Here is a 115,343-nt window from a genome sequence, read left to right on the forward strand (position 1 = left end):
CCATAGTTTTTACAGGCAAGCTCAACTGCTTCTTTTATAATTCCTGTTCCCTTCCAGCCTGAATGAACTACCCCAAAAAGACCAGTTTCCGGCTCATATAAAAAAATCGGCATACAGTCGGCAACGGTAACCACAGGAAGTAAATCACTTCTACAGGTAATCATTCCGTCTCCCTGCTGACCGGAAGTTTCATCGCCATTTTTCAAATCATATACGATTTTTGAATGAATAAGTTCCAGGGAAACAGGCTTTACATTTCCCTTTTGACTCAGTTTTTTCAAAAAATCTTCTCTGCCGGGATTTCTTTCATTCCAGCGGAAACGCATGCTGCCAGCCTTTTTAATGCTCATACCGCATAAAGGGGCATTTTTTAGAGGAAGCCCATTCTTATAAAAAGGAAAAGTAAGATAATCTTTATCTGAAAAAAGAAGGGGAAATCTTGTAATACTCATAGACTAGAAAGTGTGTTCAATCGGTTCAAGCTCAGAAAGATAGAAAATACACTTTGAAAGATTTATGTAAACCTTTTCAAGATTATCCCGCCATTCCCGGTTTCCACGACCTTTCATTGAAGAAAAATTCTGCATTACTTCGAGGGCATTTTTAGGATCAGGAGAAAAAAGCTTTGAAAGGAATTTTACAAGCAAAGCGCTGCCTGCATTAAAATCTTTCATTACATCATAAATACTATTTTCAATCTTACCGATTGCAGTTTTAATCTGATTCTGCATCTGGATAGTACCAACAGGGAATTTAGCCCATTCAGTAAACTTTACCCCGTAATCGCCGTTTGGAGAAAGGGCAGCCAGAAGATCTGCCATTTTCTGATTTGCCTGCTGGAAAAGATTAAAGCCTGATGTATATTCCTGTCTGCTCTGAGGACCGTTAAAAACTCCTTCAAGAACAATATCATTAAGATAAGCAAGCATTTCATGATACATTTCAAGATTGAACCAGGACATAAAGCCGCCGGTAAGCTCACAGTTAAACTGAACCTTTGACCACAAAGAAGTCCATGGATGATACTTCATCTCCGGAAACTTTATGAGGCCAAAATCATCATGAAGAGTAGCAGCAATTAAATTCTTTTTTCTTTCTTTTATCCAGTCCTTCCAGCGTATTTCAAGAATTTCACGCCAGTGAGCACGGAATTTCGGGAACCAGGCTTCAGAACCATCAATATTTCCCGGCAGCCAGTCAAAATCCTGATTAATGATTTTCCCAAGCTTGATTACAGGCACACTGCTGACAAACATCTGGATAGCAGACAATTTTGAATTTGCCCCTGCCATAAACTCTTTAACAGAACGTTCAAGATCCTGGCTGTGAGGATTTGCGGCAAATTCATTTTTATGTATATAGAAGAAAAGCGCTTCTAAAAGTTCACTTGAAATAGGCTTAATGTTTGTAAAAACTGCAGAAAAAATATCATAATCAACGGCAGCATTTCTGTAAGGACAGGTATAGGAAGTGCCCACAAGATTTGTAAACTGAGCAGTAAAATGAAGGAAAGGCAATACAGAAAACTGCTTGAGCCAGGAAATTGACTGAACTGCAGAATAAAGATTTGCCTTAGAATTAGGATCAAGATTTGAAAAAATATTATCAAGATTTTTCATAAGGCGGTCTTTTTCCATAGTAGTTGGTTCTACATCAAAAGAAAGGGAAAAAGGATCTGCCTCTGAATTAATTTTGTCAGAAATTTCAGGTGTTACAAAGGAACTTAAAAAAACATAAAACTCGCCGGGCTCATTATCAATAGGAGCAAAATAAGGCTTAAAAAAATCGGCAGCACTTTTAAGATCTTTAAGGCGTTCATAAAAAATACTGTCCAGGTAATACATGCGGGTATTAAGAAGTCCCGGATGTTCACGATTTACGTGTTTTGCCATTGTCATAAGGACACTGTCATTGTAAACACGTTCTGAAGTTTTACCTGTAAAAATTGCCTTAATTTTTATAAGAACTTTGTGAATAAGCGGAAGTGTCTGGAATTTTAAATGAAGTGAAATGTTTTTTTCTGCTGTTTCGTCTTCGGTTTCAACAAGCTGAACGCTTGCCATATCTTCGCTGTTAATCCGGCGGAGCATATCAGCTCTGTCTTGAGCACTAAGGCCAGAAACAAGTCTGTCAAAAGCTGTACGATTATTCTCCAAAGACATAGGCTTAAGGTTAGCCACTACGGGAGTCGAACCCGTCTCTCCGCCTTGAGAGGGCGGCGAACTAAACCGATATTCGAAGCGGCCAAAAAATGATTTGAAAAAAAAAGGCTGACTTTCACAAGCCAGCCTTAGTTCCCCAAGGAGGATTCGAACCCCCACAGTCAGAACCAGAATCTGAAGTGCTACCATTACACAATCGGGGAATAAGTGTTTATAATATATAGAAGTTACAAAAAAAGGTCAATAGGAGAAGTTATGAATTTTGAAAAAAAAGTGAGGAAATTTTGACAAAAAAAAGCCCGGCCAGATTTTGACCGGGTTTATATCATCTATTTTGCAGCCTTCTTAGTTGTCTTTTTTGGTGTTACAGCTTTTGATGTAGGCTTTTTAGCAGTTTTTGGAGCTTTTGGAACTGTAGTATCAACTACAGAGTTATCATCGTTTGCCATTTCTGAGCGAACGTATTTATCTGCTTTCCAGTCATTGATCCAGGTTGTGCCGTCAAGACAATAGCGGAACTGATACTCTTTATTTGTATCGAGCTGAAGTTTTACAGAGAAAGATCCGTCAGGACTTTTCTTCATTGGTTTTGCAGTTGGATTCCAGCTGTTGAATTCTCCAACGAGATATACTTTTTCTGAACCTGCTGCTGCTGTAGGATTTACAGTAAAAACAACTGTACAAGTTTTTCCGTCGCTGGAAAAAGTTTTCTTTAAAGACATTTAAAATCCCCCTAAGATTTTTTTATTAGTTTTATTCTATATATATTGTTTATAAAATGCAATAACAGACTCCCTGTCGTGTAGTATGGTTCAAAACCGCGCGTTATCGCGCTACACGACCGGTAGCCTGTTATTACCTAAACATTATTTACTACCTACCAGGCACATCAGCCGCGCAAGCGCGTCTAGTTTTGCAAAGGTCGCAAAGTTCCTTTCAACTTCCGAATGCACGTAACCTTTGCTTAACTTGCGCAAGGCGCAAGTTTTTGGAGTTTGCTATTGCGCAGATCCGACTAGGCACATCCATTCGGCTTCGGCGCAGAGGTTTTCGCCTACGTAGAGTTTGCCGGCCTGTTTAATCATTTTCGGGCTGTTACGGAGGAAAGTGATTTCCATTCTGGCTTTGTCACCAGGACGAACCTGATTGCGGAACTTTACCTTGTCCAGTGTAGCAAAGAAGAAAAGACCATCTGCTGGAACAATATTCAGATAGCGGAGAGCAGCTCCACCAGCCTGAGCCATAGTTTCGCAAAGGATAACGCCTGGTACTACAGGATATTCAGGGAAGTGTCCCTTAAAAAAGAATTCGTTTTCTGTAAATGTATGTTCGCAAACACAGCCTTTTTCATCAGCGCTGACAATTTCATCAACAAAAAGGAAAGGCTCGCGGTGTGGAAGCAAAGATTTGATATCAGTTGTTAAAGACATTTTAAACTCCTAATTTAAATTATAAATATATTTTATATGATAACAGGCTTAAAAACAACCTTGCATCATTTATATACCTTACCATTAATGGACAAGCTCTCTTATACTTTTCCAGTCTAAACACCTTTTGTAATTTTCATTTGGAAAAGCACAATCCTGATTCCAGGGGCGGTCAAAGACCATAACCTTGAGCTCAGGCAGATGATCAAAAAACTTAAAGGCAGCCGGTGAATCTTCTACAGCATAGTCAAAATGCATTTTGTAGTAATCTTCAAGTTCAAGGCTGAAAGTACTTCCTTTGATAAAGTTATCCCGTCCGTACTTATTAAGACAGAATAATTCAAGGTCTTTAAGGCCGTGCCGGTTAAGCCATTCGCGGGAAGCCTCATAAGCGCTGAAAGGCCGTCCTGTAATTATTTTTACGTTGTGACCACTTTCAAGCCAACCCTTAAGAGTTTCAACAGCACCCGGAGTTTCATCATAAGACAAAAGCACCTGGGGAGTATGTCCCTTAATCATCATCTGGTCATATTGTTCGTCAGACAGTGAAAAGGATTTTTGCAGATTGAAATATTTTACCTGTTCGTAAGGTACATTAACCCCAAAAAGCTGGGCTGCAAGTTTACAAAAATAACGTGCAGTTTCGCAAAGGCAGTCATCAAAATCAACGTAAATATTCATATTTGTATAATATTAAACATTTATATTATAAAAAAGACCGCCCACTTGGGATGAACGGTCTTTCATGGGGTCTTAGGGGAAAGCGTAGCGTCCCCTAGGCGAGAGGGTAGCCCGCAACGAAGTGCGGGCGCAGGGAGAGACTTCTCCCTCCTCCTTATTTATTTGACGCCGCTCGCTAGTCTCGCGGCGAGCCGTTTTAACGATAATCCTAAAACGACCCGCTGTCGCAGCTCGTTTTTTAACGGATTTTCGATTATCGGCATTTCTTAATAATAATAGCACCATTATGTCCGCCGAAGCCGAATGTTGCAGACATTGCAGCATCGATGTTCATTTCGATACCTTTGTTTGGAACGTAGTCGAGGTCGCAGCCGCCTTCGATATCAGGGTTATCAAGGTTCTTTGTACATGGAACAAAGCTGTCGTTGATTGCTTTTACACAAATCATTGCTTCTACAGCACCAGTTGCACCAAGACAGTGACCGTGCATAGATTTTGTAGAAGAAATCTTAAGTTTGCGGGCATTTTCTTCGCCGAAAGCAATCTTAATCATGTTTGTTTCGCTTGAATCGTTCTTCATTGTAGAAGTTCCGTGAGCGTTGTAGTACTGGATTTCACTTGGATCCATTCCAGCATCCTTCAAAGCGCGAGTCATACATTTTGAACCACAGATTCCGTCAGGATTTGGAGCTGTAAGGTGATATCCGTCGCAGCTTGCACCGTAACCGGCGATTTCTGCATAAATCTTAGCACCGCGGGCCTTAGCGTGTTCATACTCTTCCAGAACGAGGATAGCAGAACCTTCACCCATAATAAATCCGTTGCGGTCTTTATCAAAAGGACGGCTTGCTTTTGTAGGATCATCATCAAAACCAGTAGAAAGAGCGTGCAAAACTTCAAAGCCTACAACACCGAACTGACAGATTGTAGATTCAGCACCACCGCTCAAACAGCAGTCAAGGCGGCCAGAGCGAACCATATCAAAAGCAGCACCAAGAGCGTCAGTACCAGAAGAACAAGCAGTTGCAATTGATTCAACAGGACCGTGAACACCAAACTGAATAGCGATGTTTCCGCCAACTTCGTTAGGAATAAGCTTAGGGATAGCCATAGGGTTAGTTTTTACACCGCCCATTCTTGACATACCAAGAACGTCAGCCTCTGTTTCTTCCAAACCGCCGATTCCAACACCAAGAATAATTCCTGTTTCGTCAAGAACAGCTTCGTTTCCCATAAGGCCAGAATCTTCAAGTGCCATCTTAGCAGCTGCAACACCAAGCTGAGTAAAGCGTGCCATTTTGCGGGCATCCTTTGAATCCATATACAAAGCCGGGTCAAAGTTTTTTACTTCGGCAGCATAGTGAACCTTGTTTACCGATGCATCAAAAAGTGTGATTGGGCCGATTCCGCTTTTTGCAGCCTTAATTCCTGCCCAAGTTTCTTCTACTGAGTTTCCAAGAGGAGTGATTGCTCCCATACCTGTAATTACAACACGTCTTTTTTCCATTTTAGTTTCCTTATATATTAGTTTGTACGAGTCTCTCTAGTTACCGGCTATTCCGGGCTCCCCTGACGGTCGGTACTTCGCACGCGCTTCGCGCCCCTTCATATCCGGCGTATGCCCGATACTACAGTTATTTACTTAACCTACGAGCCGCGCCGCTCGCTAGTCTCGCGGCGAGCCATTTTTCAGAGTAAATCCTAAAACGACCCGCTGTCGCAGCTCGTTTTTTAACGGATTCACTATTTTAAGCACCCATTCGTCGTTCGTGTCAAAGACACGAACTTACCGAGTTTACTTTCGTAAACTCGCACGGCATGTGCTGCTTTAGCAGCCCATGCCTCCATCAACTCCGATTACCTGTCCAGTAATGTAAGTTGACATATCGCTTGCTAAGAAAACAGCCGCATTTGCGATGTCTTCTGTCTGGCCGGCTCTCTTAAGAGGAACTGAATCAATCATAGCCTTTTTCAAATCTTCCTTAAGAACAGCAGTCATATCAGTTTCAATAAAACCTGGGGCAATGCAGTTTACGCGGATTCCGCGGCTGCCAACTTCCTTACACAAAGCCTTGCTGTAAGCAATAAGTCCGCCCTTAGAAGCTGCGTAGTTTACCTGACCGCCCTGACCGTGAATACCAACAATCGAGCTCATATTGATGATTGAACCTCCGCGCTTTGCCTTGAGCATTGCGTTAGAAACAATCTGAGTGATTACAAATGAACCTGTAAGGTTTACGTTCAAAACATCCTGCCAGTCTTCCATCTTCATGCGGAAAGAAAGTCCGTCGCGGGTAATTCCGGCGTTATTTACAAGAACATCAAAGCTGCCGGCTTCTGCTACAGCGGCTGTTACCACTTCAGAAAGCTGAGCGTGGTCGCCAACGTTAGCGCAGATTTCGTGGAAGCTTGTTCCGTTTGCCTTTGCAATTTCTTCAAGTTCAGCTTTTGCGGCGCTTGGCTTAGAGCAGAGTCCCCAAACCTCGGCACCGTTTTTAAGGAATTCTTCAACAATTTTACGTCCGATTCCGCGGCTCGAACCTGTAACAAGTGCTTTTTTTCCGTTTAATAAAGCCATGTATTCCCCCAATTTTATGCGTTCAAAGCATCAAGAGTTTCAACAGAGTTTACCGGTGCGCAGGTGTATTTTTCTGCGTAGTCTGTTTTTGCCCAGAGACCTGCAAGAACTTTACCAACACCAGGTTCAATCAAAGTCCATTCGTTATCTTTGTCAGCTTCAATCATGTCAAAGAGAACTTTTTCTTCGTCTGTCCAGCGAACAGGATTTGTAAGGTGAAGAACGGCATTCTTTTTGATTTCAGCTCCGTCAGTTGCTTCTTTACCTGTAACGTTGCTGAAAAGTTTTTTAGATGGTGAGTTGAAAGTAACGTCTGCAATTGCCTTTTCAAAATTATCAGCAGCTTCCTGCATCAATGGGCTGTGGAAAGGTCCAGCAACCTGAAGGCGGAGAGCACGGCGGGCACCAGCTTCTTTAGCAGCAGCTTCAACAGCTGTAAGAGCATCAAAAGTTCCGCTTACTACAGTCTGAACAGAAGAGTTAAGGTTTGCGGCATAAGCATCAGGGATTTTCTTTGCAATTTCTGCAACCTGTTCCTGAGAAAGTCCGATAACAGCTGTCATTCCAGGTGCGTGACCTTCGTTTGCCTTTGCAATATTTTCACAAGTTTCCTGCATAATAAGTCCACGCTGGCGAACAACTTTAATTACATCTTCAAAGCTCAAAACGCCTGCAGCATACAAAGCAGGGAATTCGCCAAGGCTGAAGCCCATAGCGGCAGAAGCTTCAATTCCTTTTGATTTAAGAACTTCCATAACGGCAAGGGAAGCTGTTGTGATTGCAAGCTGACTGTTGTCGCTGCGGCTGAGTTCAGCCTGATCAGATTCCCAAAGGAGTTTAGGCATATCAACGCCAGTAATTTTTGTAACTTCGTCTACAACTTTGCGTGCTTCAGGATAAGCATCACACAAATCTTTAATCATGCCAGGAACCTGAGCGCCCTGACCTGGAAACAAAAATGCATATTTCTTCATATATATCCCCCATAATGTACAATTCAAAAATGACATTTTTTATCTTTTTGTCATTATGGAAAGAATAGACAAAAAACTAAAAAGTGTCAATGATAGTTTTCTTTGTTTAGTAAAAATACGAAAATGCTCTCGCGCAGAACCGTAATTTGCTCCGCCGAGAGCGCGGAAAAGTATTTTATTATACGCCGCAGGTTTGCTTGCAGCAAACCTGCTTTTCCCACGCTCTAAACTCCGCAAATCACGAACCTGCGCTACGCATTTTCTATCCTTACAAAAAAAAACGGGACTGCCATTTTTAAGGACAGTCCCGGTTCCGCGCGAAAGCATTGTTTTTATTCAATATCTAAAATATTTGCAATTTCAGGACGCTTCCATCTTACAGCCAGATCATAAGGAGTATCCCCCGAAATATTTGCAATCTTCTTATCAAGCCCGTAAGAAATCAAAAGCTTAACAATTTCTTCATCACTTGTTTTTGCAGCATAATGAAGAATTGTATTACCCTGAATATCACACAAAGTTCCAGCATATTTTGCAATCGTATTCAGAATCTTTGTATCTTTGCTTTCAAGGGCAATTGTTACGCCGTTTCTTCCCTTCTTATCAATCATAAGGAAAGGATCTGCACCGTTTTGCAAAAGAACTGTCGCAGTATTGTAATATTTATGCTCAATAGCGTAATTCAAGGCTGTGTAACCGTCAGAATCTTTTGTATCAATCGGATAGCCGTAATCAATCAGAGTCTGCAGAAGGGCTACAGATTTTCTTGATTTTACTACTATATTAATAGGAGAATTTCCATCACTATCAGTAATTGTGTAGCTGTTTCCAAGCACATCACGGATTAAAGCAGGATTTGTATTCATCACGATAGAGAAAGGAGTATTATCCTTTTTATCACGGGCAAGAGGATTTCCACCTACATTGCGGATAAGAGTAATAATTTCCTTATCACCAAGAATTGCTGCTTCATGGAAAGCATTCTGTCCATTAACCTGCTGAAGGTTAGGATTTGCATTATGAACAAGAAGAAGCTTTACCATATCTTTGTTATTAATTCTGATGGCATCAATCAGCGGAGTAACACCGTTTGTATCACCAACATTTGGATTTGCACCAGATTCAAGAAGTTTGCGTACAATCAAATATTTACCAGAAACAACAGCCTCAGCAAGAGGAGTTTTTCCAGAAGAGTTCTGGGCATTAACGTTTGCGCCAAGAAGAACAAGTTTATCAATTGAGTCAGGAGCATCCCAGCGTACTGCAACGTGAACAGGAGTAGACCCAAGATTATCGCGGTCATAAATATCAGCACCACAGTCAACTACAACCTGAACTACAGCAGGATTATTTGTTCTTGCTGCACTAAAAAGACAGTTTTCGCCACTGCTGTTTGTTGCAGAAATATCAGCTCCCTTTGAAGTCAAAGATTTAACTGAATCTGTAAACTGCCATTCTGCAGCATAGTGCAGGACTGTGTTTCCACTGCCATCAGTTGCACGGATAGTTTTAGAAGTAATAAGCCATTCCTGAATTTTTGGATAGCGCAATGCCAGACGAAGAGGAGAATTATTATTTGTATTTGTAGAGAAAATATCTGCATTCTTTGCAAGAAGCAGTTCCCCTACCTTCTGACGGTTTTTAATTACAGCAAGGAAGAGAGCCGAATTACCATCACGGTTACGAAGATTTACATTGTCTGTAAGGCTTACTATATACTGAACCTTAGAAAGAGGCGCATCCTTTAACAAGGCAACATGAAGAGGTGTATTTCCGTCTGAATCCTGAGTCATGGCATTTTTCTGAGTTACAACGGCTTCAAGCATAGCCTGTGAACCTTCAAGGGCAAGAGCCAGCGGAGATTTTCCCTTAGCATCCATTGTATGGATATTTGCACCGTTTTCTGTAAGAAGATGAGCAGTTCCAACCTGATCCTTCTGAACTGCAATATGAAGAGGAGTTACACCTTCCTTATTACGTACATTTACATCAGCACCGTTATTTGTAAGGATTGAAACTACTTCAACATCAGAATTCACCATAATTGCATTATGAAGAACTGTATCACCAAACATATCTTTTTCATTAAGATCTGCACGGTAACTGATTAAAAGTGTATAAATCTCCTGTGTTCTATCCTTTGGAGTAATTACCATAATAGGAGTTTTTCCAAGATTATCCTTTGAATTAACGTTTGCTCCCGAATCCAGAAGTGCCTTGATAATATCAAGATTTCCATAGCGCACAGCCTCATGAAGGGGAGAAGCGCCAGAAGAATCCTGAGCAGAATTATCAGCATCGTTTACAAGAAGGTATTTTTCAATTGCAACATGATTCTGAATAGCCGCAATATGAAGAGGAGTCTGTCCGTCATCAAAACGTTCGTCCAGATTTCGGTCAGAAACGGCAGTTTCAAAATAAGCATATTCTTCGTTGTTTGTTTCAGCGCCACCCAGAATAAGGTCAGCGGCACAGGTTACAGAATCATCATCTGTAAGATTTAAGTAAGCAAGTTCAAGAGGAGTTTTTCCGGCAGCATTTTTCTGATCAATAGGAAGTTTAAGGGCAGTTGCAACTTCAATTCCCCTTACATTCTTTGACATTACAAAATGATGAACAATTGTATTATCATCACTGTCTTTTGCAGCCCCTGTTTTTTCATTAATCATAATGCCGTAGTAGGCAGGACTTGTATTAAGTGCCAGATCCAGTGCCATCTGGCCGTTTCCGTCACGGGCAAAAATACAATCCTGATTCTGATTTACAATTGTTTCTGCACTTTCTACAGCGCCGCTTTTAATTGCAAGACTGAGAGGTGTATCACCATTGTAATTTTTGAGTTCAGGATCTGCACCCTTTATCAAAAGGTATAAAGTCAAATCTGCTTCATTGGCAGCTGCCGCAAGATGAAGAACTGTATTTCCTTCTTCATCAACACCGTTAATATCATCAGCATACTGAAAGCGGGATCTTACTTCATCGTATTTATTTTGTTTGAGAAGTTTAAAAATTGAATCCTTATCTGCCTTTGGCGCTACCTGACTTGTAGTACAAGCCACAAAACCAAAGCACAAAATTGATACTGCAAATAAAATCTTTTTAGTCATAGATTTTCCCCTTCTATATCTTCTTTATCGGATTTTCAGAAGAGGAGTTTAGTTTTTAATTGTCAAAAGCCACTTTCTTCTATATTATTAAACTATGGACATGATTATTCTTTTCTTAACCGGTATCTGTATTGGTATGGCAAACGTAATCCCTGGCGTTTCTGGAGGAACTCTTGCCGTTGTATTTGGTATCTACGACCGTTTTATTAATGCAATTACTTACAATGTAAAAAAACTCTGGGCAAATAAACGTTTTGTCGGCCCTCTTTTGAGCGGAATGGCTCTGGGAGTTTTACTTTTCAGTAAACTGATTACAGTTTTGTACGAAAATTTCCCGGTTCAGACAAACTTCTTCTTTACAGGTTTGATTTTAGGAAGCCTTCCAATGATTTTTGCAAGTACCTTCCGCCACAGCGAGGAGAACAAACTTACAGCCGGAAAAACAATCGGAATCATAATCTGTGCCGCAGCAGGACTTGCAGCCCTCTTGTACTTTTCTTATCTTGAAGGAAGAGTAGACGGTGCAACTCCAGATATGAGTGCAGCCCTTCCAGAAATCACCTTTAAGCTTGCAATGCGAATCTTTATTGCAGGATATATCGGAGCTATTGCAATGGTAATTCCTGGCATTTCAGGTTCTCTCTTAATGTTGATTCTTGGTGTTTACACAATTGTAATGAAGAGTATTCCTGCTCTTTTTAATCCAAATGAATTCTTTCACGCCCTATTCCTGCTTTTGCCAAACGGAATTGGAGTTTTACTGGGACTTATCTGCGGTGCTAAACTTGTAGCATGGCTTTTGAAAAAAGCGCCTAACCATACTTACGGTGTAATTTTTGGTCTTCTTCTTGGATCGGCTGTAAATCTATTCCCGGGCTTTAGTGGAATTCATAATGCGGGTCAGGCAATCGCCTGCGCCCTGTGCCTAATTCTTGGAGCCTGCATGGCTTACTTCAGTGGTAAGCTTGCGCCTGAGGCTAAATAATCTTATCTACTTATCTTTATGTGCCTGCTGGAAATCCAGAATTTTTCGGAAGGCACTGCCCTCTTTTGCCAGTTCTTTTGAACCGCGGGTAATCTTACAAAGGGACATTCCGAATTTCTTTGCAATCTCGCGCTGGGTAGTTCCCTTATCAAGTTCTTTTACTAAAAGCCAGCGGTTTGCAAAATCCTTGAGCTCCGGCGGGGTAAAAAGGCATTTAAAAAATTCATAAATAAACTGTTCGTCTTCTGCCTGCTTAAGAATATGGCAGAGTTCTTTTACAGTCTGATCAATTACTTCATCAGTATTTTCTTTTTCAACTTCGTTACTATTCACAAGTACATTATACTATGGAAGATGTAAGGGTTCAATAAAAACTTAAAACAGATTTGTAAGTAAAATTGACGCGAGGGAGTGGAGCGTGGGGCAAAAAAAACTTAGTTTAAAAAAACAGCTACCAGTCGAGTTATGGCTTTCAAAACCGAGTTTATCTGAAAAAGGTCTTCTTTTTCAGATAATACCTACACTGCTGATTGTTGCAAAGTAACTATATTCTTGACCGCTCTCGCGGTCACAACAATCAGAGTGTTTTTGAAATCCACAACTCTCCTTAGCGCTTTTTTTTCAGATTAAGTCAGTTATAACCCTTAGTCTTCCATAGCCTTGTATTTAGCAAAGTCGGCAAGCATTTCAGGATCTTTTTTAGTATCGAAAAGACTTACGACTACTGTTGCAACAAGACAAACTACAAAGGCAGGAACAATTTCGTACAAGTCAAAGATTCCGCCATGCATATAATGCCAGAATACATCAGTCACACCACCAAGGATAAGACCGCAGATTGCACCACGGGCTGTAGTTCCCTTCCAGTAGAGAGCCAGAAGAACCAGCGGTCCGAAGGTTCCACCAAATCCTGACCAGGCAAATGATACAAGACCAAAAATTGAAGAATTAGGATTCATTGAAAGGAAAAGAGCTATCAGAGCAATAATGAATACTGTAAAGCGGCTGATATTCAAAACATCCTTTTCATCTGCATCCTTTTTAACAAGTCCCTTATAAATATCCTGACTTACGGCACTTGAAGCTGCAAGAAGCTGAGAGTCAGCAGTAGACATTGAAGCAGCAAGAATTGCACAAAGGAAGATTCCGGCAATAAAGGCTGGATACATATTCTGCATTGTCATACTGAATACAGTTTCTGCATCACCAAAAGTTGAAACACCTTCAATTGTTGCCCAAGATTCAGCACCAAGAATTGTTCCGTGGTTCAAAAGATATGCTGTTCCCAAAGTACCGATTAAGAAAGTTCCTACATAAGAAATAATCATCCATAGAGTTCCGATGCGGCGAGCCTTTTTTACTTCTGCATTTGAGCGGATTCCCATAAAGCGAACGATAATATGAGGCATACCAAAGTATCCCAAGCCCCATGCAAGAGCAGAAATAATAGACTTAAGGGAGAAAGAAGCGTTTGCTGTAAAGGCAGAGCGCAATTTATCACCAAAGTTTCCAGCTACTGCCTGAGCATCAAAGTTCTGAACAGCCTGATAAGCTGATGCAGGGCCGCCCAAAGCAATTACTGCGATGATTGAAGAAACAACAAAGGCAACAAAAATCAAAGTTCCCTGAATAAAGTCTGTTGTACAAACGGCTGTATAACCACCTGTAATTGTGTAACAGAGAATTACTACAAGACCAATTGCAAGACCTGCATGATAAGGAATACCGAATACAGAATTAAAGAGTTTTGCACATGCAACAAAGCCGGAAGCAGTATAAATAGTAAAGAAAAGCACGATGAAGAAAACTGATACAATAGAAAGAATGTGAGTTCTGTCCTTAAAACGGTTAGAAAGGAATTCTGGAATTGTAATTGAATCACCAAAAGAAATAGAACATTTGCGCAGAGGTTTTGCAACAAAAAGCCAGTTCAGATAAGTACCGACAATAAGACCAAGCGCAGTCCAGAAGGTTTCTTTAACACCGCCAAGATAGCAGAGTCCCGGTAAACCCATCAAAAGCCATGCAGAAGAATCAGATGCCTCTGCACTCAAAGCTGTTACCCAAGGGCCAACTTTTCTTCCGCCCAAAAAGAAGTCAGAAGAGCTTGAGTTTTTGTTTGCATAACGCAAACCGATGTAAATCATCAAACCCAGATAAATGATAAATGCAAGATTTTTTGCAAGAAATTGAGGAGTCATAATCACACCTTTTTATTAATATAATTTGTATGATTATACAAAATTAACGTATAAAAATGCAATTGCATTTTTTTCTTCCATTTATCAGCTTTTATTATTATATTAATAGAAGATTTTTATATTCGAGGTTTTTAGAATGAGCGAATGCAGCCATGACTGCGGATCTTGCAGTGAAAAATGCGAAAAACGTGACTTCCATGTAAATCTTCATAAGGGAAGCAGCGTAAAAAAAGTAATTGGTATTGTAAGCGGCAAAGGCGGAGTTGGAAAATCTCTGGTAACAAGCCTTCTTGCCAGCCGTGTAAATAAAGACGGATTTAAGACTGCAATTCTTGATGCAGATATTACAGGTCCTTCAATTCCAGAAAGCTTCGGACTTGGTGACAAACGTGCCGAAGCTGTTGAGGGCGAAGATGCTCTCAATCCTGTTGTTACAGATTCTGGAATTCAGCTTATGAGTATGAACTTCCTTCTTGCAAACGAAACTGATCCTGTAATCTGGCGTGGTCCTGTAATTGCAGGGGCTGTAAAACAGTTCTGGACAGACGTTATCTGGAAGGATGTAGACTTTATGTTCGTAGATATGCCACCAGGAACCGGAGACGTTCCTCTTACAGTTTTCCAGTCTCTTCCTGTAGACGGCATTATCGTAGTTTCTTCTCCACAGCAGCTTGTTCGCGTAATCGTAGAAAAAGCTGTAAACATGGCAAACATGATGAACATTCCTATTCTGGGTCTTGTAGAAAACATGAGCTATGTAAAATGCCCTGACTGCGGAAAAGAAATTACTGTATTTGGAAAATCAAATATTGATAAAATTGCTCAGGAATTCAATCTTCCTGTTCTTGCACGTCTTCCAATGGAAGAAAAAGTTTCTCAGGCAGTAGATGCAGGTGATATTGAAAGTCTGGTTAGTCCGGAACTTTCGGACGCCGCTGCTAAAGTGGAAAGTTTGTTGAAATAGGCAGATTTAAATAAAAAAACAGGCTGTGGGACGCAGGCGGAAATTAGGGGGGAACCCGTGAGGGGGTGGTACCCTGATTTACGCCGTCGCTGGGACCCGCAGCCTGTTTTTTTTGGAAATTGGCATATTACGAAAAAAACTCCCGGCACTTTGCAGCACCGGGAGCTTTCTCTTACTCAAGCATCAATTACAATGAAGCGTGACAAGTACGAGCGATAACGTCGTCCTGCTGCTCTTTAGTAAGGTTGATGAAGCGTACAGCGTATCCAGATACACGAACTGTGAAGTTAGCATACTCAGGTTTTTCTGGGTGAGCCTGGCAGTCCTTAAGTTTTTCAACACCGAATACGTTTACGTTCAAGTGGTGAGCACCTGTGTGACCAGAATCTGGTCCCATATCAAAGTAACCGTCAAGAACGTTTACAAGGTTTTCAACCTGTTCAGCCTTATCGTGTCCCAAAGCAGATGGGTTGATAGTCTGTGTATTTGAAATACCGTCCAAAGCGTAGTGGTATGGAAGCTTTGCAACAGAGTTCAAAGACTTGATAAGACCTTTTGTTTCTGCACCGTAAGATGGGTTAGCACCTGGTGAGAATGGAGCGCCAGCTGGGCGTCCGTTAGGAAGAGCACCTGTAGCCTTACCGTATACAACGTTAGAAGTAATTGTAAGGATAGAAGTTGTAGGCTCAGAGTTGCGGTATGTTGGGTGACGTTTAATCATTCCAACGAATGTCTTCAAAAGCCATACTGCAATTTCGTCTGCGCGGTCATCATCCTGTCCGTAGCGTGGGAAGTCACCTTCAACTGTAAAGTCTTTTACCAAAGTTACAGTGTCGATTACATTTCCAGCCTTGTCTTTTACTTCTACCTTTTCGCGGTTAACCTTAACTTTTGCATATTTCATTGCAGAAAGTGAGTCAACTACGTGAGAGAAGCCTGCGATACCAGTAGCGAATGTACGTTTGATATCTGTATCTTCCAAAGCAAGTTCAGCTGCTTCGTAGTAGTATTTATCGTGCATGTAGTGGATTGCGTTCAAAACGTTTACATAAACGTCAGCAAGCCATTCGAGCATTGCAAGGTATTTCTTTTCAACTTCTTTGTAGTTAGAAGCATCAATAACGTCTGCTGTGATTGGAGCGTATTCTGGACCAATCTGCATACCCTTCTTAAGACCTTCATCTTTACCACCGTTGAAAGCGTAAAGCAAAGCTTTTGCAAGGTTAGCGCGAGCTCCGAAGAACTGCATTTCCTTACCAGTCTGTGTAGCAGATACACAGCAGCAGATTGAGTAGTCATCACCCCAGATTGGGCGCATAACATCATCGTTTTCGTACTGAACTGAAGATGTATCAATAGAAATCTTAGCACAGTATTTGCGGAATGCTTCTGGCAATCTCTTAGAGTAAAGGATTGTCAAGTTAGGCTCTGGAGAAGGGCCCATGTTTTCCAATGTATGGAGGAAGCGGAAGTCGTTCTTTGTTACGTGTGAGCGGCCATCCTGTCCAAGTCCACCTACTTCCAGAGTAGCCCAGATTGGGTCACCAGAGAAAAGCTGGTTGTAAGATTCGATACGAGCAAAGCGTACCATGCGGAGCTTCATTACCAGGTGGTCAATGAGTTCCTGAGCTTCTTCTTCTGTAAGTTTTCCAGCAGCCATATCGCGGCTGATGTAGATGTCGAGGAATGTTGATACACGACCAACAGACATAGCAGCACCGTTCTGAGTTTTGATAGCTGCAAGGTAACCAAAGTAAAGCCACTGTACAGCTTCGCGTGCGTTAGCAGCTGGTTTAGAAATATCAAAACCATACAAAGCAGCCATTTCTTTCATGCCTTTAAGAGCATTAATCTGGTCTGTTACTTCTTCACGGCGGCGGCAAACGTCTTCGCTCATTGTACCATCACCGATGTTAGCAAAGTCTTCCTGCTTGTATTTGATAAGCTGGTCGATACCATAAAGAGCAACACGGCGGTAGTCACCTACGATACGTCCGCGGCCATAAGTATCAGGCAAACCTGTCAAGATGTGAGCAGAGCGAACTGCGCGGTGCTCTGGAGTGTAGATATCAAATACACCCTGGTTATGTGTTTTGTGATATTCTGTAAAGATTTTTTTGAGTTCTGGATCAACTTCGTAACCGTACATTTCGCAAGACTGTACAGCCATGTTGATTCCACCATAAGGCATAAAAGCACGTTTCAAAGGTTTATCAGTCTGAAGACCAACTACCTTTTCAAGGTCTTTTCCTTCTGGGCAGATATATGCAGCGCCGTAAGCTGTAAGGCTTGTTACAACTTTTGTTTCAAGGTCAAGAACACCAGTTCTCTGTTTTCCATCTTTACCGATAGAAACCTTGTTGTGTTCTTCTTTCTGAAGCTTCTGAAGTTCAGCAAAAAGTTTTTCTGTAGCCTTTGTAGGGCCTGCAAGGAATTTTTCATCACCATCATAAGGTGTGTAGTTATTCTGAATAAAGTCACGAACGTTTACTTCTTCTGTCCAAAGACGTCCCTTGAATCCTTCCCATTCTGGTCTTAAAGTCATATAAACCTCTTTTCACCGGTACCTTTACCGGCAGATATATTTACAAACTGGCGCCCAACTTTACGCTTCCCCATGGAAGAGCAAAATACGCGGAAAAACTTTCCCTAGCGTCATTCTGTTACATATTAATACTTTTAACACTAGATGTAAACACCTACAATGTGTATTTCTCCCCAGCCTTTACAATCTCCACTTCCGGAAAGCCGTTTTCGTGAAGGTGATTTTTGAAAAATTCCTGAGCTTCTTTTTCGCCGTGCACCAGGAATATTTTCTTAAGGCGGCTGGTATCAATTCCCTTCAGCCATTCAGTCATTTCTCCGTAATCAGCATGGGCAGAGAAGGCATTCATAAGCTCAACCTTAGCTTCAACCTTGTACTTGTCACCAAGAATCATTACCTCTTCTTCCCCGTCACGGATTTTTCGGCCAAGAGTATTTTCTGCCATGTAACCTACAATCATTACCGTGTTGCGCGGGTTTGAAATGTCATTTGCAAGGTGGTAGAGAACACGGCCTGCTTCACACATACCGTCAGCAGTAATGATAATCATAGGGCCTTCTTTCTTATTCAGCGCCTTAGATTCTTCAATGCTGGTTGTGTAGGTCAAATCACCAAATCCGAATGGATTTTTATGATGCTTCAAGAAGGCTTCGTTTACGCTCTCATCATAACATTCCGGATGAACGCGGAAAACACTAGTAGCATTTACAGCCATAGGCGAATCCACATAAATAGGCACATGAGGAATCTTTTTCTGTTCAATAAGACGGTGCAGGTAATAAACAAGTTCCTGGGCACGTTCAATTGCAAAAGACGGAATGATGATTTTCCCCTTACGCTGGCAGGATTCACGAACCACCCGGATAAGTTCCTTCATAGCAATATCGTGGTCCTGATGAAGTTTATTTCCGTAGGTTGTTTCCATAAAAATGTAATCAGGAGCCGGCATATCCAAAGCCGGATTTCTGATAATAGGCTTACATTTTCGTCCTATATCACCTGTATAAAGAATTCTGGTTTCTTTTTCCGGGTCTTTTTTATTAGGATTTACCGTAATACTGGCAAAGGCCGAGCCCAGAATGTGTCCCGCATCAAAAAATTCCAGCTGCACACCGGGAGCAACCGGCATTCTTCGGTTATAGGAAACCCCAACAATCTGATTGGCAACTGCAATACAGTCTTCCTCACTGTAAAGCGGCTTCCATTTAAATTTTTCGCCTTTTTTGGCTGCCTGCTTTGCAAGGAATTCCGCATCGCGGGCTTGAATACGGGCACTATCCATTAAAACTAAATTTGCAATATCTCGGGTGGCAGGGGTTGCATAAATATTTCCCTCATAACCTCTTTTTGCAAGAACCGGAAGCAGTCCGCAATGGTCAAAATGCCCGTGAGTCAGAATAACGGCATCAAGGTCATCTACATCAAAATCAAAATTGCGGTTCTTTTCATCAGATTCCTTACGTTTACCCTGAAAGGCTCCGCAGTCAATCATAATGTAACGGTCATCCAGTTGAAGTATATGTTTAGATCCTGTAACTTCTTCTGCAGCTCCAAGTGAAAATGATTTAATATCCATGTAAGACCTCCAAAGGTGCAGTTTCTTCTATTATATAGCGCAAATTCGCTGCGGGCAAATTTTATTCAAAGAGAGAATCTATCTCGGCCTTGTAGATTTCTGCAATACGGAAACGCATCATTTCAAGCTTGGCACTCAATTCTACGCCTGCTTCAAAGGATTTTGGAAGAAGCTTAAATTTGAAGATTTTCTCGCAAAGACGGAAACCGTTAGCAGCAGTAATCTTTTCGTTGATAATTCCCTGAATCAGTTCTGTAACTTCAGGCAGAGTAAGAAGATTTTCGTAGCTGGTATAAGCAAGATTATTTTCAGAAGCAAAGGCTATAAGGGCATCTTTTACAGGCACAATCAAAGCGCCCAGATATTTTTTATCCTGGCCGGTAACCATAATGCTTTCTATATAATTACTTTCCAAAAGGGCCGACTCGATTATTACAGGCTCAACATTTTCTCCGTCAAGAAGAACGATCGTATCTTTTGCCCGTCCTGTAATCTTGATTTCGTTATCAAGAGTCATCATGCCAAGGTCACCGGTATTAAGCCAGCCGGCTCGATCAAGCACCTTTTCTGTAAGATCTGGACGCTTGTAATAGCCCTTCATAACCTGAGGGGAACGAAGTACAATAAGCCCCTGTCTTCCAGGTCCAAGATGCTCCATACTTACAATACTGCCATGCTCTTCTGCAACAATGCGCACTTCCATTGTAGGAAAAATAACTCCAACAACTCCAGGGCGGGGATGGCGGTAATCGCGGAAGGAAACTACAGGAGCAGTCTCACTCATTCCGTAGCCTTCAAGAAGATTCAGGCCGATTGCCCGGTAAAAATCATCTATATCTTTCTGAAGGGCACCACCACCGGAAATTGCAATATTAATTCTGCCGCCCATTTTTGCCCGGATTTTTCTGAAAACCAGAATATCGCCTAGTTTATGAAGCGGCCATAAAAGAATCCAGGGAATAAAACCGATTATAGAGTCCAGAAGACGACAGCGTTTTTTAAACTGAGGAATATTACCAAAAACATAATCCCTCATTTTTGCATAAAGAGAACCAGCCCCTATAAAGAAGTTAAAGAGTTTAAGGGTAAGTCCGCCTGTCTTTTTCATAGTGCGGATAACACCGCTTGCAAGGGCTTCCCAAAGTCGTGGAACGCCGCAAATCCATTGAGGACGGATAACTGCCATATCCGGAAGAAGGACAGGAGCGGCGGGTTTTGAATAGGCAAGACCGCACTTCATATGAACGGCAACATACTGAATCAAACGTTCAAAAACATGCCATACAGGAAGAATTGTCATCCACCAGTCGCCCTGCTTACAGGTAATAAAATCATGAATTACAGAAAGCTGGCTGATGTAATTATTATGAGTGAGCATAACGCCCTTTGGAGTGCCGGTTGTTCCCGAAGTAAATATCATTGTTGCAACATCATCCGGGGAAGTGGCTTCCATTTCGGCTTCAATCTCAGCCTTTTTTGCATCAGGACTTTCCCCAACAATCTCCAGTCCCTTTTTCATCAGGTCTTCAAAGTAAAAGACAGTAAGGCCTGCTTCAGAGGCACGAGACTCCCCTTCCTGACTCATGTGGTCAAACAAAATTACAGTTTTAAGGAGGGGAACTTCTTCTATTTTTTCAAGGATTTTTCCAAGCTGCTTTTCATTTTCAAAAACGCCGGTTACGCAGTCGGCAAAGGAAGTGATAAAACGCATTTCTGTTCCCATAGAATCGCAGCCGCGGGGAACATCAGCAGCGCCAAGACACAAAATTGCATAGTCCATGATAAACCACTCGCGGCGGTTATCGGACATAAGGGCAATGTTATCGCCCCGCTTTACCCCGATTGAGCGCAGGGCATGAGCAAAGGCGATTACAGAATCATAAAACTGAGCATAAGTGTAATACTGGTATACTCCGTTTTTATCTTTAGCGGCCTGAAGATAAACCTCAGGACATTCTGCCACCCTCGCTTTTAAAAGCAAGGGAAGATTCTTAGGAAGAGTGCGTTTTGTAAACTTCATAAGAAAATTATAAGGCAGACTCTGTGATTTAACAAATTAAAACTGAATCTTCTTCCCAAGATACAGAATAGTCCAAAAGTTTGCAGTCGCCGCCGGAAAGGTCAGGGGCTTCTTCCAGGTAAACTTTCTTTAAATCCTGCATAGGATAAATTTCCAGTTCAAGCTTTGTAAAATCAATATTGTGCTTCAGATAACGCTTTAGGCCTATATCCCAGCTGAGTTTAGTATCCATAAAGAAGTGATCATCAAGCAGCATCTTTTTACCGTCTACAAGACCGTAAAGGCGGGCCTTATCCCCTAGATAATTAAGCTTTACAAAACAGTCTCTGGAAGCCTTTTTCTTAAGTTGATTAACAGGCTCAGAAAGATCCAGGCTGTAAATAGTCTTATCAGGGCTGCTTTCTTTTTCCTTTACAACAAGATTTGCACTGAAATTTTCAGCAACGCGCTCATAACAGGCAAATTCAACAGCAGGCATATCTTCCGCAAGATTTTTGTTCAGACTGCCACTTTTCTTAAAGCCGTCAGGAAGATTTTTAAGTTCAGGGTAAGCGTAAACTTTTGCATTCCCCTGGCTGATAAGATGAACTTTTCCATTTTCATCAGTAAATACGCCGCCTTCAGAAATCAGAAGACTTCCGTCAGCAAGCTTCCAGGAGTTCAAGGCATCTTCCCGGCTCAGAACAAGGTTTTTTGCCTTAGTAGAATCTGATTCATTTTCGAACTGGAAGAAATCCCTGCCGGCTTTCTGATTTTTACGGGCATAGAATACAGTTACACCGTCTGAAAGCTTGCAAAGTGGAGTTACCATTGCAGTCTTAACTTTTACTCCGCTAAATTCCATATTAAATGGAAGGAAGAAGTAATCTTTATTTTCTACATCCATTTCTGGGAATACAGTTCCGTCTGGAGCAGTAATCTTACAGTTTTTGTGCTCAGCCATATCATAAAGGCGGACGTAGTTATTTACAAAAAGATAGCCTTTTTTTCCGTCAGTGCGGAAAGAATAGCGCAGGTCTTTTGTGTTATCCGGCTGGCTAGGATTTTCTGATGGAATATCAGCAGCAAGGCCACAGAACTCCTCGCCAAAATCGTGAACAAAACTTGAATAGAGTTTAATTTCGCGCAGAGTGTCGCTCATCTGACCGTATTCACGGATTGGAGCACGGAAGTCATAATTCTTTTCCGGTAAATCATTCAGATAGCCGGTAGCCTTAGATTCCTGCAAAGTTGTAAGTTTTCCGTCCGGGTTTGTGCCGCCGTGGTACATATAATAGCCTAAGAGATTACAGCCGCTTCCCATCTTAGAAAGAGTCATAGCACCAACGTCTTCTGAACGGGCAATTGTACGTCTGTGGGCAGTTACCTGAAGTCCGCCGCCAAGTTCTGCCGTAAGATAAGGGAACTTAGAAGCATCAAAAGTAATTCCATAACCAAGACCGTGATCACTTCCAATATTGTGGTCGTTACGTTCGTAAGTAAATACAAAGTTTCCGCTCGGCTCAATTTTTGTTACACGCTGATCCCAGGGAGCATCGCAGTAGCCGCCCATTACAGGAAGCATTCCGCCGGTTCTTGCCCCACCCCAGCCGGTTGCAGTGTACAAAGGCACATTAAAGCCTTCTTCTTTTGCAATCTGCTGAAGACGTTTCATATGCTGGTCACCGCTTTCGTCAGAAAGACCTCCGCAGTGGCCGTATTCATTTTCAATCTGCACGCCAATAATTACGTTGTCGTCTTTATCAGGGGCACAAATGAAATCCTTAGACTCCTGATAGAGTCTTGCATACCATTTGCGGACAGTTTCAAAATAGCGTTCGTCATTTTCGCGCAATGGAAAATCTTTTTTCAAAAGCCAGTCAGGGAAGCCGCCGTTTCTAGCCTCTGCATGACTCCAGGGTCCAATTCTGAGCAGAAGCTTTACATCACAATCGCGGCAGGCCTGTAAAAATCCGTGCAGATCACGGTCGCCGGTAAAATCATACTGGCCTTCAATTTCTTCGTGATGAATCCAGATTGTGTAAGCCGAAACAATATCAACTCCGCCGGCTTTCATCTTGTTCAGAGACTCACGCCAGTACTCGTGAGGATAGCGCGAATAGTGAATTTCTCCCATAACCGGGAACCAGCGTTTTCCATTACGGAAAAGCGACCTTTCATCAAAAGTGTATGCAGACATAAAAACCCCTGACGGATTTTTTTCAGCAAAGATCCGTCTATTTATTAAGAAAATTATTCTTATTTATGATAAGTTTTGCGACTGCCGGACAAGCCGGCAGTCTATAAGAAAACTTACTCTTTTACAGCTGCGCCGCCAAAGCTTGTAATCATTGTTTTCTGAGTGAAAAGGAAGAAGATTACAAACGGAATTACGACAATCAGCGAACCGGAAGCAAAGGTTGTGAACTCATTCTTCTTATCTGTTACAAAGCTGAAGAGTCCAAGAGCAAGAGTCTGTTTTTCCGGCGAACGAAGAACCATCTTAGGGAAGATAAAGTCCATCCATGGGCCGATAAAACTTGTAAGTGCAAGGAAGGTAATAATCGGGCGTGTAATAGGAAGGATAATCTGAACAAAAGTACGAAGGTTTGAAGCACCATCAATTCGGGCAGCTTCATCAAGGTTCTTTGAAACAGTATCCATATAGTTCTTTACAAGCCAGGTGTTGTAAGGAATATTTCCAGCAGTATAAACCAGAACAAGACCCCACAAAGTATCCATTCCACCAATTCGCAAAAGAATTACGTAAATCGCAATCATACCAACGAAAGAAGGGAAAATCTGCAGAATAAGCAGAGCCATCATCATTGATTTTTTGAAAGCAAACTTAAAACGGCTGAAAACATAAGCACTTAAAGAAGCAGTAATTACAGTCAAAACTGAAGTCCAGAAAGCAATAAAGAGAGTGTTAAAGAACCAGTGAATATAATCTGTCTTAAAGAGCAGATGCTTAAAATGCTTAAGAGTAAAACCATCAGCAAAAGGAACAATACTCATAGAAGCCATACTGTTTCCAGGAGCAAAAGAACCGCTGACAACATAAACAAGAGGATAAATAACAAGGAATGAAATAATCGCAAAAATAAAATAAATTACGCCTTTGTTAATTTTATCTGTTAACTGATTACCAACTTCTTTCATTAGACTTCTCCTTCCTTATAGGCTTTTGTATTTCTGAAGTTGAAAATTGCAAATGGAGCAAGAACAATAAAGATCATTACTGCAATTACCGAAGCATAATTGTACTTCATCAATGTGATAGTCAACTTATAAATCCATGAAACAAGGATATCTGTACCGCCGGCAAGAGTTGTTGTTGAATCAGGAACTGTAGGTGCACCACCAGTAAGGAAGAAGATAGCACCAAAGTTGTTTATGTTATGAGCAAAACTCATGATGATAAGCGGCATTGTCTGGTACAAAACCAGAGGCAAAGTAATCTTTCTGAAAATCTGAGTTTTATTTGCACCGTCAATTCGGGCAGCCTCATACATATCTTCAGAAATGGCAGTCATTGTTCCCATAGAAAGCAGCATAAAGTAACCAAAACCAGCCCAGAGGTTTACAAGCACACAGGTAAACTGAGCCATAGTTGCGGTTCCAAGCCATGGAATTGTCTTATCAGGAGCAAGAAGGCCGATAGCCTGCAAGGTTCTGTTGATAGTACCAAAAGTTCCGTTCAAAAGATTCTTCCAAACAAGAAGACTTACTACACCAGGAACGGCATAAGGAAGAATAAAAATAAAACGGAAATAAGGAGCAATTTTTACATCAATTTCTCTAAGCTGAACTGCAACAATCAAACCGCCGAAGTAGCAGGTAAAGGTTGAAAGCACAGCCCAGATAAAAGTCCAGGCAGCAACACGGGCAAAACCTTTTGACCAGGTTGCATTACCACCCATAAGATCGTGGAAGTTCTGGAAACCAACCCAGTCCACAGTATTTGAAGGCGGAATATTATTAGGAGCTGAATAGTTAGTAAATGCAACGCAGACAGAGAAAATGAGCGGAACAATTACAAAAACTACAACTATAATGAAACTTGGAGCCAGACCAAAAATCGGGAATGACTTACCAAATGTTGTATTCAAATGTTCTTTTTGATTACCAAAGTAACCTTTTCGGCAATATTCTTTGTACTCTTTTGATGCACTTTTTACAGAAAGCACGTAAACAATAACAAACATTGCAACAACTGCAAGCATCAAAATACCGTCAATCAGCATGAAGACAGAATTGTCACGCAATTTAATAGGTAAATCATGCTGAGGAGTACCTAAAGTTACAAGATTTACAAGTTTTTTGATTGTATTAGGCAGATATGCAATAAAAGCTAACTCACATAAAGCAAAAAAGATGCCTTTTACAAAATCATGAAGGAAAATAAGATGGGAAAGTCCCATAAACAAGGATGCAGTCACTTTAATTTTAAGACCGGAACTGCCATCTTTCGGTAATTCTTTTGACATCAGCGTCCCCCAAAAAGAATTCTGAAAAAATCCGGGACCAGAAAACCTAGTCCCGGATATCATAAAGTTTCAGGCAAACTTATTTGCCAAGAATTGTTTTGTTACAAGCATCAAGTTCAGCTTTAATGTTAGCACCTTCCCAGATGTTTACAGAAGCTGCATTCATAGCTTCCCAGTACAAGCCCATTTCTGGAATAGATGGCATTGGGAATGCATAGTTGAGCTGTTCCATAAATCCGCCAAGGTAAGGGCTTGAAACTTCAACATTTACAGAAGGAACTGTTCCTGTAAGTTCAAAGCGGAGTTTCTGCATTTCTGGAGTAAGAAGGAATTCAGCAAATGCTTCAGCTTCTTCCGGATGTTCTGTATAAGCAGAAACGAACATAGCACGTGTTCCAGAGAATGATGAACAAGGTTTTGATTCACCAGGAAGTGAAGGAAGAGCCTTAACACCAAAGTTTACACCAGCATCTTCAAATGGTCTGATGTTCCAGAGACCTGTGATATGCATAGCAGCATTTCCAGCAGCAAAGTTAGAGTCACAAGTAGAAGTATTCAAGTCAGCAGCAGGAATGTTGATAGATTTTCTGAGAGACTGGAAGAAAGTCATACCTTTTACAGAAGCATCAGAGTTGATGTTTGTAGAAGTTGTATCTGTACCTGTAGGTCCAAAGAGGCGGTTTCCTTCAGCTGTTGTAAATACGATTGAGTAGTAAGCGTTTCCTACATCCATTACAAAGCCCTGTTTTCCAGGATTCTTAGCATTGAAGTCTTTTGCAAAGGCTGCAATTCCTTCCCAAGTTGTAGGAACATCTTTTTCAGCAACGAGATCTTTATTATAGAAGAGAGCATATGTTTCTGCAGAAACAGGGTAACCGTACATTTTTCCGCCGTATGTAAGGGCTGTAGAACAAGCACCCAAAACCTGCTTTTTAACTGCATCTGGATTTTTTGTTGGAAGTACGTGACCACCAGTTACCAAAGTACCAAGTCTGTCGTGTGGAGCTGCAAACAAATCAGGTCCTACTCCAGCAGGTCCGTCAAGTGCAATCTGAGTAACTGCATCACCAAGTTCAACGTTTACAAACTTAACTGTAACATTAGGGTTCTTCTTTGTGAAAGCTTCTCCAGCCTGTTTAATGAACTCATCAGGACCATTTGTTGATTCCCAAACTGTAAGTTCTACTTTTTTACCAGAAGCTTTCTTGCCACCACAAGAAGTCAAAGCCAATCCAGCAACTGCAAGGCAGGCAGCTGCTCCCCAAATCTTTTTGTTCATAAAAATCCTCCTATTTAAGAACAAGTCGGGCTTTTGCCCAAAATCAGCATTTTTTTTTAGTTCTAAAAATATCATACAATGTTAATCAACACGTGTCAATTTTTATTTTACTCAAAAACAATGCTTTTTTAACTTCTTGTATTCTATCACGGTTTAGTTTTGCGGTAAACTAAAATTTTTCAAAAATAGAGAATTTTTTCTATGTGCTATTAAATAATCAGAATATGCTGTAAAATGCCCCTTACATGAAAACATATTTTTTTGAAACATACGGCTGTGAAATGAATATTGCAGAATCTGCAGCCGTAGAACAGCTTTTAATCGCCCGCGGCTGGACTGTAGCAAAATCAGCACAGGTTGCAGACATGGCAATCATCAATACCTGTTCAGTACGCGAAACTGCCGAAAACCGCATTATGGGTCGTCTTGGCTGGTTCAACGGACTTAAAGCTGTCCGCGCTAAAAAACTTGGCGCAAAAACAAAAATGCTGGACGAAGCCGTAGAATACGTAAAAGACGGGGCAAAACCACTTACAATCGTAGTTATGGGCTGTATGGCAGAACGCCTTTTGAAAAGCTTCCAGAAAGATTTCCCTTTTATTGATTACGTCGTTGGAACTTACGCAAAACATCATTTTTCAGAAATTATCAGCGCTGTGGAAGAAGGCAGAAAACCTTTTGAAGTTGACGACAGCGAGCTTTACAAATTTGCAAGCGTTTCCGCCGAGCCTGGTGCCTTCTCTACCTTTGTGCCTATTATGCACGGCTGCAACAACTTCTGTACTTACTGCATTGTTCCTTACGTCCGCGGTCGGGAAATCAGCCGCCCTGTTAGTGAGATTTTGCGCGAGCTTGATATTTTGAACGGCTACGGGGTAAAGGAAATTACACTGATTGGACAAAACGTTAACTCATATAAAGATGGTGATACAAATTTTGCAGGGCTCCTTCAGATAATTGCAGATCACCTGCGCGAAACAAAATCCGGCATTCAGTGGGTTCGCTTTATGTCCTCACATCCAAAAGATTTTACAGATGACGTAATCGACGTAATTGCAAAGGAAGAGGTAATCTGCCGCCATATTCACCTGCCGGTTCAGCACGGCTCCACTGCAGTTCTTAAAGCAATGAACCGACGCTACACCCGCGAGCAGTATTTAGATTTGGTTAGCCGCATTAAGGCAAGAATCCCTGACGTTTCTTTAACAACCGACATTATGATGGGCTTTCCTGGAGAAACTGAGCAGGACGTAGAAGATACCCTGGATTTAATGCGCCAGGTAAAATACGAAAGCGCCATGATGTACTACTACAACCCTCGCGAAGGAACACCTGCTGCAAAAATGGAACAGCTGCCGGAACAGGTTCGTAAAGACAGACTACAGCGTGTAATTGATTTGCAGCTTGAACACACTCACGAGCAGATGATTAAGCGCGTTGGCAGTGTAATGAAGGTGCTTGTAGAAAGCATAAGCCGCGACGACAAGACTGAACTGCTTGGTCAGACAGAGCAGCACGAAAAGGTTGCCTTTAAGGCAGAGCGTTCGCTTATCGGGCATTTTGTAAATGTGAAAATTACAGAGCTTAGCGGAAATACGTTTAGAGGTACTTTAATTTAGTAGAACTGTAAAATAAACGTTCCCGCGCTCCACATTTATTTTACATCCTCCCATATTTCAGGGGCCACACCTAAAGTTGTAATAATACCTGGAATATTAGATTCCCGCTTATCGCTCTTCTTCACCGCACGGATCAAAATGTTCTTCGGCGTATGCTCAATATCAATGAACTCCATAAGCTGCACGCTGTAGCCCTGCGCTTCCAGCCACTGGCCGCGAAGGGCATCGGTAAGCAGGGCAGAAAAACGTTCACGCACTAAACCGTATTTTAAGAGAGGCGCAAAATCACTTTCCTTAAGGTCAGCTTTTTTATCTGCCGAAAGATTTTGCAGCTGGGTGTTTATCTGGTGCTGGCAGCAGGGTACGCTTAAAATTGCCTTAGCCCCGCGCTGGCAGGCATATTCAAGGGCAAAGTCGGTTGCGGTATCACAGGCGTGGAGAGTAATTACAATATCCGGGGCATTTTTTCCAGAATAATCAGAAATGTTTCCTGTATGGAAAATCAGGTTTTCAAGTCCCAGCTTTTTGGTAATCTGATTACAGTAATCAATTACGTCTTTTTTTAGATCCAGACCTTCAATATCACAAGGAATATGGCGAACCTGAGTCAAAAAATAATGAACAGCAAAAGTAAGGTAGGATTTTCCGCAGCCAAAGTCTGCAATACGAACAGGAGAAGAATCCTTTTTCTGAGCCATCACTTCATCTAAAACATCATCAACGAATTCCAGAAAGCGGTTTATCTGGCGGAACTTGTCATATTTTGCAGCAATCACCTTTCCCTGCGCGTTCATAATTCCCAAAAGTTCAAGAAATGGTACAGGCACGCCTTCCGGCAAAAGGTAATTTTTCTTTTTTGCGCTGCCGGAATTTTCTGCCGACTTAGCAGGCGCCATTTTTATTGCGGTATTTTTTGTAAGAGTGGTGATTTTTCCTTTCTTATTTGCAAGAATCGTAATTTCCTGAGCTTCTGTTCTCTTAACGCAGGATTTAAAAGTTTTTCCCGCATGCTGGTCTATAAATTCTTCAGCTTCTGCCTCGCTCAAATGCTTATGAAAAACCTGTTTTTCTGTAAAAAATTCGCAGAAATATGTAGTCCCTTCTGCCCCGGACTGAGCGGTAATTTTAATCTTGTTGTACGGCTTTCCTAAAGTTTCTTCTATATTTTTTGCCGGTTTTGATAAAGTGGCTGATATTAGCATTTCACAAGTTTATTAAAAATGATATAATAATTCTATGGCTAAGACTATTGTTTTTGTAAATCAGAAAGGTGGAGTTGGAAAAACAACTTCTGCCATAAACATCGGGGCTTATATTGCTCTTGCCGGAAAAAAAGTACTTCTTGTTGATTTTGACTCTCAGGGTAACATGTCCAGCGGTGTAGGAGTTTCTAAAGATAAACCTACCGTTTATGAACTGCTTGCCGGCCAGGTTGAACCGTCTGAAGCTGTAAAGCACACTCCTGTTGAAAATCTTGATGCAATCAGCGCTTCTATTGACTTGTCTGGTGCTGCAATTGAGCTTGTAGATCAGGAAAACCGCGAATACTTTTTGAAAAATGCGCTTTCTAAACTCAGCCCAAACTATGATTATATTCTGATTGACTGCCCTCCTTCTCTGGGTATTTTAACTTTGAATGGTCTTGCCGCTGCTGATTCAGTTCTGGTTCCAATGCAGTGTGAATATTTTGCTTTGGAAGGAATTACCCTTTTGCTGCAGACTGTAGAAAAGGTTCAGAAGGAAATTAACCCTTCGCTTACAATCGGCGGAATTTTCTTTACCATGTATGATTCACGCACTCGTCTTGCGCAGGATGTTGTAATGCAGGTTAAGTCTTATTTTAAAGACGTTGTATTCAACACTATCATTCCTCGCAATGTTCGTCTTTCAGAAGCTCCATCTCACGGACTTCCTATCTGTAAATACGACCCTTCTTGTGTAGGTGCCCGCAGTTACGAAAAACTTGCAGAAGAGGTGATTAAACGTGGCTAAATCTGGTGGATTAGGAAAAGGGCTTGGTGCGCTTTTAAAGGAAACTTCTTCTGCACCAGCATCTGTTAGTGCAATCGGAGGACTTGCTGCAAAGCCTTCTGCAAATAAAAACATTCCTGACTGTATTGAAGTTGATGACAACGGCGGTCTCTGGATTGACCCTGCCCTTTTAGTTCCGAATCCTCAGCAGCCTCGTGTTGAATTTAATCAGAAACAGCTTGAAGAACTTGCTGAATCTATCCGCGTAAACGGAATTTTACAGCCAATCATTATTGAGCAGGCTGGCGAAAAAGAATTTTACATTATTGCCGGTGAACGCCGAACCCGCGCTTCCCGTCTTGCAGGCCTTACAAAGGTTCCTGTTCAGCTTAGAAAATTTGACGAGCAGCAGAAGCTGGAAATGGCTCTTATTGAGAACATTCAGCGAACTGACTTAAACCCAATAGAAGAAGCAATGGCTTACCGCAATCTTGTTCAAATGAGTGATTTAACTCAGGAAGAAGTTGCAAAACGCGTAGGTAAAGCCCGCACAACAGTTGCAAACTCTATCCGTCTTTTGAACCTGCCGGAAGACATTCAGAAAGCCTTAATCAGCGGTCAGATTACAAGCGGTCATGCCCGTGCCCTTTTAATGGTAAAATCTGATTCAGACATGCGCGTTATGTTCGGAAAGATTCTTGGATCAGGGCTTTCTGTCCGCGAAGCAGAAGCAATGGCAGATAACCTGAACAACGGTGGCCGTGCAAGTGCAACTAAAAAGGTAAAAAAGGCTTCTAAAAAAGACCCTGATGTAGCCCTGTTTGAACAGCAGCTTAAAAATCTTTTTGGTGTCCGCGGAATTACCCTGAACGGTACAATCGACAAGGGCAGCATCGTAATTGAATACAGCTCTAAAAATGATTTTGACCGCATCTGCGATATATTAAAACTTGAAAGCAATTAAAAAAGGGGCTGCGAGCCCCTTTTTTTTTACTTCGCACAACCTTCATCGGCTTTTGAATTTCGGCTTTCTTTGCCTTCAATTTCGTAAAGGCCGGTAATTTTTCCTAACCAGGAATCGATTCTTGAGGTTTTTCCTGTAAAATCCAGACAAATTGTATCTTTCCCAAGATTAATAAAACCTATGTTTGTATCATCCTTACAATGACCTTCAATATATGCAAAGCCTGAAATGTTTCCATTTTTATCAAAAGTTCTGGCAACAACAGTAAGGGTATGTCCTTTAGCTCCGAACTCAGGATTCTCTCTGCAGTCCATACCGATTACCATACCCGGAGTCAGAAAATTCGGGTTACTTAAGTAACTTACCATATCAGCTTTGTTATGCATTACTTCATTACGGGTAACATAATCTATATAGTTTTTATTATTGTTGTAATAATTTATTTCTGCCCTTAGATAATCACTGTCAAAGCCATCACAGATTTTTGTGATATTGGCTTCATCATTTAAGAAAAAGTTTCCAGACCATACAGAGTCTGCAGCAGCCTTATATCCGTTATTTTCTATAGCATTCTTAAAAGCCTTAGCCAAAGGTGAATAATCACTAATCCCGGCATAATTTGCGGCATAGTAATCCATAAGCATACTGACATCAGCACAATCAAAAGAGGTCGGAATATAATAGGAATCACCATAGGCAGCATAAGCCTCTAAGCTGTACAAACTTGCATAAAACATTATGGCGTGAGCATATCTTGCATTTTCTTCATCTGTAGCACTTTTCTTTTCAAGCCCCGAAAAGTCAGAAAAGTTTACAGGATCGCAGGGACAGAAAGAAAACCAGCTGCTTCCACTCTTTGCGGGATCCTGACTTGTAAAGCACTTTAACTCAGGTAAATAAGTGCGGGCAGAAATATTATAGAACAAAAGACCGGCATCCAGAAAAGAATCCGATCCGCTGAAAGACATATTTCCAACAGAATTTAAAGTATTTCCCCAGGTATCATAAACGATAAGGTTTTTACACTCTGAAGCTTCTGAAAAACTTGCACTAAGGTTTCCCTTAAAATCTTTAGCATAACTTTCCAGACTGCCGTTTTCATAAAAAACTGCAAGAGGCTGCCCACAAAGATTTAAAAATGTAGAGGAATATGCCGGCTGAAGAGGGGAACGTATTTTTTCATTTTTGCTGCCACGACTTTCAGAAGGCATTCCACGAGTGGAATTTGCACTGTTATACAAACCGGAAGTATCCGTTCTGATATGGGAAGAAAGCTCTGCATAGGAATCAGAATCCTGCTGAATAAAATTGTTTTCAACACACACCTTTGCAAGACATTCATTTGAAAGTCCGTCATAAAAGTATGTAAAGATCTGCGACCTTTCATTCTGCTCGTAGATTTTTCTTCCAAAATAATCATATTTATACTTGCTTTCGGAAGTCTTTCCATTCTGCAGTTTTTCTGTTCTAACATAGACAGGTTTTAAGGAGTCTTCATATTCAAGAAAGATTCTTACATCCCTTCCTTCAATTTTTGTAAGACAGTTATCATCATTCCAGGAAAAAGACATTCCTTCTGCTGCAGAGTTCGCACCATGCTTTGAAATAAGACGGTTCATCTTGTCATATTCGTAAATAATTTTTCCAAAGGGATTTTGAACAGACCTGATACAACCCTGTGGATTGTAATCATAGGCTTCTTTCCAGGAATACTGCTTCCCGTAAAGCTGGTCAGAATTTCCCGCTGCCTGTAATATTTCATTCAGTTTTTTTACAGCTTCAGCCTCTAAAATTAAATTTACACCGTCAGGACTGTCTGTTTTTAAATACAGGCCGCAGTCTAAAGCTTCCTTCTGGGCAAAAGCTTTTATTTCCTCTGTATAAGGGTAAAGCGTTTCCGTAAGTCTGCCGTTTTTATCATAAAGGTACTGCCTTACTTCAAGATTTTTATTACAGACATATTCTATTCTTCCTTTTTCATCATAAAGAATATAATCCGCAGCAATAAGATTACCCATAGCATCTTTTGTTTCTACAAATTTCTTCTGTCCATGCTCATTGTAAGCTCTACTTTGTACTGTACCATTTGAAAATTTTCGTTTAACTTCCCTTCCAAGAGAATCATAATAAAAACTTACAGCAAAGGAGGGATTATTTGTGCTTATCTTAGAAATATAGCCCTGGGGATTATATTCACAATTGTACTCAAAAGAATTTCCCTTCTTCTGAATGCAGCGGCCATATTCATCATAATAATAATTCACAAGAAAATGATTTTTGGGGTCATAAAATTTTACCATCCGACCACCAGAATCATATTCAAATTCCATATGGCAAGCAGAGGAAGTCACAGACTGGATTTTACCGAGAGCATTTCTTTCTATAATATAATCTGGATTTTTGTGAGTAATTCTGCGATTTAAATAATCATAGAAAAACTCTTCCTCTTTTCCGGAAGACCTTTTTACCTTTGTAAGTTTTCCATTTGCATCGTATCCATAAAAAAGACCTTTTCCAAAAGGATTTGTCTCCCCTACCAGCTGAAAGGCATTATTATATTCAAAGCAGTTTTTTACTCCTTCATTTTCAGCAGTAATTTTTATTCCCCCGGACAAAGGCTCTTCACAAAGAAAAGTAGTTTTTCCTCCGTCATAAGTTTTAATACTTTTGATTCTTCCAGAGTCAGAATATTCTAATTCTGAGAGCGACTGAAAGTGATTTCTATGATTTTTTATCCGGCCATTTGCATCATAGTCCGCTGAAAAAACTGGAAGACCGTTCTTGCTTTCTTTAATAAGGCGGCCACAAACATTGAAGAAAGCTTCTTTTGAATAAACTACTTCTTCAAACAAAGCCCCTCCCTCAGACTTCACCCTGATAAGCTGGTCTGTAAGGTTTCCGCCGGCATCATATTCATAAAGATATTCTTTTACATCATTTTCCAGCACCCGAATACAATTTCCGGCTGCGTCGTATTCATAAAGCTTAGTGCCATTTCCATTAGTAATTTTTACAGGCCGCTTCCAGACATCATAATAAGTTTTTTTATGAAGGGCATTTCCTCTTTTTTCTGAAACAGAAGCAGTTGAATCATCATAAATATAGGAAGTTACAAGGCATTTTGTCCCGGCTGACTGGCTAAGTTCATAATTTATAAGTCTGTTTTTCAAGTCATAAGAATATTTTTCACTTTTTCCAGGCCCGCTTTTCAGAATCAGATTAAAATCAGAATCATAAGTGTAATTTGTTTCAAGACCAAGATAATCTTTATACTGCTTTATACGACCGTCAGAATAATAAAGAAAACTTTCTATATTATTAAGGGCATTCTGATGTTTTACTGAATAAGTTCCATCGCGGTTATAGCTGTATTTTCGTAAATCAAATCGGCCTTTTTTTACAGAATCAATTCTCGAAGCCTTTGTATAAGTATATTCTGTAAAGCTTCCATCCTGAACAGTCTCTTTTATAAGCCGTCCCTTTGAATCATAAAGAAAGGCTTCTTCAGAAAGACCATTCTTTTTAGTAACAAGGGTATTTTTCCCCTGCTTTTTGTAAGAGGCATTATATAAAGTTATTACTTCATCAGAGAGGGCATTCCTGGCAGAAGAGACTCCATCTACCGCATAGCGTTTTTCAGACAGATTTCTTCCGGCACTATCATGAGTAAAGGCTGTTTTTATTCCCTGTCTTGCAGTCCTCTTTTTTCTGATATCCTTAATCCCTGCATGATTCCAGATGATATAGGATTCTAAAAGATCTCCCTTTGTATATTTATATTCAGCAAAGACTACATCATTAAAGTAAACCTTTATTACATTTCCCCTTCCGTCATAAAGACTTTTCTTTTTATATTCAATTCCTGTAGTCAAATCCTTTTGGTCAGCCTCTACTTCGCGGCCTCGTGAATCAAAACGTCGGAAAATCTGTTTTCTGCCATCAACAGTTTCTAGCTGGCTGAATGAATCAGGATAAGAGATTTTTCTTTCCCTGCCATTTTTATCTGAATGAAAAATTACCCTGCATTTATCATCATACTTCCAGATTTCGCTGCAAGTTTTTCCCTCAGCCTTTGAAACCTTTTTTGTAAGAAAGCCATACTGGTTATAAAAATAGTCCGTATACTTCCCATTTTCATCAAGAGTCTTTAATAAGCCCGAGGGATAATAAGTGGAGGAGTTAATTTTTGTCTCATTAAACCAGGTGGCTATTACATTTCCAGAGGAATCATAATCCCAGCGGTTGTAAAAGCCGTCCCGGTCATAGGATTTTTCAACAAAGCCCAGTTCAGTATAGCTAAAGCTTTCTTTCCCACCGTCATCATAAGTAACCTTTGATACCCGGCCTTCTTCATCATAGTGATAAGTACGGTTTTCTTTTGAACCAGTCTCCCGCACAACTTTTCCTTCATCATCTATGGAAAGAAAAATTTCATCTCCATTATCACATTTCTTATAGACAGGAAAGCCCCTTTCATCATATCTGAAAATTTCTGTACCACCATAAAAGGTTTTGTGAAGCATTTCACGCTGGTCAGGCTTGTAGATAAAAAGCTCCTGATTATTTTCTTCATCAGTTACAGATACGCAAACATTTTTAGAAAGAAGAGAATTGTATTCATAGGAAAGACTGATAAACTTTCCGTCTGCCTTTTTTATTCGGGTCAAAAGCCCCTGAGAATCATATTCATACCCGACTAAGATTTCCTTATTATCGCTTACCTGAGCCAGACTGTTTTCCCAATAAATATATTTTGCAGTGCCAGAAACAGGCCCTGAAATCTCTTCTATAACCCCCTTTGCATTACGTTTTACCGTAAGAATTTCTTTTGTAGGCAGTTGAATGGTACCGTCAGATTTTGGCAGCAGATTAAATTCCGTGATATTTCCATTTTTATCTGTTTTACGTTTTAAGATTCCATACTTTGAATAAAAACTCTGATTTCCTTTTTCAAAAAGGACTTTATATCCGCCCTCACAAGATTCGTCATCAGAAATAGAAGAATCGGCCTTTAATCCGAATATCTTGATTTTTTTCGCTGTCAGCTTATCGCAGGCCTTCCACTCTCCTCCTCCGGCATAATAAAACAAAAAGGAATGTCCCTTTTCATCCACAAAATAAAGCTGACTTTTCCCGCCAAAAAACTTTTCCTTTGATGAAAAAGCCCCGTAAGCCGCATAACGGTTTAATTCATCAATTCTTTTATTGTCTTCCTGCAGTTCAAGGATCAAGGCTTTAAATTTTTCATAGTTTTCTTTATCTGACTTTGCTTTTGAAGAGGCTGTATCTATTTCAGAACTTCTTTTTCTTGCACCATATTTACTATTATAAGCGCCTGCCTTTTCGATTATCTCTTTTTCAAGCTTTATGATTTCATCAAGGCGGGCAATGCAGTCAGGAATATCGGCTGGACGGGCCCGGATAATTCTTGTATCAAGGGGACAAAGCCAGTTCTGACCAAAACTTTCGCTTTTTGCCCCCTGAGAAAAAGTTCGGCTTACAAAAAAGCAGGTAATATTATCCCTTGCAGAAAAATCCTCATATTCTGCACAGTAATCTCCGCTTACAATATTTACAGGATCTCCAGCAACTTCCATTTCCCCGTAATTAGAAATCAGCGCTTCATGCCTGGCAACAGCATTATCCAGAGTCGTTCTAAGACTAGTATTTTCTTCAGTTCTATCACTGATTTCCGCCCGGTATTTATCACATTTTGCTTCTGAGGCCTTGTCTCCCTTTGCCAGTTCCGCCGCAAGCGCCTCTTCTGCCTTTTTTATTGCATGCTCATTTCGGCTTATGGCTGCAAGGGTAACCGCAATCTCCGATTCAATCATCTGCTCCTCAGAAATACCAGAAGACGAACTTCCCATTTTATCACCCGGTTGTGTAAAAACAGAGGGGTTTGCATTTACATTGCTGTTAACAGAGCCTGGATTTGTACCAGAAGACGATTCCGAGGAAGTACTGTTTCCCCCTCCTGAACCAGTGCCTCCCCCGCTGGAATTACCACCACCACCTTTGCCTCCCTTCGCATAGAGAGAGGCTGCAAGCATAATCAGACATAAACCAGTAATAATTTTCTTACCTATTTTCAATTTTTCCTCCTTTTTTTAGTTAAAGTAGAAAAGTTTATCCAGTAAACTTTTTCCACCGCTCTGAGTAGGCACATAACCCTGACTGTCGCGTACAAAAAGAATCTGCTGGCTGGTTTCGCCCTTTATATAGGCTAAAGGATGCCTGAAACAAAGATTATTGCTGTCATTAAGGGTAGAAAAATACACTCCCGCCCCAGCCTGATCCGAATCAGAAGCCCAGCTTTCAAAAAAGAGGGCACTTTCGGCTGCCAGATATTTTTCATAAAGGGCCTTACAGTTATAAAGTCCGAAAATTGCTTCCATCATCGAAGCAATATCCAGATAAATATCACTGCCACTTCCTCCATAGGAATATCGTTTGACCTTACAATTCGAGCCGGAATACAAAGCCTTCATAAGAGAGTCGCGACGGTCTGCATTTACGATTTTTGAAGCGGCATTTTCCCACATAGCTTCGCAGGTATCAAAATATTCAGAAAACTTTCCCATATCAGCACAAAAAATCCCTGCCTTTGACTTATAGGCATACTGATTTTTAAACTGAGAAATTACACAGCCGCACAAATCCTCTGCAGTTTTTTCACGACAATTCTGGAATTCCGAAAAAAGTCCTTCATAATTCCAGCCGCTGGCATCTATTAAACCGGCAGACCCCGCAAAATACTTTGCATAATCCTTAAGCTCATACAAAACTTCAATTTCGCCGCCATAGCAGGTGTCAAAACCAAGAAAATCAAGTTTTACTCCGTTCAAACCGGCTCTAATTCCTTCCCCAATCTGACAAAGAGTCATATAAGTTCCCGAAGTAGAATCAAAAGAAAAACCTTTAACAGGGGCGGCCACCCTGGAAACTGCATTTCCAGCCGCCCCGGCATTCTCACTTCCACTCCTCCAGCCGGTTCCATGCCCCCAGATTACAAGCCCGTAGTGATTTGCCGGGTATCGTTTCCGGACATAAGTCAAAGCCGAAGAAAGCACATAACTTGAAGACATATCAAGTTCCGTTTCCTTTCCAAGGCTAAGCCCCAAATCCCTGCACTCAAGCTCCGTCGAAATTAAAGTTCTGCAATCAGCCTCCCGCCCTGTCTGAATCTTATAAAGCCTGCTTCCATACCAGTTATCGCAGGAAGTGTCATAGGCAGGACTTCTGTCAACAAGAGCAAGCACCGTAACCTGGTCAGTATTTAAGGAAGAAAACTCCATTTCGCACAAATCTTCCATCGCCGCAGCCTCAAGATCATTATCCGCGCTCATATAAAGAAGAATTGTCCAGTGCCGTTCTGTAAGAGAAAGGGGCGATGGCGGATTAATTGCCGAAAGTTCAGGCTCCTTTTCGTCCTCCTCAGCTCCCGTATCCTTTCCCGGCTCAGTCTTATCAGAAGGCTCCTCCACAGGCGGTGTCTCTTTTTTAATTTCCACACTCGCGTGATTTTCCAGGTCAAAAACATTGGAACAGGAAGCAAGGCCCAAAAGAACCGCAGAAAGCAGGCTGCAGGCCAGCGCAATTACCTTGACTTTTCTAATTAATGCTGAAAAATCCATACGGGTCCCTCCATTCAGAACCGTCCTCATAACAGATTCTGCTCACATACAAATAATCCAGCTGATAGGGCTCGTCCGGAATTTCATATAGCAGCTGGTCAATGCAAACGCAGTCTTCCACAAACTCGCCCGGCTCAACCTCCACAAAAATTTCCAGTTCCGCGTTATTAGGTCCAATTGCAGGCGGATTTCCCTCCTCGTCATACATAAAAAACACAAGCGTAATCGACTTTACCTTCTGCGAATCCTTGTTCAAAAAAGTAAAATCCAGCCCCGCAGCTTCATAAATTGCCGACGGTTCAGTTACCATCTTAGCCTGCAAGGCATACGGCGCATTTTTTGCAAAGGCATAGTTCATTGAACAGGAGGAAAAAAGGACCAAGCCGAGTGCCGCCAGCCTGACGCGGAGCTTCATCATCAGCGCCAATCCCCTTTCCCCCTTACCAGTCCCGCCACCAGGTCTTATCCCCCTGCTTCTCTCAAACTCACTCACCATCAAGCAGTTCCTCCAGTTCTTCTGCAAATTTACAAATGCCAGCCTCCCTAAATCGCTTCATTCTCTTTATATCCACTAAAGCAGATTTTCTGTCTTTCTCCATAGCAGAAATCCAGCCCTTGTAAACCACAATCATTTTTTCCACATAAGAGTTTCCCTCGTATCTAAGATTTTTCAGCTCCCGTCTGGCCTGCTTAAAATCTCCTGCCATAACTAAACTTTCTACGCGTTCAAAGAGTCCATCCGCGGTCATGGCCTTACAGCACAAGATTGACTTTCTGTCCCTAAAGTTCACTTCAAGATTTTTAATGTCCGTACAGTTGACTTTTTTTCCATCAAGAATGTATTTTCCGCACTTCAAGTTCTGAATTACAAAAAGTCCGCTTTCGCTGCTAATTGCATTACCGCTGGGCATTCCGTTTTTCTGGCAGGAAATAAAATAACCGCTTACAGGCAGGTTCTTTTCATCAACAATAATCCCGCATAAGTCCCCTTCACCCTTAAACTTTGCAGTAGTCGCACAGGACACAAAGCAAAAGATCAGGCCCAGCAAAATCTCTGTCGCAAATAACTTCCTTTTCATTACATTCCCTCCTTTTTTTCAATTTTTCCTTCCTGATTTCTGTAAAAGACCGTTTTTCTTCCGTTCTGATGAACAATTTCTCCAAGTTTTTTACCATTTCCCAAAGGCAAATCCTCGCCCCTGGTAATTACAGGAATTGAAACAATCTGAGGCTTTTTCTTAATGGCAAAAAGATTGAGATTGTTTTTCAAAACACCGATATCAAGACCTTCAAAATAGCCGGCATCCTTACCCTTAATTCCCACTTCCAGCGCCTCCTCCGAAACTTTTTTAATCGACATAGACGAAATGCCAACCTTATTTTCAAAAGTAAAATCAGCAATCTTCTGAACAAGACTTTCGCAGTCCAGAAGGTCCATATCCTTTATGCAAAACCTGATTCCCCAGGGAGAAGTCATTTCTTCCAGAAGAACAGCCTTAGACTCTCTTATGATTTTTCTGATTTCAGGCCTGTAATTCTGAATCCTTGCAATCTGCTCAGACTCCTGCGAATTCCCGTTTGACCACAAAATTTCCTCATTCATTTTTTTACCTTTAACTTCTGCATTAAGCTTGAAAAAAGACCTGTTTTCCCTGTAAGTTACCGGCGAAAAAGAAAGGCTGTAATTCTTCTGCCTGAGTAATTCAAAATCTTCAGGATAAAGTCCGTCCGCAAAAGCAGCTATTGTCTGAACTCCTCCCTGACTTTTTAGAGAAAGTTCATAAAGCCTTCCCTTTTTCTCCTGCATTACCACAAAAAACTCCCTCACAAGTTCATAAAAGTTCTGTCTTCCTTCCTCTTCCGTTCCCCTTCCCACAGCCACATTCCCAGCCCCCTGAGAAATAGCCACCGTCTTCTTTTCCCCAAAAGTCATCATTCCCGCAAAACATGCCAGCAAAATCAGACCTGAGAGAATTATTTTCCATCTCATCTTTCTGCCAGAAAAAACAGACTTTTTTAAATTTTCTTCTATATATAAGCGTTTTCCCGGATAGCGGGCCTTATATTCAGCAAGCCTTAGTCCCGACATTACGACAAGGTCGCTTTTAAAGCCCTTTCTTCCTAGCTTCAGTTTTGAGTCAAAAGAGCACTCACTGGAAAAGCAGGGATGAAGTTTTTCAAGTTCGCTGAATAAAAAGCGCCTCCTTCTTCTTCCGATTATTGTTTTCCAGGGAAGGTTTACTGTGTAACGCTCATAATCTTTTTTCAAAATTACGTTTTTCTTCATTCTTATAGGAAACCTCACACTTTCTTAAATTTTTACTCCAGACAGCCCTGACTTCTTCTTCCCCTGTATCAAAATCAATAAAATCTAGTTTCCAAAGGCTTTTACAAACCTCCTTCCATTCTTCAAGATTTGTAAAACCATAGCCCTTGCAGGTATTTATAAAACTTCCTGCAACAAATCTCCTGCACAAAACATAAGTTCTGATTTCATTCCGCTTTTCGCAAAGCCTCTTAATCTGAAAAATGCTCTGGCATATTGAAGACGAAAGAAAGAAATTGATTATCAGAGCCATCAGAAAAGAAGTAAACCTCATTTACTGCCATCCGCTATCAGTCTGATAGTAACTTTCGCTTACAATTTCACTTCTGCAGACCGCTTCTTCCCTCTGCCATCTTTTAATCTCACTTACAAGCTTTGCCTTTACAGACGAAAGTAAAAGCAGCAATGTCAGAGCGACTACAAGAAGAGTCCCGAAATTAAAAAAATTATTGCCATGAAACAATGTCTTCTCCTTCGCCTTTTCCGCCGCGCGCCTTATCTGCTCCCCAGCACAAAAGTACATAGGGCAGATTCTCAGGAACCTCTGCCGGCAGGGCTGAACTTTCAGCGCTGATATACTCAAAATCGGTGTTCCAGGGATCCTTTGCGGGCTTACGCTCAAGATATGGTCCCTTCCAGTTTTCTGGAACCGGATACAAATCGGGCTTTGTCCAGAGAGCCGAAAGTCCCTGCTCGCTGGTCGGGAAGCGTCCGCAGTCAAGAAAGTAGCTTTGAAGTGCCGCCGAATACTGTTCAATCTGATTTCTTGCAGCAGTTTTCTTTGCCATAGAAATGAGTTTTGTTGCCGAAACAGTGCTGCCCGCCGCAATAATTGCCCCGATCGAGAGTACTGCCAGTGTTTCAACAAAGGTAAAGGCCTCTGCCATAAAAGGTCCTGATTTAAAACGTTTTTTTTCATAAGTTTTTTTTCCTTTTTTCATTTTTTTTCCTTACTAAAAGAGATTTAAGCCGTTTAAAAGCGGCATTAAAAAATTCACAAGCAAAAGCCCGACAAAGATTCCTGTTCCCGCAATAAAAAGGGGTTCAATCATGGAAAGCCAGACCCTGCACTTTTTTTCGTAATTACTCCATAAAGCTAAGGCGATTTTTTCAAAGACATCATTTTTTCCTCCTGATTTCTGCGCATAATAAAAAGCCTGCTGAATATCCTTTCCAAGCATTTTTATATCTCTCTTATGGGCAAAAAATGCCCTTTCAAGTTCCATTCCGTATTCCATCCTAAGCCTTGCATTTATAAATACCTGACCAAGCCTGCTTTCAAGTCCAAGAATTCCCGCCCCCAGTCCAACTGCAGTTGCTGCATTGACCCCAGACTTAATCAGAAATCCTGTGGAAAGAAAGGCCTCGTAGAGTCTGTTATCACCAAGCTGATTTTTCAAAAGTAGAAACATAAAAAAGCAAAAGACTATTAAAAAGAAAAAGGCCTGAATAAAAGACCCGCGGAGTTCTAAATTAAAAACCTCATTTCCCAGTGTGGATTTTGAAAGCCAGCATAAAAAGCCGGAAATAAAAATACTTAAAATGAGCACAAAAACCGGATAGACCGCTGCTTCATAAATAGTCTGCAAAATTTTATCCTGCCTCTGGCTGCGTTTTTTCAAAAAAGTCAGGGTTTCCGTAAGCTTTCCGCTTCTTTCAGCCAACTCAACAAAGGAAATAAAAGTTCTGTCAAAATTAAGCTCAGAGCAGGTTCTAAGGACGTTGGAAAATCTGTTACCCTGCAAAAGCTGATTTTTCAGATAAGCTGCTGCATTTTTAATCCGCCTTGAATGTCTTCCTCCCTCTATAATTTCAAGACTTTCTACAAGGCTATGCTGCTGCAGAGAAAAAAGTTCGCTGAGCCGGCTGATAAATTCCAAAATATTCTTTCTATTAGACATATTCCGCTTCCCCCTCCCTTCTTTTACTTTTGAGAACAGGAAGTATTCTTGTTTTCATTTCCCTGATATTTTTTTCAAGCAGGTCTTTTGTGTTTTCAAAATGATTAAAAAGCTCTTCAAGTTCTATTTCCCCAAGACCAAGACAGGCTTTTACGCAAAAATCATAAGATGGAATTGCCACATCTCCAAAAAGCTGAATCTGACTTCTGCCCTTTATATTCTGATATTCAAGCTCCTGACTAATCACGCCCTTCAAAACCGAAGCAAGCACCTTTTCATCACTTCCAAGATTTTTCATACGCAAGAAACTTCCGCCGGCTCCCATTGCATGAATAGTTCCTATAACCAGGTGGCCGGTTAAAGCAGCCCTTATTGCCGTGTCAGCAGTTTTTTTATCCCGGATTTCACCAATCATAATTACATCCGGGTCCTGTCTGAAAACGTGCCTGAGGGCATTGTCAAAAGAATCTTCCTCCCGGTTATCAAGCTGCACCTGACTAATACCCGGAATTATGTATTCAGGAGGGTCTTCCAGAGATATGATTTTTACCCCGCTTTTTCTTTTTAAGATTTCCAGCAGCATTGAAGCAGCCGTTGTAGATTTTCCCGCTCCGGTTGCACCAGCAATCAGAAGCAGTCCGTTTTTCAGACCGCATAAAGAATCCAGTTTATCCAGCTGAAGGGAATTAAAGCCCAGATTTTCAAGCTGCAGGGGAATACGCTTTGTATCCAGAAGCCTCATCACCAGCGATTCACAAGTTTCAAAGTCATTTCCAATTACAGCCATTGTTGAAACGCGGATAAAAACAGGATTATTTTTTCCATAAACAAAATGACCGTCCTGACTCTTTCTCTTTTCTATTACATTGATTCCGGAAAGCAGTTTAATTCTCTGTATAAGCTCTGCGGCGCGTTCCGGAATAAGCTGCATCTGATTTTCCAGTCTTCCGCAGATTCTGAAACGGACTGTATTTTTTTCTATATGAATGTCCGTTGCATTTTTTGCCCGCCCCTCTTCAAGAATTTTATCAAGAAGGATGATTGCTGCAGCTTCCTTTTCCTCATTTTCAGCTTCCGCAAGCCCCCCGTTCTCTTCCGTCTGGCCACTTTGCGCCTGGTACAAACCGGAGACAATTTTTCTTAAATATTTTCTGTCTCCTTTTTCAAAGTCAATCTGAGGCAGTCTTCGAAAAATTTCAGGACAGTCTTTTTGACCAGTGCAGTAGTCCAGGAACTGAAGAAAAGCATTTTTCAACCTCTCTCGTAAAACCTGATTATCAATATCTTCTATTAAAAATCTTATTTTTGTTCCCTGCTGCTCAATAACTGCAACCCCGTTGTAAAGACAGTAAGCGGGAGTGAGTTTAAAAGTATATTTTTCCATCATAAAATCAGCCCTCCAGCAAAGCAGCTTTTTCAACATACGCAGAAAGTCCTTTTATTCTTTCAAGCGCCCATTCCCTGTCGTATTGCTTTTCGTTAGCCGCATATTTTTTTTCGTTTTCAAGACAGGGAACCAGGTAAATTACCATCTGGCTGCTTTCCTTTATTTTTGACTGCTTTTTGAAAAGCCAGCCCAGCAGAGGAAATTTTGAAATCAGAGGAACTCTTTTTACTTCCTTTGTATCCGAGTTTTGAATAAGCCCGCTCAAAACTACAGGTTCACCGCTTTTTCCCCTTACCTCAGTCGTGACAATTTTTTCTGTAGTTGGAGGCGGGTTCCCGGTAGAGGATGAAGTATCGACTCCCTGCCGTGAAACGCTTGCAGTTACAGTACTTGTAATCATTCCGTCTCCACTGACCCAGCCAAGCACTTCAAGCTTAATTCCAGAAGTAATTTCCCTCGTTACGCCTGAATAAACAGGCTTTCCGGTTTCTGGATCAAGGTTGTTGTCCCGGTAACGGTAAGTATTGGTATTTTGAAAGGTGATTTTTTTACCGCTAACACCATGCAGGGTTGTATCCGCAAAAACTTTTGTGCGGTTTTCTTCAATTGAATTCTGGAGGCTGGCTGCAAAAGTCATTCCAAAGGTGCCGACCACATTCATATTCAAATTCATTACACTCCCCAAAAGGGCTGATGCAGCTGTTCTGTCACCAATTCTCATCTTGTCTGCATTAAAAACAGGGCTCCAGTCATTTTGCTTTCCTTCGTCATACTGCAAAATCAGAAGGTCATAGCTGAGTCTCTGAACAGGCCGGTCACATAGCTCAAGCTGGCTGCAAAGATTTTTGTAGGCTTCTTCTGTACCGGTAAAATAAAGGCAGGAATTATCATCTGCAAGCACAAGACTTTCCTTGCTGACTTCCGGCGGAAGGTGCTTGAGTACTTCATCAGGGTGAAGATATTTAAGACTTACAAGATAAGTTGTCTGCTTTTCGTCAGTATCGAGAATAAGTTTTTGCAAGGTCGTCTTTTCTTTTTCGCTTACAAGGGCATAAAAGGCATTTTGATTTGGCAGAACAAAGTTTTCGATTTTGCCAAGCTGCCACTGCATGATGGAAATAAAAGCTTCCGGTTTTACAAATTTAAGATTAAAGCGTTCCCAGTTACGCTGACCGGAAATCAGTTCATTTTTAGTATTTGAAGAAGCAATAAAATAATAGACCTCATCAGAAAGAACATAAGAAAAACCGCCCTGTTTTGAAAGCTTTAAAAGCGTATCATCAAAACTCTTGCCGCAAAAAACTGAACGCTGGATTTTTGCATCAGCGTTTCCCAAAATACAGTAGTTTTTTCCTTCTTCCCCTTCAAAAAGACTTTCCAGAATATCAGAAAATTTCCCATCTCTGATATTAACCTCGTAAGTTTCATCCTGATTTCTGGAAATCCCTACAAAGCCTTCAAAATCAAACTGACGGCGACCGGCAGCCTCCTTTTTTCTTGCAAAATGAAAACTATTAGTTCCGCAAAGTACTTCATACTGACCAAGACTTTTTGCAAGTTTTTCCATCAGTTCTTTTTCAGAAAGCCGCTTAAAATGCAGACTGATTTTTTCTGTAGGCAGGCTGTCAAAAGTAATGGAAGACTCAATTTTCTGGCTGAGTTTTTCAATTAAAACAGAAGGCAGAATATCACAGGCATCAAGATTATAAAGACCTTCAAGGGCCTCAAATTTAAAACGACTCACCGTCCATAAATCCTCCTGTTTTTCAACATAAAGACGGTTAGACTCTAAAAATGCCCCGAAAGCCTTTTCAAAATCATTACCAATAAAACGCAAGTCACACTTACCGCTGACAGTATCATCAGCAAGAATGGGAATTCCCGCATCCATACTGACGGCAAAAAGAACATCCTTAATTGTGCAGTCGGTAAAATCCCAGCTGAAAAACTTCCCCTTTGCCTCTGCCGAAAAAAGAGCCCCGCAGAAAATGCAGCTCAAAAACAGAAGGCGCAAAAATCCAATAAACTTTTTCATAAAACTTTCAAAACCTCACACTCTATACACTCCCCCAGACTTTGCAGTTTTGACAAAATTTTTGAAAAATTTTTTAAATTTTTTGCGGATTTTCAGATTTTTACTATACATGTAGACAGATTTTTATTTTTGTTTGCCCTGTCAGGCTTTTTTCGTTATAATTTTTATTTATGATTACTTACTGGCAGCAGGAAAACGGACGCTTCTTAAAAGTAAAAAAGGACGAAATTCAAAAGTCTAAACCGCTCTGGATTGACGCCCGCAACGTTAACAGCGACGAAGCCGATGTACTCCAGCAGGAATACGAAATTGAACAGGATCACATTCTGGATATTCTTGACCCGGATGAACTTTCTCGTATAGAAGAAGGTGAATCTGGCTATATCCTTACCATTGTTCGTGTTCCGGTTTATGACCCTTCTGCAGAAACTCCATATTTTACAGTGCCGGTCGGAATCATTATTAAAGGAAAAACCATCATCACCCTTTGCTGGACAGACAGCGAAGTTTTAAAAGACTTTGGTGCCAACCGGGTTCGTAACGTCCGCCTTACAGACTTTCCGTCTTTTATTGCCCAGATTTTAAACCGCGCAAATTTGAACTTCCTTCGTTACCTTAAGGAAATAAACCGCCGATCGACTGGTATTCAGAACGAAATGAAGCTTGAAATTGAAAACCGCGAAATTATGCAGATGATGAGCCTTGAAAAATCTCTGGTTTACTTTACTACTTCGCTCAAAAGTAATTCGCTTCTTTTGCAGAAAATGCGCAACACCCGCCTTATTAAGTTTGATGAAGAAGATCTGGACTTTGTAGAAGGCGTTATGATTGATAACAAGCAGGCTATTGAAATGGCAGACACCTATTCAAGCATTATGTTTAATGTAATGAATACCTACGACTCTATCATCTCTAACAACCTGAATAACGTTATGAAAAAGCTTGCCATCATCAACATTGTTATGATGTCTCCTACCTTTGTAACAAGCTACTTTGGTATGAACGTAAAGCTTCCTTTTGATCACCTGGCAGGCTATATTCCAATTGTTTACATTACAATCTGCTGTGTAATTTCTGTTGTTCTTACAATTCTTGCCCTTAATGTAAATAAAGAATCGCTTAGAAGTCTGCGTGCCCGCCGCAAGCAACAGAGAAAGCAGCGCAAGAGTAATTCAAAAGCAAGAAAAGGCCGCTAGTTCTGTAACTTTTTTACATCTATTCATTTTAAATAAAAGGTTATAGAATGGTTAAAAAGTATGAAAAAAACTATCTGTTTTATAACGCTGATTTTTTGCGCTTCTATGTTCTTTGCCTTTACTCCTATCAGTCTTGTAACATTTAAATCCGGGCTCTCATACGTTCAGGGGCAGAACACCCAGTCTACGGTTGCAGTCCGCGAGCTCAAACCTTTTTCCATTAATAAATTTGAAACCACTTACGCCCTCTGGTACGAAATACGCACTAAGGCAGAAATTTTAGGCTATAATTTTGAAAATCCTGGTCAGCCGGGTTCTCTTGGCCGCCGGGCTGCCATTCCAAACGAAGAAAATTCCAGCCAGCCGGTTACTATGATAAGCTGGTACGATGCCATTGTCTGGTGTAATGCCCTTAGCGAAATTCAGGGCCGTACTCCCTGCTACCAGTACAAGGGAAGCGTAATCCGCGATTCAAGCGACACTGCTTCCTGCGACCTTGCAGAATGTCTTTGGGAAAAAGACGGTTTCCGACTTCCTAGCGAAGCAGAATGGGAATACGCTGCCCGCAGAACCCATTCAGGCTTTCAGGACGGAGACACCATAAGCGGAACTGTTTTACCAAAAGAAGATTATGCAGATGAAGGCCTTTTATATGCCTGGATTTCTGAAAATGCCGATTCTACCCACACTGTTGGAACAGCAGGCCTTCCTTTTGACCCGGAAAATATAAGCGAACCCGCTACAGGAAATGCCAACAATGCAGGTCTTTTTGATATGTGCGGAAACGTGCTTGAATTCTGCTGGGACTGGTTTGCCCCATATAATCAGGATGATATTTACGGAGCCAAAAGCGGCTACGAGCGTGTAAGCCGCGGCGGCAGCTTTTCCGAATACACAATGTTCAATTATTGCGGCGACCGCTACAGCTTTGACCCAAACGAATGTTACGACTACTTCGGATTCAGGATAGCTTGTACGGTAAAGGAAAATCCAAAATTATAGAAAACTACATTAGCAAAAAATGCGTAGCGGGGGTTCATGATTTGCGACGCTTTTTTCGCGATGAGGGGCACACAACGCGGAAGATTGCCTACAGAGCAAGCGTAGCTTGCGGCGAGCGAAAAGCTGGCGGAGCAAATTATGGTTCTCCGCGACAGCATTTTTAGGAAGGGAAACTTTCAAATTTTCCCTTCCTTTCAGTCTAGTTAATCTTTAAGAATGCCTTATAGCCTTCATAAATCTGGCTAAGGTCTTCTTTGTGGGTAATTTCCCATGGGGCGTGCATGCTTAGTACGGCAACGCCGGCATCAAGAACATTCATTCCGTATTTTGCAGCGTGGTAGGCAATGGTTCCGCCGCCACCCTGATCTACTTTGCCAAGTTCAGCCATCTGGTAACTTACGTTTACTCCGTCCATTGCAGCACGAACTTTTGCAATAAACTCTGGGTTAGCATCGCTGGCACCAGATTTTCCGCGGCTACCTGTAAATTTCTGGAAGGCAATTCCGCCACCCAAAAGGCTGGCATTTTCCTTATCATAAAGACCGGCATTCATTGGGTCGTAAGCAGCATTTACATCGCTGGAAAGCATATTTGAGTTTGCAAGACAGCGGCGCAAAGTAAGTTCGCTGTAAGACTTTTCTGTACGGGCAATAATTTCTGAAACCATATTTTCAAAAAGATTGCTTGCCATACCAGTTGCGCCAACACTTCCAATTTCTTCCTTATCTACGCAAAGGCAGCAGTTTGTGCGCTCGCCAGCCTGAGAATCCAGAAGGGCTTCCAAAGAAGTAAAGGCACAGGAACGGTCATCCTGTCCGTAGCCCAGAATCATAGAGCGGTCAAGTCCAAGATCTCGGGCTTTTCCTGCAGGAACAATTTCCAGCTCGGCAGAATTAAAATCATTTTCTTCAATTCCGTATTTTTCTTTCAAAAGCTCAAGAACAAGTTTTTTGCTCTTTTCTTTTGCGTCCTTCTTTTCATCTTTTGGAGCATCTTTTTTTACAGGAACCGAGGCACCCATAATCAAATCAAGGTCTTCGCCGGTAATAAACTCAGAAGCCTTTTTCTGAACCTGCTCCTGAGCAAGATGAGGAAGAATATCAGAAATGCAGAAAACTGGATCAGACTCATCTTCACCAATTACAACATTTACAAGAGTACCGTCTTTTTTGCAGACAACCCCGTGAATTGCAAGCGGAAGAGTTGTCCACTGGTACTTTTTAATTCCGCCGTAGTAGTGGGTGTTCAAATATGTGATGTTGTCTTTTTCGTAAAGTGGGTTCTGTTTTGCATCAAGGCGAGGCGAATCAATGTGAGCGCCAAGAATATTCATTCCCTTTTCAATGCTGCCGCTTCCAATTTCAAAAAGCGCCACAGCCTTGTTCATTTTTGTAATGTAAACCTTATCGCCCTTTTTAAGCGAGTCAAATTCCGAAATATCTTTGTAGCCCTTAGCCTGAGCCAGTTTAATTATTTCTTGAACGCACTCGCGCTCTGTTTTTCCCTTATCAAGAAAGTTTTTGTAATCTTCAATCAGTTTTTCGTTCATTTTGTCCTCTATATATAAGTAATTATTTGCCAGTATGTATTATTAATATAGAAAAAAATATGTAATAGGGCAACAGAAAGAAGAAAAACATCGTAAAGCAAAAAATTTGACAGCCAAAAATTTTGAATGCTATAATTTTTATAAGGAGTAACAGAATGGAAATTACGACTTTTAATCCAATGATTCTCTCACGGAATGCAGATGAAATCATTAAATTATTTGAAGAAATGGGCTTCGAACGCCGTCACCAGAAAAACAACATAGACGGAAAAGATATTTCCAGCGTTCGAATGACAGATCCAAACGGTTTTCATGTGGATGTTGCGCGCGTAGAATCCATGAAGCAGGATATGACAACAATGAGAATGAATGTTCGAGATTTTGATGAAGCTTATCAGTTTCTGACATCACGCGGTTTCAAAAATCCTAGCGGAGACCACACCGTTGAAAGTTCTACTTCAAAATCCTGCCTTTTAATTTCGCCTTCCGGCTTTTCAATTCAGCTTACACAGCACATCAGAAACGAAGATAAATAATCTGCCTGACAATAGCCGGTTGTTCATTTTGAGCGCCGGCTTTTTTTTTTGCTAAAATTGATTCCTGATCTAATTTTAACATTTTGTTATGTTTTCAAAACCTCAGTTCATAAATTGACGGACTACTTTTTTTTGTAGAGTGGTATTTGATAAGAAATTACTTATTTTGTTCTTATCACAGGAGTTTATTCAATGAAAAAGTTTTTAAAACTTGCTTTGGCCGTAGCCGCTTTGGCTACTATGTTTGGTTTTGCTTCTTGCTCGAATGACAGCAGTAATGATTCAACAGCTACAACACCGGCTGCTACAACAACTACAACACTAACTGCAGCTGATTACAAAGGAAAAACATTTGCTTCCGAAGATGGAACAGCAGTTTTCTCTTTTATTTCTGAATCTCAATTGTTTTACGGAAAATTTGTTGAAGGAAATTCATCAGATTATAAATATAAAATTATTAATTATTCTGTATCAGACGGAAAAGTAACTGCTGATGGTAATAAGACAGCATCTCTTTCAGGAACAACTTTGACTGTAGATGATGCAACTCTTAAATTGATTTCAGGTTCAAATAATAGCTTTGCCGGAAAAGCATTTATTTCAGAAAATAAAAAAATCTTCATCGCATTTATTTCTGATTCAAAGGTATTTGCAGGACTTGATAATGGCGATGGAACGTATGCAAATGCGCTGGAAGATTATGCAGTCTCAGGTTCTACTGCAAGTTGGAATGTTGGTATTAATATTACTGCAACAATTTCCGGCGACGTATTGACAGAAGTTGCCGAAGGCTATGGCACATACACTCTGAATCTTGTGAAATAATAATTTAATACCAGTTTTCACTGCCACACGGAGTCCGTCAGGACGACCAAATCCGTGTGGCATTTTTTATTCCATCAAATCATCAAGCGTAACAACAGAATATTCACCGCGACCTTTTCTTCTGTTTAAATAACATATTGTTATATTTCTAAATTCCCAGTTACAAAATTGACCGACCACTTTTTTTTTGTAGAGTAGTTTTTAGATAAGAAATTGATAAAATTATTCTTATCACAGGAGTTTATTCAATGAAAAAGTTTTTAAAACTTTGTCTGGCCGTAGCCGCTTTGGCTACTATATTTGGTTTTGCTTCTTGCTCGAATGGCAGCAGTGATGATAGTAACGATGTTCCTGCGACAACAACAACTACTGCTACTACTACTGTTACAACAAAGACTTTTACTATAGAAGGTATACCTTATGGATATAAAACAGAAAATGGGAAAGTTATTGAATCAGAGATAGTAACAGATACAGCAACTTATACAATAACTGTTTCAAAAGACGGTTCTGTAATAATGAAATACGGCAACAAATCTGTAAAAATTAGCAAAGACGGAACTACAATTACATATAATGATGGCACAAATGAATATACTGGTGTACTTAGATATGGTGTCATTACTTTGTATGATGGAGCAGGAAATACAGTTACAGCAGAATCAACATCTGAAACAAAAACAATTGCAGCAAAAACTACTGTAAAAATACTTAAATATAATGATACTGAATTAGACAATAAAATTTTTATGTACAAAAGCGATGGTGAATGGAACTATTATACTTTTAAAGACAACATGTGTTATGAGAATGATAGTCTTGAAAAAGCAAAAAATAATTTCGATATCTACGGTTATGACCGTATCGTCAGATGCAATAGTAAGCTTTATACAGCTAAAATATTTGAAAGAATGAATGGTAAAGAACTTTATGCAACTTTTACATATACTTACACAGGTGGATCTAGTGATATAGTATTAAACGAGGATGGAACAGGAACAATAACATTTAAGGAAGATGGAGAAGAAGATTCCTCTTTTGCTTGTACATTCACAAATAATAATGGCTTTGTTACTATTAAAGCAAATGTTCCTGAAATGGGACATATGTCTAAGATATATGCATATAGCGGAAAAGACCTTTATGAAATTAATGAACTTATTTTTGTAGAAAATCTAAATCTTTAATAAATCAATTACTGTACTTTCATTATAGGAAACAGGTGGCTGAATTCCTTCAGCCACCTGTTTTTTTTATTTCATCATATCATCAAGGGTAACTACAGAATATTCGTTTCGGTCTTTTATTCTGTTTTCTACACCGCTGGTAACGCCGTTTTTGGAAAAAATAATAAAATATTTTTTAGAGCGTTTAATGCAAAGTGCAGAGGCTTCTAAATCTGAAAGCTGCTTTTCATCAAATTTTTCAGAAGTATATTTACATTCGCAGATAGCGGCGTTTTCATCATCAAGGGCAAGAAGATCAATTTCCTCCTGCTTTTTTAGAACAGGGTTATTGCCCCACCAGCGGCCAAGCTCTTCGGCAAAAAAGGGCATTTTTCCATCATAAAACTGTGAACGAAGCCAGTCTTCGCAAATACCTTCAAAGCGGTGGCCAATAAAAGTATTAAGCCGTTCTTTTGAAAGCTCACGCTCATAATAAAGTTCCGGAGAAATAAGTCCGTTCAACATATTCTGCTTTTTAAATATGAACATAAAATAAAAGGAAATATAATTATCGCATATAGAATAAAGTGTATTCCGGCTGTTCTGCTTTTCTCCACAGGGAATTTCCTTTTTTACAAAACCAAGATTGCATAAAACATTCAGATATTTTGAAATTTTTGAAGCTTCTTCGCCAACCTTATCTTTTATTGTGCTAAAAGTTGAAGCACCGGCATTTATAGCCAGCATTATGTTTTTATAGAAATAAGTTTCTTTCAGTTCCATTCTAAGAAGCGTTTCAACTTCATTAAAAAGAACTCCTGTTGTAGAAAGACAATGCGTAATTATATTCTCTTTTATAGAACGTCTGTCATCAAAAAGAGAAAGATAAAAAGGTATTCCGCCAAGAATTGAATATGCGGTAACAGCATCTTCATTATTATAATTAGGAAAAAACTCCCTTGCCTCTTTGTAAGAAAAAGGAAAGAGCTTTAATTCAGCAGTTTTTCGTCCATAAAGAGGCTTTGATGAATTATCTATTATATCTTCAATTACAGACACTTCAGAGCCACATAAAATAAGAAAAATATTTTTCTTTCTAAGAATTGTATCTATGGCAATTTGAAGTCCTGAATCATAAGCAGGATTTGAATTATAAAGATAAGTAAATTCATCAATTATAATAACCAGGCGTTCAGAAAAATCAGTATTTTTTATAAAAGAGTATACATCACTCCACTTTTCAAAAGCCTTTAAAAATTCACCGGCATTAAGAACCTTATTCAGTTCTTCACAAAAATTCTGAACATTTGCTTTTTCTGAAGATTTATCGCCTGTAAAGTAAACTACATTTTTGGGGTGAATACCAGCAAAATGACCGAGTAAATACGATTTTCCTACCCTGCGCCTTCCGTGCATAATCAGCATTTCAAATTTATTTGAAGCATAAAGTTTTTCTAATAATGCAAGTTCTACGTTTCGACCTATAAAAAAATCTTCTGGATTAATCATTATATACTCCTAAGTAATATACTTTAAAGTAATATACTCTAGAGTATATAATATCATTTACTTGTTCCTTCTTCAACAAAAAAATTTCATCTGCCCACTTTCGTAAAAATCCGCTATACTAGCCCTATGAAAAATGACTTCAAGCTCTGTCCTATGTGCGGCAGTAAAAATATTCAGAATAAAAATGACCGCAAATGGTTCTGCCCGGAATGCGGTTTTGACCTTTACTGCAATGTGGCAGCTTCGGTAGGCGTTCTGATTTTTGATGACGAAAATAATTTTCTTTTTGAAAAACGCGCAAAGGAACCTAAGAAGGGCTTCTGGACTCAGCCGGGCGGCTTTATTGATGCAGACGAAAGTGCAGAAGAAGCTGTTGAGCGCGAATGCCGCGAAGAAATTGGCGCCCAGGTTACAGATATCCGCTATATTGGCTCTTACCCAAACACCTACGAATACAAAAAAATTACCTACAAAACCTGCGATATGTTTTTTACGGCAAAGCTTTCCGGCAGCGGAAGCTTAAAAGAACTTGCTGAAAAACTGAATGCCCAGGAAAGTGAAGTAGAAGAGGTTGTTGTTCAGAAAATTACAAGCGCTGAACAGATTGAAGAACTTCCACTGGCATTTGTTTCTACCCGTAATGCGCTGAAAGACTTTTTTAAGAGAGGCTAAAAATGGATATTATTTCTATTATTCTGCTTGCATCCTACTGTGCAATGTTTATTCTGCTTTTGACAATTCCCCTTCGCCGTCGAGCCCTTATGCTGCGTGCCGGCCGCCGCCTTTTTGCAATTCCAACTAAAAAGCGAACCTTCTTTAAGGGTGCTGCAATTATTCTTTTGTGCGTAGTTCTTGTTTTTGTAATTAAAACCCGCTACTTTTCTATTTTTGTTGATATTGCCTTCTGCGGAACTGCCATTCTTGGAGTTGAGTTTGTAGCCCGACTTTTTTCTGTAGCAACTCTCTGCGGAGCCTGGCAGAACGCTGTACTTTTGGACACAGAAATTGTCCTTTATGACGACATAGCCGTTTTCCCAATTCTACAGCTACCCCCGGAAGAGCAGAAAAACTACCCTGCCAACGTGCTTGTGGTAGAAACAAAATCCCGCGGCACTGTAAACCTGATTTTCCCTTCTGCCGAGCTCTGCCATAAGGTGCTGGAAGTAATTTTCACAGAACGCCCTGAACTAAAAGCTTAAATATGATTACTACAAAATGGGCTTGCGGTCGTAAAGCATGGTTCAAAACGTAAATAAAGCGTGTATCACGCTTTATTATTACATGCTGTTTGTGGTAAAGAAACTATAGAGTTCGTCGCTTTCGCGACGCTCCACAAACAGAATGTTTTTGCCCCATGCTTAACTCCCTCCGCCCAGTTTCTCTTAAAATATTTCAGTTTTATTTTGATAAAATTACTATTTTACACCACGAGCCCCTAGACAAGACTTTCGTTAACTGATATAGTAACAACACAGTTTTGGTGTGGTACCCAAGCGGTAAGGGATCGGTCTGCAAAACCGTCATTGGTTGGTTCGACTCCAATCCACACCTGAGAGAATAAAAAAGACAGTCCAGTGGACTGTCTTTTTTATTCTTGATCTTATAAGGCAAAAAATAAATATTTTTGCTCGCAAAAATATTTATTTTTTGGACGAGTAGATTTAGCCTTACAATTGGAAGAATATATTTTTACTTTGGTAAATTCTTACAATTGCAAATCGCATTTTTTACCTTGTAAAAAAAATTACACCGTAAGCCCGCGTGAGCGATAGTAGCGGCGCGAAGCGTTCGTGCAAACAGAAAAAATGCCCAATAACTTTTGCATGCAAAAGTTAAGCAAACGTAAGGGCAGTTTGGAAGTTGAAGGACAGATTACGACGTTTGCAGGAATGTAGCGACAGCGGAACCGCGGATAGCGCGACCCGAAGGGGCACGCCCTAAAACTCGTCTCTTCCATCACGCAGAGGCAAAGCCCCGTGATGATTATATATATCAAGCCGGTAACTTTTGTTGCCGGCTTTCTTTTTGCCTTTACAAGTTTTGCGCGATTACTTACAATAATAATATGGTAGTAAGTTTGATTTTTATTCTTGCGCTGGTTGTTTTTCTGGCGGTATTTATTGGTCATAATATTTCAAATGTCTGCACCTTCTGGTTTTTTAAGACTTATACAGATTTGCCGGTAACAATTCTTGTTTTTATTGCATTTGGCTCGGGAATTGTACTTTCGCTTTTGTGCGTGCTTTTTGCCCGCCTGAGAAAGTCGGATGAAGAAAAGGAAGTTCAGGCTGCCAAAACAAAGGTTCAGAAGGCAGAGGAAAAAGAGCGCAAGCTTCAGGAAAAGAACGACAAAAAAGAAGCTAAAATTGCAGCAAAAGAGGCAAAGGCTTCTAAATCTAAAAAGGCAAAGCCGGAGGACGCAAATAAAACTCTGGAAATGTCTGCTGCCGATTTGCAGAACATGTCAAAATAATTACGGCCAGTCCGGCGGTTTTTGAGGGGAAAATATGAAAAAACTTGTTGCAACTGCTGCTGCTTTTCTTGCAGTTTTGAATCTGTTCGGAGCGGAACTTAAGGCTAAAAACGTTACTGCCGAAGCTGCCCGAAAACAGGACGTTGATCAGGCAATTCATTACCTTAAAAATCAGGTTTCAAAAATTACTGAACCAAGCGAAAGACGCGCGGTTTATATTTTTATGGCATCGCTGCAGGAACAGCTTTCCCTTTACGGCGATGCTCAGATTTCTTACGCTTCGGCAGCTTCTATTGCAGCCCTGGATGCCGAAGACATGCCTAAAAAATCTAACGAACAGCTGGTTCTGGATGCAGTCCGCTGTGCCCTTAGCGGCGGAGATGCAGACACTGCAGATTCCTATCTTAATTCTGCCGTTCGCAATTCTAAAAATCCCCGGGTTCAGGCTTATATCAAATTGTATTCCCAGTGGAGTAAACTTTGCCGCGCCCAGACTGCAGAAGATTTGCAGGAGCCTATTCTTCTTTTGCAGGCCTACCGCGGAATGGAAAGCATGAGTTATGTTCAGCCGGCAGTTCTTTTGACCCTCTGGTATCTTACCGGTGACAAATCTTATTCTGTTGAAATTACCGGCCGCTATCCTAAATCTATGGAAGCGGCAGTTGTAAACGGCGATGTTCAGCTGCTTCCTACCCCTTTCTGGTTCTTTGTTCCTAAAAAGGGAGTTGCCGAGCAGGGCACCGGAAGTTACGCTGTGGCAGAACTTCCAAAAGATGAGCAGAATGCAGACGGTAACGGGGCAATTTCCCTCGCCCTGCCGGAGTCTGTAAAAGATGCTGCTAAAAATGCCGGCGCTGCTGCCAGCTCTACGGCTTCTAAACTTCAGCTGGGACTTTTCCGTACCCAGAGTAATGCAGACGCTCTTTCTAGCGAAGTAAATAAAAAAGGCTTTAATTCTTATGTAACTTCCGAAACCCGCTCCAGCGGCACAACATATTATCTTGTTCTGGTAAATGACCCGGACGGCTCGGTTGCAGATAAACTGAGAAATAACGGTTATGAGTGTTACGTTGTAGAATAAGGTAAGGGGAAAGCCTTCCCCTCGCTCCAGCCAGCAAGCTGTCTTCCGCTACCCCTTCGCCTAAGGCTTCGCCCTAAAACCCAGCACCACCGGAACCTTTCTTCTAAAGGGTGCTTTAATCGCCTTTTCACCGTTTACAACCATCTGAGCCGAGTGACCGCCGTCAAACTGCATGGCAATTTCCACATCTAATTCCTGAAAAATCTCTGCGCAGTCACCATAAGACATTTTTTTTGCGCACATTATTAAAAGAGTTTTTCCGCTGTCGCAAAGTCCCACGGCTATGCGGTAATCTTTATGGTCAATAAAGTCATTTTTTTTCCCATCCCGGAGAATTGTCCAGAAACCGCCGACGGCAATATAAGGAAGTTTTCCTTCACTCAAATCTATTTCTTCCTGGCTGTCAAAAATCTCTGCCCGAAAGCCGCTTTCTTCCTTGTAAAATGCAAGGGCAGCATATTTTTTTACGGCAGGAGAATAAACTTTCCCGTCATCAATCAAAATCCCGACGGGCTTTCCATCTTTCTTAAAAGGCAGGGTATTAATTACAATCTCCGCCCTGCTCTGCCTTGCAAAAGCCCGGGGACTTACAAGCTTAAAGTCAGGCCCATTTGTCATAATCTGCAAATCTGCAGATGTAAGGTCGATTTTTTCTATTGTATATGACGCTGAAGTCTGTGAATTTTTAGAGAACTGGAGCTGAGTTGTACGGCAGGACGAAATTAAGAGAATTAGAAATATAAAGAAAACTGCCCGCAGCGCTTTGCCCGGCTTTATCATCCTTCTCATAAACTGTTTTCTTTTATAATAACCTCTGCAATTTCAGTAAGTGACGGAACTTTTGCAAAAAGAAGTTTGCATAAATCAGCATCCGGCTGATCCTGATCCGGCACCATGCAAACCTTACAGCCTGCCCTGCTGGCACTGGTCACTCCGTTTGGAGAATCTTCAACTGCAAGACATTCAGAAGGCGCAAGGGAAAGTTTCTGGCAGGCATACTCATAAATATCTGGGGCTGGCTTTCCGTGTTCAACCATTGTAGCAGAAATAAATTTATCAAACTCCTGATCAATGCCAAGCTTTTCCAGATAGCGCATTGAACGTTCTATTGGAGAAGCAGTTGCAATTGCACGAAGGATTTTATTTTCCTTAAGGAAGGCAAGGATTTCTTTTGCGCCGGGACGGAGCTGAAGACCACGCTCGGCAATCATTTCTTCCATAAGTTTTTCGCGGTAAGAGCGGACTGCCTTGTAGTCAAAATTCGGGTCACCGCTGAGTTCTTTCATGTATTCAGGAGCATAAGGGCGGCCAAGGGAACGGAGAGTAAGTGCCTGCTCGTCTGTAAGAGTATAGCCAAAATGCTCAAATGCCCTGGGCCAGCAGATGCGGAAGTATTTTTCCGTATCTATGAGAGTGCCGTCTAAATCAAAAATTACTGCTTTAATCATTACAGTCTTCTTTCGGCACTCTCAAGAGTATTTTGCATAAGCATTGCAATTGTCATTGGCCCTACTCCGCCTGGAACTGGGGTGATGAAGCTTGTTTTTTCTTTCAGATCATCAAAATCGCAGTCGCCTACAAGACGGAAGCCTGATTTTTTGCTTGCATCCGGAATACGGTTTACGCCTACGTCAATTACAACAGCGCCGTCTTTTACCATATCGGCGGTAAGGGTGTGAGGGCGGCCGCTGGCTACAACAATGATATCTGCCTGGCGGGTAATTTCTGCCATGTTTTTAGTTCCTGTGTGGCACATTGTAACAGTGCAGTTAACGTCTTTGCGGGCCAGAAGTGCTGCAACAGGCTTACCTACAATATTTGAGCGACCAATTACTACTGCGTGCTTTCCGCTGGTTTCAATTCCAGCCTTACGAAGAAGTACAATTACTCCGTGCGGTGTACAAGGAAGAAAGCCCGGTCGGCCAATCAGCATATTTCCTACGTTTACAGGGTGGAAACCGTCTACATCTTTTTCCGGTTTAATTGCCATAATTACTTTATCTTCATTAATATGCTTTGGAAGTGGCAGCTGAACAAGAATACCGTGAACGCTAGAGTCGGCATTAAGTTGGTCAATCAGTTTAAGAAGTTCTTCTTCAGAAGTTGATTCAGGAAGATGAACGCTGCGGTCAACCATTCCAACCTCGGCAAGAGCCTTCTGCTTACCGGTAACGTAACTTACGCTGGCAGGATTTTCGCCAACAAGAATTACAGCAAGGCAGGGAGCAATTCCCTTTTCCTTAAGCTGGCTAACTTTTTTTGCAACATCAGCGCGAACATCAGCAGCAACCTGTTTTCCGTCAATAATTACAGCACTCATAGTAACTTTTTCTCCACAACTCTGTTTAATTGATAAATATCGCTAAAATCTATATGATGTAGCATAGTAAAATTTTTTAAATAAAATATCCATATAAAAGTAAAAGGAAACCCTATGAAACGCATTATTTCTCTACTGTTAGTTCTTTCGATTTTTGCGGGCGCTGTTTTTGCACAGGAAGACGACGGTCCTGATATCTACGAAGATGATTTTGAATACTTACAGAACGGTCCTGGTGATCAGTTTTTGAAAATAGAACTTGGAGCAATTTTCCCGCTCAATTTTGGAGACAAACTCTGGCCTGGTGTTCAGGCTACAATCGGTTACTACAGATTTTTGAACCAGTGGCTTGCTCTTGGAGGCGAAATTTCGGTTTCAAGCGAGTTCTCAATTGGTAACAAGGCTTTGTTCATGGTTCCAATCACCTTTGGTGTAATGTTCCAGCCGACAGTCAAAAAGTTTGAGTTCCCAATCTTCCTTACAATGGGTATTGCTGACCACACCTGGGCAAACGCAACCTACTTCCCTGCCTTTACAATTAAAGCAGAAGCTGGTGCCTTCTACCGTTTTACAGAAGCCTGGTCTTTTGGTTTAACAACCTTTGTAATGTGGTCTGTTGAAAAAGCCCGCGGAGATTATACTCACGGATGGTTTGAAACCGCCTCTCTTGCAGCACGCTACCACTTCTAATCATTTTACAGGACTTAATTATGAAAAAACTTAAAAATATTTTTGGCGCACTTCTACTTGCTTCTTCCCTCTTTTTCGCAGGCTGTTACAATGCTGTTTTTTATGAAATTCACCAGGACGTAGAATCTGAAGATGCTACTGTTTCTGGAACAATAAATCAGATTACCCGCTATACTTTGCAGGATAGCAATAAAACAGAATATCTTGTCTGCAATGCTGACGGTGGTCTCCGCTATAAGCTTGCTTCAAACCGCAGTCACGGTTCATGGTCTACTTACGACTACCTTCCTTTCAGCCTCCACTCTTATGATTATTATGCTACAAGTCATAACGGTGAGCAGATTATTCAGGTTCTTGCTGACAAAACTCACCTTTACCTTTTGACCTGCGTTTATTTTGATGATAATGATGAAGGTACGGTTGCTCCAAAATACGTAAAACTCTGGACTGCAGAAATTTCCGACTGGAATTCTGATCCTTCATGGAAATGCATTAATACCTCTACTTCAGAAACTGCCGGACAGATTTTTAAGGTATATAAAAACAGCAGCTCCGGATATTATTATTCTGCCTTCTGTATTTTCAGCACAAACAGCATTAATCCAGCAAACCGCAAAGTTTATGTAAGAAGCGGAAAATATGGTGCTTACTATGCAACAAAATCAAAAATCAGCACAAGCGAAATTCAGAAACCGGTTTATTATGAAGTAGATCCAGACGCAGAAAATGGTGTAAAAGAATTAACAACAATGCCTACAACTTGGAGCGGAGGTTCTGTAACAACATCATATACAAGCATCAATGTTTGTTCTGCTGCATATTTTAATAATCAGACAAATTTCTTCACTGGGGCAGCAGCTGTAACTAATGAAAAATATACAGACATGACTTACACAGACCTTGCTTCAAACTTAACCTACACAGAACCAGATTGTGTTTACTGGGGCTCAGGTTCAACACTTTATTACAACAATGACTTTACAGCTACATCTGCAAAAGGCTCAATCAGTGCCAGCCACAATATCAGCGCTCTTGCTGTATGTGCAGACTCAATTTTGATTGGTATGGGTAACACTTCTGCTTACTCAAGTTCAACTTCAGGCGGAATTACCCACTCATATCTTTCAAGCGGTGTACCAACAGGAACAACAGACTTCTCAACAAACGCTGCATCTCAGATTTCTTCAGGCTACATTGTATTCTCACTCTTGAACGCAAACCCAGCCGAAGATGAAACTGCAAGTGCCCTCTACGCTTCAATCGGCTTCTGCGGCACCGGTTCCTCAACCGCCGTTTCCTACAGCAGCGTAGGTTTGTGGTCTTACTACCCTAGCCGCGGAAACTGGAACCGCGAGTAAGCTGAAAGTTGTAACGAAATTTTAAACCTTGGGAAATGCAAAAATCGCGGGAGGGCGCAGGCTGCGATTCAAAAACACTTTGATTGTGATGGTCGCGATAGCGACCAGTCCAATAGTTTCTTTGCCACAATCAACGTGTAGCGCGATATCGCGCGGTTTTGAATCACAGACTGCAACCGGTAGCGATTTTTGCGTTTTAAATCATTTTAGTTTATACTATTTTCTATGGCAGATGATTTATTTACACAGGCAAAACGTTCTACAGAGCCACTTGCGGCCCGCATGCGTCCCCGCAACCTTGACGAGTACATCGGGCAGGACCACATAGTTGGAAAGGGTCGTCTTCTTCGCCGCGCCATTGCGGCAGACCAGCTTACATCTGTCATTTTTTACGGACCTCCGGGCAGCGGTAAAACCACCCTTGCCCGGGTAATTGCCAATCACACAAAATCAAACTTCATTACGCTCAATGCCGTTCTTACCGGCGTTGCAGACATACGCGATTCTATCAAAAAGGCAGAGGATTTTTATAATCTTTACAGCCGCCGCACAATTCTTTTTGTAGACGAAGTTCACCGCTGGAACAAAAGCCAGCAGGATGCCCTTTTGCCATGGGTAGAAAACGGAACAATCATTTTGATTGGTGCAACTACCGAAAATCCTTTTTTTGAGGTAAACAAGGCTCTTGTAAGCCGTTCCCGCGTATTCCAGCTTAAAGCCCTTACAAAAGATGATTTAAGAAAGGCAGCAAATCAGGCGCTGAACGACACAGAACGCGGCTACGGCCACTGGAAGGTGGAGTTTGAAGACGGCGCCCTGGAACATCTTATTGAAACCGCAAACGGAGATGCCCGCTCGCTTTTGAACGCCCTGGAACTTGCCGTTGAAACTACGCCGGAAGTATGGAAGCCATATGATGAGCCTCCGGTTCCTGCCTGGGGAAGTCAGATTTACGTTTCTAAAGAAGCCGCAGAGGAATCAATTCAGAAAAAGGTTGTCCTTTACGACCGCGACGGCGACTACCACTACGATATTATTTCAGCCTTTATAAAATCTCTTCGAGGCCGCGACCCGGATGCAGCCGTTTACTGGCTGGCCCGCATGGTTCGTGCAGGAGAAGATCCTCATTTTATTTTCCGCCGCATGCTTATTTCTGCCTGCGAAGATACAGGTCTTGCAGATCCTATGGCAATTTCCGTAGTTGAATCCTGTGCCCAGGCTTTTGACCGCGTTGGAATGCCGGAAGGCCGCTACTTTCTGGCTCACGCAGCGCTATATCTTGCAACAGCAAAAAAATCAAACTCCAGCATGGCCTTTTTTGATGCCCTCAGTGCCGTTGAAAAAGAAGATATTGAAGTTCCAAATCATCTTAAAGATTCTTCCCGCGATGCAGAAGGCTTTGGACACGGTGCCGGCTACCTCTACCCTCATGCTTACCGCGACCACTGGGTTGCCCAGCAGTATTTACCGGACAGCCTTGTCGGCCGAGTATTTTATACACCAAGTACCCAGGGCTACGAAGGTCAGATTCGAGATGACGTACTTTCTCTTCGTGAGATTCAGATTGCATCAATCCTTGAAAAAGCAAACTCACCGGACGACATAAACATAGACGAGCTTGCAACTGCCCCGGAAGAAACAGGTTCTATAAATCTTATGCCGGAACAGGGAACCCGTTCTCCTACCGCAAAATCCTGTGCAAAATCAGAATTTGGAGAAAATCCAATCAGCCAGTGGTGGATTAACGAGCATTTTAAGAGCGGCGACGGCAAAAAGGCAGAAAACCTTACCTTCAGTCCAAAGGATGCTTCAAAGGATGTCATCTTAAACCGGGCCGACCGCTTCTGGCAGCAGCGCCTTGATTCGAACCGGGCCGAAGTGCTTCTTGGAATCCGCGACAGCATGATTTCCATGGCGGAGCTTGCCCGTCACCACCGCTCTCTTGTCTGGAATGCAGATAACGGCCTTCTTTTATGGGAAGTTGCAAGAAAAACTCCGGAAGGAGTAACCTGCGGAGTCTGCCGCACAGAGCAGGGAAAACAGATTCTGGAACAGTATGGCCGTACACTGGGAACTCTTGACCGCCCTATATTAAAAGTCCGGGGAAAGACCATGTCTCAGGACTTTATGACCGAAAAAGATTTTTACGATGTTCTGGTTCAGTTCCAGTATAAGGGAGCTCTTTTTGACCGCCTTTTCTTTGTTGACCCCTTTGCCTCAGAAGCTTCGATTATTGCCCTGGCAGATGGAATTAAGGGTGTCCTCACCCCACAAAAAGTTGAAGCAGATATTTTACAGAACGTCCTTTCCGAAAGCGAAACTCCAATGGTTGCCTCAGACGACGAAGTTTTTGCCTGGGAAAGCCCCCTCGCAAAAGGCTGGTCTACAATTGTCTCTCAGAAGATTCCATGCAAGGGTCAGCACATAGGAAAATTAGTTTCCCAGCAGATTTTGACGGCAGAAACTTTGGGTTCTTTTGCCCCGATTCTTGATAAAATGGAAGAAGCTGAAGAAGAATTCTTTGGAAATACTGATAATCCTCTTTTCAGCTGGGACGGAACCTTTATTGCAAACACCTTCCGTAAGCGTGGTCTTACCGTAAAAGCCGCCACCCAGGAAGTAATAGAAAAACGCCGCATTACGCCGGACGATATAGAAAAATGGTTCAACACCGAGTCAGCCTACGGTGCCAAAATGTGCGATGCAGTCGGCACCTCCGATTTACAAAAAATCGTAAACCTGCTTCTTGCAGCATGCTCAAAAACAATTTTCAACTGGAAAAGCGAAATTACTTTCTTACGGGTTTCAGCTTCTGAATAACTTTTATTAAGAATTTCAAAATATCATCTGAATAACTTCTTAAATATATCTTAGGATTTTCGAATTGCTTCCTTCTCTTTTCTTTGTATAGTTAATATATAACTCATCTAAAAAAAAGGAGAAATAAAAGATGAAAAAAGTATTATCACTTATGGCTGTTGCAATTACATCTGTAACAATGATGTTTGCAAATGTGGAAATCAATTTACGTGTTTTTGGAGATTTTCCGACTTTCAAAGGCTCTGAAAAATTTTTAACAACCACATATGACACAAAAACAAGTTTCGTTGACATTGGACTTGAATTGGAAACAAACTTCTGGATTATTCATCCATGGCTTTTAGACATTGGTGTAAACACAGCACTTGATTTCGGAGGCGGTGTTTATCAGAGCAAAATTGCAGATGTAACAAATACAGAAGGACAGGCAACAATAGGCTTTTCTATAGCACCTGCTGTTCAGATAAATTTTGCTGAGCACCATTCTGCATTTTTTGCACCAGGCTTTAGATTTCCTGCAAGTGTAACAAAAATTGGTGGATATGGCGAAGAAAGTGAAAATACAAAATTTATCACATATCCAGAATTCACTCTGGATTTTGGTTATAAACTTTGGGCTGGAAATCATTTTGGATTCAATATCGGATACGAATTAGGTCTGCCACTTGGTTTCAAAGTTAATAACTCAGAATATAAATGGGATTCTATGTACTCTAACAAAATTTATCTTGGATTCTGTACAAATATAGGCAAACGCTACACCGGCACAGAATTTGACGAATAATTTTATTAAATTAATTTAAAAGAATGTTTTAGCCGTCATTTATCACAAGTGACGGCTTTTTTTATCAAAAAAAAAAATATATGATTTTCAACTGGAAGAGTGAAATTACTTTCCTGAGGATTTCTGCGGAAAACTAATTTTTCTTCAAAAATTCCGCTTCGTCATCATTGCAGAGGCGGCCGGCTGGCAGGCGGAGGTTCAGGTGGAAAACGTGAACTGCCCAGTCATCGGAAGGCTGTCCGTAAACGTGGTATTCTGATTTTACACCACGGGACAAAAAGACTTCGTGCAGGGGCTTTGCCTGAGCATAAAGAAAATCATTCGGGGCAGTCATTACGAATACCGGAGGAAAGCTTGAAGTGATATATTTCTGAACATCAAGACGCTCAATATTTTTCTTTATTTTACGGTTAGAACCAAGGTATGAAACTAAAATCGGTTTTGCACCTTCATCAGTTTTTCCGTCCTTAACAAGAATACACAAAGCACTGTTCAGACAGACTGCACGCGGAATAAAAGACGGTACTTCAAAATCCTTTGCAAAAAGTCTTGCGTAATCAGGATTTGAAAGAATAGTCGTGTAGTTCAAGGCAAGCTGGCCGCCCGCACTGTCACCAACAATATAGATACGCTCGCGGTCAAAATTAAACTCTTCACAATTCGTCAAAACCCATTTTGTAACGTTATTGATATCCACAAGAGGGGCTGGATAGAGATTTTCCGGACAAAGGCGGTAATTAAAAACGACTACTGCAAAGCCCCGTTCCGCCATATCAGCCGAATAAAGTCCGTAAAGCTCTTTATCACCATAGAAAAAGCCGCCGCCGTGAATATTTATGATTACAGGAAGCTTTCCTTCTGCATTTTTAGGAGTGTAAACACAAAGAAGATTATCTTTTCCGTGAGAACCGTAAGAAATATTATCACAGATATTTACTTTATCAGAAATTGTAAGGCCGGCATCGCGTTTTGCATCACCTTCAGCCCACTGTCTGCGTATTTTGTTTGCTATTATTTTATGAATTGGGTTTGTCATAATATTAATTATGGATGCAAAATTTGATATAATCAATAAAAGATATGAAGAAATCATTTTTATTTATTGCAATACTAACATTCTGCTCTGCAATGTCTTTTGCAAGCATTGAATTAAGCCCAAGATTATTCGGCCAGGCTTTATTTACAAAATATGAAACAACGGGATACAGCGAAGATTTTACAGTCACAGATTTTGGAGCAGAAGTTCAGGGACAATTCTGGCTGGTAAAGAACAGTATCTTTGACTTTGGTCTTTTTGCAGGAATAGATTTAGGAGCAGGCCTGTTTAAAATTGACTCTGTAGAAAATGACCAGTATCTGGATTGGAGTAGCGGACAATTTATAACTTCGGTTTCAACAAGTGAGCAATACGCACAATTCACTTTAGGAGCCTCTCTTGCGCCCGCAATTCAACTTACCTTTGCACATATGCATTCTATTGCAGTATCAGCAGGCTTCAGAGCTGCTTACACAAGAATGGCAGTTTCTAAAAACGAAACCTCATCAACAATTTCCTTCTTTGTTCCGGAATTTTCTGCAGAAGCCGCTTACAAATTATGGCTTTGGGAAAATCTGTCGCTTACAGCAGGATATAAATATGTTCTTCCCCTCAGTATCTTAAAATCTGATGGTAAAATCTCTTTTGATACGGCAAGCGGGCACAGAATATTCGCAGGAATAAGCTGGAGAGTTTTAAATTAGTCTAATCTTGACTTTCCGCATGATTTTTGGCAAAATACGCTTAATTATGAACGCAAAACTTCTAGTCACAGTCGTAACAGTCCTCGTCCTTAAGGTTTTCAGATAAACCGGAAGATTTGTTATATAGTGATTAGAAAAACATAAACACTGATATAAGAAAAGGCTTTCCGGTAAAAGGAAAGCCTTTTTTGTTATATAAATAATTTCCGCTTTGACCGGCGGGCTTACACAGGAGTGCATATGAAACAGACAGGCGCACAGATTATCGTAAAACTTTTGGAAATGTACGGAATCGACACGGTGGCAGGTATTCCGGGAGGTTCTATCCTTCCGCTTTATGACGAACTTAACAGAAGCTCTATCCACCACGTCCTAGTGCGCCAGGAGCAGGCTGCGGGCTTTATTGCCCAGGGAATTGCCCGAACTACAGGTAAGCCTGCGGTTTGTATGGCAACAAGCGGCCCGGGCGCTATGAACCTTTTGACTGCAATTGCAGATGCCCGCTGTGACTCTATTCCTATTATTGCGATTACCGGCCAGGTAAACACCTATCTTTTGGGAACAGATGCCTTCCAGGAGGCTGACACTTTTGGGCTTTCCCTTCCAATCACAAAACATTCAGTAATGGTAAAATCGGCGGCTGAGCTTTTGACTGTAATTCCTCAGGCTTTTGAAATTGCGGTAAACGGCCGTCCGGGCCCGGTTTTGATTGACGTTCCGCGCGACATTCAGCTGCAGGAAATTGAATTTGATGCCTGGCCTGATATTCAGAGCATAAAACTGCATGATATCCGTTTCCATACTCCGGCTAACGAATATGCCCAGAAAATGGATTTGATTACAGACGCACTGGTTAAGGCTCGACGCCCGGTTCTCTATTGCGGAGGAGGCTGTAACAGTCCTGCTGCAGCAGAGGGGCTTGCTGCATTTTTGAAGAGTTACCGTCTGCCGGTTGTTTCAAGTTTAATGGGAATCGGCTGTATTCCGGAAAGCTCTGAGAACTGGATTGGCATGGTTGGTATGCACGGAAGCTATGCCGCTAACCTTGCCATGCACGATTCAGACCTTGTTATTGCAGCTGGTGTTCGTTTTGATGACCGCGCCACAGGAGTTGTAAAAAAGTTCTGCCCGGATGCAAAAATTGTTCACATTGATGTTGATGCGGCAGAAGTAAATAAGATTCTTGAAGCAAATATTGCGGTTGTTGCAGATGTTGAATCGGTTTTCCCGGTTTTAGTTCAGTTGAGTTCTGAAAAGCAGGAAAAATACGGTGCTGCATGGCAGGAGGCAGAAGCCCGCGCCGTTTGGCTTGAAAAAATCCGTAATATAAAGAAGGAAAATGATTCTATTACCTGTGGCCGTCCAAACGACGCAAAACTTACAAATCCACGCGAATTTATAAGTTCGGTTCCTGCTCTTGCAGAAAAAGCTGGAATTAAGGCCAGCGATATTATCGTTACAACAGATGTTGGCCAGCACCAGATGTGGGCGGCACAGTATTACCCGGTTGAAAAGCCTCGCACCTTCCTTACTTCAGGAAGCCTTGGAACAATGGGTTTTGGTCTGCCAGCCGCAATCGGTTCTGCAATCGCAAATCCAGACAAGCGCACAGTTTGCTTCAGCGGCGACGGTTCTATCATGATGAACATTCAGGAGCTTGCAACTCTTGCAGAAAATAACCTTCCAGTAACAGTTATCGTTTTCCAGAACGGAACTTTGGGTATGGTTTACCAGCAGCAGAAATACCTCTTTGACAAAAACTACAGCGCCTCAGTTTTCGGCCACCAGCCAGACCTGCTCGCCATCGCAAAAGGTTTTGGAATTGAAACCGCCGATGCCGACAGCGACCCTGACTGGTACAAAAAAGCCTTCGATGCCAAGCGCGCCAACAAGCCATGCTTTGTCCGCGTTAGCGTAGGCCACGAAGAAGACGTATTACCATTCGTTCCAGGCGGAAAGGCTAATATTGACAGTATCAGGGATTAATTTGCATAAAATGTCAGCTTTTGCAGAGCAAAAGCTGATGCTGCGGTTAGGAGAACTTTAATATAAAGTGATTTTTTAACCGTAGCAGGAATTAAGGAAAATTTTAATGTCAACTTTTGCAATGCAAAAGTTGATGCTGCTGTTACCAGAACTTGCAAATTTATGAATAATTTTTAACAACAGCAGAAATTAAATTCTGAGTGTTCTTTTATATAGAAACTCTCGGAACTTTTTGTTATCATACAAGCAACATTTTCATTTTACTTGGAGGAGATTATGAAAAAAGTATTGCTTGGTGTGTGTGCCGCTTTGATGGCTGCGGCATTCGTGTCTTGCGGCGGAGAAAAAGCTGCCGTAGTAAAAATCGGTGTTTTTGAACCAGCTTCTGGTGATAACGGAGCCGGCGGAAAACAGGAAACTTTGGGTATTCAGTACGCTAATTCGGTTACTCCAACCGTTAATATTGCCGGAAAAGAGTACAAAGTTCAGCTTGAAATCGTAGATAACGAATCTTCAAACGATAAAGCCGTAACTGCAGCTTCTGAACTTATTTCAAAAGGCGTTTCTGTAGTTCTTGGTTCTTACGGTTCTGGCGTTTCAATCGCTGCCAGCGATACTTTTGCAGCTGCTAACGTTCCTGCAATTGGTGTTACATGTACAAACCCACAGGTTACACTTGGTAACGAACACTACTTCCGCATCTGCTTCCTCGATCCATTCCAGGGAACTGTTCTTGCAAACCTCGCAGCTGATAAATTCGCTGCTAAAAAAGCATATTGTCTTTCTAAGCTCGGTGACGACTACTCGGGCGGACTTGTAAAATACTTTGTTGAAGCTTTCAAAAAGCTCGGCGGTGAAGTTGTAGAAGAAACTTTCCCGGACGGAACTTCTGACTTTGCAGCATACGTTGCAAACGCTAAAAAAACTGGTGCAGACGTATTCTTCAGCCCAGTTTCAATTGAAGCCGCTGCCCTCATCATTGAGCAGGCTAACACACAGGGTATGACACTTCCTATCCTTGCAGGTGATACATGGGACTCTAACGTTGTTCTTGCACAGGCTAAGGGAACAAAAGTTCAGATTTATGTAACAACATTCTTCGTTGAAGGTTCTTCAGATCCAAAAGTTACTTCATTCGTTGACGGTTTCCGCGGATATTTGAACGCAAACGCAACTGCTAAAACAAACAACGGTGGTGATGACGAAATCGCTGCAGTTTCTGCAATGGGATTCGACGTTTACTACACAGCTTTGGAAGCTCTTAAAGCTGCAGGAAGCACAAAAGGCGCTGACGTAATGAAGGCTCTTCCTTCTGTTACTTACGAAGGTGTTTCTGGCGCAATCGCATTCGACCAGAACGGCGACGCAGTCCGCGACGTAGCTTACGTTAAGAAAGTAAACAACGAAACTGGTAAATGGGACTTCGTAGCTCAGCAGAGCGTTAAATAAATTAAAAGGGAGAAGTCTCTCCCTCCGGCGGCACTTCGTTGCCGCCTACCCTCTCTGCGGGCTCAAACGCCGCCCGCAACGCCCGCTTATTCCCCTCTGTTTCTTTTGCCTTTTTACAAAAAAGTGTTATAATTAAATTGTGTTAGCAGTAAATATTACTCAAGACATTTACAATATTGTTTTAGGGCTGATTGTTTTTCTTTCCATTTTTGCAAGCCATATAAATGAAACAAATCATGACGATTTAAATAATCTTCACAGATGGTTTCATTATATGATGTTATTAAACATCCTTATGTCTGTCTCAGACATTTTCGTCATGACTTTTAATGGCAATTCACGCCCCATTAATCACATAATTCTGCCAATAGCACTTTTTATTTATTACGGTCTTGGCTTTATTCTGTTGGGGATTATGTTCATAGAACTGAAAATATTTCTGGACAGAGTTAATAAACTAAAATACTGTAAAAAAATATTTTTCAGAATCATAATCCTTTCCACAGCCGTTTTACTTATCCTGCTGATTCTGACACCTTTCAAAAAGGTCCTTTACCAGATTGATGAAAATAACATTTATTCCCGGGCACATCATTTCTACCTGATTGGAATAGTTCAGCTTGTATTATACGCAAACCTGATTTTTTACATGCTGGTAAACAGAAGAACAATTGGAAGAACAAAGGTTTCCATTACCATAAGCTTTATTTTTATTCCTCAGCTTGCAGAAATCATCCAGTTTTTAATTCCGGGCTTATCTGTCATTAACACAGGATACTCAATTGTTTTCCTGATTATGTTTATTTTCAATAACAGTTTTTCAAATAAGGAACTAATAACAACAGAGCTGAAACTTTCTGAAAAGGAAAATGAAATTTTCAATCAGACAACACAGCTGGAAAAGAGCAAATCCCTTATCATCAAGATGCAGGATCACACAATCGAAAGCCTTTCCAACCTTGTTGAAAACCGTGACGAAGACACAGGTGAACATGTTATCCGCACAATGACTTATGTAGAATTACTTGCCATTCAGCTGATGAAAAAAAATCTCTTTTCTGAAACAATTACACCCCGCTATATAAGATATTTAAAACGCGCCGCACCTATGCATGACATAGGAAAAATCGTTGTTCCGGATGCAATCCTTAAAAAGCCTGCCCGTTTTACTGAAGAAGAATTCAATCAGATGAAAAGGCACGCAACAGAGGGCGGAAGAATAGTTCACGAAATTCTTGACGGTTATGAAGAGCCGGAATATATTCAAATTACAACCGATATTGCCGCTCATCATCACGAAAGATGGGATGGAAGCGGCTACCCTGATAAGCTTTCCGGTGAAGAAATTCCACTCAGCGCAAGAATTATGGCTCTGGCAGATGTTTTTGACGCTCTTGTTTCAGAACGAATCTATAAAGAACCTATGACTTATGAAGAAGCCTTTAAAATCATTGAAGATGGAAAAGGAAGTCACTTTGATCCTGTTATTGCACAGGAATTTTTGAACATAAAGGAAAAAATAGTAAAGGTTAATGAAAGCTTTAAATCTAAGGTAAATTCCAATAAGGCTTAGCGGCAAACCTTCCCCTAAATCCCCCTTTTTTTCATCATCATTTTTCTATATAATTACAAAGATATTTTAAAATTATAGGAAAAAGTGATGGATTTTTTACAAAATAACCTTCCTTATATTCTTGCCGGCATTTCTACGGGCGGACAGTACGCGCTCATAGCAATCGGTTACACAATGGTTTACGGTATCCTGCGCTTAATCAACTTTGCGCATGGTGACGTTTTTATGGCTGCGGGTCTTATTATGATTTATTCCTACAGCGTTATGCCTCTCTGGGTTTCAATTCCTTTTACAATCATTCTGACAGTTCTGCTTGGATTTGCAGTTGAACGCATTGCCTATAAGCCTCTGCGCACAGCTCCCCGCATGTCAATTATGATTTCCGCAATCGGTATGAGCTATCTTTTGCAGAACCTTGCCCTTTATGTAACAGGCGGTCTTCTTAAAAAATATCCGACAATCCCATGGATCAGCGATTCAATCACAATCGCCGGTGCAATCACAAAGCGGGTTACAATTATCACTCCATTTTTGACTATTCTTCTGGTTGTAGCCCTTGTTCTTCTGATTAATCATACAAAAATCGGAATGGCAATGCGTGCCGTTTCCAAGGATTTTGAAACAGCCCAGCTTATGGGAATTAAAATCGACTCGGTTATTTCCATGACCTTTATCATCGGTTCCTTCCTTGCGGCAGTCGGTTCAATCCTCTTTTTCAGTAACTACCCGGGAGTTACCCCTACAGTCGGCGGTATGCCTGGCTTAAAGGCCTTTGTTGCGGCAGTATTCGGCGGAATCGGTTCCATTCCGGGCGCTGTAATCGGTGCCTTTTTAATCGGTATCTGCGAAAACATCATCAAGGGTGTGGGCCTTACAACCTTCAGCGATGCCTTTACCTTTGTTCTCTTGATTTGTGTTCTTATGTTTATGCCGACCGGTATCTTCGGTGAAAAAGTTACCGACAAAGTTTAATCAAACCGGAGAAATCAGATGGAAAAAATAAGTTTTAAAGATAAAAAATATCAGATAATCAGCTGGGGACTTTTGGTGCTTCTTTTTGCCTTTGTTGCAGTTCTTGAAGCAATCGTTCCTCCAACCCACATTCTCTTCACCGTACTTAAAAAAGGTGCAATCTACGCCCTTGTTGCCGTTTCAATGAACCTTTTGAACGGTTTTACAGGCCTTTTCAGTCTTGGTCAGGCAGGTTTTATGCTGCTGGGCGCCTACACTTACGCAATTTTTACAATCCCTGTAAGTGCCCGTGCCCAGGTTTACCAGTATTTTGACGGAGGAGCAATCCAATTTACAATTCCTGTTTTTGCAGCCCTGATTCTTGCAGGCCTTGTTGCAGCCTTTTTTGCATATTTAATCGGACTTCCAGTTCTTCACTTAAAGTCTGACTACCTTGCAATTGCAACTCTTGGTTTTGCAGAAATCATCCGCGCCATTTTCCAGTGGGATAAGCTTGGTGTAATCACAAACGGTTCAAACCTTTTGCGTAAATATCCGGTTTTCCGCTCGACCCTCTTTTACTTTGCGGTAAGCGGAATCTGTATTGCAATCATCATGCTTTTGATTAATTCAACTTACGGACGCGCCTTCAAGGCCATCCGCGATGATGAAGTTGCGGCAGAAGCAATGGGAATCAACCTTGCAAAACACAAGCAGCTTTCTTTTACAATCAGCTCTTTCTTTGCAGGAATCTCAGGAGCCCTTCTTGCCATGTTCCAGACAACAATTCAGGCCAGCCAGTTCAAATCGGCAATGACCTACGAAATCCTTCTGATTGTCGTAATCGGCGGTATCGGAAGCGTTACAGGCAGCTGCATTGCATCCTTCCTCTTTATTGCCTGCTCTGAATGGTGGCTGCGCTTCTTAGACAACGCAAACCTCAACTTTACATCTCTTCAGATTCTTCGTCCGGGCTTCCGCAAGGTTGTATTCTCGGTTGTAATCATGCTGATTGTACTTTTCTACCAGAAGGGAATTATGGGCGAGCACGAATTTTCGCTTGCCGGAATAGTAAAAAGATTAAAGGCAATAAAAGCAAAATCTCCTTTTAAGGGACGAAAAAATCCTGATTTCAAGGAGGTAAGATAATGGCAGATTTAGAAAAAGTTCTTGAAATGAAAAACATCACAATGCAGTTTGGCGGCGTTGTGGCAGTAAATAATCTTTCACTTAATGTAAATAAGGGCGAAATTGTTTCGCTGATTGGTCCTAACGGAGCCGGAAAAACAACCGCCTTCAACGTTGTAACCGGTGTTTACGCTCCTACAAACGGCGCAGTTTACTTTAACGGTAAGGAAATTGTAGAAAACTTCCCTGCCGGAAAAATGAAAAAGCTTTACGCAGGAACTAACCGCGGCGACTACACAAAACGCCTTGAACCAACTCCTGATGTAATTACAAAACTTGGAATTGCGCGCACTTTCCAGAATATCCGTCTGTGGAAGAGCCAGACTGTTTTTACAAACGTTCTGATTGCAAAACACATGCGTAAAACAAGCAATATTTTTACGGCAACCTTCCGTCTGAATGCAAAGGAAGAAAAAAAGCAGCGCCAGGAAACTGAAGAGCTTTTGAAAATCCTGGGACTTTACGAGGTTCGCAACGAGCTTTGTACTTCACTTCCATACGGACTTCAGCGCCGCCTGGAAATTGCCCGCGCCCTTGCCACAAATCCAAGCCTTCTTTTGCTTGATGAACCGGCAGCCGGCATGAACCCTCAGGAAACTGCAGAACTTACAGACTTTATCAGAAAAATCCGCGATGATTTCCACCTTACAGTCTTTATGATTGAACACCATATGGACCTTGTAATGGACATTTCTGACCGCATTTACGTTTTGAACTTTGGAGCTTTGATTGCTCAGGGAACTCCGGAAGAAATTCAGAATAATCCTGAAGTTATTTCGGCATATCTTGGTGAAAGCGACAATGAAACTGACGAGGGGGAAGCAAATGCTTAAAATATCTGATTTACATGTATCATACGGCGGAATTAAGGCCCTTCGCGGAATCAACCTTGAAGTTCCTGACGGAAAAATCGTAACTTTGATTGGCGCAAACGGAGCCGGAAAATCAACTCTCCTCCGTTCTATAAGCGGACTTGTAAAACCTCAGGAAGGTTCTATCAGACTTGATAACAAAGAGCTGATCTGGAGCCCTATTAATAAAATCTGTGCAGAAGGAATTGCCCTTTCTCCGGAAGGCCGCCACGTCTTTTCAGATCTGACAGTTCTTGAAAATCTTATGATTGGCGCTTACCTCCGTAACGACAAGGAAACCATTCAGAAGGACCTTGAATGGATTTATGAGCTTTTCCCACGTTTGAAGGAAAGAAGCTGGCAGTTTGCGGGAACTCTTTCCGGCGGTGAACAGCAGATGCTGGCCGTTGGACGCGCCCTTATGAGCCGCCCTAAAGTTCTTATGCTTGATGAGCCTTCTCTTGGCCTTGCACCGCTTATCGTTCAGCAGATTTTTGACATCATCCGCGAAATCAACAAAAAAGGCGTTACAATTCTTCTTGTTGAGCAGAACGCTAACATGGCTCTTAAAACTGCCGACATCGCCTATGTCCTTGAAACCGGCGAAATCGTTCTTCAGGGAAGCGGAAAAGAACTTCTTGAAAATCCGACAGTACGCGAAGCATATTTAGGAAAGAAAAAGTAAGTGTCTTTAAACTGTAACGAAATCAACCTTGTTTTAAGCGAACTGAATCTGCAGGGGGCTTTTATTCAGGACATAATCCAGCCGGGTTATGACACTCTTGCCTTTTACACCTACAAAGAAGGGACTGCAAAAACAGTCCTGATTTGTACGGCTCAGAATTCGGTGCGCATAAATGAAACAAGGCGCAAAATTACAAAAAATCCCAAGCCGCTGCGCTTTATGGAATTCCTTAAGTCAAAAATAAAGGGATGCCGCATAAATACCTGTGCCCAGATTGGTCTTGAACGCGTTATTAAAATGGAGCTTTCTCATTCGGACGAGGAGCGCTTTAATATGTACATCCGTCTGTGGAACAATGCAGCAAACGTAATTTTGTGTGACCAAAATGATTTTGTTTTAGATTCCATGTTCCGCAGGCCGGAACGATACGAAATGAAGGGCGAAACCTTTATTCCCCCTGCCGTGATTGAAGAAAAGCTGAAAGAGGCGGAAGAAAGATTCCCGGTAAGAGAGTGGGAAGGGGAATCTTTCAATTCTTATATCGACTACTGGTACTCCGAGCACGCAGACAACCTTAGCCGCGAGTCACTTCTGGAAAAGGCTGAAAAATGGTATGAAAGCGTAAAATCCAAGCGGGAAAACGCCCTCAATAACCTTTTGAACAAGCAGGAAGATTTTAAGAACGCGCCTCAGCTTAAGCATCAGGGCGATTTGATTATGTCTTACGGACACCTGATTGACGGCTCTTCAAAATACCTGGAATGCGAGGACTACGAAAGCGGAAAAACCGTGCGGCTTTTGATTGACCCCAAGAAATCTGCTCAGGAAAATGCGGCAGAATACTATAAAAATTACAAGAAGGCTGTGAGCGGGGCAGAAGAGCTGGAACACGACATTCAGATTGCCCGCCTGCAGCTGGAAAAGCTTGAAAAACAGTATGCGGATATTAAGGCAGAAAAAAATCCTGTAAAAATAGAACAGATGCTGCGCCGGGATTCTACGCCTGTTCAGAAACAGAAGAAAACTCACCCTGGACTGGAATACACCGTAAACGGCTGGCTGATTTATGTTGGCCGCGACGCTAACGAAAATGATGAGCTTTTGCGCCGTCACGTTCGCGGGGAAGACTTGTGGCTGCATGTACGTGATTTTGCAGGCGGCTACGTTTTTATTAAGGCCCAAAAAAACAAAACCGTACCTCTGGATATTCTTCTGGACGCTGGAAATCTTGCGGTTTACTATTCAAAGGCTCGAAATAATACCAAAGTTGATTTATACTATACTCATGTAAAATATTTACGCAGGGCAAAGAATGGTCCAAAAGGTCTTGTAATCCCAACGCAGGAAAAGAATCTCTGCATAAGTCCTGATAAAGAAAGGCTTTCAAGACTTGATTTTTTACACGAAGAAGCGCAGTTATAACTTTTGGCTTAGAGGGGGAAGCAAAAAAAATGACGGCACAGGAAAAACGCAACTTAAAATATTCTAACATCAGCACCTGGAAATTTTCTGCTGTAAGTCCTTATTTTAATCTTTTAGGACGGGCAAGAACTTTTTTTCCGGCCTGGCACTTTATTTTTTCTGTAACCCATAATTTTTTCTTCTTACAGCAGCGTCAGGTTTTACATCTGACCCACCGTCCCGTAATTAACGTGCAGACTTCCCTGGACGACAAAATTCCATTTGAGCCGTCAAAAGTAAACACATACCTGGGCTTTATTCCTTTTTTTGTAAAGCCTTTTGACATGATGATTAAACGCCTGGGCTACAAAAAGGCAGCTCCGTATATCCGCCAGAACCTGCGTGCCCTGACAAAAACCTACAAAAGCGCCTCTTCAATTTACCGCTTTTCCATGACAACAACGGACAGACCTCACTATAAGGAAGACGCTGCCTTCAAGGCAATTCACGCCGCAGACCCTCACCTGCTCTGCGTTCCTAGCCTTCACGTTTCTATCTGCGCGGTAACTTACGCCTGGTACAAGGCTTTTTTTGAAAAAGGAATTAAGAGCGGCCTTTTTACTAAGGAAGAAGCAGACCGCCGCCTTGCAGAAATCAAGGCCCAGGCAATTGCAATTATAGAAAGCGTTCTTTTTGTAAAGCAGCACAGCGTAAACTGCATTCCAACCGCCCTTTACATGATTACAGCGGTTTTTGGCGATGATTTTTTCTCTGCCGAAGACGCAGTTTTCTTTATTGAAGAGCTTTTTAAGAAGAGCGGTGAAATCGACTCTGCAACCCGGGAAGAAATTCTAGACTACTTTACAAGCCTTTACGAGCGAAACCTTCTTGAAAACAGTTTCAACGAAAGCTGGCAGGATTCCATCAAAAACTGGCTGGAAGATTTCGCCCAAAAGACGGGGCAGTCGCTGTAATTAATTAGTATTATTCAATACACTTTTCCAATATCTTATAACGTTTTCCCATTTTTCAGAAAAACCAGTAAAATTATCATAATAATCTACGACATTATAATCATCATCTACATTTTGAGTCGCAATAGTAATTCCAAAATAAGGATTAAGATTTTCAACATTAACAGTTTCACCACTGATAAAATCTGTTCCATAACTCAGATACCACTGGCCAGCAGTCACATCACCCCATGTATGATTTGAATTAACTTTGCCAGCTTTTCTTCCTGCATAAGCATATACAATCAGTTTATCTTCTCCGTGTGCAAGGAGTTCTTGTAAATTAGTAGCAGCATCCGTTAATTCCTCATAATTCGACATATTAATATTCGCCGTGTTTTCAAGAATGTTTTTTACAAAAAAGCCCAGATCATTCAAAAATACATAAGTTCCCTGATAGGCAATACCTTTACAGGCATTATAATCAACTTTATTCTGATACAAATAATTTGTAAAAATTGCCTGATTATCCGCTTCTGACATATGCATAAGTCCATCAGCCAGAGCATCTACGGCATTTTTCAACGCCTTAACCTTTGAAGGGGAAAGGCTGAATAAAGTCTGTGTGTACATAGAACAGCCAGATGCCCAATGAGCTTCAGAATCCGTTTTAGGACAATCCACAGGCTCTCCCCCCCAGGAACGACAGTATTCACAAACAAAGTTTCTTCCTAAATCAATAGGTTTGTAAGCACTGTTCATATATTTAAAAAGGTAAGTATAGTCATGGCTATAGGCATTTGCCGGAGAAGCAACAAAATAATCTGCATAACCCGAAAGACAGTTTACAATTTCGCAGCTTGATTCAAGACAAACATCAAAGCAAAGAAGGTTTATTTTTGAAGAGCCTGTATAGCCGGAGTCAGTAAGTGCATTCGTTACGTTCTTACAGGTTAAATCCGCACCATATCTTTTGCTACCCAAAACATTTGATTCATCACAGCATAGACTTCTTGAAGAAGACAAATCATCCCTGTATGTTTCCTTCCAGACTCCAGCGCCGTGATCAGATAACACAAGAATTGTATTTTTTGCTTTATAAGTTCTGTTTGCCCATGAAAGGAATTTCGTAAGAGTTGTTTCTGACGCCATATCAGGTTCTTTTTCAAGCCAGCCAAGTGTTGAAGTCAAATCTTTTGTATTTTTGCTTATGCAAAATCCTTCTGGCTTGGGTTCAAGTCTTTCTGTTTCCTTGTACTGCTTTTTTAATTCATAATCTGCGCCAAGCTCAAAAACAGCACCATCCGGATGAAGTCTCGTAACCTTGCCATCTGCTGTATCTTTATATCCATCCCACAAGACAATAAAACGAACACTTGGATACTCTTCATTCTGCTCATTTACAGCAGGACTCCCGTCCTCATTCCTCATAAATGCAAGGGCACACTCAAGTTCCCTCATATTCGTATAAATATCATCATTTAAAGGAATATCATCCGCATCAAAATAAAAAAGACAAAGCCAGTCACTTTCAGCCCGGCTGTCTGAGTCACCAGAAGAGTTCAATGCACACGAAAGATTCAGCAACAAAGCAAAAAGTATAAAAATAAAATAAAAAGATTTTTTCAAAGGGGAGCCTCCATTATGTAAAAAAAAATAATTCAGTATTCAATATTGAAAAAAAAGTCTGTCGAAAATAATCCGGCAGACTTCCGTAAATTAAAGATACCTAAAGTTAGAATGTCAAAGAAAAACTATCAACTGTTGTACCAGTCTTTTCATTCTGAATGTAGAAGGTAAAGCTTCCTTTAAATCCTCTGTCTTTCAGAATGTTCTTATTTGTTGTTATTGTTTTCTTTACTCCAGAAAAATGGCTTTTAGCAACAGAATCAAGCCTATTATCCTTTAAGGTTGCAGAAGTATCACACATACCATAGTAATTGACATGATTTCCCCAGTCGGTAAAGAACTCCTTGAGAATACTGTTATAAAGATTTATTTTTTCTTCACTAGTTCCCTCAGGTGCTTTAAAATTCATAAAATACTTAGCGAAAGTATTACTTGGCTTTTTCACATAATCAGTATAGCTAACCTAGGTTGAAAGTCCAGGCTTCAGCCAGTTAATAGTCTGCCCAAAAATTCCTGAAATCCAGCCTGTAAGCATCTGAATATTAATTTTAACTTTTGATCCAACAGGAACTTTTCCCTGAGCCCAATAATTATTACTTGGCATTGTATAAAGCGCGTAAGTATCAAATATTGCACAGGAATGCTGAATACCTTTTGCACCATCACAGTGAGTATAAAGACCGCTCCAGTAAGGTTTCAAATCAGGACCAGAAAATTTCCATGTTGAACTGTCACTGCCAGGAACGTAAGTAATTGAAATATCAGGAATAGACTGAGATCTTGTCTCACTTACAGAGAAAGATCCCCCTATACCTCCTGTAGGACCATTAGAATTAAAGCCAATATTTCCACTAAGCGAAAAACCGCTACTGGTTGAGTAAGATGAAGAGCCTTCTGAGGTAGCAGGTTTACTTTCATTTGTTTTTAAAGAAGCATACTTAAGACTGGAAGTAACTTCACAGTAATCCATATAAGGACTGATATATTTATCTCCATCCCAATCATTTAAGTAATTAAGCTGCTGATTATTGCAGACTGCAGAAGTTCTCACAAGGTAATAATCCTGTTTATTGTCTATATCACAAGCTGTCCATACATCAATAAAGACCTGGACATTTTCATATCTGTCATTATATCTTCCGTCATAATGTCCACTACTTCTGTTAAACTTTGCCGTAAAGTTATGAACAAATGACTGGGCTTTTTTTGCTTCATCAATAGCTGAATTTGCACCCTGTATCATAAACTGAGGAAGAGATTCTGCAGGCTCCAAATCGTTAATCCAGATTACAAAATTCTCAATAGATTCTTCTGTAAGCTGAAGAAAGTGAGATGATGTATCAACATTCAATGGATTTTCTTTTAAGTTTTCATCTTCAGATGATTTACCTTCAGGATTAGTTGCAGATTTTTCTTCTATATCAGAAAAATCAAACTGATCGCCGTCCATAATTTCGTCAATATCATGAACAAAATAAACCTGACTTTGTCTTAGACCAATTGCTTCATATGCTTTTTGTGAATCACTCTCTCCACTATCCTGAAACTGAGACAAAAGATTATAAATGGAATTTGGACTTATGTCAGACTGGTACATTTCATACTCATACTCTTCTTTGCTTTCAAGTACCTCTTGAACTTTTGTTTCAAAATCAATTATCTGCTTAATTGAAGGACTATCTATAAGAAAAGTTTTTCCTTCAAGACAGGTTCTTACAGCTAATAAAATTTTTTCTTCTGAAAGACTTTCGAGATCACTTCCTTTTACTACGAAAACCTTTGGTACTGTCTCTGTACTTGTACTCGCAGAAAGGCCCATATCATTAACTGTCTTCTGCATATAACCAGATAAGCCTGAAGAAGCAAGATAAACCATATTATCTGGATCTACAGATGCACTACTACCGGAACCATTGGAGCATGACATAAAGAAAGCTGCAAAAACCAGCATAAACGGTAAAAGAATAAATTGAAGTCTGTTTTTCATATATAAAAACTCCTTGCCCTCTATCAGGTTGACAGATTGACACTATATTCTCCTCCCTGCATTAAACTTTTGTCAAATTAAATTTTTAAGATTTTGTTATTTTTTTCACGTTTTTTCTGCGTTTTTTCAACTTTTTTTACCATTTTTTCTATATACCGTTTTGAAAATTTGGTGTATAATTATTTCGTGCATATTGATAAATTAGGGGAAATTAAGGCTGTAGCGTTTGATATTGACGGAACGCTTTACAGAACCTGGAAGCTGAACATTCGGATTGTTTTTCACTTCTTGCGCTATAATCAGTTCTTTTTGAAGTATGGACTTGTGCGCGCAAAAATCCGTAAGATTCCATTAACAGGCACATTCAAAGAAGCTCAGACTCAGATGATGGCAGAAAAACTGCACTGTTCTCCTTCAGAGGCAGAACTTCTGCTTACAAAAATCGTTTACGCAGGGCTTTCTTCATATTTTTATAAAATCAAGCCTTACAAAGGCTCAGTTGAACTAATAAAGGAACTTAAAGAAGCCGGATACAAAATTGCACTGCTTTCAGATTTTCCGCCGGAACAGAAGGGCGATGTCTGGGGCGTAAAAGATTTGTGCGATGTTGTTCTTGGCACAGAAGAAACAGGAGCTCTTAAACCGTCTCCTATTCCTTTTAATGTACTTGCAGAAAAGCTTGGACTCCCTCCGGAGCAGATTCTTTACGTGGGAAACAGCCACAAATACGATGTGGTTGGTGCAAAGAATGCCGGAATGAAGGCAGCCTGGCTTGTTCAGCCTGAAAAAGGCATTTTAGGAAAAAAATCAAAGCTGGCAGATATAACCTTCTGGAAATACAGTCAGCTAAAAGAATTACTTCTGGGGAAAAAATAAACACATAAATAATAAAAAATTGTGGGTGGGGAAAAAAAATGGAAATCGCAATCGCTGTTTTAATTTCAGTCGTTATTTCATTGGCAATTTCAATGTACTTTCATGGTCTTGCAAGAGACAACAATTCAATGGAAAAAGTCCGAAAGTATGCGGATAAACGAACTGGAGATTTAAACGAACTTTACAAGGCAATTGAAGATAAGTTCAAGCTCCTGATTACAGAATTTCATACACATCAGTCACAGGCAAACGCAGCCATCAAGCTTCTTAAGGCTCAGAACGACGAATTTTCAGAAAAAATCAAGACTTTTGATTCAAGCATTAACGCCGTTAAAAAAATGGAAGCCGAAATCGACAATTATTCCCGTCTTTTGAATGATTTGAACGATATGACAGGAAAAGTTGAAGAAAACCTCCTGCGCATTCAGAATGAAAGCACAATCGTAGACAAGCTTACAGACCGCTTGAACAAGCAGGATCAGATTGTTGATTCAATCGAAAAGAAAATCCCTCAGGTTACAGAAAACTTTTCTAAGCACAACGCAGATCAGCTTAAGGCAATTGGAACTACCCTTCTCGACCAGTACAAAAATTACGCAGAAAATCTTGATAAGGAAGTTAAGGTTTCTAAAGACCAGGCAGAACAGCTGCTTGCAGACCTTTCTCAGACAATCAGAAACTCTTATGATGATGCCGTTAACCGCGCCCGCAGCCTTGAAGACACCGCTTTTGCAAACCTTAAGGAACAGGCACAGAACCGTGCAGAAGAATATCTTAAGACTTTGCAGGACAAAATGTCAGAGCTTCAGGCAGATCTGGAAACTCAGACAGCATCGCTTTCTTCAAACATCAATTCTCAGACAAGCGACGTTCAGACAAGCCTTGAAAATCAGTCTAAACTTGCAGAAGAATCAATTCTTGCAAAATTTGCAGATCTTACAACTCTTGTTAATTCAAAATCTGCCGAACTTACAGCAAGCTTTGAGCAGAAAACTGCAAGCACAAATCAGAATTACAAGGATGAAGAAGAAAAGCTTGTTTCTCAGATTAAGACAAACCTGGCCGGCATAAACGAAAAGCTTAATGCAAATCTGACAGCCCTTACAAATACCTTCCAGACAAAAATCCAGCAGACTCAGGAAAAATATTCAAAGCTTCTGGAAAGCGTTACTGCAAAGGACGACAGCATTTTTGCAAAGCTTCAGGAAAAACTGGATTCAGACAACGCCCGCTTCAATCAGAAATATACAGAAATCCTTGCAAACGTTCAGTCTAAAAACCAGAACGACTTTACTTCACTTACCGCTAAGTTCAAGGCAGATTATGAAAAGCTTGTAAGCGATTATTCAAATACTTTTGACCGCGTAACTGCCGTAAACACAAAGAAAATCAGCGACTTCAACCAGAACTTTGAAGAAGAACACGCAAAACTTCTTGAAAAATTCAATTCTATGCTGACTCAGTATGATTCTGAAACTACACAGAAAATCACAGACTTCACAAGCGCAAATGATCAGAAGCTGGAAGCCTTCATCAGCCAGAATACAGAAAAGCTCAACAACTTCACCGAGCAGAACCAGAATGTGCTTGCAACCTTTACTCAGGAACACAAAACTCAGCTTGATGAACTTGTAGCAGATACAAGCCGCAAAATTGAAGAAATTGCTCAGAATTACGACCGTCAGATTAAAGACCTTGCACAGGAAGACCTTTCGCGAATCGAAAACTTTTCTAAGCAGAGCGATGACAGAATTGAAAACGCAACTGAAGAATGGAAGACAAAACTTTCTGACTTTGAAAACACCTTCAATTCAAAAATCAGCGAACTTAATCAGATTCAGACAACTTACCAGACAAAAATTACCGGTATTAAAGATGAGCTTGATTCAGGAATTAAAGAATGTACAGACCGCACCGCTCAGTTCAAGCAGGAAATCTTTGATTTGCAGACTTCACTTTCAACAACTCTGGACACAGTTTCCCAGCAGACAACTGACACAATCGAAAAGGCAGAATCAAGTCTTCGCGAAATCAAGCGTCAGTGTGAAGATGCAGCTCAGAGAACAGAAAACCTTCAGCCTGAACTGGAAGGAAAAATCAAGAAAATCAGCACAAGCATTGAAGCAATGGAAGAAGAAACAAAAGACCGCTTGAACGAACTTTCTCAGCGTGTTTCTGATTCTATCCGCAAGGCTCTTGAACAGAACGAAGCAAAACACCTCAACATTCTGGAACAGGCAGATGAGCAGCTTCTTGCTTACAAAAAGGATATTGATAATAAGCTTTCAAAGATTCAGTTCAGCCAGAGCGACATTGACTCACTTGAAAAGAGCCTTAAGGGCGCAATGAGCGAAGTTCAGGCAAGAGTTCTCCGAGACTTTGAAAACTTTACAAGCCTTCAGAAAGAAAAACACGACCAGTTCTCTAAGGCAATTGAAGATGATTCTGCCGCAGTTGAAGCAAAACTCAACGAAATCAACACAAATCTTGATGATTTGAAGCAGACAGCAACTGGAAAGATGAGCATTAAACTTCAGGAATTTGAAGATGCCTTCAACAAAAATCTTTCTCAGAAAAACCAGCAGATTGATACAGAAATTGCAGACTGGAAACACGATTTTGACACAAAACTTGCAAACCTTACAAACAACTACGAAGATTCCCGCAAGGCACTTGAAGAGCAGTATTACGATGACCTCAAGACTGAACTTACAGCCATTCAGGAACGCACAGCAAGCCAGCATGAAAAGCTCAATGAATCAGTTGAAAATGCCCGTGCCAAGACTCAGGCTGCCGTCGATGAAGTACAGAAGATGGTTGCCGCTTTCAAGGCTGAAACAAGTGCAACAATCTCTTCTGTTACACAGAACACACAGAACGAATACAAGCGCGAAATTGAACGCAACGTTCTTGCAATTCAGTCTGCCCTTGAAAAGACTCAGACAGAACTTATGCAGGATTTGAAGGCCTTTGAAGAGCAGGTTCAGAGCCGCCAGCAGACAGGTTCTTCTACAATCGACGCTGCCCTTTCAGAATTCAACACCTGGAAACAGCAGATTAGAAGCCAGTTCGACGAATCAAGCAGCGTATATAAGGAAGAAATTGAAACATTCCAGGCTCAGACTCAGGATAAGATTGAAGCCCTGGGCCAGTCACTCCTTCAGAACATGAAAACTTACGAGCAGACAGTCCGCGAACAGCACGAAGCCTTGAATTCTCAGATTTCTGACCTTCAGAATAAGACACAGGCTTCTGTAAACGAATACGAAAACCGTTCGGAGCAGATTATCAAGCAGCTAAGCCAGATGTACGAAGAAATGCTTACAACAACAGAAAACCGTGTTCGCGAACAGAATGAAGACGCAACAGCTAAGATTGAAACACTCAAGACAGAAATCCAGCAGGCTGCAGAAAATAACCGTGCAAATCAGTCTAAGATGATTATGAAGATGCAGGATGATGCAAACAATCTTCAGACTCATTTGAGCGAAATTTCAAAAGAACTCCAGAACGTTCGCGCAAACATTCAGATTTTCGAAAAGGCTGACCAGATGAAACGCCAGCTTGAAGAAAATATCCAGAACCTGAATGAAGGCTTTGACCGTCTTGAAGATTTTGGCGCAACCGCAGACCAGTTCAAGAGCCAGTTCGGATCTCTTGTAAAAATGAACGACGATATTGCCAACCAGATTACAGTTTTTGAAAGCCAGAAGGCTAAGCTTGAAAGTCTGGGCGCTTCATTTGCAAACGTGAGCAACATGGCAAATCAGATTGATAATCAGGTTCACCAGCTTAATGCAACAAAAGACGAACTTCAGACAATGGAAGTTACAGTCCGCAACTACAACGAAAAGCTTCAGTACCTTACAGAACAGTATGAAAAACTTGACCGCAAGGACGAAGTTTTGAACCGCATCACAAAAGACGTTGATACTTCTTTTGACCGCCTTAAGGAACTGGAACAGCGTCTTACAAATGCAAACCGTCAGATTGTTTCACTTCCAAACGAAATCAGGGAAGTTCAGACAAACGTTGACAGAATCCTTCAGAACGGCCCTAGAATTACAAATGCCGTTACCCAGCTTGAAAAGCTTGATGATCTGATTACACAGACTAACGAGCAGATTGAAAGCATTCAGTCTACAAAGGGCGGAATTGATAAAACTGTAATGAACCTTAGCGCTATGAACCGCGAGGTTGAGGACAAGTTCAAGACTTTGCGCCAGATTACTGAAACTCAGATTAAAAGTGAGCCTGCCAGCGTAAAAAGCAGTACAGGAATTGCTCCTGCAAAGCGCGATATGGTTCGTACACTTAAACGCCAGGGCTGGACAACAGTTGAAATTGCAAAACGTGTCGGCATGACAGAAAACGAAGTAGACTTGATTTTGCAGCTTCCGGAGTAAAAAATGCTACGTATAGGCTTAGGTTACGACTTACACAGACTGATTGAAGGAAGAAAACTTTTACTGGGCGGAATTGAGCTGCCCTTTGGCCGCGGCGAAGACGGCCATTCAGACGGCGACGTACTTTTTCACGCAATTACAGATGCAATTCTTGGGGCAAGCGGACTTGGAGACATAGGTTCTTTCTTCCCGCCCGAAGAAGCAAAATGGAAGGATGCAGATTCAGCCCTTCTTTTGCGTACTGTAATGGAAAAAGTTTATTCACAAGGCTGGAAAATTGAAAACCTTGACTGCGTGGTAAAGCTTGAAAAACCAAAGTTTATTCCCTTCCGCCAGCAGGTTATAGAAAATATAGCAAAAGTTCTTGAGGTTGAACCTTCTCAGGTATTTGTAAAGGCAAAAACAGGAGAAAAACTGCCGCCGGTAGGCACAAGCGAGGCCGTAGAAGCCTTTGTTACTTGCCTTTTAAGCCGATAATTTTTTTAATTATTTTAATTCTGTTTCAAATCGCCCGGGTAGGTAATTTTAATGTTTGAAGCATCACCCGGGTAAACTTTAACTGCCCCGCAGAACTCCCCCCAAATCTGAGTATCATCGGTAAATTCTTTTTTTATCCCCTGAGTACTAAGTTCTTCAATCTGAGCAGCTGCTTTTTTATGAGCCTCGAGCAGACGGGAAAATACAAAATTCTGGGGAGTCTGAACAGCGCACAAATTGGCACGAACTAAATGACGCACAATAAAGCCATTTTCATCAATTTCTTTCTGAGTATCTGTCGGAGTAAGGCCGGGAACGCTGGCTCCAAACTCAAGGGCCTTTTCAATTCCTTCTATTATAATCTTCTCGCTTACAAAAGGTCGCGCCCCGTCGTGAATTAAAACAAGGTCAGGGCAATTTCCCCGCCTTTCAATTTCCAGAAGCCCTTTAAAAACAGACTCCTGACGCGATACCCCGCCCCTTACAAAAGTAAAAGCGTCATAGCCCAGTGAGCTGACGGCATCCCGCGCCTCATCTTCATTTCCTGCCTTGCAGGTAATAATGAAATCTGTAATCTGGAATTTTTTCAGGGCATTTAAGAAAGCGCCGGCACAGGCAGAAAGCACTGTACCGTCTTTAAGTGGTAAGAATTCTTTTTTAATACCGCCGCCCATTCTTGTAGAAGAACCGGCCGCAGTAATTATGATTGCAATTTTAGAAGTCTGAATCGTCGTCGTCAAAATCTTCTTCCGCATCCATTCCGTCAGCTTCTTTTGAATCATCCGAATCTTCGTCGTCATCATCAGAATCTTTGCGTTTATCAGAACCGTCCAAATCGTTCATCAAATCATCATCTTCGTCATCATCAAGAATAACCGGATGCTTGATTTTTGGAGTAGATCCAGGCGGCTCAAGTTTTGTATGGATTTCATCGCTGATTTCTTTATCAGTTTTTCCAAGAGCAAGCGCTACTTCATCTTCAAGAAGTTTTTTTGCAGAATCATAAAGCTTGCGCTCAAGAATAGGAAGTTCCTTAACTTTACTGCGGTTGTAAAGACAGCGTACAATAGTTGCAATATCCTTTACAGTTCCCTTTTTAAGAAGGTCCAGGTTCATCTGATAGCGGAGTTTCCAGTCAGAAGTAATCGGTTCAAAATCATCAGAAAGAAGATTAAGAGCTTCCTGAGCTTCTTCTGCTGAAACAATCTGACGGATTCCCAAATCATCAGCTTTTTCAACCGGCACCATAACAATCATGTCCGATGCTTCAATATAAATCTTGTAGTAGAGCATTGACTTGTCTTTAAAAGACTTTTCAAAAATCTCTGTAACTCTACCTACACCCTGGCTAGGATAAACGACCTTCTGGTCTACACTAAATTTTGGTTCCATAAGTAATTTATTATACCACAAATTTTAAGAAAGTTCAAATTGAGAAAATCTGTCTGAAAAATTTCTTGAAGCCGGGCCAGTCTGGTTAGTCAGTCGCATTTCGCCGCTTGCTAAAACGCGCGGTTTCGCTTCGCTCAACTGCCTTCGGCACGGCTCAATTCTCGTGCATGCCGGAAGTTACAAATGTTTCATAAATCTTCATAAATCTTCATAATTCATAAAAGTATTGCATGAAGAAAAGTTTAACAATTGGACTTCACAAATTGTGACCTTGATAAAAAAAATGGCGGTTGCCCGAAGGTAACCGCCGTTTGGTAATCTAAACTGTTAGGTTAGATTAGAGGCTGAATGTAAGAGTTACAGGTACTGCGAAGTTGAATTTGTCTTCTTCGTACTGTGAAAGACCTGCGTTCTTTCCGAATTCTACACCGAAGTCAAGAGAAGCATTTGTGAGCTGCTGGCAAGCACCAACGTAAGCTCCGAATGCAGTCTTAGCGAATGTAGCATCACCGTTTGTATCAAATGAAGCAAAAGAATATTTGTCTGTCTGGAAACGGAAGTCTGTGATAACTGACCAAGTATCAGAGAATGCATAGTCAAGACCTACACCGAATGCCAAACCAATTGAACCAAGTTCAACTTTTCCTTCATCATTCTGTTTCTTAGGATTTACCTTTGTGATAACAAAAGCGTTGAGTGTAAGAGCGTCCAAATTGTAGCGTGCACCTGCACCAATCTGGATAACACCTGCAGGGTCACCCTTAGTGTAAGTTTTTGTTTCTGTTACCTTAAGAGTTCCTGTTGTAGTATCAAAACCGCCGTTAGCATAAGTTGATACAGTCTTTGTCTTATAACCATCCAACAAAGTAGGAATTGTAGCACCTACAGTGATGAAAAGGTTCTCGATAGCTGTGATATCGGCAGCAACTCCGATCTTCATCCATTCTTTTGACTCATTTTTTTCATTGCGACCAGGAGCCTGTGGAGCTACGATTGCACGAATAAATGCTACATCAGGGATTGTGTAACCAACCATGAAGTCAGCATTGTGCCACATAGTTTTGTAAGCTTCTTCGTTACCAGAACCGAAACCGCCCTGATAGTCAATTACAAAGTTTTCTACAGGCTGAAGAATTACTTCATATCCTGTACCATTGTGCTCACGCCATGCACCAATTCCTTCACCGTTTGGAAGACAACCGTCACCAAAACGATATGAGTGATCATGTGTACCATAAATAAGATCTGTACGACCCCAGTTGTTATCAATTTTACCCAATTTAATAGTGAGCATATCAACTGGTTTTACCCAAACGTGACCATTATCTCCAAGACCAAGGCTTTCTCCGCCTGCACCTGGGTTTACGTGTGCATCCAATACAAAACCAGCATTCTCTGTAGAAGCAGAGAATCCAAGACCTGTACGAACACCAAATCCTGTTTCATTGATTTTTCCCCAAGGTACATTTTCCAATGCACGAACTTCATCACCATCGTAAGCTACAGGAGCAAAAACACCTTTGTTCCATGTACCGATATTAACTTCAGCGAAAGCAGATGTTGCCAAAGCAGCAGCTGCAATAATTCCAACGATTTTTTTCATTTGAAAAAATCCTCCGTTTTTTTTAGAGTGGGGGTGTTTCACGGAGGGGCGTGAAACGGAGATTATATTGAGATTTTACAAGGATTAATTTGAGAAAGTTTAAAATTTTTTAGAAAAAAACTATTACTCTATAAAAGAAGACAAAAAAAATTGCAAATTTATCATAATTATGATAAATTTTACCCGAGGTATGAGATATGAATAATATTAGACCTGTATCTGATTTACGCAATAAATTCGCGGATATTTCAAAAACTGTTCATACGAGCAATCAGCCGGTTTTTCTAACAAAGAACGGTTACGGCGACATGGTTGTAATGAGTATGGAAAATTATGAAAATCTGAACTTTGAAAGTGAGATTTACTACAAATTACAGGAAGCTGAAAAACACGCAGAACAAAACTCTAAGCGATTTTCATCAAAAGAAGTATTAAAAGAATTACAGAAAATTACAAACTAATGTATATAATAGAATATTTATCAGATGCTCTCGAAGATTTAAAAGAAATCACCTCATATATAACTAATAATCTGCAAAATCCCTCAGCAGCAAAAAAAAATTATATGGAAATCATAGCTGAAATAGAGAGCCTTTCAGATTTTCCATATTCGGCTCCTATTTACTATCCTCTACGTCCACTTAAAAAAGAATACAGAAAACTCCTCGTAAACAACTATCTGATTTTTTACTGGGTATGCGAAAAAGCAAAGACAGTTACAATTGCAAGAATAATTTACGCACGAAGAAATATTTCACGCATTTTGGAAGCTTAATTTTTTTTCATTCCCCTTAGTTTAAATTAATCCTCATTTCTGCTAATATATGTTGCAACTTATTTTTAAGGGGAACTTTTATGAGCCGTTCAAAGATAGTTGTATTGGATTTTGGAAGCCAGTATGCCCACCTTATTGCAAAGCGCTTCCGAATGCTTGGATATTATTCAGAAATTGCATTACCGTCTGCAGACCTGGACGTTTTTGAAAACGCAAAGGGTATTATTATGAGCGGCGGTCCTTCCTCTGTTTACGAAGAAAACGTTCCCGAATTCAACGAAAAGATTTTAGAACTCGACCTGCCGATTTTAGGACTCTGCTACGGTCATCAGCTTATGGCAAAATGCTACGGCGGTAAAGTTGGAAAAGCCGAGGTTGGCGAGTTTGGATTTGCCCAGCTTAATTTGAGCGACACAGTAAAGTCTCCGCTTTTTGAAGGAATTGAACCAAGTCAGCAGGTATGGATGAGCCATCAGGACGGCGTTTTGCAGCCAGGTGACGAATTTGAAGTTGTAGGTACAACAAAAGACTGCCCTTATGCAGCCCTTCAGAATCTTTCTAAAAAACGCTTCAGCCTTCAGTGCCACTGCGAAGTAAAAGACACTCCTTGTGGAAATCAGATTTTTGAAAATTTTGCCCGTTTCTGCGGCATGGAAAAGAACTGGGATCAGGATACTGTTCTTCAGGTTATTCTTGAAAATATTAAAAAAGAAGCCGATGGACGTAACGTTCTTCTCTTCCTTAGCGGCGGCGTTGATTCAACTATCACTTTTGCACTTTTGAACAAGGCACTTGGACAGGACAGAGTCCTTGGTCTTCACATTGATAACGGATTTATGCGCAAAAACGAAAGCCACAATGTAGCAGAAGCCTACCGCAAGTTCGGTTTTACAAACTTTATTGTAGAAGACGCTTCGGAAAGCTTTTTGAAGGCAATTTCAGGTCTTACAGATCCTCAGAAAAAGCGTATGGCAGTTGGAGAAAACTTTATCACCGTTCGAAACGAAGTAACTGCCCGCCAGAATCTTGATGACAGCTGGCTGCTTGCTCAGGGAACCTTGTATCCTGATATCATCGAATCGGGCGGAACTAAAAACTCTCACACAATTAAAACTCACCATAACCGCGTTGCAGGCATTCAGGAACTGATTGCAAAAGGCCTGATTATTGAACCAATCCGCGATTTGTATAAGGATGAAGTTCGTAATATAGGAAAAAAACTTGGCTTGTCAGACCAGCTTGTTATGCGTCATCCATTCCCAGGTCCGGGACTTTCTATTAACGTTTTGTGTAATGACGGAAAATCATGGAGCGCAAAAGATGACCAGGAACTTGCAGCCGCACAGAAAGAACTTGAAGAAGTAAAACTTGATATGTTCTGTCCAAAATGTACAGCAGGACTTAAACGTTCAGTTCTGCCTGTCCGCTCGGTTGGAGTTCAGGGTGACTTCCGCACCTACCGCTTCCCTGCCCTTCTTACCTTTGCAGATGAGGGTGACGGCTTCTACCACTTGCCGGACAAACGCGAAAAGGTTGAAGCCTGTTCTTCTTCTATTACAAACAGCGCAAAATACATTAACCGCACCTGTATTAAGCTTTTCCAGCGTCCTGGAATTTCTGACAGCGACCTGCACTTACAGGAAGGCTACTGCGACCGCCGCCGCTTAGATCAGCTTCGCGAAGTAGATAACATCGTTCTTACAGAACTTCATAACTCGGGCTGGTACAATAAGATTTTCCAGCACTTAACAATCGATCTGCCATACGCAAGCAGCGCTGAGCACGCAACCTTCGTTTTGCGTCCTGTAATCAGTGAAGACGTAATGACAGCAAGATTTGCCTTGTTACCAAAAGAAGTAATGAGCGCCATTGTGCATAAGATAGCAGAGTTTCCGTTTGTAGATGCCTTGTATTTTGATGCAACAAACAAACCGCCTGCAACCTTTGGATGGGAATGAGAGGAGCGGCTATGCCGCGACTTGATGAAATAGCAAAGCGTTAAAAAAATTGCGTATAGCAATTTTTAGCTTTACTGCTTTTCGAAGATTAGCAATTGTAGAAATTGTTTTTACTTTGGTAAAGGTAAAAAAAAAGACTCGGCGAGACTAGCGAAGCCGGGTCAATCATTTTTAGTATCCCCCCGGCACGAGCCTTGAGCAGCAACGAAGTTGGCCACTGGAGCGAGTGAGTTTACGAACGAGTGAAGCGGCTGACCGTTAGGGAACTGCGAAGTGCGACTGACTAACTCCGCTGGCCCCAGAAAGAAAAAAAGTTGAAATCACCTCATTTCTAGACTATAATTTTTATAATTGACTTTTGGAGAACTGAATGAGTGACGAATTAGATCCTGAGATTTCAGCTTTGTTGGGGGGAAGCAATGCGGCTTCCGATAATGACGCTGTTGATGACCTGATTGAAGATGTTGAGACTCTTGAAGACGAACCTGAAGAGGTCGGCGGGGATTTTGGAAATCTGTTTGGAGCTCCTCCTGCAGCAAAAAAAGCAAGTCCGGTTCCTTCTTCGGGCAGACGCACAATTCACGATGTTGATTTAAGTAAAACTGAATTTGCCCCTCTAGAAAAGCTTGTAAACGATACACCTTCCGACGTATACAACGATCCAAAATATTACAAGACCTGTCTGACAGGCGAAAATAATATGGCTCAGCGTGTTCATCAGCTTTTGACTAAGTACCTGACCACTACTGATCCAAAAGACCGTTCGGTTTTCCGCCAGCAGATTATTACTGCCTTCTGGGAACTTTTGCGGGGTATGGTCGGAAAAATGTCCAACATGTCCACTCCACTTCCAAAACGCATGCTTGTTCGTTACGGAATCATTCTGCCGTCACTTTTCAAACCGGAAAATAAAGAATTCTTTTCCAAAATGATTTTTGAAAACACAACCGGTGAGCCTGTTCTTTACGCTGATGAATGGTTTAAAGAAATTGCTTCCGGCCGTATGACTAACTCTGCAACTGATGAAGCTAAAAAGCCGCGTGCCCCGGAAAACAGTGAGGCTGCCAGCAAGGAAGAAAAGGCTCGCTTACAGCAGCTTAAGTCTAAAAACTCCGGTCGACTTCAGAGTGCAGAAAATATTCTGAACATTAAGGAAAATGAGCGTAAGACTCTGGAAAACGAGCTTATGCGCGATATCAAGCAGCTTTGTACCCATGCCGCCCTTTACGGAATGGAACCTCACACTGCTGAATTGAATGAAGAGCAGAGAAAACTCTTCCCTGTGATTGGAGATTTACTCCGCCGTCTTTCCCGCAACGACAAGGAATTTGTTAAGGCCTTTGCCGAATATAAGGAAGCAAAAGGAACTTACGAAAGTGTTGCAAGCAAGGTTCAGGCAGCAGGCGGTGATGAAGAGGAATCTAACGATACAGAAGCTGTTAAACTTGAATTTGAAACTTACCGCCAGATGGCTAAGATGACCGTCGGCCGACGAGGTAATCAGTTCCCTCTCTTTACGCGCGAATTCTTCCATTGTACAGAAAACGGAACCGGTATGCGCGAAAATGTAATTGAAGTTTTGCGCTGGATTGAATCTCTTGATCCTGGTGTTTTTGTGCGTATGCATAAAAATGTGGGTAACCGCATTGTTCCTTACGTGCTGCTCGCCCCTACTTACGGTGACCGCGGTTTCTGCTGGGAACCTTTTGACCGCTATAACCGAGTAACCAGCCGTGGACGTATTGTTGTTCCTATGTATCCGCGTGATTTGCGTATTGCAGTTCTTACTGCGGTTGCTGATTTAAGATGGCAGGTTGCAAAGGAAAAGGCTTCTTACTACTGGATGGAGGAAGGTCTTACCGGCCAGTATTACCAGCACGTTGAACAGATGAAGCTTAAAGGTGATTTGAAAGAGTTCTTTATAGAAGATTATATTCTCTGGATGACTAAGGAATCTACCGGTGTTCAGCGTCTTGATAAGGATGTACGCGGTATTTTCTGGCGCAACATGCCATTCCCTAAAGAGCTTAAGGAAGATTTGCGTAAACGAAGTCTTGTTTATGATGAACTTTGCAAGAAGGATCTGAACCGAGAGATGTCTGACGGATATTAGCCGATAATCGAAAATCCGTTAAAAAACGAGCTGCGACAGCGGGTCGTTTTAGGATTATCGATAGAACGGCTCAGACGCGAGACTATGCGAGCGTCCGTTTTCTTGCCCAAACTTTAATTTTACTGTAGAATTGCAGTAAAATTTCATTTTGGAGGAAAACAATGAAAAAAATCGTTTCAGCATTAGTTGCAGCATCTCTTTGTCTTACAGCACTCAGCGCAGCAAAAGCTAAAAAGCCTAAATTAATCAAAATCGGTGTAATCCAGCTGGTAGAACACACAGCTTTGGACGCAAACTACAAAGGATTCGTAGACGGTCTTGCAGAAGCAGGATATGTTGACGGTCAGAACATTAAAATCGACTATCAGAATGCTCAGGGCGAGCAGGCAAACTGCGTTACAATCGCAGAAAAACTCATCAACAACCGCAGCGACCTGATTTTTGCAATCGCAACTCCAGCTGCTCAGGCAGTAGCAAACCTTACATCAACAATTCCTGTCCTTGTTTCTTCTGTTACAGACCCGGAATCTGCTAAACTTGTAAAATCAAATAAAGCACCAGGAACAAACGTTTCTGGAACTTCAGACCTTACTCCTTGCGCAGCTCAGATTGATCTTCTTAAAAAGATTGTTCCTTCTGCAAAAAAAGTCGGAATCCTCTTCTGCTCTAACGAACAGAACTCTTACTTCCAGGCTAATCTTGCTGAAGAAGCATGTAAGAAAAACGGTCTTGATTTTGTAGAAGCAACAGTTTCTAACTCAAACGAAATCCAGCAGGTAACACAGAGCCTTTGCGGAAAAGTTGACGCTATCTACTGTCCAACAGACAACATGATGGCAGCAGGTATGACTCTTGTAAGCCAGATTGCAAATGACAACAAAATTCCTGTAATCGTTGGTGAAGAGGGAATGGTAAAGAACGGTGCCCTTGCAACTTACGGTATCAACTACTACGAGCTTGGAAAACAGACTGCAAAAATGGCAGTTGAAGTTCTCCGCGACGGAAAGAAACCTGCAGACATGCCAATCCAGTATCTGGACAAATGCGACCTTTCTGTAAACGAAGCAACAGCAAAAAAAACTTGGAATTACAGTTCCAGCTGATTTATAATTTTTAAGATTTATTCTATAATTATGAGGATTGCCTTATCGGGCAATCCTCTATTTATTTTAAAAGTAAAAGGATAAATCTATGCCAATATTGTTTGCTATGGAAGGCGCAGTTTCTCAGGGAATTCTCTGGGGACTGATGACTCTGGGTGTTTACCTTACCTTCAGAATTCTGAATGTTGCCGACATGACCGTTGACGGAAGTTTTGCTGCCGGTGGTGCGGTTACAGCTGTTCTTATCATCAAAGGAATGAATCCTGTTTTGACCCTGATTTTTGTTTTTATCATGGGTACTCTTTGTGGTCTTGTTACAGGTTTTATGAACACAAAGCTTAAAATCAACATTCTGCTTGCAAGTATTCTTACTCAGATTGCACTTTATTCTATTAATATACGCATTATGGGAAAGGCCAATACTCCGCTTTTGGGAAGTCCAACTATGATGTCTGGTCTTCGCGATTTGACAGGCGGGGCTTTGAACAATACACGCGCTTCTTTGATTATCGGCATTGTTGTAATTGCCGCAATCATTGCGCTTATGTACTGGTTCTTTGGAACTGAATACGGAAGCGCAATCCGTGCTACCGGTTCTAACGAGCACATGGTTCGCGCAATGGGCGTAAATACCAACAACACAAAAATTGCAGGCCTTATGATTTCTAACGGTATGGTTGCAATGAGCGGTGCCCTTGTTGCTCAGAGCCAGGGATATGCCGACGTTGGAATGGGAACAGGTACAATCGTTGTGGGACTTGCCAGCATCATCATTGGTGAAGTGATTTTTGGTGCCCACTTCGGTTTCTGGTACACACTCCTTTCTGTAGTTTTCGGCTCTATAATTTACAGAATTGTAATTGCAGTTGTTCTTCAACTTGGTTTGAAATCAACAGACCTTAAGCTTTTGACCGCTTTAATTGTTGCAATTGCCCTTTCTGTTCCTGTAGTAAAAACAAAAATTGACCGTCGCCGCCGCTCTCTTCCGGGCATGAATCTTGAAGATGAAACAAATACCCGCAGAAAAGATGAAGACTTAAAACGCGCAGACGGTGATAATTCTAAACTTATTCCGGAGGTAAAATAATGCTTAAGCTTTTTAATGTTTCAAAAACTTTTAATCCGGGAACTGTTACAGAAAAAAAGGCTCTCCGCGGAATCAACCTTGAACTTGAAGACGGCGATTTTGTTACCGTAATCGGCGGAAACGGAGCCGGAAAATCAACTCTTTTGAACCTGATTGCAGGCGTTCACTACACAGATACAGGTTCGATTTTCCTTGACGGAATGGATTTGACAGGAAAGCCTGAATACTTCCGCGCAAAATATCTTGGCCGCGTTTTCCAGGATCCAATGCTGGGAACAGCCGCAAACATGGAAATTCAGGAAAACCTTGCAATGGCTATGCGCCGTGGTAAAAAACGCGGTCTTGCATGGCACATTCAGAACTCAGAAAAAGAGCTTTACCGCGAGAAACTTGCCCTTCTTGACCTTGGTCTTGAAAACCGCCTTACCGCAAAAGTAGGACTCCTTTCCGGCGGTCAGCGCCAGGCTCTTACCCTTTTGATGTCTACTCTACAGAAACCAAAGGTTCTTCTTCTTGATGAGCACACAGCTGCCCTTGACCCAAAAACTGCCAAAAAGGTTCTTGAACTTACAGAAGAGTTTGTTCAGAAAGACCACCTTACAACCTTCATGGTAACTCATAACATGAAAGACGCCCTCCGCTACGGAAACCGCCTTATCATGATGATGGAAGGCCAGATTGTATTTGACGTTCGCGGTGAAGAAAAGAAAAAACTGACAGTAGAAGACCTGCTTGCCAAGTTCAACACCACAGGCGAAGTAAGCGACAAATTAGTTTTAGGCTGATTTTTCTAAAAAAGCCCTCTACCCCTCTTGATTAATTCCCCAAGATTTTATATATTAATTTCACCTTCGGGGAATTAGCTCAGTTGGCTAGAGCGTCGGCTTTGCAAGCCGAATGTCAGGGGTTCAAATCCCCTATTCTCCAGATGATAATCGTGAATCCGTTAAAAAACGAACCAATAGGTTCGTTTTAGGATTTACTCTGAAAACATCTCAGAGGCAAACTATGTTTGCCGACTCAAACACATCACAAGTTGATGTGTTTTTTTATTTAACCTTCCTACCCATAACAAAGAATTCTATCCAAACTCCTTCATACTATGCTATACTTAATCAAATGTCTAAGATTCCAGTAAGAAAACTCTTCAAACTAGAATATCTCCTCATCTTCTTTTCTTTTTTAACCTGCGTGACTACAGAATTATTTAAACATAATACCCTGGAATCCTTCACTAAAATTGACCGCGATATAAGGGAACTTCAGATTTTATATAACGATACCAATAAATCATCAGCATATAAAGAAGAGCTTTCTGCCGAACTGATGGAAGAATGCCTTCCCTACATCTATTTTTCAACAGAGTCTAAACATAAGTTAATAAGAATTCTGGAACTTTTTAAATACGATGCAGTTTCCTGGAATACAAACCATCAGAATTCAAAATATTTTATAAATCTTGTTGCCAATTTTTACGGAGATATAAAAGCAACTCAGCGTTCCATTCTTTTTGGTTTTGACAGCATGCTTTTCTGTTCTGTTTTTATACTATTCCTTGCCACAATAATGCTTCTGACAAAAAGAGCAGAAAATCAGACTTCTCTAGAAGACCTGCCTTACCAGGAAAAGGCAAAAACTCTTCCTTCACCAAAGGAAATCATTATTTTTGCACTTATAACCATTTTTGCAATCGCCTTCAATATCGCAAGTTCTATTCTTCCAAGACATATCTCAGTTCCAATGTATATGGACTCTACCTTTACAATAGCAGTTACGGCACTTTGCGGGCTTACCTGCGGAACAATCTGCGCAATTTTTACTAATTTGATTCTTTTTCTTACAAATTATACATCAATCCGTTTTGTCCTCTGCCACATACTTACAGCAGTACTTGCAGCAATTACTTTCCGCCATCACCAGCGTAGAACAAAAATAAAAAGCCTGAATTTTGAGATTTTCCTCTGGGCAGGAGTATGGAGTGCAATAAGCAATGCCATCTTGGGAGATTTTCTTGCAAGCCATTTATTTGATTCCTCTTCAGCCTCACCAATTCTTGACGGATCAGTTTTAGGACTTTACGTAGTCTTCAAAAATCTTACTGTTGCAACCTACATAAGCGGACTTTTCACAAATATTGCAGATAAATTACTCAGTGCCGCAATCAGCTATATTTTCTATATATTACTCGCCAGAAAATTCAAAAATATTTTTAAATAATTCAGCTTTTAATGCTATAATTTATATATTGTGGATTATGCATGGATTATTCAAATTAACTTCTTAAACCTCACAATTCTGGGAATCATTTTATACAGCGTCTGCAAAAACTATGACAGACAGATTCGCCAGCGCTATTTTATTAAAGCTCTTATTACCGCCATGCTATCCTTCTGTGCTGATATAAACTGGGGTATAATAGAAGGAAAAATAATAAGCGAGCCCAGACTGGCAAACTTCCTTACAAACTCCCTTTATCTGATTTCCACAATTATTTTAAGTTACTACTGGTTCTGCTACGTTGAATATGCCCTTGGCGCAGCCTTTATGAATAACAAACTTGTGCGCAAACTTATAAAAATTCCTGTTTTCATCATCATAATTGGCGTAATTATTTCATATTTTAACGGATTCCTCTTTTATATTGATGAAAACAATATTTACAGACGGGGAAATTTCATAATCCTCCATACAACCTTGTGCCACACCTATTCAATTTTCACAACAATCCACGCGGTAATCCGCTCTATAAAATGTAAAGTTTATGTTAAGGCAATTGAATATCGTATTCTTGCCATGTTTTTATTCTTCCCTTTTGGAATCGGAATAATTCAGATTTTATTACCTTATATTCCGACAGTAAGTTCCGGCATCACTCTTTCCTTCCTTTATATTTACATAGATTTACAGAACCTTTTGATTTCTGTTGATACGCTTTCGGGTCTGAATAACCGCACTCAGCTTTTGCGCTATCTTGGAGCAAGACTTAAGGCTAACCCACAGGAAGGCAAGCTTTATATATTCATGCTTGACGTAAATAAGTTCAAAAAGATTAATGATACCTACGGTCACATTGAAGGCGATAACGCTCTTATTCAATGTTCAAACGCCCTTAAAAGAGCAAATAAGGACAATAATAATTTTATTGGCCGCTACGGTGGAGATGAATTTATTATTATTGCTGACCTTCAGAGTGATTTTGATGCTGATTTAATCTGCGAAAAAATCCGCAACGAACTTGCAAAAATCTGTAAAGAAGAAAAAATCACTTACGACCTTTCTTTAAGCATTGGCTATGCATCCTACAAAAAAGAAATGCGCACCATGCAGAACTTTATTGCCGCCGCCGATGAAAAGCTCTACGAAGCTAAGAAAGCCCGAGATTTAATGGCTAAACACGCATAAATGTCCCATCCAACCACTTGCGAAGCAAGTGTCAGGAGGTTAACTGCATCCGGAAGTTGAAGTTTCCGTTACGACCTCCGTATGATTGTAAAAGCATCCTTATTTCATTAAAATATTCAAGACATTTTATAAGAGTAAATTTTTCACAGGAGTTTTAAAATATGGCAGACACAATGCATGCTTTGGAAAAAAATCCAAACTGGAAAGGTCGTCGTGGTCCTGTTGTCCTGGTAATTATGGACGGCGTTGGATATGGTAAATATGAAGAAGGTGATGCAGTTAAGGCTTCTAAAATGAAGTACCTGGACTGGTTTACAAAGAACTGCCCTCACACAAAGCTTAAGGCTCACGGAACTGCTGTTGGTCTTCCAACAGATGATGATATGGGTAACTCTGAAGTTGGACACAACGCTATGGGTTGTGGTCGCGTTTTTGCTCAGGGTGCTAAACTTGTTGGTGAATCAATTAAATCTGGCAGCATGTTTGAAGGCGCTACCTGGAAGAAGCTTGTAAAGAATGTTCAGGATAAAAACTCTACTTTCCACCTTATGGGTCTTGTTTCTGATGGTAACGTTCACTCTCACATTGACCACCTTAAGGCTATGATTACTCAGGCTCACAAGGAAGGTGTAAAGACTCTCCGCGTTCACGCTCTCTTGGATGGTCGCGATGTTCCTCCTACTTCTGCCCTTGAGTATTTTGAACCTCTTGAAAAATTCCTTGCTGAGTTCAGCGATGTTGATTATCAGATTGCATCTGGTGGTGGACGTATGTACATCACTATGGACCGCTATGGTGCTGACTGGAGCATGGTAGAGCGCGGATGGCACGCTCATGTTCTTGCTGACGGCCGTCAGTTCGCTTCTGCTACAGAAGCTATCAATACATACCGCAATGAAAACTCTGGTCTTCTTGACCAGGATATGCACGAGTTTGTAATTGCTAAAGACGGAAAGCCTGTTGGACCAATCGTTGACGGCGACAGCGTAATCTTCTTCAACTTCCGCGGAGACCGCTCTCTTGAAATTACGGCTGCTTTTGAAGAGGATAACTTCCCTCACTTTGACCGTGTACGCCGTCCTGCTGTTGAATATGCAGGTATGATGGAATACGACGGTGACAACCACAAGCCGGCTCAGTACCTTGTAAACCCACCAAGCATTGACCGCACTATGGGTGAATATCTTACAAAGTCTGGCGTTCATCTTATGGCAATTTCTGAAACTCAGAAATACGGTCACGTTACTTACTTCTTCAACGGTAACCGCCCTGGTGAGTTCGACAAGAATCTTGAAACATATGTTGAAGTTCCATCTGATGTTGTTCCTTTCGAACAGCGCCCATGGATGAAGTGTGCAGAAATTACTGACAAGGTAATCGAAGCTATCGAAAGCGGAAAATATGACCACATCCGTCTTAACTACCCTAACGGTGATATGGTTGGACACACTGGTGTATTCAACGCTGTTGTATGTTCTATGGAAGGTATGGATCTTCAGCTTGGTCGTCTTAAGGCAGCAATTGAAAAGGCAGGCGGTATTCTCTGTCTTACAGCTGACCATGGAAACTCTGATGATATGTACGAGCACAAGAAGGACGGTTCAGTAGCTATGGGCGCTGACGGCGAACCAAAGCCAAAGACATCTCACTCATTGAACCCGGTTCCAGGTATTATCTACGACCCAGAATACAAGGGTGAGTATGATACAGAAAAGCTCAATGAAGGTTTGGGAATTTCTTCTTGGCCTGCAACATTGATGACTTTGATGGGCTTTGTTCCACCAACAGATTATGATAAATCTATCATCAATTTGAAGTAGGTTAAAAGCTTACTTTTAAGCAAAGGGGAATTGGTTGCGAAAGCTGCCAGTTCCCCATATTTTTCCAGCATATTATTAGTTATTATGGAGATGGCAATTTTATTTTTTTCTGTACTGGCAACAGAATTTATTGCAGAGATGGGCGACAAAACACAGCTCATGTTGATTGGATTAACTTCAAAATATAAAATCCGCGACATTACAATCGGAACCCTTGCAGCAATCCTCATTCTGAACGCGCTTGCAGTTTTGGCAGGCGGTTTTCTTAATCAGATTTTAAATCAGTGGCTATGGGCAGTAAAATTTGCAGCAGCCCTTGCCTTTTTATATTTTGCCTTCAGCACTCTCCTGAAAAAAGAAGATGATGAGGAAGAAGACAGCGAGTCAAAAATCCGCTTTGCCCCTCTTGCAGTTTTCTGCACTTTCTTCATGGCAGAACTTGGCGACAAAACCCAGCTGACAGCCGTAACCTTCGGTGCTAACTACGGCCTTGCCCGCGCCACAATAGTATGGCTTGCCTGCACTATAGGCTTTTTCCTTGCAGATTTTTTAGGCATGCTGGCCGGCTTATTATTGAAAAAAAAGTCCCCGGAGAAGGCACTGAAATTTATCTCCTTCGCCCTCTTCTTCGTATTTGGTATTTTGACCGCCTGGGAAGGAATACTTCTACTTAGGTAGGAGCGTGCGTAGGGCAGGTTCGTGATTTGCGTAGTTTAGAATGCGGGAACAAATTACGGTTCTGCCCGAAAGCACGCACTTACATATGTAGGAAAAACCTTTCTATTGTCAAAAACATCAAAAAACATCATATTATTCCTACTATGTACAAACCAGAACTTTTAAATTCACTTAAATCTTACAGCGGCAAACAGTTCTTTACAGACTTCATTGCCGGTATCATCGTAGGAATCGTAGCACTGCCGCTTTCAATCGCCTTTGCAATCGCCAGCGGCTGCAGCCCTGAAACAGGCCTTTACACAGCCATCATCGCAGGATTCTGTATTGCAGCATTCGGCGGTACCCGCGTTCAGATTGGAGGACCAACAGGTGCCTTCACAGTTATCATCTATGCAATCGTAAATAATCCCGAGCTCGGTATCACAGGCCTTGCAACCGCAACCGTTCTTGCCGGCATCATGCTGATTTTACTGGGCGCCTTCAAAATGGGCGGTCTTGTAAAATTCATTCCTTACACCATCGTAGTTGGATTTACAGCCGGAATCGCCGTTACAATCGCCAGCGGCCAGATCGGTGACTTCTTTGGAATGAGCCCACACTTCCCGCTTACAGTTTTCGGCACAGAATACACAAAAATGCCAGGAACCTTCGCAGGAAAAATCAGCGTTTACGCTTCTTCAATCAGCACAATCAATCCATACTCAATGATTATGGCAATTGTAAGCCTTGTAGCCCTTTTCTTGTGGCCAAAGGTAACAAAAAAAATCCCGGGCTCACTGATTGTAATCATTCTTGCAACAGTAATTCACGTAATTTTGAATAAAACCTGCGGCTTCCAGACAGTTTTGATTGGTGACCGCTACAAGATTCCATCAGGTCTCCCAACTCCTGCCCTACCTTCCCTCAGCCTTCAGACAATTCAGACAGTATTCCCTACAGCAGTTTCAATCGCAGTTCTTGCCGCAATCGAATCTCTTTTGTCTGCAGTCGTTGCCGACGGTATGATTGGTACAAAACACGACTCTAACAACGAGCTTATCGGTCAGGGAATTGCAAACGTCCTCAGCCCTCTTTTCGGCGGACTTCCAGCAACAGGCGCCATCGCCCGAACCGCTACAAACATCAACAACGGCGGCCGCACACCGGTAGCAGGCATGATTCACGCAGTCGTTCTTCTTTTGATTATGGTTTGCTTTGGTAAATACGTTGAATACATTCCTATGGCAGCCCTTGCAGCAGTTTTGATTCAGGTAGCCTGGAACATGGCAGGAATCCCTGCAATCCGCGCCCTGATTAAAGGCCAAAAATCAGACATCACAGTTTTGACAGTAACTTTCTTAATCACAGTTTTTGTAGACCTTACTTATGCAATCGGCGTAGGCCTCATCTTCGCAGCCTTCTTCTTCATCAAGAAAATGATTGACCTTTCAGAAGTTCAGAGCGGAAACCGCACCGTTGTAACAGGAATCCTTGGCGACGGTTCAACAGAACAGATCGAACTTCCAAAGGGCGTTCTCGTTTACGAAGTTGACGGTTCCCTTTTCTTTGGAACAGTCCGCAAGTTCGAATATGCAACAGAACGCGCCGGCTCAGACTGCAAGGTTTTGATTCTCCGCATGAGAAACACAATTTACATCGATGCCGGAGGTCTTCGTGCCCTTGAACAGTGCAAACAGGCCTGTGACCGCAAAGGAATCACAATCATCCTTTCTGGCATCCACACCCAGCCTTACATGCTCTGCGAAAAAACCGGCATGGCAGACAAAATCGGCCGCGAAAACATCTTCGACAACATCAACGCCGCCCTCGCAAGAGCTAAAGCAATCGTTGGAGCTTAGGAATATTGCAGGTGTCAGTTTTGCTTGTCAAAACTGATGTTCGGGCTGGAAAAACCGCAATTGCAAAGTTCATTTTTAGCCCGAACAGGCCAGTCTTAACACCTAGTCGCAATTCGCAGTTCCCTAACGGTCAGTTGCGGCAGACATTGCCGCAACCGCTCTGCGCTGCTCATTTCTCCGGCCGGCTGCCACCTGAAAAAAAAATCCGCGCTCCCAGGTTCTTACAACATGGATGAACGCGGATTTTCAAGGAAACTCAGCATCATTTCAGTTTCTTCTTGCCACTTCCTTATGAGCTTTGTAAAACTTATCCTTATCATCATACATAGCTTCATCGGCAAGATGCATAGCCTCTCGAAGCTTACCGGCATCTTCCGTCCAGTGAGAACCAATAGCAAAGCAGACATCGCAATCGTAAGATGATTTTTTTCGGATTTCGCTAACTTTTTTTTCGAAGTCAGCCTTTTCAGCTCCTGGAACAATTACAACAAATTCATCACCGCCGGCACGATAAATCTCATCATCAGCAAAAACTTCCTTAAGAAGATTTGCCGCATTCTTCAAAAGCTTATCGCCCTCTTCATGACCGTAATTATCGTTACAGGTTTTAAGGCCGTTCAAATCAGCAAAAATAATTCCGAATGGAGTGCGCACCTGCATTTTATTGGAAATATGCCAGTCAACACGGGCATTCATTGCATTTCGGTTTTTAATGCCAGTCAGAATATCAATGTTGCTCATGTATTCCAACTGTTCCATCATAATATTGTTGGAAATTTCTGCAGAAAGGAAGAAAGCTGTAAGAGTAATAAATTCTTTAATCTCAACAATTTTTTCTACATTAAAATTGGTAACAAAAAGTACACCGATTATTTTCTTTCCCTGCATCAATGGAACAAGAACGACACTTTTTACTTCAGCTCCCCTGAGACTTTTTGCCCAGACAGGATTTATTTTCTCAAGTTCATCAAGGTCATGCTCATCTTTTACAAAAATAGAATCACGATCTTTAAGCATTCTTACCCAGGAATAAACAACATCCTTACTAAGAAACTTCATAAAGTCGTCAATACTTGCCTCATCATTGCGGTATTTAGAACACAAAGGAGCTATCTTATCTGCTTCTTCATCAATCATAAAAATAACGGAGCAGAAGGAATCAGTTTTCTCCTGAATATCAGCAATAACCTTATTCATTGCCTCAAGGAAATTATCTGCACCACGAAGATTAATACAGGTCTGCACAACAAAGTTAGCAGATTCCATAGAAAGATCAGACATAAGCTGGGCATCAGGATTTTTTGTAAAGTAAAATGTAAAAATCATGTAACTCAACTTGTCAGTGTCCACAGAAGAATCAAGCGGAATGTAGGTGCCGTCTACCCAGGTATCCATGGATTTTGTATCAACGTATGCATGCAGATGCTGCTTCAAAACAGCGCAGCGATAGCAGAAGGCTTCGTAATTGGGTTCTTTTGGAATAATATCAGAGTAAATTGCATTATCATAAAAATTCGGTTGAAGAGCTTTATATACAGAATTACCGGCAACAAAGCGGATATCGCCATACTTACCTTCTTCTTTTTTTTCTACCGAAATAACAACCGCAGCCTGAGAAAAACTGTCTACTAAAGCTTGAAAATCCATATTACTATTATTATAGTCCCATTTTTCAAATCTATCAAAAAAAATTATTTCAAAAAAAAATCCACAACCCTCAGGCTGTGGATTTTCATAATTAGGCTTTAGGAAAGTTACTTAATAAGCAGATTTGCAAATGCTTTCAAAGCTCCATCCATGTTACCTGATAAAACTGTCTTAGCAAGCTTCTTACCAAGCTGAACGCCTTCCTGGTCAAAGCTGTTTACATTCCATACAAAGCCCTGGAACATTACTTTGTTTTCATAGTGAGCAAGCAAAGCTCCAAGAGATTTTGGATTCAAGTCTTCACCATAAATCAAGCTTGATGGGCGTTCACCAGCGAAAGCCTTGTTAGGGTTTTCATCAGTTTTTCCACAGGCAAATGCGATAATCTGAGCAGTTACGTTAGCGCAGAGTTTTACCTGGCTTGTAGAACCTTCGATTACAACATCATCACCAGTCTGGTTTTTCTTAAAGGCGATGAACTGCAAAGGAATAATGTCTGTTCCCTGGTGCAAGAGCTGGTAGAATGAGTGCTGACCGTTTGTTCCAGGTTCACCAAAAATTACAGGACCTGTTACGTAGTCAATTTTTTCTCCAAAGCGGTTTACAGATTTTCCGTTTGATTCCATATCAAGCTGCTGAAGGTGTGCAGGGAAGCGGCTCAAAGCCTGTGAATATGGAAGAATTGCTGTTGAAGGGAAGTTCTGAACATTGCGCTCGTAAACACCAATCAAAGCGTCCAGCAAAGCTGCGTTCTTTGTGATGTCTGTGTTCAAGGCAAGTTTATCTTCTTCTGCTGCACCGTCAAGGAATTCCTGGAATACTTTTGGACCAAAAGCAAGGCTCAAAACTGCTCCACCTACTCCAGAAGTTGAAGAATAGCGGCCACCAATGTAATCATCCATATAGAAAGCTGCCATGTAGTCAGGGTTGTGAGCCAAAGGAGATGTTTCAGAAGTAACGGCAATCATGTGCTTTGATGTATCAAGACCAGCTTTTTTCAGGTAGTCTTTTACAAAGCTTTCGTTTGTAAGGGTTTCAAGAGTTGTTCCAGATTTAGAAACAAGAATGAAAATTGTCTTAGACAAATCAAGAGATTTTGCAACAGCAGAAGCATCATCAGGGTCTACGTTAGAAATGAAGTGAGCTTCCATTTTGAAAGTGCCGTTTTTCTTTGCCCAGTTTTCAAGAGCAAGGTACATAGCGCGTGGACCAAGATCAGAACCACCGATACCAATCTGACAAACTGTTGTATATTTTTCGCCTTTTTCGTTTACAAGTTTTCCAGAGTGAACGTCATTAGCAAAATCAGCAATACGTTTAACTTCGTTGATGTAGAATTCACGTTTGTTTACACCGTCAGCAATAACATCTTTTCCAAGCTGTCCGCGTGTAAGCTGATGAAGTACCATGCGGCTTTCACCAGTATTGATTACAGAACCGTTGAGCAAATCCTGATATTTTTCTACAAGCTGAGCTTCGTCTGCAAGTTCTGCAAGAGTTTTAAGAATCTGTTCGTTTACCTGTTTAGCAGCATAATTATAAGTAAGACCGCCACCCATTTTTACAGAATAGTCAGCAACGCGTTTTGCTGCATCAGAAGATGAAAGTTCTTTTGCAACAGAAACCATACCTTTAAGTGACTGAAGTTTTTTCCAGGCAGAAAGTGAATCTGCATTTGTCCAATTAATCATATATTGCCTCTAAATAAATAATGATTTGTCGAGAAAAACTCGTAAGTAAAAGTAATATATAGGAAATATTAAGAAAATTCTACATTTTGGAAGAAAAAATGGCGCGAGTGAAGGCGTGGATTCGGACTGCATTGCAGGGTGCGAGCGAAGCGAGTCAGATTCCTTATACCCTGCACCCGCAGTCCGCAAGACACACCGTAACGGGAGCCATTTTTGTTCTAAAACTTGGTAAAAGACATTTTGTATAACAATTATTTTTAATTTAATTCATATATTTTTAACCCGTTTTTTCTTGACAACTTGACTATCTAGAAATACTATTAAAGGTATGGATTTGAGAACAGTATTAACAACAGACACAGTAAACCTTCACCTGAAGGGAACAACTAAAGAAGAAATTGTAGACGAGATGCTTGAAGTGCTTTATAAGGCAGGAAAAGTAACAGATAAAAACGCTGCACGCGAATGTGTACTTGACCGTGAACGCAAAATGTCTACAGGAATGAAGCATGGAATCGCAATTCCACACGGAAAGACAGATACTGTTACAGACTTGGTTGCCTGCATCGGTATTTCTGATAATCCTGTTGATTTCGATTCATTGGATCAGGAGCCATGCCGTATTTTCATTATGACACTCTCTCCTGTAAACAAGACAGGCCCACACCTTCAGTTCCTTGCTGAAGTAAGCCTTTTGTTCAAGAGCCCTGAAAAACGTCAGGAAATCTTGAATACTCAGGATAAAGCTGAAGTTATCAGAATTCTTACAGAATAGAAGAAAAGTTACCGCTTAAACAACGGCGACCTCGATTTTGGCGAAGACCTTTATGCATTTGCGTAAAGGTCTTTTTTTTGCTATATTTGCCCTATGAAACTGGAAGCCGTATTTAATGTAAATAACAACAAACTCTTTTGGATTAAGGATAATTCTCCTGTAGCAGCTGAAGCTTTTGAAAAAATCAGCATAAAGTGGTCTCAGGTTGAACTTGATGATGAAGTTTATAATGAAGAATTCCTTGCAAATCTGCGTGACCAGCTTAAGACACTGGATTCTGCAAACAAATTCGCAATTCTTATTCCAGAAATTGACCGTCCATACGAAACTCCAGTTCAGAAAGAAGCCTTTTCAAATGCAATGAATCATACAGCCCGCCGCGTAAAAGACTGTGTAAGCGTTGCAGGCTTTTTACTTCCGGAAACTTTATTAAAAGATGGGCTTGCCGCAGGAAAAACTGCTTCTGATTTTATGGACACCCTTGCTGTAAAACACGCACAATATGTTTATTTTGCCAGCTCAGCTGATATCAAAGCTCTCAATCTGGTAGAAGATATTTCAAAATCAAACGTTGTACTGCTATAGAACCGCATTATTTGCGAAATATTACACTATTTGCAAAAATATTCTAAAAAAAATATAAAAAAAACGAATTTTTCACTAAAATTCACTTGATTTCTTTTTGCGAATATGGCAATATATCAATCGTTCTGACGAAGAACACCAATTAAGAAAGGTATCTGATGATGTACGGAAACGACGATTCAAACTTTAAAGTTTCTTCAATGTTTGCCGCTTCTTTAGGACTTATCCTGGTTGCTGTTGCACTTCTTGTTTATTTCCTCTTACCAGCGGATAAAAATAACGAAGCAGAGGAAACAATTACTCTTGCTAATCTTTCGGAAGAAACTGAAGATGAGCTTACACTTGCGTTCCAGGATTATTTTTCTGAGTACACAGTTAAAAAGCTCAACGATAATACTGATAACGGTTTGATCTTGTACCGTCAGCCGCTTTCAAAAGCAGCTGTAGAATGGTTCTACTATCAGATTACCGGAAATAAAGTTGTAGCTAATGCTATACTTTCACAGGCCGAAGCAAACGATATCCCGCTTTCGCTGGCATTTGCTTTAGCTCATACAGAAAGTTCATATAACGTAAAGGCTATCAATCGCAACGCTAACAGTTCGATTGACCGCGGTTTGTTCCAGTTGAACAGCAATTCTTTTCCTGGACTTACAGAAAGCGACTTTTACGATGCAGAAAAAAGTGCCTACTACGGACTTTCACACTTGAAGTTCTGTTTAGGTTCTGCAGGAAACGAAGTTTCGGCTTTGGCAATGTACAATGCCGGAACAAACAGAGTGCGATCTAACAAGACACCGCTCTCTACATTAAATTATATCGGCAAAATTCTGGCGTATCAGAAAATGCTTGAACAGCTTTTTGAAGAACAGGTAACTCCTTACTTCGAAAATCAGATTTCACCAAATCTTACTGTTGCATACGTCGGAAAGAAATAAGCGGGAAACCGCAAAAGAAACTCCAGAGCTCCGGAAACGGACTATCTGAAGTTTCTATAAGACAGCCTCCTAATTTTAAGCAAGACCGTTTTTTTAGTTTTTTTTCGGTCTTGCTTTTTTTTTGTCTTCAGCATATCTTAAATCTGTTAAATATTTAACAATAACTCTTAAATTTGACTGAATTCGGTCTAAATTCAGTCAAATTCGCGGAATTTATCAGCAAAAATTATTGTCCGTCAGGCGGAGGATTCCTATAATGCAGTCATCACAATCAAAGATTCCAGAAATTGTGAAAAAAAGAATGATTCAGCTTTGTACGCTGCTTGAATCTTTTTCAAAAGAAAAAATCACTTCGCAGGAGATTAAAGCTCTTACTGGGTGGACGGATTCTACTATCAGACACGACTTCTGGCTGATGGATTTGAAAAAAGGTGTATCAAACGGCTACTTTACGGCTGAACTCAAGGCAGAACTGGAAGAAAAACTTGGGCTTAAAGCGAATGCAGAAAGCCCTGCGAAAAACCTCTGCATTGTAGGATTAAACAGACTGGGAGCTGCCCTGCTGGATGAAAATATGTTTTCTGAAAGCGGCTTTGCAATTAAGGCGGGATTTGATACCAACCTTTACAGGGTTGAAATCCTGCGTTCATCATTCCCCCTCTACCCTGCGACACAGATGGACTTTGTGATAAAAAAAGAAAAGATTGAATATGCGGTTTTGACTGTGGATTCAAAAAATTCGCAGAATATGGCTGAAAAGCTTTGCACAGCCGGAATTAAAGGAATTGTGAATATGACAGAAACAGTTCTAAGAGTTCCGGAAGATGTAAAAGTAGAAAACATAAGCGTTGTTAATGCGCTTAAAATAATAAAATGACAAAGAGGTCGATTATGGCAAGAGTGTACAACTTTAGCGCAGGTCCTAGCTGCCTGCCGGAAGAAGTTCTGAACGAATGTGCAAAAGAAATGCTGGATTACAATGGAACAGGTCAGTCTGTAATGGAAATGAGTCATCGTTCAAAAGCTTATGAACCAATCATTGAAGATGCTGAGGCTATGGTTCGCAAGCTGATGAATGTTCCGGACAACTACAAAGTTCTTTTTGTTCAGGGCGGTGGTTCCACACAGTTCGCTATGGTTGCAGAAAATCTTGGCATTAAGCATAAAAAGGCTGCTTACATCGAAACTGGTGTTTGGGCAAAAAAAGCTGCTGCAGAAGCTAAAAAACTTGGAATTGAAGTTGATGTAATTGCATCAAGCAAGGACAAGAACTATTCTTATATCCCACGTGTTGAAAAAATCAGCGGTGACTACGACTACGCTTACATCTGTTTTAACAACACAATCATGGGAACTCACTACGAGTACATTCCTGACACAGGAGATATTCCTCTTGTAGCTGATATTTCTTCATGCGTTTTGAGCGAGCCTTTGGACGTAACAAAATTTGGATTGCTTTTTGCAGGCGCTCAGAAAAACCTTGCTCCAGCCGGAGTTACTCTTGTAATCATCCGTGAAGATTTGATTCCTGAACCAGAAAACTGTCTTTTAGGCACACCAACTATGCTTGCTTACAAAACTCATGCTGATAACGGTTCTATGTACAATACACCTCCTTGCTACACAATCTACGTTCTTGGAAAAGTTTTGCACTGGATTGAAGCTAACGGCGGTGCTGAAGGAATGCTTAAACGCAACAAGGAAAAGGCTGATTACCTTTACAACTACCTTGACAACAACGAAGGAAACTTCTACCACGCGACAGCTCAGGTTGGAAGCCGCTCTTTGATGAACGTTCCTTTCCTTACAAAATATTCTGACCACGCCGCAGATGATGAAGCTGCAGCAGCAAAAGAAAAGGAAATCAACGACAAGTTTGTTAAGGCTGCAAGCGCCGCAGGTCTTGTAAACCTTAAGGGACACCGCCTTGTTGGTGGTATGCGCGCTTCTATCTACAATGCTATGACTCTGGACGGAGTTAAGGCACTTGTTGACTTTATGAAAAAATTTGCAGAGGAAAATAAATAATGAGCTTTAAAATTCAGACATTAAATAAAATTGCTGCAGTTGGATTGAACCAGCTGGAGCGCGATGTTTATGAAATTGCATCTGACATCAATAATCCTGATGCTATTCTTGTTCGCTCGGCAGATATGCACGAAATGCAGCTTTCTGACAATGTAAAAGCAGTTGCCCGCGCTGGAGCCGGAACTAACAATATCCCTATTCCTGAACTCACAGAAAAAGGTGTTGTTGTATTCAATACTCCTGGTGCAAACGCTAACGCCGTAAAAGAACTTGTAATGCTGGCACTTTTGCTTTCAAGCCGTCCTGCAATTGAAGCTAACAAATGGGCAAATGCCCTTGCCGGTAAAGGCGATGCAATTCCTGAACTTGCAGAAAAAGGTAAGAGCCAGTTTGTTGGTCCTGAACTGATGGGAAAAACTCTTGGTGTTATCGGTCTTGGTGCAATTGGTGCTATGGTTGCAAACCTTGCCCTCCACTTTGGAATGGAAGTTTACGGATATGACCCTTTCCTTTCTGTAAGTGCAGCCCTCAAGCTCAACAAAAACGTAAAGATTGCAGAAACTCTGGATACACTTTACGCAAAATCTGATTACATCACTATCCATGTTCCACAGACAAACGACACAAAGGGAATGATTAATGCTTCTTCTATTAAAACAATGAAGGACGGAGTAAGAATCATCAATATTGCCCGCGGTGGTCTTATCAACAATGCTGATATTATTACTGCTCTGGACAGCGGAAAGGTAGCTGCCCTTGTAACAGACTTTGCAGCAGAAGAACTTTTGAACCACAAAAACGTAATCTGTCTGCCTCACCTTGGAGCTTCAACTCCAGAAGCAGAAGACAACTGCGCTGTAATGGCCGCAAAAGAACTTAAAGACTTTTTGGAATTCGGAAACATTACAAACTCTGTAAACTTCCCTAAGACTATTACAGACAACCCTATTCCACAGGGCGGAACTCGTCTTTGCATCAGCCATAAAAATATTCCTGATACAATTTCTAAGTTCACAACAATTCTTGGTGAAGCAAAACTCAACATTGCATCATTCATCAACCAGGCCCGCGGCGACGTTGCTTACAACATCATCGACGTAGACGGAAAAGTTACAGATGATATCATCGCAAAACTTGCTGCCTGCGACACTGTAAACCGCGTAAGACCAATCTTCGCAGAAAAGGATGAACACATTGAAGCTACATCAGACGAAAACTAATGTAAAAATGGCTTCCGGTCGCAAAGCGTGATACAAAATCGCGCAATAATGCGCTACACGCTGATTGTTGCAAAGTAACTATAGACTTAACCGCTTGCGCGGTCGCAACAATCAGAGTGTTTTTGTCTCACGCTCCGCTCCCTAGCGCCATTTTTACAATCAACCTTCCTTTATATTTATCCTTTGTCACACCTTAAACAAAGATATCTGCGAGTTGATTTCTTCAATCGCGTCGCGAACTTCGCTTGAATTCTGGGCAAGAACAGAACCGCTTTCGCCAATCTGATGAGCACCGTCTGACATTTCTTCAACGCCCTGACGCATTGTTTCAGTCGACGTTCTCAGCTTCTGCATTTCACCAAGAATAAGTTCGTTACGACCGGCAATATCCTTAGAAGCATTGCGAACCTCGCCGGTA

Annotated in this window: 94 protein-coding genes and 4 tRNA genes (2 of these 98 running past the window's edge); 51 read left to right on the forward strand and 47 right to left on the reverse strand. The window is 41.1% G+C overall.

Features of this window, described 5'->3' with window-relative positions; all coding sequences use genetic code 11:
• The 11 genes from MSI_RS01705 to MSI_RS01755 all read right to left on the reverse strand — a co-directional run.
• Window positions 1–452 carry the 5' portion of a polyphenol oxidase family protein gene (locus MSI_RS01705; protein ID WP_009103021.1) on the reverse strand. Its footprint begins 418 nt before the window's first position, so 452 of the gene's 870 nt are visible here — the first part of the coding sequence; it begins with the start codon at window positions 450–452; the stop codon falls past the left edge of the window.
• A gap of 3 nt (window positions 453–455) precedes the next feature.
• A complete protein-coding gene (locus MSI_RS14250) occupies window positions 456–2,162 on the reverse strand; it encodes a DUF5312 domain-containing protein (protein ID WP_155815457.1) in 1,707 nt (568 codons plus the stop codon).
• Window positions 2,163–2,173: 11 nt separating this feature from the next.
• Window positions 2,174–2,246, reverse strand: a tRNA-Glu gene (locus tag MSI_RS01715).
• Between the two features lie 48 nt (window positions 2,247–2,294).
• A tRNA-Gln gene (locus MSI_RS01720) sits at window positions 2,295–2,365 on the reverse strand.
• Window positions 2,366–2,491: 126 nt separating this feature from the next.
• Window positions 2,492–2,884, reverse strand: coding sequence for an isoamylase early set domain-containing protein (locus MSI_RS01725; protein WP_009103025.1), 393 nt, complete (start codon window positions 2,882–2,884; stop codon window positions 2,492–2,494).
• A gap of 276 nt (window positions 2,885–3,160) precedes the next feature.
• Window positions 3,161–3,592 carry a 3-hydroxyacyl-ACP dehydratase FabZ gene (fabZ, locus tag MSI_RS01730; RefSeq protein WP_009103027.1) on the reverse strand — a complete coding sequence of 144 codons (432 nt, stop codon included), beginning with the start codon at window positions 3,590–3,592 and terminating at the stop codon, window positions 3,161–3,163.
• A gap of 84 nt (window positions 3,593–3,676) precedes the next feature.
• Window positions 3,677–4,273, reverse strand: coding sequence for a 2-dehydropantoate 2-reductase (locus MSI_RS01735; RefSeq protein ID WP_009103029.1), 597 nt, complete (start codon window positions 4,271–4,273; stop codon window positions 3,677–3,679).
• Between the two features lie 253 nt (window positions 4,274–4,526).
• Complete coding sequence (fabF, locus tag MSI_RS01740; protein ID WP_009103031.1) at window positions 4,527–5,780, reverse strand: beta-ketoacyl-ACP synthase II; 1,254 nt, start codon at window positions 5,778–5,780, stop codon at window positions 4,527–4,529.
• 321 nt (window positions 5,781–6,101) lie between these two features.
• A complete protein-coding gene (gene fabG, locus MSI_RS01745) occupies window positions 6,102–6,851 on the reverse strand; it encodes a 3-oxoacyl-[acyl-carrier-protein] reductase (RefSeq protein WP_009103034.1) in 750 nt (249 codons plus the stop codon).
• 14 nt (window positions 6,852–6,865) lie between these two features.
• Window positions 6,866–7,825, reverse strand: coding sequence for an ACP S-malonyltransferase (locus tag MSI_RS01750; protein WP_009103036.1), 960 nt, complete (start codon window positions 7,823–7,825; stop codon window positions 6,866–6,868).
• A gap of 332 nt (window positions 7,826–8,157) precedes the next feature.
• Complete coding sequence (locus MSI_RS01755) at window positions 8,158–10,932, reverse strand: ankyrin repeat domain-containing protein (RefSeq protein WP_009103037.1); 2,775 nt, start codon at window positions 10,930–10,932, stop codon at window positions 8,158–8,160.
• A gap of 94 nt (window positions 10,933–11,026) precedes the next feature.
• Between MSI_RS01755 and MSI_RS01760 the strand changes: the two genes are divergently transcribed.
• Complete coding sequence (locus MSI_RS01760; protein ID WP_009103039.1) at window positions 11,027–11,917, forward strand: DUF368 domain-containing protein; 891 nt, start codon at window positions 11,027–11,029, stop codon at window positions 11,915–11,917.
• Window positions 11,918–11,923: 6 nt separating this feature from the next.
• On the opposite strand, the gene MSI_RS01765 is transcribed toward MSI_RS01760, so the two are convergent.
• Together MSI_RS01765 and putP are read right to left on the reverse strand one after the other, a co-directional pair.
• Complete coding sequence (locus tag MSI_RS01765; protein WP_009103041.1) at window positions 11,924–12,250, reverse strand: Trp family transcriptional regulator; 327 nt, start codon at window positions 12,248–12,250, stop codon at window positions 11,924–11,926.
• Window positions 12,251–12,561: 311 nt separating this feature from the next.
• Window positions 12,562–14,118, reverse strand: a complete 1,557-nt coding sequence (gene putP / locus MSI_RS01770) for a sodium/proline symporter PutP (protein WP_009103043.1) — start codon at window positions 14,116–14,118, stop codon at window positions 12,562–12,564.
• 136 nt (window positions 14,119–14,254) lie between these two features.
• On the opposite strand from putP, the gene MSI_RS01775 reads away from it, so the two are divergent.
• Complete coding sequence (locus tag MSI_RS01775; protein ID WP_009103044.1) at window positions 14,255–15,082, forward strand: Mrp/NBP35 family ATP-binding protein; 828 nt, start codon at window positions 14,255–14,257, stop codon at window positions 15,080–15,082.
• A gap of 187 nt (window positions 15,083–15,269) precedes the next feature.
• Here MSI_RS01775 and pflB read toward each other — a convergent pair whose 3' ends face one another.
• From pflB to MSI_RS01810, 7 genes are all read right to left on the reverse strand, one after another.
• Window positions 15,270–17,627 (reverse strand): formate C-acetyltransferase, encoded by a 2,358-nt coding sequence (pflB, locus tag MSI_RS01780; RefSeq protein ID WP_009103046.1) that lies wholly within the window; start codon window positions 17,625–17,627, stop codon window positions 15,270–15,272.
• A 154-nt stretch (window positions 17,628–17,781) separates the two neighbouring features.
• Window positions 17,782–19,203: an MBL fold metallo-hydrolase RNA specificity domain-containing protein gene (locus tag MSI_RS01785; protein ID WP_009103048.1), complete on the reverse strand. Its 1,422-nt coding sequence runs from the start codon at window positions 19,201–19,203 to the stop codon at window positions 17,782–17,784.
• A 61-nt stretch (window positions 19,204–19,264) separates the two neighbouring features.
• The gene (locus tag MSI_RS01790; RefSeq protein WP_009103050.1) at window positions 19,265–21,223 is read right to left on the reverse strand and encodes a long-chain fatty acid--CoA ligase; all 1,959 of its coding nucleotides are present in this window, start codon (window positions 21,221–21,223) and stop codon (window positions 19,265–19,267) included.
• 28 nt (window positions 21,224–21,251) lie between these two features.
• Window positions 21,252–23,402, reverse strand: coding sequence for a beta-galactosidase (locus MSI_RS01795; protein ID WP_009103053.1), 2,151 nt, complete (start codon window positions 23,400–23,402; stop codon window positions 21,252–21,254).
• A gap of 113 nt (window positions 23,403–23,515) precedes the next feature.
• A complete protein-coding gene (locus MSI_RS01800; RefSeq protein WP_009103055.1) occupies window positions 23,516–24,364 on the reverse strand; it encodes a sugar ABC transporter permease in 849 nt (282 codons plus the stop codon).
• Window positions 24,364–25,692: a carbohydrate ABC transporter permease gene (locus MSI_RS01805; protein ID WP_009103057.1), complete on the reverse strand. Its 1,329-nt coding sequence runs from the start codon at window positions 25,690–25,692 to the stop codon at window positions 24,364–24,366. Before MSI_RS01805 ends, MSI_RS01800 begins: the two co-directional genes overlap by 1 nt.
• Before the next feature lie 79 nt (window positions 25,693–25,771).
• Window positions 25,772–26,971 carry a maltose ABC transporter substrate-binding protein gene (locus MSI_RS01810; RefSeq protein WP_009103058.1) on the reverse strand — a complete coding sequence of 400 codons (1,200 nt, stop codon included), beginning with the start codon at window positions 26,969–26,971 and terminating at the stop codon, window positions 25,772–25,774.
• A 245-nt stretch (window positions 26,972–27,216) separates the two neighbouring features.
• Here MSI_RS01810 and miaB point away from each other — a divergent pair, with 245 nt between their 5' ends.
• Window positions 27,217–28,590: a tRNA (N6-isopentenyl adenosine(37)-C2)-methylthiotransferase MiaB gene (gene miaB, locus MSI_RS01815; protein WP_009103060.1), complete on the forward strand. Its 1,374-nt coding sequence runs from the start codon at window positions 27,217–27,219 to the stop codon at window positions 28,588–28,590.
• Between the two features lie 35 nt (window positions 28,591–28,625).
• On the opposite strand, the gene MSI_RS01820 is transcribed toward miaB, so the two are convergent.
• Window positions 28,626–29,792 carry an SAM-dependent methyltransferase gene (locus MSI_RS01820; RefSeq protein ID WP_009103064.1) on the reverse strand — a complete coding sequence of 389 codons (1,167 nt, stop codon included), beginning with the start codon at window positions 29,790–29,792 and terminating at the stop codon, window positions 28,626–28,628.
• 34 nt (window positions 29,793–29,826) lie between these two features.
• On the opposite strand from MSI_RS01820, the gene MSI_RS01825 reads away from it, so the two are divergent.
• Together MSI_RS01825 and MSI_RS01830 are read left to right on the forward strand one after the other, a co-directional pair.
• Window positions 29,827–30,582 carry a ParA family protein gene (locus MSI_RS01825; protein ID WP_009103066.1) on the forward strand — a complete coding sequence of 252 codons (756 nt, stop codon included), beginning with the start codon at window positions 29,827–29,829 and terminating at the stop codon, window positions 30,580–30,582.
• On the forward strand, window positions 30,575–31,525 hold the full coding sequence (locus MSI_RS01830; RefSeq protein WP_009103068.1) for a ParB/RepB/Spo0J family partition protein: 951 nt from the start codon (window positions 30,575–30,577) through the stop codon (window positions 31,523–31,525). Before MSI_RS01825 ends, MSI_RS01830 begins: the two co-directional genes overlap by 8 nt.
• 26 nt (window positions 31,526–31,551) lie before the next feature.
• Here MSI_RS01830 and MSI_RS01835 read toward each other — a convergent pair whose 3' ends face one another.
• From MSI_RS01835 to MSI_RS01885, 11 genes are all read right to left on the reverse strand, one after another.
• Window positions 31,552–37,620, reverse strand: a complete 6,069-nt coding sequence (locus MSI_RS01835; RefSeq protein ID WP_009103071.1) for an RHS repeat-associated core domain-containing protein — start codon at window positions 37,618–37,620, stop codon at window positions 31,552–31,554.
• A gap of 15 nt (window positions 37,621–37,635) precedes the next feature.
• Window positions 37,636–39,162 carry a clostripain-related cysteine peptidase gene (locus MSI_RS01840; protein WP_009103072.1) on the reverse strand — a complete coding sequence of 509 codons (1,527 nt, stop codon included), beginning with the start codon at window positions 39,160–39,162 and terminating at the stop codon, window positions 37,636–37,638.
• Window positions 39,140–39,580 (reverse strand): hypothetical protein, encoded by a 441-nt coding sequence (locus tag MSI_RS01845; protein ID WP_155815458.1) that lies wholly within the window; start codon window positions 39,578–39,580, stop codon window positions 39,140–39,142. Before MSI_RS01845 ends, MSI_RS01840 begins: the two co-directional genes overlap by 23 nt.
• A 67-nt stretch (window positions 39,581–39,647) precedes the next feature.
• Window positions 39,648–40,241 (reverse strand): hypothetical protein, encoded by a 594-nt coding sequence (locus MSI_RS01850; protein WP_009103074.1) that lies wholly within the window; start codon window positions 40,239–40,241, stop codon window positions 39,648–39,650.
• Window positions 40,241–41,449: a hypothetical protein gene (locus tag MSI_RS01855; RefSeq protein ID WP_009103076.1), complete on the reverse strand. Its 1,209-nt coding sequence runs from the start codon at window positions 41,447–41,449 to the stop codon at window positions 40,241–40,243. The genes MSI_RS01850 and MSI_RS01855 overlap by 1 nt, the downstream gene beginning before the upstream one ends.
• The gene (locus tag MSI_RS01860) at window positions 41,415–41,762 is read right to left on the reverse strand and encodes a hypothetical protein (protein ID WP_039923947.1); all 348 of its coding nucleotides are present in this window, start codon (window positions 41,760–41,762) and stop codon (window positions 41,415–41,417) included. Before MSI_RS01860 ends, MSI_RS01855 begins: the two co-directional genes overlap by 35 nt.
• Window positions 41,763–41,951 carry a hypothetical protein gene (locus MSI_RS01865; RefSeq protein WP_039923950.1) on the reverse strand — a complete coding sequence of 63 codons (189 nt, stop codon included), beginning with the start codon at window positions 41,949–41,951 and terminating at the stop codon, window positions 41,763–41,765. It lies immediately after the preceding gene.
• The gene (gspG, locus tag MSI_RS01870) at window positions 41,935–42,429 is read right to left on the reverse strand and encodes a type II secretion system major pseudopilin GspG (protein ID WP_009103077.1); all 495 of its coding nucleotides are present in this window, start codon (window positions 42,427–42,429) and stop codon (window positions 41,935–41,937) included. Before gspG ends, MSI_RS01865 begins: the two co-directional genes overlap by 17 nt.
• Before the next feature lie 12 nt (window positions 42,430–42,441).
• A complete protein-coding gene (locus MSI_RS01875) occupies window positions 42,442–43,389 on the reverse strand; it encodes a type II secretion system F family protein (RefSeq protein ID WP_009103079.1) in 948 nt (315 codons plus the stop codon).
• On the reverse strand, window positions 43,382–44,776 hold the full coding sequence (locus MSI_RS13745) for a GspE/PulE family protein (protein WP_009103081.1): 1,395 nt from the start codon (window positions 44,774–44,776) through the stop codon (window positions 43,382–43,384). The genes MSI_RS01875 and MSI_RS13745 overlap by 8 nt, the downstream gene beginning before the upstream one ends.
• A 4-nt stretch (window positions 44,777–44,780) precedes the next feature.
• Entirely contained in the window at window positions 44,781–46,811 is a 2,031-nt protein-coding gene (locus MSI_RS01885; protein WP_009103084.1) for a type II secretion system protein GspD, read from the reverse strand.
• Window positions 46,812–46,981: 170 nt separating this feature from the next.
• Here MSI_RS01885 and MSI_RS01890 point away from each other — a divergent pair, with 170 nt between their 5' ends.
• Both MSI_RS01890 and MSI_RS01895 read left to right on the forward strand, forming a co-directional pair.
• Window positions 46,982–48,007, forward strand: coding sequence for a magnesium transporter CorA family protein (locus MSI_RS01890; protein WP_009103087.1), 1,026 nt, complete (start codon window positions 46,982–46,984; stop codon window positions 48,005–48,007).
• Window positions 48,008–48,067: 60 nt separating this feature from the next.
• The gene (locus tag MSI_RS01895; RefSeq protein WP_009103089.1) at window positions 48,068–49,009 is read left to right on the forward strand and encodes an SUMF1/EgtB/PvdO family nonheme iron enzyme; all 942 of its coding nucleotides are present in this window, start codon (window positions 48,068–48,070) and stop codon (window positions 49,007–49,009) included.
• Between the two features lie 199 nt (window positions 49,010–49,208).
• Here MSI_RS01895 and MSI_RS01900 read toward each other — a convergent pair whose 3' ends face one another.
• Window positions 49,209–50,558: an aminopeptidase gene (locus tag MSI_RS01900; RefSeq protein ID WP_009103090.1), complete on the reverse strand. Its 1,350-nt coding sequence runs from the start codon at window positions 50,556–50,558 to the stop codon at window positions 49,209–49,211.
• Between the two features lie 155 nt (window positions 50,559–50,713).
• Here MSI_RS01900 and MSI_RS01905 point away from each other — a divergent pair, with 155 nt between their 5' ends.
• From MSI_RS01905 to MSI_RS14635, 3 genes are all read left to right on the forward strand, one after another.
• Window positions 50,714–51,094: a hypothetical protein gene (locus MSI_RS01905; protein WP_009103091.1), complete on the forward strand. Its 381-nt coding sequence runs from the start codon at window positions 50,714–50,716 to the stop codon at window positions 51,092–51,094.
• Window positions 51,095–51,286: 192 nt separating this feature from the next.
• Complete coding sequence (locus tag MSI_RS01910; protein WP_009103093.1) at window positions 51,287–51,919, forward strand: hypothetical protein; 633 nt, start codon at window positions 51,287–51,289, stop codon at window positions 51,917–51,919.
• A gap of 248 nt (window positions 51,920–52,167) precedes the next feature.
• Window positions 52,168–53,106, forward strand: coding sequence for a hypothetical protein (locus MSI_RS14635; protein ID WP_009103095.1), 939 nt, complete (start codon window positions 52,168–52,170; stop codon window positions 53,104–53,106).
• Window positions 53,107–53,172: 66 nt separating this feature from the next.
• Here the strand turns inward: MSI_RS14635 and MSI_RS01920 are convergent, their stop codons facing one another.
• Complete coding sequence (locus tag MSI_RS01920) at window positions 53,173–54,594, reverse strand: ATP-binding protein (protein WP_039923953.1); 1,422 nt, start codon at window positions 54,592–54,594, stop codon at window positions 53,173–53,175.
• Window positions 54,595–54,720: 126 nt separating this feature from the next.
• Between MSI_RS01920 and MSI_RS01925 the strand changes: the two genes are divergently transcribed.
• From MSI_RS01925 to MSI_RS01945, 5 genes are all read left to right on the forward strand, one after another.
• Complete coding sequence (locus MSI_RS01925) at window positions 54,721–55,266, forward strand: NUDIX domain-containing protein (protein WP_009103098.1); 546 nt, start codon at window positions 54,721–54,723, stop codon at window positions 55,264–55,266.
• A 2-nt stretch (window positions 55,267–55,268) separates the two neighbouring features.
• Window positions 55,269–55,793, forward strand: a complete 525-nt coding sequence (locus tag MSI_RS01930) for a hypothetical protein (RefSeq protein WP_009103100.1) — start codon at window positions 55,269–55,271, stop codon at window positions 55,791–55,793.
• A gap of 280 nt (window positions 55,794–56,073) precedes the next feature.
• A tRNA-Cys gene (locus MSI_RS01935) sits at window positions 56,074–56,145 on the forward strand.
• 514 nt (window positions 56,146–56,659) lie between these two features.
• Window positions 56,660–57,067, forward strand: coding sequence for a LapA family protein (locus tag MSI_RS01940; RefSeq protein WP_009103103.1), 408 nt, complete (start codon window positions 56,660–56,662; stop codon window positions 57,065–57,067).
• Between the two features lie 34 nt (window positions 57,068–57,101).
• A complete protein-coding gene (locus tag MSI_RS01945; protein ID WP_009103105.1) occupies window positions 57,102–58,148 on the forward strand; it encodes an SPOR domain-containing protein in 1,047 nt (348 codons plus the stop codon).
• Window positions 58,149–58,208: 60 nt separating this feature from the next.
• Here the strand turns inward: MSI_RS01945 and MSI_RS13750 are convergent, their stop codons facing one another.
• Genes MSI_RS13750 through folD form a run of 3 tightly spaced genes read right to left on the reverse strand, consistent with a single transcriptional unit; the run spans window position 58,209 to window position 60,468 of the window.
• Entirely contained in the window at window positions 58,209–58,937 is a 729-nt protein-coding gene (locus MSI_RS13750; protein WP_009103107.1) for a phosphodiester glycosidase family protein, read from the reverse strand.
• The gene (locus MSI_RS01955) at window positions 58,934–59,596 is read right to left on the reverse strand and encodes an HAD family phosphatase (RefSeq protein WP_009103109.1); all 663 of its coding nucleotides are present in this window, start codon (window positions 59,594–59,596) and stop codon (window positions 58,934–58,936) included. The genes MSI_RS13750 and MSI_RS01955 overlap by 4 nt, the downstream gene beginning before the upstream one ends.
• Window positions 59,596–60,468 carry a bifunctional methylenetetrahydrofolate dehydrogenase/methenyltetrahydrofolate cyclohydrolase FolD gene (folD, locus tag MSI_RS01960; RefSeq protein ID WP_009103111.1) on the reverse strand — a complete coding sequence of 291 codons (873 nt, stop codon included), beginning with the start codon at window positions 60,466–60,468 and terminating at the stop codon, window positions 59,596–59,598. Before folD ends, MSI_RS01955 begins: the two co-directional genes overlap by 1 nt.
• 114 nt (window positions 60,469–60,582) lie before the next feature.
• On the opposite strand from folD, the gene MSI_RS01965 reads away from it, so the two are divergent.
• The 4 genes from MSI_RS01965 to MSI_RS01980 all read left to right on the forward strand — a co-directional run bounded on the left by MSI_RS01965 (window position 60,583) and on the right by MSI_RS01980 (window position 66,120).
• On the forward strand, window positions 60,583–61,158 hold the full coding sequence (locus MSI_RS01965) for a TP0733 family outer membrane beta-barrel protein (RefSeq protein WP_009103113.1): 576 nt from the start codon (window positions 60,583–60,585) through the stop codon (window positions 61,156–61,158).
• A 20-nt stretch (window positions 61,159–61,178) separates the two neighbouring features.
• Window positions 61,179–62,516 carry a hypothetical protein gene (locus MSI_RS01970; RefSeq protein WP_009103115.1) on the forward strand — a complete coding sequence of 446 codons (1,338 nt, stop codon included), beginning with the start codon at window positions 61,179–61,181 and terminating at the stop codon, window positions 62,514–62,516.
• A 225-nt stretch (window positions 62,517–62,741) separates the two neighbouring features.
• On the forward strand, window positions 62,742–65,336 hold the full coding sequence (locus MSI_RS01975; protein ID WP_009103118.1) for an AAA family ATPase: 2,595 nt from the start codon (window positions 62,742–62,744) through the stop codon (window positions 65,334–65,336).
• Between the two features lie 130 nt (window positions 65,337–65,466).
• Window positions 65,467–66,120 carry a hypothetical protein gene (locus MSI_RS01980; RefSeq protein WP_009103119.1) on the forward strand — a complete coding sequence of 218 codons (654 nt, stop codon included), beginning with the start codon at window positions 65,467–65,469 and terminating at the stop codon, window positions 66,118–66,120.
• A gap of 133 nt (window positions 66,121–66,253) precedes the next feature.
• Here the strand turns inward: MSI_RS01980 and MSI_RS01985 are convergent, their stop codons facing one another.
• The gene (locus tag MSI_RS01985; RefSeq protein ID WP_009103121.1) at window positions 66,254–67,156 is read right to left on the reverse strand and encodes an alpha/beta hydrolase; all 903 of its coding nucleotides are present in this window, start codon (window positions 67,154–67,156) and stop codon (window positions 66,254–66,256) included.
• A 44-nt stretch (window positions 67,157–67,200) separates the two neighbouring features.
• On the opposite strand from MSI_RS01985, the gene MSI_RS01990 reads away from it, so the two are divergent.
• The 10 genes from MSI_RS01990 (at window position 67,201) to MSI_RS02035 (ending at window position 78,918) form a co-directional block, all read left to right on the forward strand.
• Window positions 67,201–67,860: a hypothetical protein gene (locus MSI_RS01990; RefSeq protein ID WP_009103124.1), complete on the forward strand. Its 660-nt coding sequence runs from the start codon at window positions 67,201–67,203 to the stop codon at window positions 67,858–67,860.
• Window positions 67,861–68,100: 240 nt separating this feature from the next.
• Window positions 68,101–69,846, forward strand: coding sequence for a biosynthetic-type acetolactate synthase large subunit (gene ilvB, locus MSI_RS01995; RefSeq protein ID WP_009103128.1), 1,746 nt, complete (start codon window positions 68,101–68,103; stop codon window positions 69,844–69,846).
• 276 nt (window positions 69,847–70,122) lie between these two features.
• Complete coding sequence (locus tag MSI_RS02000; protein WP_009103129.1) at window positions 70,123–71,295, forward strand: ABC transporter substrate-binding protein; 1,173 nt, start codon at window positions 70,123–70,125, stop codon at window positions 71,293–71,295.
• Window positions 71,296–71,434: 139 nt separating this feature from the next.
• Window positions 71,435–72,868, forward strand: coding sequence for an HD-GYP domain-containing protein (locus tag MSI_RS13755; RefSeq protein WP_009103131.1), 1,434 nt, complete (start codon window positions 71,435–71,437; stop codon window positions 72,866–72,868).
• A gap of 87 nt (window positions 72,869–72,955) precedes the next feature.
• On the forward strand, window positions 72,956–73,840 hold the full coding sequence (locus MSI_RS02010) for a branched-chain amino acid ABC transporter permease (protein ID WP_009103133.1): 885 nt from the start codon (window positions 72,956–72,958) through the stop codon (window positions 73,838–73,840).
• 18 nt (window positions 73,841–73,858) lie between these two features.
• Window positions 73,859–74,968, forward strand: a complete 1,110-nt coding sequence (locus MSI_RS02015; protein WP_009103135.1) for a branched-chain amino acid ABC transporter permease — start codon at window positions 73,859–73,861, stop codon at window positions 74,966–74,968.
• Window positions 74,968–75,840: an ABC transporter ATP-binding protein gene (locus MSI_RS02020; RefSeq protein WP_009103136.1), complete on the forward strand. Its 873-nt coding sequence runs from the start codon at window positions 74,968–74,970 to the stop codon at window positions 75,838–75,840. The genes MSI_RS02015 and MSI_RS02020 overlap by 1 nt, the downstream gene beginning before the upstream one ends.
• Window positions 75,833–76,543, forward strand: coding sequence for an ABC transporter ATP-binding protein (locus MSI_RS02025; RefSeq protein ID WP_009103138.1), 711 nt, complete (start codon window positions 75,833–75,835; stop codon window positions 76,541–76,543). Before MSI_RS02020 ends, MSI_RS02025 begins: the two co-directional genes overlap by 8 nt.
• Window positions 76,544–77,965, forward strand: coding sequence for an NFACT RNA binding domain-containing protein (locus MSI_RS02030; RefSeq protein WP_009103139.1), 1,422 nt, complete (start codon window positions 76,544–76,546; stop codon window positions 77,963–77,965).
• Window positions 77,966–77,994: 29 nt separating this feature from the next.
• A complete protein-coding gene (locus MSI_RS02035) occupies window positions 77,995–78,918 on the forward strand; it encodes a hypothetical protein (protein WP_009103141.1) in 924 nt (307 codons plus the stop codon).
• Here MSI_RS02035 and MSI_RS02040 read toward each other — a convergent pair whose 3' ends face one another.
• The 3 genes from MSI_RS02040 to MSI_RS02050 form a co-directional block, all read right to left on the reverse strand.
• Window positions 78,919–80,526 (reverse strand): clostripain-related cysteine peptidase, encoded by a 1,608-nt coding sequence (locus MSI_RS02040; protein ID WP_009103143.1) that lies wholly within the window; start codon window positions 80,524–80,526, stop codon window positions 78,919–78,921.
• A 106-nt stretch (window positions 80,527–80,632) separates the two neighbouring features.
• A complete protein-coding gene (locus MSI_RS02045) occupies window positions 80,633–80,971 on the reverse strand; it encodes a hypothetical protein (protein WP_192807730.1) in 339 nt (112 codons plus the stop codon).
• An 18-nt stretch (window positions 80,972–80,989) separates the two neighbouring features.
• On the reverse strand, window positions 80,990–82,513 hold the full coding sequence (locus MSI_RS02050) for a hypothetical protein (RefSeq protein WP_009103147.1): 1,524 nt from the start codon (window positions 82,511–82,513) through the stop codon (window positions 80,990–80,992).
• Window positions 82,514–82,699: 186 nt separating this feature from the next.
• Between MSI_RS02050 and MSI_RS02055 the strand changes: the two genes are divergently transcribed.
• Genes MSI_RS02055 through ispF form a run of 3 tightly spaced genes read left to right on the forward strand, consistent with a single transcriptional unit; the run spans window position 82,700 to window position 88,272 of the window.
• A complete protein-coding gene (locus tag MSI_RS02055) occupies window positions 82,700–83,389 on the forward strand; it encodes an HAD family hydrolase (RefSeq protein WP_009103149.1) in 690 nt (229 codons plus the stop codon).
• Between the two features lie 38 nt (window positions 83,390–83,427).
• Entirely contained in the window at window positions 83,428–87,795 is a 4,368-nt protein-coding gene (locus MSI_RS02060) for a hypothetical protein (protein WP_009103152.1), read from the forward strand.
• 3 nt (window positions 87,796–87,798) lie between these two features.
• Window positions 87,799–88,272, forward strand: a complete 474-nt coding sequence (gene ispF / locus MSI_RS02065; RefSeq protein ID WP_009103155.1) for a 2-C-methyl-D-erythritol 2,4-cyclodiphosphate synthase — start codon at window positions 87,799–87,801, stop codon at window positions 88,270–88,272.
• Between the two features lie 14 nt (window positions 88,273–88,286).
• On the opposite strand, the gene MSI_RS02070 is transcribed toward ispF, so the two are convergent.
• The 3 genes from MSI_RS02070 to MSI_RS02080 all read right to left on the reverse strand — a co-directional run bounded on the left by MSI_RS02070 (window position 88,287) and on the right by MSI_RS02080 (window position 91,267).
• Window positions 88,287–89,054 carry a 2-C-methyl-D-erythritol 4-phosphate cytidylyltransferase gene (locus tag MSI_RS02070; RefSeq protein ID WP_192807731.1) on the reverse strand — a complete coding sequence of 256 codons (768 nt, stop codon included), beginning with the start codon at window positions 89,052–89,054 and terminating at the stop codon, window positions 88,287–88,289.
• Window positions 88,987–89,664 (reverse strand): CarD family transcriptional regulator, encoded by a 678-nt coding sequence (locus tag MSI_RS02075; protein ID WP_009103159.1) that lies wholly within the window; start codon window positions 89,662–89,664, stop codon window positions 88,987–88,989. Before MSI_RS02075 ends, MSI_RS02070 begins: the two co-directional genes overlap by 68 nt.
• Before the next feature lie 337 nt (window positions 89,665–90,001).
• Entirely contained in the window at window positions 90,002–91,267 is a 1,266-nt protein-coding gene (locus tag MSI_RS02080) for a hypothetical protein (protein WP_009103161.1), read from the reverse strand.
• 197 nt (window positions 91,268–91,464) lie between these two features.
• On the opposite strand from MSI_RS02080, the gene MSI_RS02085 reads away from it, so the two are divergent.
• The 13 genes from MSI_RS02085 to MSI_RS02145 all read left to right on the forward strand — a co-directional run bounded on the left by MSI_RS02085 (window position 91,465) and on the right by MSI_RS02145 (window position 106,041).
• Window positions 91,465–91,728 carry a type II toxin-antitoxin system Phd/YefM family antitoxin gene (locus tag MSI_RS02085; RefSeq protein WP_009103163.1) on the forward strand — a complete coding sequence of 88 codons (264 nt, stop codon included), beginning with the start codon at window positions 91,465–91,467 and terminating at the stop codon, window positions 91,726–91,728.
• A complete protein-coding gene (locus MSI_RS02090; RefSeq protein WP_009103165.1) occupies window positions 91,728–92,042 on the forward strand; it encodes a type II toxin-antitoxin system RelE/ParE family toxin in 315 nt (104 codons plus the stop codon). Before MSI_RS02085 ends, MSI_RS02090 begins: the two co-directional genes overlap by 1 nt.
• Window positions 92,043–92,122: 80 nt before the next feature.
• On the forward strand, window positions 92,123–94,000 hold the full coding sequence (gene guaA / locus MSI_RS02095; protein WP_009103169.1) for a glutamine-hydrolyzing GMP synthase: 1,878 nt from the start codon (window positions 92,123–92,125) through the stop codon (window positions 93,998–94,000).
• Between the two features lie 370 nt (window positions 94,001–94,370).
• Window positions 94,371–96,113, forward strand: a complete 1,743-nt coding sequence (locus MSI_RS02100; RefSeq protein ID WP_009103172.1) for a hypothetical protein — start codon at window positions 94,371–94,373, stop codon at window positions 96,111–96,113.
• Window positions 96,114–96,274: 161 nt separating this feature from the next.
• Window positions 96,275–97,216 (forward strand): ABC transporter substrate-binding protein, encoded by a 942-nt coding sequence (locus tag MSI_RS02105; RefSeq protein ID WP_009103174.1) that lies wholly within the window; start codon window positions 96,275–96,277, stop codon window positions 97,214–97,216.
• Window positions 97,217–97,304: 88 nt separating this feature from the next.
• Window positions 97,305–98,303, forward strand: coding sequence for an ABC transporter permease (locus MSI_RS02110; protein ID WP_009103175.1), 999 nt, complete (start codon window positions 97,305–97,307; stop codon window positions 98,301–98,303).
• Window positions 98,303–99,088: an ABC transporter ATP-binding protein gene (locus MSI_RS02115; protein ID WP_009103177.1), complete on the forward strand. Its 786-nt coding sequence runs from the start codon at window positions 98,303–98,305 to the stop codon at window positions 99,086–99,088. The genes MSI_RS02110 and MSI_RS02115 overlap by 1 nt, the downstream gene beginning before the upstream one ends.
• 68 nt (window positions 99,089–99,156) lie before the next feature.
• Window positions 99,157–99,230: transfer RNA gene (locus MSI_RS02120), tRNA-Ala, on the forward strand.
• 192 nt (window positions 99,231–99,422) lie between these two features.
• A complete protein-coding gene (locus tag MSI_RS13760) occupies window positions 99,423–100,520 on the forward strand; it encodes a hypothetical protein (protein WP_050983884.1) in 1,098 nt (365 codons plus the stop codon).
• A gap of 30 nt (window positions 100,521–100,550) precedes the next feature.
• The gene (locus tag MSI_RS02130; protein WP_009103183.1) at window positions 100,551–101,705 is read left to right on the forward strand and encodes a GGDEF domain-containing protein; all 1,155 of its coding nucleotides are present in this window, start codon (window positions 100,551–100,553) and stop codon (window positions 101,703–101,705) included.
• A 161-nt stretch (window positions 101,706–101,866) separates the two neighbouring features.
• Window positions 101,867–103,525, forward strand: coding sequence for a 2,3-bisphosphoglycerate-independent phosphoglycerate mutase (gpmI, locus tag MSI_RS02135; RefSeq protein WP_009103185.1), 1,659 nt, complete (start codon window positions 101,867–101,869; stop codon window positions 103,523–103,525).
• Between the two features lie 84 nt (window positions 103,526–103,609).
• Complete coding sequence (locus MSI_RS02140; RefSeq protein WP_009103187.1) at window positions 103,610–104,203, forward strand: TMEM165/GDT1 family protein; 594 nt, start codon at window positions 103,610–103,612, stop codon at window positions 104,201–104,203.
• A gap of 143 nt (window positions 104,204–104,346) precedes the next feature.
• Entirely contained in the window at window positions 104,347–106,041 is a 1,695-nt protein-coding gene (locus MSI_RS02145) for a SulP family inorganic anion transporter (protein WP_009103189.1), read from the forward strand.
• Window positions 106,042–106,308: 267 nt separating this feature from the next.
• Here the strand turns inward: MSI_RS02145 and MSI_RS02150 are convergent, their stop codons facing one another.
• Both MSI_RS02150 and MSI_RS02155 read right to left on the reverse strand, forming a co-directional pair.
• Window positions 106,309–107,688: a sensor domain-containing diguanylate cyclase gene (locus tag MSI_RS02150; RefSeq protein WP_009103191.1), complete on the reverse strand. Its 1,380-nt coding sequence runs from the start codon at window positions 107,686–107,688 to the stop codon at window positions 106,309–106,311.
• 107 nt (window positions 107,689–107,795) lie between these two features.
• Window positions 107,796–109,379, reverse strand: coding sequence for a glucose-6-phosphate isomerase (locus tag MSI_RS02155; RefSeq protein WP_009103193.1), 1,584 nt, complete (start codon window positions 109,377–109,379; stop codon window positions 107,796–107,798).
• A 328-nt stretch (window positions 109,380–109,707) separates the two neighbouring features.
• On the opposite strand from MSI_RS02155, the gene MSI_RS02160 reads away from it, so the two are divergent.
• The 6 genes from MSI_RS02160 (at window position 109,708) to MSI_RS02185 (ending at window position 114,925) form a co-directional block, all read left to right on the forward strand.
• Entirely contained in the window at window positions 109,708–110,154 is a 447-nt protein-coding gene (locus tag MSI_RS02160) for a PTS sugar transporter subunit IIA (protein WP_009103194.1), read from the forward strand.
• Window positions 110,155–110,247: 93 nt separating this feature from the next.
• Window positions 110,248–110,739 (forward strand): hypothetical protein, encoded by a 492-nt coding sequence (locus MSI_RS02165; RefSeq protein ID WP_009103195.1) that lies wholly within the window; start codon window positions 110,248–110,250, stop codon window positions 110,737–110,739.
• Window positions 110,740–110,897: 158 nt separating this feature from the next.
• Window positions 110,898–111,677, forward strand: a complete 780-nt coding sequence (locus MSI_RS02170; RefSeq protein ID WP_009103196.1) for a transglycosylase SLT domain-containing protein — start codon at window positions 110,898–110,900, stop codon at window positions 111,675–111,677.
• A gap of 256 nt (window positions 111,678–111,933) precedes the next feature.
• Window positions 111,934–112,554, forward strand: coding sequence for a winged-helix domain-containing protein (locus tag MSI_RS02175; RefSeq protein ID WP_009103197.1), 621 nt, complete (start codon window positions 111,934–111,936; stop codon window positions 112,552–112,554).
• A gap of 14 nt (window positions 112,555–112,568) precedes the next feature.
• Window positions 112,569–113,705 (forward strand): 3-phosphoserine/phosphohydroxythreonine transaminase, encoded by a 1,137-nt coding sequence (gene serC / locus MSI_RS02180; RefSeq protein WP_009103198.1) that lies wholly within the window; start codon window positions 112,569–112,571, stop codon window positions 113,703–113,705.
• Window positions 113,705–114,925, forward strand: coding sequence for a 3-phosphoglycerate dehydrogenase family protein (locus tag MSI_RS02185; protein WP_009103200.1), 1,221 nt, complete (start codon window positions 113,705–113,707; stop codon window positions 114,923–114,925). The genes serC and MSI_RS02185 overlap by 1 nt, the downstream gene beginning before the upstream one ends.
• Before the next feature lie 186 nt (window positions 114,926–115,111).
• Here MSI_RS02185 and MSI_RS02190 read toward each other — a convergent pair whose 3' ends face one another.
• A protein-coding gene (locus MSI_RS02190; protein ID WP_009103202.1) for a methyl-accepting chemotaxis protein crosses the window boundary here: on the reverse strand, window positions 115,112–115,343 show its 3' end. It continues 1,655 nt past the right edge of the window; 232 of the gene's 1,887 nt are visible here — the last part of the coding sequence; its start codon lies off the right edge, out of view; the stop codon is at window positions 115,112–115,114.

The organism is Treponema sp. JC4 (genome assembly GCF_000260795.1).
In the GTDB taxonomy this organism is placed as follows: Bacteria; Spirochaetota; Spirochaetia; order Treponematales; family Treponemataceae; genus Treponema_D.

What these genes read in the sequence shown, in the direction of transcription:
- MSI_RS14250 (WP_155815457.1), bottom strand. Translation starts at nt 2,162, where the DNA reads ATGTCTTTGGAGAATAATCGTACAGCTTTTGACAGACTTGTTTCTGGC.
- MSI_RS01725 (WP_009103025.1), bottom strand. Translation starts at nt 2,884, where the DNA reads ATGTCTTTAAAGAAAACTTTTTCCAGCGACGGAAAAACTTGTACAGTT.
- fabZ (WP_009103027.1), bottom strand. Translation starts at nt 3,592, where the DNA reads ATGTCTTTAACAACTGATATCAAATCTTTGCTTCCACACCGCGAGCCT.
- MSI_RS01735 (WP_009103029.1), bottom strand. Translation starts at nt 4,273, where the DNA reads ATGAATATTTACGTTGATTTTGATGACTGCCTTTGCGAAACTGCACGT.
- fabF (WP_009103031.1), bottom strand. Translation starts at nt 5,780, where the DNA reads ATGGAAAAAAGACGTGTTGTAATTACAGGTATGGGAGCAATCACTCCT.
- fabG (WP_009103034.1), bottom strand. Translation starts at nt 6,851, where the DNA reads ATGGCTTTATTAAACGGAAAAAAAGCACTTGTTACAGGTTCGAGCCGC.
- MSI_RS01750 (WP_009103036.1), bottom strand. Translation starts at nt 7,825, where the DNA reads ATGAAGAAATATGCATTTTTGTTTCCAGGTCAGGGCGCTCAGGTTCCT.
- MSI_RS01755 (WP_009103037.1), bottom strand. Translation starts at nt 10,932, where the DNA reads ATGACTAAAAAGATTTTATTTGCAGTATCAATTTTGTGCTTTGGTTTT.
- MSI_RS01760 (WP_009103039.1), top strand. Translation starts at nt 11,027, where the DNA reads ATGGACATGATTATTCTTTTCTTAACCGGTATCTGTATTGGTATGGCA.
- putP (WP_009103043.1), bottom strand. Translation starts at nt 14,118, where the DNA reads ATGACTCCTCAATTTCTTGCAAAAAATCTTGCATTTATCATTTATCTG.
- MSI_RS01775 (WP_009103044.1), top strand. Translation starts at nt 14,255, where the DNA reads ATGAGCGAATGCAGCCATGACTGCGGATCTTGCAGTGAAAAATGCGAA.
- pflB (WP_009103046.1), bottom strand. Translation starts at nt 17,627, where the DNA reads ATGACTTTAAGACCAGAATGGGAAGGATTCAAGGGACGTCTTTGGACA.
- MSI_RS01785 (WP_009103048.1), bottom strand. Translation starts at nt 19,203, where the DNA reads ATGGATATTAAATCATTTTCACTTGGAGCTGCAGAAGAAGTTACAGGA.
- MSI_RS01790 (WP_009103050.1), bottom strand. Translation starts at nt 21,223, where the DNA reads ATGAAGTTTACAAAACGCACTCTTCCTAAGAATCTTCCCTTGCTTTTA.
- MSI_RS01795 (WP_009103053.1), bottom strand. Translation starts at nt 23,402, where the DNA reads ATGTCTGCATACACTTTTGATGAAAGGTCGCTTTTCCGTAATGGAAAA.
- MSI_RS01800 (WP_009103055.1), bottom strand. Translation starts at nt 24,364, where the DNA reads ATGAAAGAAGTTGGTAATCAGTTAACAGATAAAATTAACAAAGGCGTA.
- MSI_RS01805 (WP_009103057.1), bottom strand. Translation starts at nt 25,692, where the DNA reads ATGTCAAAAGAATTACCGAAAGATGGCAGTTCCGGTCTTAAAATTAAA.
- MSI_RS01810 (WP_009103058.1), bottom strand. Translation starts at nt 26,971, where the DNA reads ATGAACAAAAAGATTTGGGGAGCAGCTGCCTGCCTTGCAGTTGCTGGA.
- miaB (WP_009103060.1), top strand. Translation starts at nt 27,217, where the DNA reads ATGAAAACATATTTTTTTGAAACATACGGCTGTGAAATGAATATTGCA.
- MSI_RS01820 (WP_009103064.1), bottom strand. Translation starts at nt 29,792, where the DNA reads ATGCTAATATCAGCCACTTTATCAAAACCGGCAAAAAATATAGAAGAA.
- MSI_RS01825 (WP_009103066.1), top strand. Translation starts at nt 29,827, where the DNA reads ATGGCTAAGACTATTGTTTTTGTAAATCAGAAAGGTGGAGTTGGAAAA.
- MSI_RS01840 (WP_009103072.1), bottom strand. Translation starts at nt 39,162, where the DNA reads ATGGATTTTTCAGCATTAATTAGAAAAGTCAAGGTAATTGCGCTGGCC.
- MSI_RS01845 (WP_155815458.1), bottom strand. Translation starts at nt 39,580, where the DNA reads ATGATGAAGCTCCGCGTCAGGCTGGCGGCACTCGGCTTGGTCCTTTTT.
- MSI_RS01850 (WP_009103074.1), bottom strand. Translation starts at nt 40,241, where the DNA reads ATGAAAAGGAAGTTATTTGCGACAGAGATTTTGCTGGGCCTGATCTTT.
- MSI_RS01855 (WP_009103076.1), bottom strand. Translation starts at nt 41,449, where the DNA reads ATGAAGAAAAACGTAATTTTGAAAAAAGATTATGAGCGTTACACAGTA.
- MSI_RS01860 (WP_039923947.1), bottom strand. Translation starts at nt 41,762, where the DNA reads ATGAGGTTTACTTCTTTTCTGATGGCTCTGATAATCAATTTCTTTCTT.
- gspG (WP_009103077.1), bottom strand. Translation starts at nt 42,429, where the DNA reads ATGAAAAAAGGAAAAAAAACTTATGAAAAAAAACGTTTTAAATCAGGA.
- MSI_RS01875 (WP_009103079.1), bottom strand. Translation starts at nt 43,389, where the DNA reads ATGTCTAATAGAAAGAATATTTTGGAATTTATCAGCCGGCTCAGCGAA.
- MSI_RS13745 (WP_009103081.1), bottom strand. Translation starts at nt 44,776, where the DNA reads ATGATGGAAAAATATACTTTTAAACTCACTCCCGCTTACTGTCTTTAC.
- MSI_RS01885 (WP_009103084.1), bottom strand. Translation starts at nt 46,811, where the DNA reads ATGAAAAAGTTTATTGGATTTTTGCGCCTTCTGTTTTTGAGCTGCATT.
- MSI_RS01890 (WP_009103087.1), top strand. Translation starts at nt 46,982, where the DNA reads ATGATTACTTACTGGCAGCAGGAAAACGGACGCTTCTTAAAAGTAAAA.
- MSI_RS01895 (WP_009103089.1), top strand. Translation starts at nt 48,068, where the DNA reads ATGAAAAAAACTATCTGTTTTATAACGCTGATTTTTTGCGCTTCTATG.
- MSI_RS01900 (WP_009103090.1), bottom strand. Translation starts at nt 50,558, where the DNA reads ATGAACGAAAAACTGATTGAAGATTACAAAAACTTTCTTGATAAGGGA.
- MSI_RS01905 (WP_009103091.1), top strand. Translation starts at nt 50,714, where the DNA reads ATGGAAATTACGACTTTTAATCCAATGATTCTCTCACGGAATGCAGAT.
- MSI_RS01910 (WP_009103093.1), top strand. Translation starts at nt 51,287, where the DNA reads ATGAAAAAGTTTTTAAAACTTGCTTTGGCCGTAGCCGCTTTGGCTACT.
- MSI_RS14635 (WP_009103095.1), top strand. Translation starts at nt 52,168, where the DNA reads ATGAAAAAGTTTTTAAAACTTTGTCTGGCCGTAGCCGCTTTGGCTACT.
- MSI_RS01920 (WP_039923953.1), bottom strand. Translation starts at nt 54,594, where the DNA reads ATGATTAATCCAGAAGATTTTTTTATAGGTCGAAACGTAGAACTTGCA.
- MSI_RS01925 (WP_009103098.1), top strand. Translation starts at nt 54,721, where the DNA reads ATGAAAAATGACTTCAAGCTCTGTCCTATGTGCGGCAGTAAAAATATT.
- MSI_RS01930 (WP_009103100.1), top strand. Translation starts at nt 55,269, where the DNA reads ATGGATATTATTTCTATTATTCTGCTTGCATCCTACTGTGCAATGTTT.
- MSI_RS01940 (WP_009103103.1), top strand. Translation starts at nt 56,660, where the DNA reads ATGGTAGTAAGTTTGATTTTTATTCTTGCGCTGGTTGTTTTTCTGGCG.
- MSI_RS01945 (WP_009103105.1), top strand. Translation starts at nt 57,102, where the DNA reads ATGAAAAAACTTGTTGCAACTGCTGCTGCTTTTCTTGCAGTTTTGAAT.
- MSI_RS13750 (WP_009103107.1), bottom strand. Translation starts at nt 58,937, where the DNA reads ATGAGAAGGATGATAAAGCCGGGCAAAGCGCTGCGGGCAGTTTTCTTT.
- MSI_RS01955 (WP_009103109.1), bottom strand. Translation starts at nt 59,596, where the DNA reads ATGATTAAAGCAGTAATTTTTGATTTAGACGGCACTCTCATAGATACG.
- folD (WP_009103111.1), bottom strand. Translation starts at nt 60,468, where the DNA reads ATGAGTGCTGTAATTATTGACGGAAAACAGGTTGCTGCTGATGTTCGC.
- MSI_RS01965 (WP_009103113.1), top strand. Translation starts at nt 60,583, where the DNA reads ATGAAACGCATTATTTCTCTACTGTTAGTTCTTTCGATTTTTGCGGGC.
- MSI_RS01970 (WP_009103115.1), top strand. Translation starts at nt 61,179, where the DNA reads ATGAAAAAACTTAAAAATATTTTTGGCGCACTTCTACTTGCTTCTTCC.
- MSI_RS01975 (WP_009103118.1), top strand. Translation starts at nt 62,742, where the DNA reads ATGGCAGATGATTTATTTACACAGGCAAAACGTTCTACAGAGCCACTT.
- MSI_RS01980 (WP_009103119.1), top strand. Translation starts at nt 65,467, where the DNA reads ATGAAAAAAGTATTATCACTTATGGCTGTTGCAATTACATCTGTAACA.
- MSI_RS01985 (WP_009103121.1), bottom strand. Translation starts at nt 67,156, where the DNA reads ATGACAAACCCAATTCATAAAATAATAGCAAACAAAATACGCAGACAG.
- MSI_RS01990 (WP_009103124.1), top strand. Translation starts at nt 67,201, where the DNA reads ATGAAGAAATCATTTTTATTTATTGCAATACTAACATTCTGCTCTGCA.
- ilvB (WP_009103128.1), top strand. Translation starts at nt 68,101, where the DNA reads ATGAAACAGACAGGCGCACAGATTATCGTAAAACTTTTGGAAATGTAC.
- MSI_RS02000 (WP_009103129.1), top strand. Translation starts at nt 70,123, where the DNA reads ATGAAAAAAGTATTGCTTGGTGTGTGTGCCGCTTTGATGGCTGCGGCA.
- MSI_RS02010 (WP_009103133.1), top strand. Translation starts at nt 72,956, where the DNA reads ATGGATTTTTTACAAAATAACCTTCCTTATATTCTTGCCGGCATTTCT.
- MSI_RS02015 (WP_009103135.1), top strand. Translation starts at nt 73,859, where the DNA reads ATGGAAAAAATAAGTTTTAAAGATAAAAAATATCAGATAATCAGCTGG.
- MSI_RS02020 (WP_009103136.1), top strand. Translation starts at nt 74,968, where the DNA reads ATGGCAGATTTAGAAAAAGTTCTTGAAATGAAAAACATCACAATGCAG.
- MSI_RS02025 (WP_009103138.1), top strand. Translation starts at nt 75,833, where the DNA reads ATGCTTAAAATATCTGATTTACATGTATCATACGGCGGAATTAAGGCC.
- MSI_RS02035 (WP_009103141.1), top strand. Translation starts at nt 77,995, where the DNA reads ATGACGGCACAGGAAAAACGCAACTTAAAATATTCTAACATCAGCACC.
- MSI_RS02050 (WP_009103147.1), bottom strand. Translation starts at nt 82,513, where the DNA reads ATGAAAAACAGACTTCAATTTATTCTTTTACCGTTTATGCTGGTTTTT.
- MSI_RS02060 (WP_009103152.1), top strand. Translation starts at nt 83,428, where the DNA reads ATGGAAATCGCAATCGCTGTTTTAATTTCAGTCGTTATTTCATTGGCA.
- ispF (WP_009103155.1), top strand. Translation starts at nt 87,799, where the DNA reads ATGCTACGTATAGGCTTAGGTTACGACTTACACAGACTGATTGAAGGA.
- MSI_RS02070 (WP_192807731.1), bottom strand. Translation starts at nt 89,054, where the DNA reads ATGATTCAAAAGAAGCTGACGGAATGGATGCGGAAGAAGATTTTGACG.
- MSI_RS02075 (WP_009103159.1), bottom strand. Translation starts at nt 89,664, where the DNA reads ATGGAACCAAAATTTAGTGTAGACCAGAAGGTCGTTTATCCTAGCCAG.
- MSI_RS02080 (WP_009103161.1), bottom strand. Translation starts at nt 91,267, where the DNA reads ATGAAAAAAATCGTTGGAATTATTGCAGCTGCTGCTTTGGCAACATCT.
- MSI_RS02085 (WP_009103163.1), top strand. Translation starts at nt 91,465, where the DNA reads ATGAATAATATTAGACCTGTATCTGATTTACGCAATAAATTCGCGGAT.
- MSI_RS02090 (WP_009103165.1), top strand. Translation starts at nt 91,728, where the DNA reads ATGTATATAATAGAATATTTATCAGATGCTCTCGAAGATTTAAAAGAA.
- guaA (WP_009103169.1), top strand. Translation starts at nt 92,123, where the DNA reads ATGAGCCGTTCAAAGATAGTTGTATTGGATTTTGGAAGCCAGTATGCC.
- MSI_RS02100 (WP_009103172.1), top strand. Translation starts at nt 94,371, where the DNA reads ATGAGTGACGAATTAGATCCTGAGATTTCAGCTTTGTTGGGGGGAAGC.
- MSI_RS02105 (WP_009103174.1), top strand. Translation starts at nt 96,275, where the DNA reads ATGAAAAAAATCGTTTCAGCATTAGTTGCAGCATCTCTTTGTCTTACA.
- MSI_RS02110 (WP_009103175.1), top strand. Translation starts at nt 97,305, where the DNA reads ATGCCAATATTGTTTGCTATGGAAGGCGCAGTTTCTCAGGGAATTCTC.
- MSI_RS02115 (WP_009103177.1), top strand. Translation starts at nt 98,303, where the DNA reads ATGCTTAAGCTTTTTAATGTTTCAAAAACTTTTAATCCGGGAACTGTT.
- MSI_RS13760 (WP_050983884.1), top strand. Translation starts at nt 99,423, where the DNA reads ATGTCTAAGATTCCAGTAAGAAAACTCTTCAAACTAGAATATCTCCTC.
- gpmI (WP_009103185.1), top strand. Translation starts at nt 101,867, where the DNA reads ATGGCAGACACAATGCATGCTTTGGAAAAAAATCCAAACTGGAAAGGT.
- MSI_RS02140 (WP_009103187.1), top strand. Translation starts at nt 103,610, where the DNA reads ATGGAGATGGCAATTTTATTTTTTTCTGTACTGGCAACAGAATTTATT.
- MSI_RS02145 (WP_009103189.1), top strand. Translation starts at nt 104,347, where the DNA reads ATGTACAAACCAGAACTTTTAAATTCACTTAAATCTTACAGCGGCAAA.
- MSI_RS02150 (WP_009103191.1), bottom strand. Translation starts at nt 107,688, where the DNA reads ATGGATTTTCAAGCTTTAGTAGACAGTTTTTCTCAGGCTGCGGTTGTT.
- MSI_RS02155 (WP_009103193.1), bottom strand. Translation starts at nt 109,379, where the DNA reads ATGATTAATTGGACAAATGCAGATTCACTTTCTGCCTGGAAAAAACTT.
- MSI_RS02160 (WP_009103194.1), top strand. Translation starts at nt 109,708, where the DNA reads ATGGATTTGAGAACAGTATTAACAACAGACACAGTAAACCTTCACCTG.
- MSI_RS02165 (WP_009103195.1), top strand. Translation starts at nt 110,248, where the DNA reads ATGAAACTGGAAGCCGTATTTAATGTAAATAACAACAAACTCTTTTGG.
- MSI_RS02170 (WP_009103196.1), top strand. Translation starts at nt 110,898, where the DNA reads ATGATGTACGGAAACGACGATTCAAACTTTAAAGTTTCTTCAATGTTT.
- MSI_RS02175 (WP_009103197.1), top strand. Translation starts at nt 111,934, where the DNA reads ATGCAGTCATCACAATCAAAGATTCCAGAAATTGTGAAAAAAAGAATG.
- serC (WP_009103198.1), top strand. Translation starts at nt 112,569, where the DNA reads ATGGCAAGAGTGTACAACTTTAGCGCAGGTCCTAGCTGCCTGCCGGAA.
- MSI_RS02185 (WP_009103200.1), top strand. Translation starts at nt 113,705, where the DNA reads ATGAGCTTTAAAATTCAGACATTAAATAAAATTGCTGCAGTTGGATTG.